We start from the raw sequence: 114,349 nt of genomic DNA, 5'->3' as shown, positions 1-114,349 counted from the left end.
CACCGCGGGGTGGCCGACGGCCAGGGCGAACGGCGGCTTCGTCATCCCGTACGCCGCCCCGTGCAGATGCGAGTCGTTGATGCCGGGCAGCACGGTCCGCCCGGCCAGCTCCACGACCCGGGTGCCGGGGCCGGCCAGCGCGCGCATCCGCGCGTCACTGCCGACGGCCACGATGTCCTTGCCGCGCACGGCCACTCCCTCCGCGACGGTGAACTCCCCGTCGACGGTGAGGACTTGGCCGCCGGTGAGGACGAGCGTGGGGGGTGTCGCGTCGAGGCGGCTCATGGGGGCTTCCTTCGGGATCGGGACCCAGGGCCCCAGGGACCCAGGGACCCAGGGACCCAGGGACCCAGGGAGTCGGCGGGTCGGCGAGTCGGCGAGTCGGCGAGTCGGCGGGTCGGCGGGTCGGCGGGCTGTGCCGACCAGGAAAGACCGCCCCGCCCCACTCCACCATCCGTAGAAATACCGATACCGTCGTGCTCCCTCGACCCTCGTGGTCCGTCCCGAGCCGCTCCCCGGAGGCTCGTATGCTCAGCCACCACCAGATCGCGGCGGCCACCCGCATCGGCATGCTCACCCGCGAGCACGACACCGTCTCCGCCTGCGCCGAGGCCCTGCGCGAACTCGCCCGTGCCCTGCCCCTGGACGCGGCGACGCTGCTCACCGTGGACCCGCTGACCGGCGCCCACGTCCAGCTGGCGGGCATCGGCTACGCCGCCGGGACCGCGCAGGCCCTGGCCGGTGAGTTCGTGGCGACGCCCTGGTACCGCAATGTCGTACAGCGGGAGTTGCCGCCGTCCATCTCCGCGGACGGCGAGGACCCGCGGGAGTTCCGTACGGACTCAGTCCGCGCGAACTGGAGGTGCTCACCCGCGCGGCCACCGGCGAGACCAACCGGGCCATCGCCGAGGCCCTGTTCCTCTCCCCGCGGACCGTGCACACCCATGTCGAGCACCTGCTCCGCAAGACCGGCACCGCCTCCCGCGCCGAGGTCACCGCCCTCGCCGTCCGCGACGGCCTGCTCCGCCCGGCGCCGGAGCACCTGGCGTTCTTCGTGGAGAGGTAGGTCGCCGGGGCCAGCGGTCGGTCACGCGACCTCGGGCCGGAAAGTGACGGAGCTCCCGGAGAAGCGGGCGCTCAGGCCGTCCGCCGTGGCGGGGCCCTCCTCAGTGGGCTCGGTGGGGCGGACGGAACCGCGTGGTGAACCGGGTGGTGGCGTGCAGTCGGTGGACCGTGGCGGAGGCGGTGTCGCTGTCGACCCCGGCGGCGATCAGGGCGGCGGTGGCGGCGCCCGTGCCGTCGTCGGCCCAGATCCCGGAGTTGACGGTGCCGAGGAGCGCGAGCAGGTGGGCCTCGATGGCGCCGCTGAGCGGGCCGGGCGGAACGACGGTGTGGAAGACGCCCCGGCGCTGCCCCTCGGCGAGGATGCCGGCGACCGTCTCACGGGCCGGCGCTAGGAGGTCGCTCACCTGGTGGGGGCCCAGGTCCTGGCGGGCGAGGCCCATCAGGGTGCGGTAGCAGTCGCCGACCGGCCACAGGGTGAGGACGAAGCGGGCCAGGGCACTCGCGGGGTCGGCGTCGGGGTCGGCGTCGGGGTCGGCGTCGGGGTCGGCGTCGGGGTCGAGGTCGGGGTCGAGGTCGGAGTCGAGGTCAGCGCCCGGGGGGCCGAGGGCGCTCGCGTCGGCGATGGCGCGGCGTATCGCTGCCCCGGCGTCCTCGGCGAGGCCTTCCACCAGCGCCGCCCGGCCGGCGAAGTGCGTGTAGAGGGTGCGCCGCGCCACACCTGCCGACTCGGCGATGTCACCGAGGCTGCAGTCGGGGTCGCGGCCCAGTTCCCGCAGGGCCGCGCCCAGGATGCGGGCGCGCGTGACAGGCGTCCTACGGCGCTGTCGTGCGGGTGGCGGGGCGGTGGTCGGGCTGGTCACGTCGGGACCTCGGAGTGAGGGGGCAAGTGGGACAAGTGGCGCACCGCGATATTTGCACATGGACGGGCAAGAAACTAGTCTGCTCACTGATGTGCAAATAACGCACCCCCATCCCGCTTGTCCTGGGAGTCCCCGTGCCCTTCCTTGCCTCCACACCCGTAGAGAAGATGACCGGGCCGTACACACGCCGCTGGTGGGCCCTGCTCGTGCTCTGCCTGAGCCTGCTGATCGTCGTGATGGCCAACACGTCGCTGATCGTGGCCGCGCCCGACATGACCCGGGACCTGAACCTCGGCAGCAGCGACCTGCAGTGGGTGATCGACGGCTACACCGTCCCGTACGCCGCGCTGATGCTCGTACTGGGCGCGATCGGCGACAAGTACAGCCGTCGCGGTGCCCTGGTCACCGGTCTGCTGATCTTCGCCGGCGGGTCGGTGATGGGCAGCCTGGTCGACGAGACGGCGCTGGTCATCACCGCACGCGCGGTCATGGGCGTCGGTGCCGCCGTCGTCATGCCGGCCACCCTGTCCCTGCTCGTGGCGACGTTCCCGAGGGCCGAGCGCGGCAAGGCGATCACGGCCTGGAGCGCCACGTCGGGCCTCGCCATCGCGGTCGGTCCGCTGATCGCCGGCTGGCTCCTGGAGGACCACGCCTGGGGCTCGACGTTCCTGATCAACGTGCCGATCGCCGTCGTCGCCGTCGTCGGCGCGCTGATACTGGTGCCGCCGTCCAAGGCCAACGGCATGGGCCGGATCGACTACATCGGCGGGCTGCTCTCGATCGTCTCCATCGGCTCCCTCGTCTACGCCACCATCGAGGGCCCGCACTTCGGCTGGGGCGCCGGCCCGGTCACCGCGGCCGTCGTCGCCGGCGTCGGTCTCCTCGCGTTCGTGGCCTGGGAGCTGCGCCACCCGAGCCCCATGCTGGACGTGCGCAAGTTCACGCTGCGTCCCTTCACCGGTTCCATGATCGCGGTGCTGTTCTTCTTCTTCGGCACCTTCGGCGCGATCTACTACTCCACCCAGTTCCTCCAGTTCGTCCTCGGCTACGACGCCCTGGAGACCGGCGTACGGCTGCTGCCGCTGGCCGGAGCGGTCTTCCTCGGTGCCGCCGTCACCGGGAAGCTGACCCCGAAGCTCGGGGTGAAGGCGATGGTCGTGGCCGGCATGGTCATCGGCACCGCCGGCGTCTTCCTGCTCACCCAGGTCGACAAGGGCTCGACGTACACCGACTTCCTGGCCCCGATGATGATGCTGGGCTTCGCGATCGGCCTCAGCGTGTCCCCCGCCACCGACACCGTGATGGGTTCCTTCCCCGAGTCCGAACTGGGCGTCGGCGGCGGCGCCAACGACACCTCCATGGAACTCGGCGGCTCCCTCGGCATCGCGCTGCTGGGCTCCCTGCTCGGCACGGCCTACCGGGACGAGCTGACCGACCTGGTCGGCGGGCAGTTGCCCGCCTCGGCCCTGGACACGGCCAAGGACTCGGTCGGCGCCGGGCTCGCGGTGGCCGAGGAGGTCGCGAAGAACCCGGCCGGCGGCGCCCAGCAGGCCCAGGCCCTGGTCGACGCCGTCCACGAGGCCTTCGCCCACAGCGTCGCCCAGACCAGCCTGGTCGGCGGCATCATCATGGCCGCCGGAACGCTGATCGTCCTCGCGGTGCTGCCGGGCCGCCGTAGCCGTAGCGGAAGCGGAAGCGGAAGCGGAACCGGAAGCCGTAAGGAAACCGACAAGCGCGCCCCCGAGAACGCGCCGCAGGCCCAGGAGGCTCAGGAGGCCCAGGAGGCCCAGGAGGCCCGCACGGGCGTCGCCTGAGACGCCGTCACCCCGGAGCGGGCCGTGCCTTGAGCGGCGCACGGCCCCGGAGTGTTCGCCCCACCGCGAGGTTGCGGTGCTCGCCTCCGGACCCAAGCATGGCCTCAGGGAACAGCGACAGAGCCCCTCGGAGGGGGCACGTCCCGGGAAGACATGAGAGCCATGACATTTCCTGCGGCCCGGTCCGCCGCCCGTCGCCGGACAAGGCGCACTCGACCGGCAGACGTGCGACCGGCATGAGCGACGACGGCTCCACCTACGACGGCTCCACCGACGACGGCCGGCCGCTGCGCTGTCTGGTCACCGGCGCCACCGGTTACCTGGGCGGCAGGCTGGTGCCGGAGCTGCTCGCGGCCGGGTACTCGGTGCGCTGTCTGGCCCGCTCACCCGGCAAGCTGCGGGACCAACCGTGGGCAGGGCAGGCCGAAGCCGTGCGCGGGGACGTGCTGGACGAGGCGTCCGTGCGCGCGGCCATGGAGGGAACGGACGTCGCGTACTACCTGGTGCACGCGCTGAACACCGGGCGGGGTTTCGAGGAGACCGACCGGCGCGCGGCCAGGATCTTCGGTGAGCAGGCGCGTGCTGCCGGCATCCGGCGGATCGTCTACCTCGGCGGGCTGAGCCCGTCCGGAGTACCCGAGGACGCCCTGTCACCCCATCTGCGGTCCCGCGCCGAAGTGGGCCGGATCCTCCTGGCCTCGGGCGTACCGACCGCCGTACTGCGGGCCGCCGTGATCATCGGTTCGGGTTCGGCGTCCTTCGAGATGCTGCGGTATCTGACCGAACGGCTTCCCGTGATGGTGACCCCGAGCTGGGTGCGCACCCGCATCCAGCCGATCGCCGTCCGCGACGTGCTCCGCCTCCTCGTGGGGTGCGCGCGGCTGCCCTGCGGCGTGAACCGAGCCTTCGACATCGGCGGGCCGGATGTCGTCACGTACGAGGAGATGATGCGGCGGTACGCCGTCGTCGCCGGGCTGCCGAAACGCGTCATCGTCCCCGTTCCGCTGCTCACTCCCCGGCTGTCCAGCCTCTGGGTCGGCCTTGTCACCCCGGTCCCGGGCGCTCTCGCCCGCCCTCTGGTCGAGTCCCTGAAGCACGAGGTGGTCTGCGCCGAGCGGGACATCGTCCGGTACGTGCCGGAGCCACCCGGGGGGCCGGTCACCCTCGACCGGGCGATCCGGCTGGCTCTGCGGCGCGTGCGGGACGCCGACGTGGCCACCCGATGGTCCTCGGCGTCGACGCCCCGCGCCCCCAGCGACCCGCTGCCGACCGACCCGGACTGGGCGGGCGGCAGCCTCTACACGGATGACCGCCGGCGGACTGTCGCGGCGTCGCCGCAGGCGCTGTGGCGGGTGGTGGAGGCGATCGGCGGCGAGAACGGCTGGTACTCCGCGCCGCTGGCCTGGTCCCTGCGCGGCTGGTTGGACACCCTGGTGGGCGGTGTCGGCCTGCGCCGGGGCCGTCGGGACGCGACCCGGCTGCGGGTCGGCGACAGCCTGGACTTCTGGCGAGTGGAGGAGATCGAGCCGGGCCGGCTGCTGCGGCTGCGCGCGGAGATGCGGCTGCCGGGCCTGGCCTGGCTGGAGATGACCGTCGACCCGGGTCCACGAGGGGGCGCGGTGTACCGGCAGCGGGCCCTGTTCCATCCGCACGGCCTGGCCGGGCACGCCTACTGGTGGGGCGTGGCCCCGTTCCACTCCGCGGTCTTCGGCGGCATGGCCCGCAACATCGCGGCCGCGGCCGAGGCCGAATCGGCCGCCGCTGAACCGGCCCGCACCCGCTGACGGGATCGAGGAACCGTGCGCGTCTCCGTCGCCCTGTTCACCGCGGACCTGCGGGTGCACGACAACCCGGTGCTGCGGGCCGCTCTGCGAGACGCGGAACGCGTGGTCCCGCTCTTCGTCGTCGACACCGGCATCCGCCGCGCCGGTTTCGCCGTGCCCAACCGCGCGGCCTTCCTGGCCGACAGCCTGGCCGACCTCGACGCGGCCCTGCGGGAGCGGGGCGGCCGGCTGGTGGTGCGGCTCGGGGACGTGGTCGAGGAGACCTGCCGGGTGGCGGCGGAGACCGGCGCCCACGCCGTGCACCTCGCGGGCGGGGTGAGCCGGTACGCGGTACGGCGCGAGGAACGGCTCCGCGCGGCACTGGCCGGCGACCGGCGTGAACTGCGCGTGCACGACGCCTCGTTGACGGCCGTACCGGCGGGGGCGCTGACACCCTCGGGCGGCGGCAAGGACCACTTCGCGGTCTTCACCCCGTACTTCCGCCGCTGGGAGAGCTTCTCCGTGCGGGGCGTCCTGCGGGCGCCGCACACCGTACGGGTGCCCGACGTGCCCTCGGCGGACCTGCCCGGCGCCGATTCCCTCGCGGTCGGCTCCCCGTCGCCCGGTCTGCCCGCCGGAGGGGAGTCCGAGGCGCGGCGCAGGCTGCGGTCATGGCTGTCCGGACCGCTGTCCGCCTACGACGAGCGGCACGACGACCTGGCCGCCGACGCGACCTCGCGGCTCTCGCCGTATCTGCACTTCGGCTGTCTGTCCCCCACCGAACTCCTGCACCGGGCCCGCGCCCAGGACAACGCCGGGTCGCACGCCTACGTCCGCCAGCTCGCCTGGCGGGACTTCCACCACCAGGTCCTGGCGGCCCGTCCCGAAACGGCCGCCCACGACTACCGCCCCCGGCACGACCGCTGGCGCCACGCCCCCGGGGAAGTCGAAGCGTGGCAGGAGGGCCGCACCGGCTACCCCGTCGTCGACGCGGGCATGCGGCAGCTGCGCCACGAGGGCTGGATGCCGGGCCGGGCCCGGCTGCTCGCGGCGAGCTTCCTCACCAAGACGCTCTACGTGGACTGGCGGGTGGGCGCCCGCCACTTCCTGGACCTGCTGGTCGACGGCGACATCGCCAACAACCAGCTCAACTGGCAGTGGACCGCCGGCACCGGCACAGACACCCGCCCGAACCGCCTCCTCAACCCCCTCGCCCAGGCCCGCCGTTTCGACCCCACCGGGGAGTACGTACGCCGCTGGCTCCCGGAACTGCGCCACCTCGACGCCGGAACGCTCCACCGCCTTACACATCTCGACGAAGCGGCCCGTGCGGGCCTGGACTATCCCGCCCCGATCGTGGACCTGGGGGTGGCGGCGGTGAGGTTCGGGGAGGGGCGGGGTGGGGCGAGGAGGGGAGGCAGCTGACCGGACGGCCGGAAGCGAACCACCTCCGCGAGTGCGGCTGCTTTCGCCTCAGAGATTTAGCTTGGCCGCTCTGACCAGCCGGTCGATGTCGTCACGGGTCCGTACCCTGGCCTCGTCGAGTTCGGTTCTGCTGTCCTTCTTGGACAGTGCCGTAATGTCCGGCAACACCACCTGCGCAGCCCGGCTCAGCCTCTCGTCATCGGTGAGCATCTGTACCCGGAACAGCGACTCCGATGCTCGCTGCGGTGTTGACCTGCGGCGGAGGAACGAAAACCGCCCCCTACCAGCGTGCTCCCGCCCTGTACATGCTGGCGCAGCTATGTCCGGCCCGCGACCGACAGGCAGGAACCGGTGCCACGGACGCGCGAGTGAGACTCCGGCCAGCGGACTGACGGACCAACGGCGCGTCACCGCAGCTCAGTCGCCGCCGCCCCCGGCTCCACGGCCGACTCCGCCACCGCCGACTCCGCCACCGCCGCCGTAGCCGCAACAGCCTCGGCCACCTCACACGCCCGCGCCTCCGGCACCCCGGCCGCGATGAGCGTGGCGATGGCGGTGCGGGCGCCGTCGTCTTCCAGGACGCCGTCGTTGACCGACTCCAGCAGCGCGACGGTCATCGCTTCGAGGACGGCGCTCAGCGCGGCGGCGGGCAGATGGGTGTGGAAGACGCCGTCGCGTTGCCCGCGCTCCAGGATGGCCGTGGCTGTCGCACGGGCCGGGGCGAGGACCTCGGCAACGCGGTGCGCGCCCAGGTCGCGCTGGGCCAGGGCCAGGAGCAGGCGGTAGCGGTCGCCGACGGGCCACATCGAGAACGCGAGGCGGGCGAGCGACAGCTCAGCGGACTCGTCCCGCGCGGACGGCACCCCGGCCGCCAGCGCGCCCCGCAGGCTCTCGGCGGCCTCCTCGGCGAGGGCCTCCAACAGCGCCTCGCGCCCCGGGAAGTGGCCGAAGAGAGTGCGCCGTACGACACCGGCGGCTCGCGCCAGTTCCTCCAGCGTGACGTCGGGATTCCGTCCGAGTTCACGGCGGGCCGTGGCCAGGATGCGTGCCCGGTTGGCCCTCGAGTTGCGGCGCAAGGGCTCACGGGCGACGGGCTTGGCCACGGGAACCTCGCTGGATCGGGCGGACGGGCGGGCGGGCGGGCGGGCGACAGAGAGGAGCGGACCCGCATTCTCGCACGCGGGCCCACGCACCCGACCCGGGCGCAAGCCCAGCGACCCTACGCGGGCGCAGGCCCACCCGCTTCGGCCGCGTACGGCTGGAGCGGCAGTGCGGTGGTGACCTCGAAGCCGCCCTCGGGACGGTGCCCGGCGCACAGGTCGCCGCCGATGGAGCGGGCGCGCTCGCGCATGCCCATGACGCCGAAGCCCTGGCTCCGCGCGGCGTCGGGCTCGGAGGACGCGGAGGACGCGGAGGACAAGGAGGACAAGGAGGGCGCGGTGGCCCCTGCGGCGACCGGACCGTCGTTGCTGACGGTGATCGTCAGCCGGGACCCGGTGTACTCGAACCGGACGTTCGCGGCCTGGGTGGAGGCGTGCTTGGTGACGTTGGTGAGCGCCTCCTGGACGATCCGGTAGGCGGTCAGGTCGACGCCGGGGGACAGGTGCTGGGGTTCGCCGTCCGTGGTGACCGTGACCTTGAGCCCGGCCGACGCGCACGCCGAGACCAGCTCGGGCAGCCGGGCCAGCCCCGGCGAGGGCTCCAGCGGGGCGGAGTCCGGGTCGCCGTTCTGCCGCAGCAGCCCCAGCGTGGCCTTCAGCTCGCGCAGCGCGGACGACGTGGTGCCGGTGAGGTCGGTGAGGATCGCCTTCGTCTGCTCGGGGCTGGTCAGCGCGAGGTGCGCGGCCGTGCCGGCCTGGGCGTTGGCCAGCGCCATGTGGTGGGCGACGACGTCGTGCAGCTCGCGGGCGATCCGCATGCGCTCCTCGGTGACCCGTAGCCGGGCCTCCTCCTCCCGGGTGCGCTCGGCGTGCTCGGCACGGGCCTGCACCGCGGCCAGGTAGGCGCGGCGCAGCCGGGTCATGTTGCCGGCGGCCAGCGGCAGCAGCAGCCAGAACAGCGGGCCGAGCGTCCTGAGCAGCAGCGAGATGTGCTCCATGGAGTCGGAGAACGCCGCCGCGACGATCACCCCCACCAGGGTGGTGATGCCGTAGGCGCGGGTGGTCCGGCGGTCGGTGAGGGTGGCCAGCCAGTAGAGCGCCGCCATGACGGGGGCCAGCAGCAGGGGGGTCAGGAGGTATCCGAGTCCGACCACGGTCGCCGCACAGAGCCCGGAGACGACGACGGCGACGCGCGGGTGGGTGCGGTGCTTCAGCAGGGAGAGGCAGGACAGGCCCATGAGGGCGGTGGCGGTCCGGTCCTGGTCCGGCGGTTCGGCGCCGGGCAGGGTGAGCATGCTGCCGAGGGTCGCGCAGCCCATCAGCGCCATGACCAGCACCGCGTCGATGGCGAAGGGGTGGCGGTCCGAGAACTCCTCGATGCGGTCCGCGTAGCGCCGCTCCGGGCTGGTGGTCATGGTGCTCTCCGGTCGGTGGGCTCGGTCCATGGTGGACGCCCGCGGTACGAACGGCCGCCGGGACTGCCCGTGTCCTTGGTCACGGGCGGTCCCTGTGGGGGGGTGGGGCGGGGTGGGGCGGTCGGCTCGGGCCGGGCGGAGGGATCAGTCCCTGTGGGGAAGGGACCAGTCCCTGTGGGGAAGGGGCCAGTCCCTGTGGGGAAGGGACCAGTCCCTGTGGGGGGGGGTGGGCGGTCAGTTCGGGCCGGGCGGAGGGATCAGGTGCGCCCGCGCGTCAGCCGCACCGACCGGATCAGGCGCGCCCGCCCGTCAGCCACGCCGACCGGATCAGGCGCGCCCACCCATCGAGCCACGCCCACCGGATCAGGCGCACCCGCCCCTCAGCCACGCCCACCAGATCAGGCGCGCGCCACGTCCAGGTCCGCCGCCCGGGCCGGATCCGCCCCAGCCTCCGCGTCCGCCTGCTCCTGCTCCTGTTCCTGTTCCTGCTCCCGCTCCTGCTCCCGCTCCTGCGGCTCGGAGCGTCGGCTGAGTGCCTCCCCCTCCACGTCCACCCGGGGCAGGATCCGGTCCAGCCACTTCGGCAGCCACCAGGCCTTGTCGCCGAGCAGGGCGAGCACGGCCGGCACGATCGCCATCCGTACGACGAAGGCGTCGAACAGGACGGCGGAGGCGAGCCCGAACCCGATCATCTTGATCATGGAGTCGCTCTCGCCGATGAACCCGGCGAAGACCGCGATCATGATCAGGGCGGCGGCCACGACCACGCGGGCGCTGTGCCGGAAGCCGGAGGTGACCGCCTGCCGGGCCGGCTCTCCGTGGACGTACGCCTCCCGCATCCGGGAGACGAGGAAGACCTCGTAGTCCATGGCGAGTCCGAAGACGATGCCGACCAGGAAGATCGGCATCAGGCTCATGATCGGCCCGGTCTGCTCCACGCCCAGCAGTTCGGCGCCGTGCCCCTGCTGGAACACCACGACCACGGCGCCGAGGGACGCCAGTACCGAGAGCAGGAAGCCGAGGGCCGCCTTCAGCGGGACGAGCAGCGACCGGAAGACCACGAGCAGCAGCACGATCGCAAGACCGACCACGACGATCAGATACGGCACCAGCGCGGCCTGCACCTTGTCGGCGATGTCGATGTTCATCGCGGTGGTGCCGGTGACCTCGAAGGTCGCCCCCGTCTCGGCCTCCACCCCGGCCCGCTCGCCCCGGATGGTCGTCACCAGGTCCTTGGTCTTCTCGTCGGTCGGCGCGGTGGACGGCACGACGGAGAACACGGCGGTGTCACCGGCCTCGTTGAAGCGGGCCGGGGAGACGGACACGACGCCCTTGGTGCCGCCGATCTGCTCGGATATCGCGGTGACGGCGCCCTTGGCGTCCTCGTCGCCCCTGGCGTCCACGACGACGGTGAGCGGCCCGTTGAAGCCCGGCCCGAAGGCGTCGGCCAGCGCGTCGTAGGCCCGCCGCTCGGTGGTGGAGGTCGCCTTGGCCTCGTCGCCGGGCATGCCCAGCTGAAGGTCGGTCATCGGCACGGCGAGCGCCCCGAGTCCGACGACGCCGAGCAGCAGCACGGGCAGGGGCCGGCGCAGCACGAACCGCGCCCAGCGGGTACCGCCGTTCTCGGCGGCCTCCTCCTCCACCCGGCCGCTCTTGCGGGCCCGCCTGGACAGCACGGCGTTCGGCCAGAACCCGAGGAACGCGGGGACGAGCGTCAGCGCGACGAGTACGGCGACGACGACCGCGCCCGCCGCGGCCAGCCCCATCTTGGTGAGCATCGGAATGCCGACGACCGAGAGGCCGGCCAGCGCGATGACGACGGTGAGCCCGGCGAAGACGACCGCGGAACCGGCCGTACCGACCGCCATCCCGGTCGCCTCCTGCGGCGTACGGCCCTTGGCGCGCTCCTCCCGGTACCGGGAGACGACGAACAGGGCGTAGTCGATGCCGACCGCGAGGCCCAGCATCATGGCGAGCGTGCCGGTCGTGGTGGACAGGCCGAGGGCGGAGGACAGGGCCAGGATGGTGGCCATGCTGACGCCGACGCCGATGATCGCGGTCAGCAGCGGCAGCCCGGCGGCGGCGAGGGACCCGAAGGTGACGAGCAGGACGACCGCGGCGATGGCGACGCCGATGACCTCGGCCGCCCCGCCGGGGCCGCCACCGCCGTCCATGGCGGACCCGCCGGCCTCGACGGTCAGCCCGGAGTCCCGGGCCTGCGCGAGGGTCTGCGTCAGATGCGTCTTGCTGGCGTCGGTGAGGTCGTTGGCGCCGACCTTGTAAGTGACGGTCGAGTACGCGGTCGTACCGTCCTCGCTGACGGCCCGCGCCTGGAACGGGTCGACGGCCGCGGCGACCTGCGCCCCCTGGCCCAGCTCGGCCACGGCCTCCTCGACGGCCTTCTTGTTCTCGGTGGCGGTCACCTTCTCACCGCCCGGCGCGACGAACACGACCCGCGCGGTGGCGCCGTCGGCGCTCGCGCCCGGGAAGCGCTCCTCCATCAGGTCGAACGCCTTCTGCGACTCGATGCCCGGCATCGAGAACTCCTCGTCGGCCGCGCCCGGGGCCTTCAGCGCCCCCAGTCCGACGGCGGCCAGCACGGCCGCCCAGACCAGGGCGACGTACCAGCGTCGCCGGAAGGCCAGACGGCCCACTCGATACAGGAAAGTAGCCACGGCAGGGGGTCTCCACATCTGGGACTCGAACGTGAGCCCAGACTCTCGGGAGCGGGTGTGCCGTGTCGTCGTGCGGCTGCCGACAATCGCCGGTACTCAGAACGCAGTACGGGCGGGGCAAAGGGTCCACCCAAGGGACCAGGTGCGGCGGACGTCGGTCGTACGACGCCCGTCCGCCGCCTGTCCCTGGCGCGCCGGTGGCGGCCCGTGGCCCGGCCGGGGCTCAGCCGTAGAGGGCGACCCTCGGGTGCACGGTGCCCTCGGCCTCGGAGTTGAGGGCGGTGATCCGGTAGACCTCGGTGAGGGTGTCGGCCGCGTGCAGCGTGCGCTGGGCGGTGACGAGGTCGGTGTACAAGGTGCCGGTCTGGGTGCCGAGTTCCACGGCCTCCCAGCAGCCGGTCGCACTGCGCCGCTCGACGCGGACGTCGGCCGGCTTCAGGAACGGCCCGCCGTCGGGCGACTCCACGAGGAGCTGCGGGGCGACCGTCCGGTCCGCCGACGAGTCGTTGCGGTAGGTGACGGTGACCTCGTGGCTCGCGTCGTCGGCGACGAGGGCGCTGGTGGAGAAGTCGACGAACTCGGTGGGTATGGCGGGCGTCTGGCCGGGCAGGGCCGTGGACGTCGTGGTGATGGTCTGCGGGGTGGTCTGCGGGGTGGTCTGCGGGGTGGTCTGCGGGGTGGTCTGCGGACTGGTCTGCGGACTGGTCTGCGGACTGGTCTGCGAGGTGGTCTGCGAGGTGGTCTGCGAGGTGGTCTGCGGACTGGTCTGCGAGGTGGTAGCCGCCGCGGCCGGTCCTGTCGCGGCGAGGCCCATGAGCGCCGCCATGAGGGCGGCCAGGGCGGCGACCCCGGGACGGCTGATCTTCAACGACACGTTCGCTGGTCCTTCGGATCCGCTCGGGTGACTGGTGTTCCCCCCGCCCATGGCTGCCGCCAGGGACGCGACCAAGGTTACGCAAGCCCTATCTGCGGCTCTACGGCATCCACTGCCCCGCTGCCGACCGCTGACCGCCAACCGCCAACCGCCTACCCGATGTCGACCACCCGTGCCCACGCGGGCGGCCGGTCCGGCACGTACTCGGGATCGTCCTCGTCGTAGGGCCGGTAGGTGTGCCGACGCGGGAACAGGCCCACCACCGTCCGGCAGGGCGGCCGTTCGCTTGGCCACGGGGTCTGACCGTCCGTCAGGACCACGACGACATCGGGCCGAGGGCGTGCCCGCAGCGCCCTGGCGAAACCGGCGCGCAGATCCGTTCCCCCGCCTCCGACCAGCGGAATCCCCTCAGCTCGGCACACCCGGTGCACGCCCCCGGCCGCCGCGTCGCACGGCACCACGCTGACCAGGTCCCGGCGCCCGCCGACGGCCCGGGAGATCGCGGCGATCTCCAGGAGCGCGCTGCCCAGTTCGGCGTCGCTGACCGAGCCGGAGGTGTCGATGACGACGCAGACGCGGGGCGGGCGGCGGCGCAGGCTCGGCAGGACGGCGCCGGGCACCGAGGCGGCGCGGCGCGACGGGCGGCCGTACGTGTAGTCCTCACCGGCGCCGGGACCGGAGGCGGCCGACCGTACGGCCGCGCCCAGCAACTCCCGCCAGGGCTGCGGCGGATGGAACGCCTCCTCCGCCCACCGCTGCCATCCCTGCGAGGCGCTGCCCGGACGCCCGGTGATGCCCTGCGCGACCCGGAACCGGACCGCGTCCCGTTCCTGCGCGCTGAGCCCGTGCGCGCCGTCCGCCCCCAGGTCCCACTCCCGTTCCAGCCCGTCGGCGCCGCTGCCGCAGTCCAGCCAGGCCAGGTCCTGGGTCCGCGGCCCCAGCCGGAACTGACGCAGGTAGTCCTCCATGAGCTCACCCTCGGGCAACAGCAGCGTCGCCGGCTCGACGGCCCCCTCGGGCCGGGCCAGCCCGTCCCCGTACACGTCGTCGTTGATCTCGCAGTCCGCGGCGATGTTCATCCGCAGCCGCTCCCCCGGCCCGCTCAGCCCACGTTCCCGCGCCACCCGGTCGCCGCGCCCGTGGTGGTCCCGCAGCAGATGCGACACCTCGTGCACCCACACCCCGGCCAACTCCTCCACCGGCGTCCGCGCCACGAACCCCGGCGACACATAGCACCGCCAGTGCCGGTCGACCGCCATCGTCGGCACCCGTCGCGACTCGACGACGTGCAGCGCGAACAGGGCGGTCGCCAGGTAGGGGCGGACCCTGGCGGCGTGCAGCCGGGCGGCGAAGAGCTTGTCTCGGTTCAGGGGGGCGGGGTTGCCCCCGGCGGGCCCCGGCTCCGGGGCCCGCGACGTCTCCCGCGACGTCTCCCGCGACGTCTCCCGCGACGTCTTCCGCGACGTCTTCCGCGACGTCTTCCGCGACGTCTCCCGCACCGCCCCCGCCTCCTCCCCCCTCATCGACGCCCCGCCTTCGCCGCCGCCGTGGCCGTCCGGGCCGCCACGTGGTCCGCCCGCCGGGACAGGGTGACCACTCCGGCGAGCCGCTCGATCGACGCCGGTACGTCCCAGTCCTCCTGACGCAGGGAGGCGAGCGTGGTCGCGGGGACGACGACCAGATCCGGCGCCCCGGTCTCCACCGCCCGCACGAGCAGCGCCCACGCGGCGTCCCAGCGGGCCCGGTCCGGACGTGCCCGCACCGCCTCCACCACACCGTCCAGCGCGGCCTGCCGCAGGTCACCCCGCTCGGGCAGCTCGGCGGCCGACGGATCGGCGAGCAGCAGTTCCGGATCCGGCAGGTCCATCCGGTCCACGCTCGCCAGCAGCTCCAGCCCCGGACCGTCCCCCACCGTGCCCCGCACCAGCAGGGAGAGCACCTCCCGGGAGGCCCCGGCCGCCGTGGCGAACGCGACCAGACACTGCGTCATCTCCCAGCTCCGCGGCGAGGGCCACGGCCCGCCCCGCCGTGTCTCACTGCTGGGCAGCCGGTGCACCAGCCCCGGCCGCCCCGAGAGCAGCCCGCCGACGGCACGACGAGCGAACTCGACCGCCCCCGCCAGCTTCTGCGGATCGAGCCGCGGCAGCGTCGCCCGGGGCCAGGTCCCGCCGAGTCCCCGTACGACGACCTCGTGGTCGTGCGTCCACTGAAGGTGCACGAACCGGTTGGCCAGCGGCGCGCTCAGCTCCCACCCGTCGGCCGCCGAGGAGCGCGGATTGGCGGCGGCCACGATCCGTACCCCCGGCGGCAGCCGCAACGCGCCGATCCTCCGCTCCAGCACGAGCCGCAGCAGCGCCGCCTGCACCGCCGGCGGCGCGGTCGACAACTCGTCCAGGAACAGCAGCCCCCGCCCGGCCTTCACCAGCCGTACGGCCCAGTCCGGCGGAGCCATGGGCACACCCTGTTCCGCCGGGTCGTCCCCGACGACGGGCAGCCCGGAGAAGTCGGACGGCTCGTGCACGCTCGCGATCACGGTGGTGAGCGGAAGTTCCAGGGCCGCGGCGAGCTGGGTGAGCGCGGCGGTCTTGCCGATCCCCGGTTCGCCCCACAGCAGCACGGGCAGGTCGGCGGCCACGGCCAGGGTGAGGGCCTCCAGCTGTTCGTCGGGGCGGGGTTCGGTCGTGGTGTCGCGGAGGAGGGCCAACAGGTCTGCGGCTACGTCGAGTTGGGACACGGGGGAGACAGAGGAAGAGGCAGAGGAGGGCTGGGTGCGTGTGGGCATATGGGTCACCTTTGGGGGTCAGGAAGGGAAAGAAGGAGTGGCGCGTGGGCGCGGGTCAGGGCCGGGTCGCGTGCCGGGCGGGCGTGCGCTGGAGGCGGGGCGGCCGGCCGCGCTCGTCGTAGCGGACCCGCGCCGGTCCGGGCCCGATCAGCCCCGCCCTGAACAGCCCGTACGTGATGCGCCGCCGCGCGGCCGCCTCCAATTCCTCCCGCAGCGCACCGTCCCGCAGCACCGCCGCGGGGCCCAGCAGCCCCTCGACGACAGCCAGCGCTCCGGCGATGTCACCGTGGTCGAGCCGTTCGCGTACGTCGGGCAGGCACTCCGGATGCCGGTGCGCCTCGTCGATGGCCTGGAGGCAGGGCAGGGGCGTGCCGGTCAGGGCGGTGAGCAGTTCCTCGCGGCGGATCTCGGCGGCGTCGTGGTCCAGGGGAGCCAGTACGCCGTCGACCAGACCGATCCGGTGCCGGGCGCCCCGGCAGTCCACGGAACGCGGCTGCCCTGGTGACCCGGTCGACCCGGGCGCCGGGTACGGGCCCGTTTCCGCTTCCGTTTCCGCTTCCGTTTCCGCTTCCGTTTCCGTTACGAGTGCGGAGGCGACCAGCGGATGGAGCCGCCCGGCCTCGACGGCCCCGGCCCGCAGCAGCTCCAGGTCGGGCAGGACCCAGGTCGCGGCGTCGGGCAGCACCGGCAGCGCGGTCGTACGCCCCTTCGCGGCGGCCACGACCCGCGGTCCGCCCTCGTCCGCGAGCCCCTCCAGGACCAGCCGGTGCCGACCGCCCAGCCGCACGAGCACGGGCCCGACCGGCCGGCCCTCGGCGCGCAGCAGTATCCGCGCCTCGTCGGCCCAGCGGTCGACGGCACAGCGGCGCCCGTCCGAGGGCACGGCCCCCACCAGCCCCGGATCCAGTCCGTCCCCGGCCCGGATCCGCAGCTCACCGGCCCTGCGCGCATCCCACAGATGCCGGTGCAGATCGAGCCGGAACCTGCGACTGGGGCGGGGGTGGGGGTGGGGGTGGGGGTGGGGGTGTGGATGCGGGCCATGCGGGTGTGGCGGCGGGGGCACGCCCCGGGAGCCGCCCCCGGTCCACAGAGCGAGGCTGATCCGCTGCCCGGCGTCGGCCCACGCCGGTGCGGTGCGCACCACGAGGTGCACCGCGCGTCCGGCGTCCCGCGCCCCGCCGCCGTACCGGGCCAGAGCGAGGGTCAGCCCCGGCCGCAGCAGGCCGTCGGGGGCGATCCTCGGCAGGTGCCAGCGCAGCAGGTCGGGGGCGAGGTGCCGTAGGTCGTCCCGGACACGGGCGGCGAGGTCCCGGCCGTGATCGCGCGCGACGGAACGCAGGTTGAGATCGACGTCGACACCGGCGGCGGCGCACGCTCCCGCCCAGTCGCCGGCCAGTCGGCGGGCGGTGGCGGTCTCGATCATGGGGGCCGGCACGGCGAACTCGCGCACGCGCGGCCAGAAGGAAAGCTCGAAAGGCCCTGGGGAGTGGGAGGGCCGGGAATCCCCGTTCGCGATCTGAGTGCCCATCAGCACTCACCTTGCGCGGACGGGACCCCCAATCTGGCAACAGAATGAGTCGTCATCGCGGGCGAGCGTAACGCCGCGCGCGCCGGGACGCGAGGGATTTTCCGTTCCGGGGGCGGCGACGCCCCGAACCCGGCAGCCTTCAGCGTCCCCGGCTGCCATTCAGCGTCCCCGGCAGCCATTCAGCGTCCCCGACAGCCATTCAGCGTCCCCGACAGCCTTTCAGCGTTGCCGGAACCTGTCAGCCTCCCCGGAACCTGTCAGCCTCCCCGGAACGTGTCAGCTCCCCCGGCAACCTTTCGTCCCCCGGCGACCACTGACACACGGACGACTCCCTCCCCGTAAGGACTCCCCCGTGGCATCCCCTTCCCACCGCCGGTCCCCCAGCAAGTGGCGCGGCGCTCTCGTCCCCGCGGTCGTCGTGGCGGCGGTCGCTCTCGCAGCGTCCCTGCTCATGGCCCTGCGCCCCGACGGCACGTCCACGGCCGGTCACACCACGACCGCGCCCACCGCGGACAGCCGGTCGACACCCCCGCGGACCACACCGAGTCCGAGACCGACCCCGAAACCGAAACCGAAACCGAAACCGTCCAAGGCGTCCCCGACCGCCGGCGCCAAGAGGACCACCCCGCCGCCCCGCACACCCGCCACCGCGGCGGCGGACTCGGCGGCCAAGTCCACCACCCCGCAGCGCGCTTCGGGCTCGGCGCCCCTGGCGGGCCGTATCCGCCCCGGCACCGACTACGAGGGAGTCGCGACCTTCTACGACATCGGCGACGGCGACGGCGCCTGTCTGTACGGCCCCACCGACGACGTGATGACGGCGGCGATGAACCACACCGACTACGAGACGTCCAAGGCCTGCGGGGCGCACGTCCTGGTCCGCGCGGCCAACGGGGCCTCGGTCACGGTCCGGATCACCAACGAGTGCCCGCTGCCCTGCGCGCCCGGCCAACTCGACCTCAGCGCCCAGGCGTTCGCCAAGCTCGCGGCCCCTTCGGCCGGTCGCATACCGGTCACCTGGACCCTGCTGAGCCCGGACACGTCCGACAAGGTCGCCATCCGCTACAAGGCCGGCTCCAGCGTCCACTGGTGCGGCATCCAGGCCCTGGACCACCGCAACCCGCTGGCCCGCCTGGAGGTCCGTGACGCGGGCGGCGCCTGGCGCCAACTGCCGCGCACCGCCTACAACTACTTCCTCTCCGAGCAGGGAAGCGGCTGCGGGGGCGCGCTCAGGCTCACGGACATCTACGGGGAGACGCTGACGGTCGAGGGGATCGCGCTACGCCCGGACGTCGTGCAGCCGACACGGGTCCAGTTCGCGGCGCACTGACCCGTCGGCCGGTAAGCGGCCGGTAAGCAGGGCCTGTCCTAGGCCCGCTTCCCCTCCTGGTACTCCTGGGCGAGCAGCCCGAGCAGGACCTCGTCCAGGAACTCGCCCATCACCCAGGCCGAGGAGCGCAGGACGCCCTCGCGGACGAAGCCGTTGCGCTCGGCGGAGCGCAGCATCGCGGTGTTGTCCGCCAGCGTCTCGATCTGGAGCCGCTGGAGGCCGCGCACGACGAACCCGTAGTGGCACAGCACCGCGACGACGTCGGTGCCGTAGCCCTTGCCGCGCGAGGACGGCAGCAGGCCAAGACCGATGTGCGCGCACCGGTTGTGCGGGTCGATGCCCCAGAGCGTCGCCGTGCCGACCAGGGTGCCGCCGGCCAGCTCCACCACGGAGAAGGGGACGGACGCCTCCTTGGTGTCGTCCACCACGAGCCGCGGATCCTTGAAGCCGGGGGTGATCGGCCGCCACGGTCCGCCTTCGGCACGCGAGGCGTTGACCACGTCGTCGTAGAGCTCGGCCCGCAGGACCGGTATGTCGTCCTCGTGCCGAGCCCGAAGCCCGACCTTCTCGCCCTTCAGCATGCAGGCTTCCTATCCGACCGGGCCGACCTGCGGCAAACGAATAGCCGGACCCTCGCCGGGCTCAGTGCAGGCAGAAGCAGAACGGATGGCCGGCCGGGTCCGCGTAGATCCGCCAGTTGGCCTCCGGACGGATCTGGTCCGTGCGCTCCAGCACGGTCGCGCCGAGGGCGAGCGCCCGCTTCTCCTCCGCGTCGAGGTCGTCCACGTCGAAGTCCAGGTGGAGTTGTTGCGGACGCTCCTGGCCGGGCCACTCGGGCGGCCGGTAGCCCTCCGCCCGCTGACAGGCCAGCGGCGTCCCCTCGAACCCGTGCACCTCGACCCATTCGGGCGCCTCGGGGTCCGCGACCACCCGGCCGCCGAGCAGCTCCGCGTAGAACTCGGCGAGCCGCAGCGGATCGGCACAGTCCAGCGCGACCGCCTGCAACTTTCGAATCACTTCCGACACCTCTCGCTCGTCGCCCGGTTCCGCGCCACGGCAGCCGAACTCGATCCGCGGCCCGCCCCCACCGTAGTGGTGCACGGCAGCGGTGCCACGGGAGTTGTCGCCCGAGCACGTCGACGCTACGGCCGGGTCGCGCCCGTCTCGCTCGGCTCGCTCGGCTCGCTCGGCGTGACTTCCCTCGTCGGCGTCACCGACGGCGCGGCGGTCGGCACCGCCGGGCTGCTCGGGGTCCGGGACACCTCGATACCGGAGGTCTGCGTGGGTTCGGCGGTCGGGGTCCGCGGTGGAACGGTCGGTGTGGGCAAGGTGGTTCGGGGCGATGACGCCGAGGGGCTGGGGACCGCCGACGGGGAGGGGGGCGTCGTACGGTCGGTCACCGGGGGCGGGGCGAGCGGGGGTGCGGGGGTCGCGGGGCCGTCGGACGTGCCCAGGTGGAGCGGCAGGGCCACCAGAAGGGCCACGGCGCAGGTCGCGCCCGCGCCGATCGCCGTACGGACCAGGCGTCGGCGGGTCGCCCTGCGGCGGATCGTCTCGTAGCTGCCGGGGGGTGGGGCGAGGTGGTCCGAGGAGGGGGCCAGGATCACCGCGAGGGGGTCGTCGGGGGCGAACTCCGGGTCGTCCGCCTCGTCGTCAAAGCGTGTGGTCAAGGCTTCTCCTCAGGTGGACGCGGAGCAGTTCGCGGGCCGCGTGGAGGTCGGCCTTGACGGTTCCTTCCTTACGTCCGGTCAGCACGGACACCTCCCGGATCGGCATGTCAGCGTAGTAGTGGAGGAGGATCGGGGTACGGAGGCGTTCGGGCAGGGACTGGACCAGCAGGCGCACGGACGGGTCCGCCTGCTCGGTGTGGGGGGTGATCGCCGCCTCCGTGGAGGCCCGGCGCACCGCCCGCCGTTCGCGCTCCAGCTTGCGCCAGTGGTCCCGGACCAGGTTGGCCGCCGTGACGTAGAGGAACCCGCGGGGCTCCTCCACCCGGCTCCAGCGGGCCCAGAGCCGGGTGAAGGCCTCGGAGGCGATCTCGTGGGCCGTCTCGTCGTCGTCGACGAGACGGCGGCACCAGCCGGCCAGGCGCGGGTAGAGGGCGGCGAACAGCTCGGACGCCGCCTTGTCTCGGGACCGTTTCAACGCTCTCCAACGCTCTCCATGGTCAGGTGGACGGATACCGGGCGCTCACGAGGACGTGGCGCTCAGCTTCGCGAACACGATCACGTTGTCCCGGTACTCCTCGCCCTCCCGCGGCCCCCCGCACGTGATCAGCCGCAGCTCCGGACGGTCCACGTCCCCGTAGACGTCGTCCGCCGGGAAGTCCGCCTTGGCGACGGTCCGTACGGCACTGACCGTGAACTCCGCCGAGCTGCCGTCCTTCCTGACCGCCACGATCCGCTCGCCGCGGCGGAGCCGGCCCAGGTCGCGGAAGACCCCGTCCCCGTAGGCGCCCACCGTGACATGTCCGAGGATCACCGACGGGCCGACCTGGCCCGGCGTCGGCGAGTGCCGGTACCAGCCCGCCCGGTCGTCGGCCGTGATCGGCGGCACCTCGACCGTGCCGTCCGGCGCCAGGCCCAGCCGGATGACCGGGGTGTCGACCTCGATCGCCGGGATCCGCAGCCGCACCGGGGCGGAACGGCCCAGCGCACGCGCCGAGTTCGCCGACGGGGCGGGCGTGCGGTCCGCACCGGCCTCGTCCGCGCCCCTGCGCCGCCGCGAACCCGCGGTCGCGCCCTGCTGTTCCGCTTCCTGGCCGGCGCAGCCCACCAGCAGCGACGCCATCGCCGCCGTGGCGAACGCCCGCCTGGACAGGGGCCGCGGGCCCGTCGCCGGCGGCGTCACGCCCCGGTCGCCCGCCGACGCCGTACGACGAAGGCCGTCGCGCCCCCGGCGACCAGCACCGCCGCCGCGCCCGCGCCGAACAGCCCGGCCCGCTCGTTCCCCGAGTCCGAAGTGCCCGCCGCCTCGCCGGTGTCGGGCGCTCCGGACGGTACGACGGAGACCTGGCCGCCTCCGGGCGCCCGGGTCGGCTCGGCCGAGGGCACCGAGGTCTCCGACGGGCTGGACGGGACGGCGGTCGGCGGACGGGTCGGCTCCGCGCTCGGCGTCGGGACAGCCGTCTCCGAGGGGACCGTGGCCGTCGGGCTGGGGACCGAGGTCGGCGAGGTGCTGCTGTGGGCGACCGCGGGCACGGCGGTCGCGAACAGAGCCGTGCAGGTCAGGGCCAGGGCGCTGAGGACGCTTCGGCGCATCGGTGAGCTCTCTTTCGTCGGTCCGCGCGGCACTGCCGTACCGGGCGGGCTGGGTGACGGGTCGAGCGGAGAGACGACGCGGGAGCGGGACCGGTTGTAAAGAGATGGCAAAGTCGCCCCGGAGGCCGGGGCGGTGAACGGGCCCCGCGCGGCCTTCGTACGATGAGGGCGTGACGGCCCGTGCACAGCACCACCGTGCGCCGCGGCTCCCGATGGCGGGACCGTGGCGCGTGCTTCTGCTGCTCGGGCTGCTCGCCGGACTGTTCGGGATGCACGCGCTCGCTCCCGGCGGCACGGTCGCGGCCGGCTCGCACGCCTCACCCGCCTCGCACGCCTCTCATGCCTCACCGCATCACGCGTCCGCACCCGCGTCCGCACCCGCCACCGCGCCCACCATGGGCAGCCGTACGACGGCGATGACCGACGAAACGGCCTGCCACGGATCCGCCCCGGGCGGCGGCCACGCCCAGCACGCCGATCCGACCTGCGCCTCCGGTGCCGTCGGCGCGGGCCCCGTGCTGCCCGCCCTGGCACCCGATCCGGGCGGCGCGGCGGTCGCCGGCGACCTCGACCGCCGTTCCGCGAGGGCCACGACTGAGGGCGGGCGCGCCCCTCCCTCGCTGGCCGAACTCCAGATCCTGCGGACCTAGGACAAGGCCGAGCCGTCCGTCCCCGTCACCTGCGGGCGCACGGCACTCAGCCATGTCCGTACCTCACGTATACGCAGGAGTTCTCAGCATGACCCGTACCTGTACCTGTACCCGTACCCGTACCCGTACCCGTACCCTGACCCGTCGCGCCGCCCTGGCCGCGACGGCCGTCACCGCCGCCCTCGTCCTCGCCGCATGCGATGGTGACGAGTCCCCGGCCGCCGCTCCCGACGAGCACAACGCGCAGGACGTCTCCTTCGCGCAGGGCATGATCCCCCACCACCAGCAGGCCCTCCAGATGGCGGAGCTTGCCGCCGGCCGCGCCTCCTCGGCCCAGGTCAAGGGCCTCGCCGCACGCATCGAGAAGGCCCAGGACCCGGAGATCAGGAAGATGACCGGGTGGCTGAGGACGTGGGGCGAGGACGTGCCGTCGGCCGCGCCCGGCATGGACCACTCCGGTCACTCCGGTCACTCCGGTCGCTCCGGTATGGCCGGGATGATGGACCAGGAGGACATGGACAAGCTGTCCGAGGCCTCCGGCAAGGCCTTCGACACCCTCTTCCTGACCCTCATGGTCGAGCACCACGAAGGCGCGGTGGAGATGGCCGAGGACGAGGAGGCGAAGGGCCGGTACCGCCCCGCGACCGAGCTGGCCGACGACGTCGTCACCGCCCAGACCGCCGAGATCGAGGAGATGAACAAGCTGCTCGGCGAGAACGGCAGCTGACGCACCGCTGAGCGTTCACGTAAGCCCTGACCGGGCTGACACGACGCCCTAGGACCCGCCCGGCCCACGAGTACGACGCGGGCCGGGCGGGGCAGGGCGGGGCGGAGCCGGGCGGGGCGGGCTACGGAGGTTTCGGACAGCGGCCGCACGGAGGATCGTTACGGACATGGCGCAGCAGCGGTTCGACGTGTGGGCCTCGGGGGCCGCCTACGAGCGGTACATGGGCCAGTGGAGCCGGGTCGTCGCGCGGGAGTTCCTCGCGTGGCTGGCCCGCGCGGACGGGCTGCGCTGGCTGGACGTGGGGTGCGGCACGGGGGTGCTGTCGGCGGCGGTGGCGGCGCGGCACCGGCCCCGGGAGGTGGTGGGGTGCGACCGCTCCGCGGGGTTCGTGAGCGCCGCCGCCCGGGCGACGGCCCCGGCTTCCGGCACCGGTTCGCCGCGCTACCTCGTGGCGGACGCCCTCGCGCTGCCGGTCCGCGACGGCGCCTTCGACGTGGCGGTCAGCGGCCTGACCCTGAACTTCCTGCCCGAACCACCCGTAGCCGTGGGCGAGTTGACCCGCTCCGTCCGCACCGGCGGCCTGGTCGCCGCGTACGTCTGGGACTACGGCGACGGCATGGACCTCCTCGCCCACTTCTGGGCCGCCGCCGCCGAGACCGACCCGGCCGCCGCCGCGCTGGACGAGGGCCGCCGCTTCCGGGACTGCCGTCCCGAGCCGCTCCACAGCTTGTGGACGGACGCGGGACTCACCGACGTCTCGACGACCCCGATCGAGGTGCCCACGGTCTTCGCCGGCTTCGCCGACCTGTGGGACCCGTTCCTGTCCGGCCAGGGCCCCGCCCCGGGCTACGTCGCCTCCCTCGCCCCGGCCGCCCGCGACCGACTGCGCGAGGGCCTGCGTGCGCGGGTCCCCGTCGCGCCGGACGGGTCCGTCCCGCTCACGGCACGGGCCTGGGCGGTGCGGGGAGTGCGTCCGTAAGGTCAGCCGACGCCGCCGAGCCAGTACCCGAACCCGCGGCGCGTATGGATCAGGGCCGGCTCCCCCGGGTCGCTGTCCACCTTGCGGCGCAGCCGCGAGACGAGCTTCTCGATCGCCTCGTTCGCCCGGAAGTCCCCCCAGACATGCCCGCTGATCTGCTCCTTCGACAGCACGCACCCGGCGTGCACCAGCAGATGGCGCAGCAGGCGGTACTCGGCCGGGGTGAGGTCGAGCGGACGGGCGCCGCGGCGGGCCCGGCAGGTGGCGTCGTCCAGGACCAGGTCGCCGTAGCGGGGCAGCGCCGCCTGGCGTCCGGGGCGCCGGCGGCGCAGCAGGACGTCGACCCGGGCGAGGACCTCGGCGATCCGCAGCGGCTTGGTGACGTAGTCCTTCTCGCCCGGACCGAGTTCGGGCACCAGACGGTGGAGGGAGTCGCAGGTGGTGAGGAAGAGGAGCGGGGGGTGGGCCGGGTGGTCGGCGGCGCGGGGCGGCCGGGGCGGATGTGTGAGGTGGGAGAGGAGTACGGCGTCCCAGACCGCCAGGTCGAAGGGGTGCTCCGTCAGCCGGGTCAGCCCCTCGGCGCCGGTGCCCGCCGTGCCGACCCGGTAGCCCGCCAACTCCAGGGTGGTACTGAGCAGTTCACTGTCGCCCGGATCGTCGGCGACGACCAGGACCCGCTGTCCGTCGCCGCGTGGCGGTGCGGGTTTCTCCAGAAGGTTCGAGAGGTTCGCGTTCATGGCGACGCCCTTCGTGTGGGGCCGGGTGGGTCGTGGGGCCGTGCGGGTCGTGGGGCCGTGCGGGTCGTATCGGGTCGTGTGGCTCGTGCAGAACGGCGTGGGGACGGCTCCGCCCGGCGGATACGGGTCGTCAGGCGGTGGGGCCGAGGTCGGCGGTCACCTCGGCGTGGGTGACGAAGTCGTCGACCAGGCGGTGGAAGAGCTCGGCCAGCCGCCGCAGGTCGTCGTCCGACCAGTCGGCCAGCGCCATGCCCATACCGACGCGGCCCGCCTCACGGAAGCGGTCCACTGCCGCCCGGCCGGCGTCGGTCAGCCCGATGCGCCGGGCCCGTCGGTCGTGCGGGTCGGCGGCCCTGAGCACATAGCCGGCCCGCTCCAACTGCTGGACCTGCCGCGTGACATGGGACGCCTCCACGGCCAGCAGCCCCGCCAGCACACCGGGCCGCATCGGTTCGGCCTCGGCGAGGCGGCGCAAGACCGCCACGGCGGCCCGGTCCAGCGGCAGGCCGGCCATGGCCATCCGGTACTCGTGCTGTCTCGCCCGGCCCGCCAGGTAGCTGACGCGGGTCAGGCAGTTCTCGATCTCGGCGATGGCCGACGGAACGGGGGACTCCGGCTCGGGGGCCGTGGAGGGCTGTGGGGGCATGACTTCACCGTACCGCAAACGCTTGCTTGACTTAAGTAATCCATCTATGCTTGCCTAAGTCAAGCAACGAAGAAGCGGAGTGCACTCCCTTCCCCTCTGAACCAAACCCCTCGACGGAGGCACCCCATGTCCCACGCTCTCGCTCGCCCCACAGACTCCGGGAGGAGGGCCGTCGCGCCGAACGCCGTCGTCGCGGTGCTGGCCCTCGCCGGGATCGTCGTCTCGTTGATGCAGACGCTGGTCATTCCGATCGTTCCGGAGCTGCCGAGACTGCTGGACGCGTCGGCGTCCGACGCGGCCTGGGCGGTGACCGCGACGCTGCTCGCGGCCGCCGTGGCCACGCCGGTGGTCGGGCGGCTCGGGGACATGGTCGGCAAGCGGCGGATGCTGTTGACGAGCATCGCGCTGCTGGTAACGGGGTCGGTGGTGTGTGCGCTGGCCGACTCGCTGGTGCCGATGATCGTCGGGCGAACCCTGCAGGGTCTGGCGGCCGCGGTCATACCGCTCGGGATCAGCATCCTGCGGGACGAACTGCCCGCCGACCGTCTCGCCGGCTCCACCGCCCTGATGAGCGCCTCACTGGGCGTCGGCGGCGCGCTCGGGCTGCCCACCGCCGCGTTCATCGCGGACAACTGGGACTGGCACATCCTGTTCTGGGTCTCCGCCGCCCTCGGGGCGCTCTCCTTCCTGCTGGTCCTGGTCGTCATACCGGTGTCGAAGGCGCGGACCGGCGGCCGGTTCGACCTGGTCGGCTCGCTCGGACTGTCGGCCGGACTGGTCTCCCTGCTGCTGGCCGTCTCCAAGGGCGCCGACTGGGGCTGGACCAGCGGCACCACGCTCGGCCTCGGCGCCGCCGCCGTCCTGGTCCTGCTGGCCTGGGGCTGGTGGGAGCTGAGGGCGAAGCAGCCGCTGGTCGATCTGCGGACGACCGCACGGCCGCAAGTGCTGTTCACCAACCTGGCCTCGGTCGCGCTCGGCTTCTCGATGTTCGCGATGTCGCTCGTGCTGCCGCAGCTGCTCCAGCTGCCCGAGCAGACCGGCTACGGCCTCGGCAAGTCGATGCTCACGGTCGGCCTGGTGCTGGCCCCGCAGGGTCTGGTGATGATGGCCATGTCCGCGGCGTCCGCGGCCGTCACCAAGGCCAGGGGCCCCAAGGTCACCCTGATGATCGGCGCGCTGATCGTGGCCGCCGGGTACGCGCTGAACATCGTGCTGATGAGCGAGGTCTGGCACCTGATCCTGGTGTCCTGCGTCATCGGCGCCGGCATCGGCTTCACCTACGGCGCGCTGCCCGCGCTGATCATGGGCGCCGTCGACCCGTCCCAGACGGGCGCCGCCAACAGCCTCAACACCCTGATGCGCTCGCTCGGCACCTCCTTCGCCAGCGCCCTCGCGGGCGTCATCCTGGCCCAGATGACCACCGACTTCGGCGGCTACGCCCTGCCCTCGGAGAACGCCTTCAAGGTCGTCATGGCCATCGGCGCCGGAGCGGCCCTGCTGGCCTTCGCGGTCGCCGCGTTCATCCCGAAGCAGCGGACCGCGGTCGCCGACGGGGTCGCCGCCGAGGGCGACGCGTCCGAGCGGACCGTGGTCAGGGCCGGTTAGGGCGGAACGGGCAGGTGGGTACGAGCGCGGGACGCCGTGAAGTACGGCGTCCCGCGCTCGTCACCCGCAAGGCCGCAAGGCCGCAAGGCCCAGAAGACCCGCGAGGCCCAGGTTCGGAGGACGCGTGTAGACCCGCGAGAACTGGGGGTACGGACGGTTCCGGGCGTTCTTCCGGGAGCTTATTCGGCCCTTTCGGTGATAATTGGGGCATGAGTACAGCGACGTTTGTTGTTGCGGCCACGTCGAGTGAAGTACTCAACGTGATCGCCGCCTTCGCGGGTGGCCTGTTCATCGCCGGCGCACTGGTCTGGGCCGTGCAGCTCGGCATGCGGGTCCGTGATCGAGAGCTGCCCCGGCCCACGCCGGACGAGCAGCCGCATCTCCCCGACACCGGCCCGGTCCATGAGGAGCGCGAGCTCAGGGAGCCGGACGAAGTGCCGCACGCGGAGGGCAGGGAACGGCTCCTGCCGCACGAGCTGCACCACGCCGGCAGCAGGCGCAGCGAGGATCAGCACCGCAAACGCTGGCTGCCCGGAAAGAGCGGTTCCTTCGGCGGGGGCGGCCTGGGGCACGGGTGAGCCGCGTGCACGGGTCCGGGCAGCGCCGCCGCGACCGTGACTCTCCATGACTCTTCACCCCCTGGAGGCGCCATGCCCCGTCACCGCACGCGGTGGACGACCACCGCGACGCTCGCGACGACCGCCGCCGTGACCGTCGCCCTCACCCTGACCTCCTGCTCCGACGACGACACGCCCTCCTCGGTGGCCAGCAAGGCGGCGTCCGCCTTCGCCTCGGCGACCGCGGAGGCCGGACGCCAGTTGGACGACATCAAGGGCGGGGTCGACGCCAAGGGCTCGGTGCGGCTGGGCGACCCGACGACCGACTCGGAGGGCCGTACGACCGTCGAGGTCACCGTGGAGAACACGGCCGACTCGAAGAAGTCGTTCGCCGTACAGGTCAACTTCCGTGACGGGAACGGCGATCTGCTGGACGCCAACGTGGTGACCGTCTCGGATGTGGCGGCGGGCGGGACGGGAACGGGCACGGTGCGCAGCACGCATGACCTGAGCGGGGACGTGAAGGCCGAGGTGGCCAGGGCGCTGCGCTACTGATCAGCCCGCTGGCCGTCGGCCGCTTCAGCCCTTGTCGGCCTCCCGCGCCGCGCTCTCCAGTCGACGGCGGTGGTTCTCCCACCATGCCCCGTCGCCCTGCGGCAAGGACTCCTTGCCCTCGCCGTACCCCACGCTGCCGTCGATGAGTTCGCGCAGGATGTCGGCGTGTCCCGCGTGCCGCTGGCTGTCGGCGATCACGCGCACCATGAGGTGGTGCAGCGTCACCTCGCGCCGCTCCACCGGCCACCAAGGGACGTGACCTGTGGCGTCGAGCGGCAGCGCGTCGATGGTGCCGTCGGCGTGCTTCCAGGCCCGGCGGTACAGGCCGACGATGTCCTCGCGCGACTCGTCCGCGCCGGCCCACATGTCCGCGTTGGGTTCGGCGTCCTCGGTGTACCACCAGGGCGGTGGCGGCTCCTCGGTGAAGAAGGGCCGTCCGAAGGTGTCGCCGAAGTACCCCAGCTCCACTCCGGCGACATGCTTGACCAGCCCCAGCAGGTTGGTGCCGGTGGGCGTCAGGGGGCGGCGGACGTCGTACTCCGAGAGCCCGTCGAGCTTCCACAGGAGGGCGTCCCGGGCGTCCTGGAGATACCGGAGGAGGTCCGCTTTCGGGTCCGTTGACGTCATGCCCGGCAGTCTTCCACCGAGCACTGACAGCGGGGCGGCCGGACAGCAGGACCGCAGGACCGCGGCGACGGCGACCCCGGTGGTCCCCTACCTCCGGTGCCGGCCCCCACCGCTGTCCGCCGCCGTGCCCGTCACGAGGATGTCGATCTGTTCGCTCGCCGCGCTCACGCCGTTGAGCGTGGCCGTCGCCTGGAGGCGGCCCGTGCCCGGGGGCAGGGCGTGACTCGGGACGCACCACCAGACGCCGTTGGGGGCGGTGGTCGCCGCGCAGACCTCCTCTTCGCGGGCGTCGCGGACCGTGACCTGAGCGCCGGGATACGCCGTACCCGCGATCTTGGGCCGACCGCTGACCGGCACGCCCGAGTGGGGCCGGGACAGGACCGGCGCGGGCAGGCCGACCGTCACGGTGCAGGTGCCCTTCTGCCGTACGGTGCCGTGCGCGTCCCGCAGGACCAGGGCGCAGTCGGGGAGCCGGGTGCCGGGCTCGGCGTCCGCGGGGACCGACAGGACGAAGGGGTACCTGCGGTCCTTCCAGGCCGCCGGTGCAGCCGGTGCCGACTCCGCCGACTCCGCCGATTCCACGGATTCCGCCGACTGCGCCGACTGCGCCGATTCCCCCGGTACCTCCGGATCCTCCGACTCCTCCGGCTCGTCTGCCGCGGCGGGCGCCGCCCCCTCGAAGGTGTACGTCCCCGTACTCCCGCCCAGCGTCACCGACCCCCGGTAGCCGGGCCCGGTGTACGGCGTCCCCGTCACGGTCGTCGTCGACGGTGCCGTCAGGGTCAGGACGGAGCCCGCGCCCAGGGGTGTCCCCGCGTAGCCGCCGACCTCGACGATGCCCTCCCGTCCGGGTTCGATGGTCGCGGTCGCCCACAGGTCGTCACCGCCGTAGGCCGTCCCCGGCGTGATCACCACGCCCGCGACGGCGAGCAAACCGAGGATCGTCGTCTTCCAGGACCTGCTCATCGTCGGCGGAGCTCCTCACACACGTCGGCGGCACCCCTGCCCGCGATTCTCGCGGCCGCCCCCGCGAACGGCGCGCTCCGCTCGGCCGTACGGGCCCGCGCCGCCGCCCGCACCACCCGTCCGGGCGTGGGCTGTCGGCTTTACGGAGTCGATGCCAAGCCAAAAGGTTCTCCGCGGGGTGGGGCGCGTACCGATGGGTGACCCCTGGTGGACCCGGCCGTACTGGAGGAACGACGTGCGCATCACGCGGAAGGTGACGGGGACGGTGCTCGTGGGCGGGGTGCTCGGTGTGACGCTGAGCGCGCTCGCCTGTCCCGCCGTGCTCGGGTTCAGTGCCGTCTCGGCGGCCCAGGACCGGGTCATCGCCCAGACCTCGGCCGGGCCGCTGACGGAGGCGGACCGGGACTTCGTCGTGAAGGTGCGGGCGGCCGGGCTGTGGGAGTACCCGGTGGGGAAGATGGCGCTCCAGAAGGGGACGACCGACGCGGTGCGCACGGCCGGGCGGCATCTGGTCTCCGGGCACGCCGCGCTGGACGCCACCTGCCGGAAGATCGCGCCGCGGTTGGACATCGCCCTGCCCAACCGGCCCAGCCCCCAGCAGCAGGGCTTCGTCGCGACGCTTAGCGCGGACAGCGGCAGGCAGTTCGACAGCGACATGGCGAACATCCTGCGCATCACGCACGGCCAGATCTTCACCACCATCGCCAAGATCCGGTCCACCACGCGGAACACCCTGGTGCGGCAACTGGCCGACCAGGCCAACACCACCGTGCTCGACCACATCACGGTCATGGAGAAGACGGGGCTCGTCGACCTCGACCAGGTCCTCTTCCAGGAGACGACCCCGCCCAAGCTCCCGGCCGACGACACGACCCCGCCCCCTCCGACGGCCGGCGAACCCCAGGTGACCCTGAAGCCGTGACCGCGGCAGTCCTGCCCGCGGCAGTCCTGCCCGCGGAAGTCCTGCCCGCGGCAGTCCTGCCCGAAGGCCTACGTCAGCCAGACCGTCGTGTCCGCGCCCAGCAGGCCGCCCTCCTCCAGCGGCGCGCTCGCGAGCAGCACCTCACCCGGCGGCAGCTCCACCGCCGTACCGGACAGGTTGGCCACGCACCGCCAGCCCTCCGAGCGGGCGAAGTGCAGGACGCCGGGCGGGGTGTCCGGCGCCCACTCCAGCTCCTCCCCCTCCAGCAGCTTGCGGCGCAGCCGCAGGGCCCTGCGGTAGAGCTCCAGGGTCGAGCCCTCCACACCGTCCTGGGCCTGCACCGCGTACGCCGCGAAGCCCTCCGGCTGCGGCAGCCAGGACCCGCCCGCGCCGAACCCGTACGACGGCCCCGTCGTCGTCCACGGCAGCGGCACCCGGCAGCCGTCACGGCCCTTGCGGACGCGTCCCGTCTGTTCCCAGACCGGGTCCTGGAGGACCTCGAAGGGCAGGTCGGCGACCTCGGGCAGGCCGAGTTCCTCGCCCTGGTAGACGTACGACGAACCGGGCAGCGCCAGCATCAGCAGGGTCGCGGCGCGGGCGCGGCGCAGGCCGGCCGCCTCGTCGACGGCCGGTGCGTGGCCGCCGGACAGCAGCCAGGCGTTGTCGTCGGTGCCGGGCGGGAGCATCAGGCGGGAGGCGTGGCGTACGACGTCGTGGTTGGACAGCACCCAGGTGGCGGAGGCGCCCGCCGCGCGGGCCGTGGCGAGCGAGTCGGCGATGACCTGCCTCAGCTCCTCGGCCTCCCAACCGGCTTGCAGATACTCGAAGTTGAAGGCCTGGCCCAGTTCGTCGGGGCGGGCGTACAGGGCGCGGCGGGCGGCCGGGGTCACCCATGCCTCGGCGACGGCCATCCGGGGCGGGCGGTAGGCGTCGAGGATCTTGCGCCAGTCGCGGTAGATCTCGTGGACCTCGTCGCGGTCGTAGAAGGGGTGGGTGCCGGGCGGGAGGTCCGGGAGGGCCTCCTCGCGGCTGAGTTCCGGGGCGCCGAGGTCCCGTAGCGGCTCGCTGAGGTCCTTGGCGAGCGCGTGCGCGACGTCGACGCGGAAGCCGTCGACGCCCCGGTCGGACCAGAACCGCAGGGTGGTGCGGAAGTCGGCGCGGACCTCGTCGTTCTCCCAGTTCAGATCGGGCTGCTGGAGCGTGAAGAGGTGCAGGTACCACTCGCCGTCGGGGACCCGGCGCCAGGCGCTGCCGCCGAAGACGGACTGCCAGTCGGTGGGCGGGAGTTCGCCGTGCGTGCCGCGGCCGGGGCGGAAGACGTAGCGGTCGCGGGCGGCGGAGCCGGGGCCGGAGCGCAGCGCCTCCTGGAACCAGACGTGCTGGTGGGAGGTGTGGTTGGGGACCAGGTCGACGATCACCTTCAGGCCGAGGCGGTGGGCCTCGGCGACCAGGGCGTCGAAGTCGTCGAGGGTGCCCAGGCGCGGGTCGACATCGCGGTAGTCGGCGACGTCGTAGCCGCCGTCGGCAAGTTCGGAGGGGTAGAAGGGGCTGAGCCACAGGGCGTCCACGCCGAGGGCGGCGAGGTGGTCGAGGCGCTGGGCGACGCCCTTCAGATCCCCGAGCCCGTCGCCGTCGCCGTCGGCGAAGCTGCGGGGATAGACCTGGTAGATGACGGCCTGGCGCCACCAGTCGGGACGGGTGGAGGAGAGGTCGGACACACGGGCTCCTCATGGCTCGGTACGGGCGACAGTGAGAACTCTGTCCACTTGGCCGGAAAAGCGAACCCCGTACCGAGCGGAGGAGATCATTCTGGGCGTGACGAAATTGTGATTGCCTCTTGAACCACCATTGCGTTGTCGCAGGTTGACAGCGTTCTGCGGCCGTCCGACGATGTGCTCACGCTGTGGCGCATGTGATCCATGTGACCGATGTGACCAATGTGACCCATGAGCCCGGCGACTCCTTCTTCGCACTCACCCCACGATGGGATACGCATGTCCATAGCGAGACGTGTCATCGCGCGACGCCTGTTGGGGACGGGCGCCGCGTCGCTCGCCCTATGCGCGGCCACCGTCGCCTCCGCCTCCGGTGCCTGGGCCCACGGCACGCCCGGCGGCGACGGCTGGAAGTCCGGCGGCACCTACCAGCCGGGTACCGGCGCCGGCACGGAGACGGCCACCGATCGCTGCCAGTTCTCGCTCGACGGCTCGAACTTCTACGACTCCGTCAAGGTCGACGACCAGAACCTGAAGGTCACCGACGACGGCAAGGTCCACGTCAAGGTCCGCGCCGCCGCCGACGCCACGACCTGCACCGCCTCGCTCGCCTCCTACCTCGCCCACGGCGCGACCTTCGCGACCTCCGGCGAGCAGGTCTTCGTCGACTTCGACACGGTCACGGTCAAGCCCGGCCAGACCGACTCCCTGGACATCGCCGTCCCGGACGCGGGCTGCTTCGCGCAGATCGACCTGTACCGGGGCGCGGTGAAGTTCGACGGCAAGCTCGACGCGGGCGACGGCTTCGAGCACGGTGACGTGCCCAAGGGCCCGGACCGCCCGGTCATCAAGGACAAGCTGATCGCGGCCTGGAACGGCGGCACCAAGGACTGCACGAGCGAGCCCCCGGCCACCGAGGAGCCGCCGGCCGAGCCGTCGGAGCCCGCGACCGACGAGCCGTCGACCCCGGCCGAGGAGACGACCCCGCCGGCCTCCGAGACCCCGTCCACCGAGACCTCGACCCCGGAGGCCTCCGAGTCGACGACTCCCGCGGCCCCGAAGCCCAACGGCGGCGGCGACGACCTCGCCGAGACCGGCGGCAGCAGCGCGACCGGCCCGATCGCCCTCGGCGCGGTGGCGCTGGTGGCGGGCGGCGCGGCGTTCGTCGTGATGTCGAGGCGGAAGCGCGCGGCGCGTTCCTGACCGACGGTATGTGAAGGGGCCCGGGGTGATCGGGTGGTCACCCCGGGCCCCTTTGCCGTGTGACAGCCGGTCAGACACCTTCCAGCGTCGCCAGGTACAGCTTCACGAACCGTTCGACGTCCACGTCCAGGGCCACGTCCACCAACTGCTGCTCGCGCGGGCCGTCGTGGATCTCGGACTCACCGGGGCGGGGGCGGCGGTCGACGATGGTCTGGCCCCGCGTCGGCCCCGGAGCCAGGGAGACCTCGACGGGGAGCGGGCGGGTGGTGATGCCCTCCGGGTCCACGACCGCGCAGACCGCGCCCGCGTCGCCGATGCCGCCGGTAGGGGTGGGGTCCCCGGAGGTGGCCGGGTCGCGATGGGCGAGGAGTTCACCCGCCAGGCGCAGGGCGGGCTCCGAGCTGCCGCGCAGCCGCTGGACGTCCGCGGCCGGGACCAGGACCCGCTGGAAGACGTCCAGGCCGTACATCGTGATCGGCACCCCGGCGGTGAGCAGGATCGCCGCCGCCTCCGGGTCGTGCCACACGTTGAACTCCGCGACCGGCGTGGCGTTCCCGGTCGCCACCGCGCCACCCATGAACACGATCCGCTCGATGCCCCGGGTCACCTCCGGGTACATGCGCAGGAGCAGCGCGATGTTCGTGAGCGGCGCCATCGGGATGAGCGTGACCGGACGCGGTGACGCGAGGATCTCGCGGCGCAGCAGCGTCACCGCGTCCACCTCCACCGCGCGGCGGGTCGGCGCGGGCAGTCCGAGGTCGCCCATGCCGTCCTGCCCGTGCACGTGCCGTGCCGTGCGCACCGCCTCGATCAGCGGCCGCTCGGCGCCCCGCGCGACCGGGATGTCACCGGCCCCGGCCTGCTCCAGCACGGTCAGGGTGTTGCGTACGACGCCGTCCACGTCCGTGTTGCCCGCCACACAGGTGACGGCGCGCAGGTCGAGCCCCGGATGGCGTACGGCGAACAGCAGCGCCAGGGCGTCGTCGACACCGGTGTCGCAGTCGATGATCACCGGGATGGGCTGCCCTTCGGCGTTCGTCACGGCAGGTCTCCTCGCACGGGTGCGGTGGCGGGTTCCGGGAAACCGACCTTACGGTGTCGTACAGGTGGAGTGCGTCGCCGTATGGCGTCGCCGTGCGGCAGCGTGCGTGCGGCGTCATGCGGCGTCTCCGTCCCACAGCGCGAGGCCGCGGGCCGCGACGCGGGCGGCGATCCGGTCCACCAGCTCGCCGCCCGGCACGACACCGGGCCTGCGCCCGTCCCGCAGCCGTACGGCCACGAGGTCCCCGTCCCCCTCGGCCTCCCGTTCCCCGCTGACCGCCTGGTACGGCACGAGGCGCGCCGCGCGGATCCGGGCGCCCAGGGTGCCGTGCTCGGGACCGGCGATCTCGGCGCGCAGACCCGTTCGGCGGGCCCGGTGCAGCAGTTTCTCGGCCGCTGCGTACTGCGCCTGCGCCACCGGCAGGATCAGCAGCTGGACCGGCGCCAGCCACGCCGGGAACGCGCCGCCGTGCTCCTCGACCAGATGGGCGACGGCTCGTTCGACGCTGCCGATGACGCTGCGGTGGACCATGACGGGACGGTGCCTGGCCCCGTCCGGGCCGATGTAGCGCAGGTCGAAGCGTTCGGGCTGGTGGAAGTCGATCTGGACGGTGGAGAGGGTCGCCTCGCGGCCCGCCGGGTCGGCGATCTGGACGTCGATCTTCGGACCGTAGAACGCGGCCTCGCCCTCGACGGCCTCGTACGGGATGCCGGAGGCGTCCAGGACCTCACGGAGCAGGGCGGTCGCGCGCCGCCACAGCTCGGGATCGGCGACGTATTTGCCACCGCCGTCGCCTTCTCCGGCTCCCTCCCCCGGGAGCGAGAGACGGTGGCGCACGGCTCTGATCCCCAGATCGGCGTAAGCACGGCCGATCAGTTTCAGGGCGGCGCCCGCCTCGTCCACCGCCTGGTCCAGAGTGCAGAAGACATGCGCGGAGCGGCAGTTCGCGGTAGCTGCGGGCCCGGGAACGGTAGATCAGGGCATGGTGCGGGCAGAGGCTGGGGCGCAGCACGACCTGCTCCGCACCGAGCTCCATCGGCGGGAACATGTCGTCGCGTGCCGGACGGTGGCGCCGTCGGGCAGCCAGTACGGCAGGCCCGCGCCCATCAGGGGGTCGGTGTCGAAGAGGTCGAGTTCACGGCCGAGCCGGCGGTGGTCGTGGTGCATGGCTGCTCCTCCGGATGAGATGAAGGGACGAGCACCCATACGCCGAAGCCCCGGGGCACTCGCCCGGGGCTTCGTTCTTCGCTCAGGTGTCAGCGCGGCGCCGGGACGGGGTCCGGCGTCGTCGTGAGAGCGGGGTGGCGGCGCGCTGCATGGGGGGACGGTAACAGGGGGGTGGGTGGATCGCGCCGGTGATTTTTCCCGTTCACATCACCAGTGTGAAGTCACGTGGTTACGCTCAGCTACAGACCGGACTCGGAGGTGGCACGCCTTGGTTCACATTCGGCAACTCGACCCCACGGCTTCTCCGTTGGACTACTTCGGCTTCGAGCTGCGCAGAAAACGGGAGGAGGCCGGGCTGACGCTGAAGCAGCTGGGCTCCGTCCTGTTCTGCTCGGGCTCGCTGGTCGGCCAGATCGAGACGACGCTGAAGGTCCCGACACGGGATTTCGCCGAGCGGCTGGACGCGGCGCTGGTGACGGACGGGATGTTCTCGCGGTTGGTGGGGCTGGTGTTGCGGAGCCAGTTGCCGACGTGGTTCCAGCCTTACGCCGACATGGAGGCGAAGGCGACGTACATCTCGACGTACCAGTGTCAGCTGGTCTACGGACTGCTTCAGACGAAGGAGTACGCCCGTGCCGTACTGGCCACGGGTCAGCCGGACAAGCTCGACGAGCTGCTCGCCGCCCGTATGGAGCGGCAGCGCATCCTCAAGCGGGAGCGGCCGCCCCTGACGTTGGTGATCCTCGACGAGGCGGTGCTGTACCGCCCGATCGGCGGCCCGAAGGTCATGCGGGACCAGCTCCTCCACCTGTTGAGCCTCAAGGACGAGCGCTGGATCCGCCTTCAGGTGCTGCCCTTCGGGACGGGTGAACACACCAGCCTGGACGGCTCGTTCAACCTGCTCCGCTTCGACGACGACCCGGACATCCTGTACACCGAGGACCTCATCTCGGGCCACATGACGGCCAATACGGAGACTATCCGCGAAGCCGCCCTTCGTTACGCTGGCTTGCAGGGAGCCGCGCTCTCCGTGGAGGATTCGGCGGAACTGATCAAGCGGGTACTGGAGGAGCGTTATGGGCACCATGCCGACACAGGTCAACGTCCAGTGGCGTAAGTCCAGTTACAGCGGAAGCACGGGCGGCGACTGCGTCGAGTGCGCCCCCCTCGGAGCCGTCGCCTGGCGCAAGTCCTCGTACAGCGGAAACACGGGCGGCGAGTGCGTCGAGGTCGCCGACCTCACCCCCTGCGTCGCCGTCCGCGACTCCAAGGACCCCGAGGTCGGCACGCTCACCCTCGCCCCGCAGACCTACGCCGCGTTCATCAACCACGTCCGCAGGTCCGGTACCTCCCAGCGATAGCCGATCCGGGCGGGGAGGGCCAGAATGAAGCCCCAGGCCATCGGCCTGGGGCTTCACTGAGGGGCGAGGACGGTCTCCAGTAGAGGCTGTGCCCCTTACCTCCTACCTCTTACCGGTTGAGGATCTGCTCGACCTTGGTGGCCACGTGCTGGGCCTGGAGGTCACGGCCCTTCTCGTTGGGGTGGGCGTACCACGGGATCGGCTGGCCGAGGAGTTCGAGCTTGGAGTTCTCCAGCAGGCCGCCGATGCCCCGGTTGGCGCCGTCGCACGCCGTGTTGTTCGCGGTCTGGTCGTAGAGGTCCACGAAGTCGGCACCCTCATCCGCGGCGGCCTTCTTCATGACGTCGTCCAGCCGCTTCTGGACCTGGTCCAGGACCGGCAGCGCGCCCTCGGGGATGTCGACGAACGGCAGTTCCGTCTGGCCGGGTGCCGCGGTCAGGCACTTGGTCGTGTCCTTGGGCACGAGCCGGGGATAGCCGACCAGGACACGGTCGGCATCCGGAGCGAAGTAGCTCATGCGCAGGAGCATCTCCTCCAGGTCCCCTTCGACCCGCTGGAACTGGTAGTCCAGCCATGCCTTTCCGTCTTCCGACTCGAAGAAGTCCGCGCACTCGGCCGCCGGTTTGTCCGGGTCCAGCGGATATCCGGGCAGCAGCGCTCCCTCGTCGCCCCGGAGCCTGGCGGAGCACTGCTTGAGGATGCTGGTGAAGCCCAGCGTGTTGCCGCCCATACCGCCCACGACCAGCTGGGTGTCCTCCTTGAGCGCGTCGTGCTGCGCCGGGATCGTCCCCGCGCCGAAGGGCAGCTCCTGCTCCCTCCAGAAGTGTTCGACGAGCGCGCCTCCGCAGGAGACGTCCGACTGGACGTCGAGGGTGATGCCGTTGTCGGCCAGGCGCCGGGTGGCGACGGCGGGATAGTTCTCCGTGGCCTGGAAGCACCAGCCTCTCTCGTTGTCCTGGTCGTTCACGGGAGCGATACCGAAGTTGGCGGTGTAGGAGTCGCCGAAGAAGACGGTCGGCACCGGGTCGGCGGGTGCCGCGCCGGCGGTACCCGCCGGGACGGCGAGCGCCAGGCAACTGCCCAGCGCGACGGCTGCGGCGGCCAGCCGCCGTGCCCGTGGAGTGGTCGTCTTCTTACGCATGGCCGAAGGCATGCCTGTGCCCTTTCGTCGAGGCCCACGCGAAGCGGGGCGAGAGAGCGCTACGTTCTGTATTCACTCATGCGCGGACAGTGATGTCTCCAGGGGTGGTGAACCACAACCGGGCGTTCTCGGACAATCCCTGCCCTCGTGCTCATCTCGCCTGTTCAGCAAGGGTGTTGGCAAGGCGCAGCCACGGCGTCCGGATGCGAGCCCGACCCGAAGGGGGAAGGGGGCTTGCCCGCTCGCCGCGCGGACCCGACGGCGTGACCGTGTACTGAGGGGGGCACGGGGGCCTGGCACACGGTCGGCCTTGCCGCACAAACGAGCGCCTACCGAAGGCGAGTTCCGTGGTCGACGCGGTCACCTTCGCGCACTTGGCCAGAAGTCCGCCTGAGCCGTGGACCCAGACTGGCGCACCGAAGGTGCCCGGCTCCGGCGCCGATCAGGGGGTTGGTGTCGAAGAGGCCGAGTTCACGGCCGAGCCGGCGGTGGTCGTGGGCACGTTCGTTCCAGTCGCTGGCCGCGTACTGGGCGGGACGATCAAGGCCCGGCTGCTGAGCTTGGAGGCACGAGCCCATGCAGCCGGAGGAGACAACCGCAGCGCGCTGCGAACGCTGGCTCTGGCCCATGAGGCCCGGACCCCAGTGGGACCGGAAGAGCTGCCCGGCGTCTTCTCCTTTCCCGAAGCCAAGCAGTGGGCCTACGCCGGTACCACGCTGTTGGCCGCCGGGGGCGAAGCCAGGTCCAGCAGGCCATTGCCGCCTCACACCGCGCGGTGGAGCTGTATCAAGCCGGGCCGGAAGGCGACCGCTCTCCTGGCGGCCTTCAGGCCGCGCATCTCGACCTGGCCACGGCTTACCTCGCGAAGGGTGATGTCGACGGGGCCGGTGCGAAGCTCTCAGCAGTACTTGCCGCCGAGACGCATACCGCAAGCATCACCATCAGGCTTCGCAATCTGGCCGGACTTTTGGGTAGCGATCCGTACCGTGACACACGGTCAGCAGTCGCTCGCGCCAGCAACCCCATGGAGCCACGATGACTGCTCAGCCCACGCCTGATCTCTCGGTCACCGACCGCAGCCTTCTCTCCACCAAGGCCTACGGCACGGGCCGGTACCTGGCCGCCCGCCAGTCTCTCTACCAGTGGCAGACCCCGCGCCACGATCTTCCGGGCATCGTTGCGAACGAGCTGGTCGACATACGCGGTGCGGTCGCGGACGTGGGATGCGGGAACGGGAAATTCGTCGCACGCATGCGGGAGGGGCGTTCCGACCTGACCGTCCTCCCCCTGGACATCTCCCCCGGCATACTGGGCACCATCCCCGGAGCGGTCGTCGCGGACATCCAGCAGTCGCAGTCGTCTCGACCAACAGCCGTACTGACAAGCGAGAACTGGAAGATCTCTGGCGCAGTGCCGCAGGTGACGTACTGGGCGTCAAGGAAGGCCCCGCCCGGGTGCAACTGTCCGCCCGCTTCGCCTTGGAGGATGCCCCGGCGGTCCTCGGCGAGGTTTTCGACGACGTCCGTACGATCCCTCTGCCCGGGGTGATCGAGGTGACCGACGCCGAACCCGTGATCGCCCACTTGGCCTCGTACGAAGCCTGGGCAGACCAGATGGGCGTACCGTTCGAGGACACGATCGAGCGCGCCCGGGAACGGGTCGACGAGGCCATTCACACCGAGGGCGCGTTTCGCGTCACCTGCCTGGGCGGCGTACTCGTCTGCCGACAGCGCAGCCGGTAGGACCCTGGCAAGCAGGCGTTCAGAGAGTCTCGCAAGGTTCGCATTCGAGCTCGTACCAGACCGTCTTGCCGATGCCGCCCCCGCGGGGTTCCGCTCCCCACTTGTCTGCCAGCGCGGACACCAGAGTCAGACCCCGGCCCGACTCCTCGTCCAACGCGGCGGGACGGGGTTCAGGGAGAGTGTCGTTCGCGTCCGCCACCGAGATGCGGAGGCGGTTCGCCTCCAGGATGCAGCGGGCCCAGATCTCGCGGCCCGGGGAGACCTTCGCGTGGCGGTACGCGTTCGTCATCAGCTCGCTGAGGAGCAGTACCGCCGTCTCCGTCACTTCGTCCGGCAGCTTCCACGACGTGGCCTGTTCCCGGAACAGCGTTCGGGCCCGGCCGACGCTTCGGGCGTGGCGGGGCAGTCGCCACTCGATGTCCTGCGGGACGGCTGTGGGGGCCGGTTGAGGTGTGGGGCCTCCGGGCATGGGCATACGCGCGCCTTGCTTTCTTGCGTGTGGTTCTCCGTCATTCGGTCAGCTCAGGCTGGTGGGCGGCGCGTAACGTCGCGAGTAGCGGCGTGGGTACACAGCGTGCTTGTACACGGTGTGTTGGCGGGAGGTGGGGCGTGGCGGCGTCCGGGGAGTCTCAGCAGGTGCAACAGAACTGGCGATACTGTGGCGGTCAGATCAAGCTGTGGCGGGAGGAGGCTTCGGTCAGTCGGCAGGCGCTGGCTGAGGAGGCCGGTTACGACTACGAGTACGTCAAGTCGATGGAGTGCGGGAGACGGCGACCGACGCTCAGGTTGCTGCAGACTGCAGATCAACTCTGCGGAGCACGCGGCAAGTTGCTTGCCGGGCACGAGTACTTGAAGCCGGAGAAGTTCCTCTCTTACGCGGAGGACTACGTCCGGTACGAGGCTGAGGCGATCTCCCTGGGCTTTTATCAGCCCCTGCACATTCCCGGCCTGCTCCAAACTGAGGAGACCATGCGGGCCCTGCTCAACGCGTACCTGCCTCCGCTTGACGACGAGACCATTGAGGAACGTGTTGCTGGGCGGCTGGAACGGCAGGCATTGCTGGGCAAACAGACCAGAGCGTTCAGCTTCGCTATCGGAGAGGCTGCGCTCCGGAACCCTGTTGGGGGCCGGGATTCGCACAAGAGGCAGTTGCTCCGGCTACTGGCTGTCGGCAAGGCCCGCAACGTGACGATCCAGGTGCTGCCCTTCGTGGGGGCTGGCCCTGGCGTGGACGGCCCCTTTGTCTTGGTGGAGACCGGCGAACATGAGCTACTGGTCTTCGAAGAAGGGCAGGAGACTGGGAGGCTGTACGCCGACGCAGAGAAGGTCAGCGCCATCGTGCAGCGGCATGCCATGATCCTTCGGCAGGCTCTGAGTCCTGAGGAGTCGGCCCGGTTTATTGCGAAGTTGGCGGAGGAGCTGTGAGCAGCGAGTTGACGTGGTTCAAGTCCAGCTATAGCAGCAGTGGCGGCGGCGAATGCCTCGAAGTCGCCTACACCTGGCGCAAGTCCAGCCACAGCGACTCGTCGGGCAGCGCCTGCCTCGAAGTCGCCGCCTGCCCCTACACCATCCACGTCCGTGACTCGAAGCTCGGCGCTCGCAGCCCCAAGTTCAGTGTCACCCCCGACACATGGACCGCCTTCGTCGCGTACGCACACGACACCGCGGCCTGAGCCCCGGGCGTCGGACCCCGGCATTCGAGCCCCTTTTGCAAGGAATGAGCGGGAAGAATTGAACCCACCCTCCCGCCCTCCCCGTGCCGCCACGGGCGCCAACTGTCGCGTATACCAGCGCACATGACTTTTCGTGATCGGCTTGCGACACGACGTCACGACCCTCTAGCGTTCGCGGCAACAAACAACCCCGGTCGGGTGCTACCAACACCCGCCGGGGTCTCACCCCAAGATCGGATCGGTCGATCCCGTGGCTTACGAAAACTCTAACGCCCCCTTGCCCGCGCCCGCAGCCCATCCCATGGCCAAGCCCGGCTACGGCAAGCGCTCCGCCCCGGACCAAGCGGCGCCCCGAGCCGACGACTTCGCCCACCTGCCTCCCCGTGAGGCGTACCTCGCCGGATTCCTCGACCGGCTCAGCGACAACGCGGCCATGGACGCCAAGACCGTCGCCAAGGCGCAGCCGCTGTACGGCCAGCAAGCCGTTCGCAGCGCACTCAACGAGCTCAGCAGGCACGGCCACTTACGGCGAGTACGCCGCCGCGCCCAGCCCGGTGAGACCGGCGTCGACAACGTCACCCGCTGGGTGTTCCACACGTACTGGTCGCGTACCGCACGTTCCAACGACTGGTGGGCACGGTTCCTCGCGGGTGACGAGCCGGTAGCAGACGAGGTAGCTGACGTACGGCCGCAGACCGCTCCCGGCGACGTGCCCCCGCAGGCCGAGACCGAGGCCGAGCCGCCGCCCAACCCTCCTGCGCGCCCCCACCCCGCCCCCGCCTACACCGCCCTCGCCCGGCTCGGCCTCCATGACCCGCGCCTCGCCCTCTCCGCCTCCGACTGCGAGGCCCTGCAAGCCCTCGCCGAGGAGTGGCTGGCCCGGGGCGCGACCCCGGTTCACCTGACGCGGAGCCTCGTCGCGGGGCTCCCCGACCAGGTTCACTCGCCCCGCGCCTTCGTCCAGCACCGCCTCCGCGACAAGATGCCGCCAGAGCTGCCCGCAGCGCCCACAGCGCCCACAGATCCCGCGCCGCCCGCGTCGCCCGGACCCCGCCGCCTCATGGAGTGCACCGACTGCGGAGTACCGGGCCGCCCGGAAGCCCTTCCAGGGGGCCTCTGCCGGGGATGCCGGGGCGAAGGGATCCAAAGGGCCCGAGGAGGCGAGGGGAGCGACGGGAACGCCGTAACGCCCGTCACGCCCGTAACACCCGAAAGGCTCCTCTCGCCGCTCACCCGCCCCGCAGCGACCCCCGACACCGTGCGCGCCCTCGCGGGGCAGTTGCGGAGCGCCGTACGCGCCAGTCGGGCGGGACTATGCCGAAGCCCTGGGGATCAGGTCGGGTCGCCCTCGTAGTCGGGCCGGATGGCGATCCTCATCGGGTCGCCGGGCGGGTAACTGGTCCTCGTGTCCCAGAGTTCGAGGGTGCGCTTCAGGCAGTCGTTCTCGGAGGCCACGTCCATGGCGAGCTGCTGGCCGATCTTGTTGTTCTTCTCGTCCGCCTCGTTGTCCGCGTCCGTACCCGGCCTGCCGGCCTCGTGCGCATCGCCCATTTCGGTCGCGAAGTCCTTGCCCAGCCTCTTGGTGAGCATGCACTGCCAGAAGACGTGACGGACGGAGTTCTGCTTCTCCGGGTCCGTCATGTGCTCCACGACCTTGTACACCTGGATGTGTACGCCGATCCACGGGTAGATCTTGTCCAGGTTCTCCGGCCTTCGGATGACCTCGACTTCCTCCTTGCTGATGTTCTTTCCGATCAGGTACACGGACTCCAGGACGCCGTCGAACCCCTGGTTCCGGACTTTGTCGCCGATCTTGCTCACGATGGCGGCGACCGTGCCCATCTTCTCCGCGCTGTCCTTCTTCCTGACGGCGTTGTAGCCCATCCCGACAAGTCCCGCCCCGGCGACGGCGACGGTCAGAGCGGTGGTGACGACCGCCTCGGGAATGAGGACCACGGCGATGGCGACGCCGAGGAATGCCGCGAGGATGTCGCCGCCGACGCTGCGGGGGCCGATCCCGCCGGCCCCTCCGTCCCTCCGGCGGACGGTCTCCAGCATGGTGTCGTAGACGTCCTTGCTCGGAACCGTGTTGCACTCGCAGTGGAACTCGGCGTCGGAGGCCACGCTCATGGTCATCGTCCAGTCGCCCGCCTGCGGATCCTTGACGACCACGAGGCGCACCGAGTCGCCCGACATCTTGACGAGTCGACCGGCCTCGTCGACGTCCTTGTCGTACGCGTTCCCGTCGGGGTCCTTGAGGCTCATGAGGACCCCGTCGGGGAAGTCGACCGAGTCGTCGTCCTTCGTGACCACCGCATAGAGGAACGGCGCATCCTCACCGATGGTCATCGTGTTCGTGAGGTTGAACCGCTCCACGTTGTCCCAGCCGTCCGGGGACGGAACGGTGTCGACCTGGCAGTACATGCAGTCGTTCTCACCCCGCGCCTGCTTCGTGGGCGCGGGTACCGGGCTCGGATCGTCGCTGACGTCGAAGATGCCCCAGAGTCCGCCGACTCCCTTGTCCTCGATCTCCGTCGGCTCGTCGAAGTACTGGCCCGCGATGAGCGCCGGGGTCTGCTTTGCGGCCTCTTGCCAGTCGTCGCTGAGGGAGAGGCCCCACAGGCGCGAGGCGTACCGCGTGTACCCGTCGGGCGCCCCGTCCTTCTCTTCCACGTGACCCCAGAACCAGTCCGGGACGTCGTCATTGTCGAGGACGTCGAACTCGCCCCAGAGTCCGAGAGCGCCCTTGTCCACAATGCGCGTCGGCCGGTTGAAGTACTGCCTCTTGACCACGGCCGGACAGTTCTGGGCGACGCTCTTCCAGTCCGCGTCGTCGGGGATGTTCCACAGCCGCGCCGAGAACTGCCGCATGCCGTTGTCCTGGGTGCCGTCGTCCTGGAACTGCAGGGCGCTGGTCGCGTGCCCAAGGAATCCGACGGAGTCCCACAGATAGGAATTGGCCACCGGGACCGGCGGATCCGTGACGGGCGAGGACTCGGGAACCTTGTTGCCGGAGGCGAGGTAAAGGGCCTTGATGATGCTCTTGCCGTCTTCCCAGACGTCGTTGGAGAGTTCCCAGATGATGACGCCCTTGGCGCCGACCCCCTTGAGGAACTTCAGCTTGGTGACGGCGGTGTCCGGGGTCTCGAAATAGATGTTGTGGGCGTACGGGTACTCGCCCGGAGGAAGGGGTTCGCCGAGCTTGGGGCGGGGCGTCTTCCCGTCCACCTTGATGTTCGCGTCCTTGGCGTCAAGGGCGTCCGGGAATTCGTCCAGGATTTCCTTGTACCGCAGCACCTTGTACCCCGGGGGAACTTCACCGGTCAGGTCGTCCGGCTCCTTGGCCGCGGCGAAGTCATAGCCGTAGACCGGCACGCCGGCGGCGATCTTTCCGCGGTCCACTTCCTGTCCCTTGCCCTGCCAGTTCATGAAGAGCGGATTCGTCCAGTACCAGAGGCAGTCCTCGACCGACAGGATCGGATTGTTCTCCGCAGCGTCGCCACCCGGGGCGTCCGAACCAGCGCCCGCCCTGGCCCCCGGCCAGCCGCCCTGCTGTTCGCGGAGGTACGACTCCAGATACTCATCCGCCTCACGGATCTTCGCCGTGTCCTTCCCGCGGATCTTGTGCAGGGCGGAATGCGGACCGACCGGGGACTTGTCCCACGACCCGGTGAGGTCGTAGGTCATCACGCCCACCCAGTCGAGGTGTTCGGCCATGTCCGGGTCGTAGTTGTTCCCGTACCACGACGTGCCGAAGACGGCCGCCGACACGATCTTGTCGGGCATGGCCTCCTTCAGCTTCTTGGCGAAGAGAGTCAGGCCCCGCCCCGCGGGATGCGGGCCGTCGCTCTTCATCCGGCCGCCCTGGTCCTGGTCGCCGGGCCGGCCCCACCAGCACTCCAGGTCGAGATCGACGCCGTGCAGACCGTTCTGGGTGACGTAGTCGACGACGTTGCGCACGGCCTGGTCGAGCTTCGGCGAGGCCGGGTCGGTCCCGACGGCCGTCATCAGGTCAAGGAACGCGAAGTCGTTCGCGCCGCCCAGCGCGACCATGATCTTGGTCCCGTACAGGTTCGCGGCCATGAGCACGTCCGCGAGAACGGCGCCGACCTCCCGGACCGACTTGGGGTCGAACGCGCCGGAATCCTGCTCGCTGAACGTCAAGAACGAAATGATGCCGTGCGTGATGTACTGATACATCTCGCCCTTGCCGTAGTCGAATCCCTCCTCTTTCCGCCAGGTAGGGATGTACGCGATGATGTTCGCCCGCTCGGTCTCCTTGTGCGAGGTCTTGTCGTACAACTCGTCGAAGAATCGCCAGCCGTTCTTGTTCGGATCCCCCACCCCCGGCTCGTCGGCCCAGAAAGCGGCGCGGAAAATGTTGCCCTCGTACTTGGTGACGGAACCCGTCTTGTAGCCCTGGGGATTCTTTACCCACTTGGGAACGTCAGGGTAGTCCGAGGAATTTCCCACTTGAACTCACTCTCCATGGTGCGGTGTCCGTGCGGTCATGGACAGCCAACTGGAGACTTCCTCGCCGTGCCAGACCAGAATCAGCCCCGCTGCCTGCTGTGAATAACGTCTCCGCTGGCGCGCCGACTTGAATCGCCTGAGGCACTACCGGCGCGACCGAGACGGAGACAGCACAGTGCGGGCGAAGGGAGTTCTTCAAGGACGACGTTCTCGGCGGCGGCGATACCTACCGCGTCCATCTCGGCGAGTACCACACTGCGGCAGCTCGGCCCCACCGTGACCTAGCGGCAGTCGCCGAAGCCCTGGAACGGGCCAGGGCGGGACGGGTAGGGGCGGGTAGGGGCGGCGGGGGCGAGAGCCTGTCCGGCGTGCATCCACGTCACCCGGACGGCCCGGCGCACTGGTGGTCGCCCCCGTGGGGTGGTGCCTTAAGAACACGTACCCGATCTTGAGCGCCCGCCGACCCCAGCCCAGGAGGCCCCGCGATGCCCCGTCCCCCGGCCCGCGCCGCCCTCGTCGCGGCCCTCTCCGCGGCTGCCCTGCTGACCGCGTCGGCCTGCGACACCATCGCCGGCCTGGGCAGACCGGCGTCGGCCGCCCGCGGTCACGCCTCCGCCGGGACCCCCACCGCCCCGGCGACGCCCGCGGCGGCACCCACCCTCACCGAGGCGCAGGCGCAGGCGGCGCTGATCAGTGAGGCGGACCTGGGCGAGCCCTGGGTCGCCACCGACGGCTTCGCGACGTGGCGGGAGTCCATGCTGAAGGCGAGCACCGAGTCGGCCGAGGCGGGGTGCGGAAAGCTGCTCGACGCGCTGTACGCGGAGGAACTCCTCGGACCCGACGCCACGACGCGCGCGTCGACCGGGCTGGACGACCTGTACGACGAGGCCCAGCTGCGCTACCAGGTCGTGGCGCACCGGCCCGACGCCGTGGACGGCACGCTGGCCTGGCTGGACAGCATGCCGCGCGAGTGCGCCGAGTTCACGGCGACCGCGGGCGGCGGAGAGATGACCGTCGAGGTGACCGGCGCCGAGATGCCGGAGGTCGGCGACGCCCGCCAGGGCCTGCGGCTCGTGCTGCGCGCCGTCTCCGAGTACGACGACGCCCCCGTCCTCACCCTCCATGTCGCCGTCGTCCGCGTGGGCGACGACGCGATCGTCCTCACCAACGGCGGCCTCGGCGAGGTACCGGCCGACGCCACCTGGACGGCCGTCGAACTGGGCGCCCACCGCCTCACCGAGGTCAGGAAGCGGGGTCGGGCGGAGATCTGAGCACTCAGCCGGCCACCGCGACCGCCGCCGCCGCTCCCCCGATCCTGGACCAGTCACTCCCGGGCGACCAGCGCCACACCGACTCCCCGTCCGCCGCGACCCGGTACAACGCGCGGCTGTCCATCGCCAGAGCCGCCCCCGAGTCGCCGATGTCCGCCCAGACACCCGGCTCCCCCGTGTACTGCCACAGCCGCCCCGTCTCCGGATTCACGGCGAAGAGGCCGAGCTCGCCACCGTGGATCGCCCGCGCCGGCCCGCCGATGACGTCCCACTTGTCGCCCTTGCCCGACCACTGCCAGACCAGGTCACGGGCAGGGTTGAGCCCGTAGAGGTGGTCACGGCCGACGACGAAGTGTGCGCCGGGGTTGCCCACTCGGGCCCAGGTTCGCCTGGCCGAGTCGTAACCGATGAGGTGCCCGCCGACAGGTTCGGTGGCGAAGAGGCCGAGCCCTCCCGCGTAGATGTGCCCGGCAGGCCCACCGATCGAAGTCCAGCTTCCGGCACGGCCGTTCCAGCGCAGGACCTTGTCACGCTCCGGAGTGAGGGCGTAGAGGGAGGAGCCGCCGATGGCGAGTTCGGAGGCGGTGCCGATGACGGTCCAGGAGTTCGGGGTGCCGTTGTAGCGGGAGACGCGCCCGTTCTTCTCGTCGAGCGCGAAGACGCCGGGCTCTCCCGCGTACGGCGCCCCGACCCCCGTTCCGACGGTGGCCCAGGTGTCGCCCGCCCCGGACCAGCGCAGCAGGGTGCGGCCGTCGGAGGAGAGGACGTAGACAGGTCCGGAGGCGTCGGCGGCGGAGACGGTGCGGGACGGCGGCGACACGCTCCGTTCAGGGCCCCGGGAAGGGGCGGAGGCGGAAGCGCCGGTCGGTGAGGTGGTCGGCGTGCCGTGCGTACGGGTGGCCGAGGGCGAGGGGAGTGGGGTGCGGGGGCCGACGGTGGCGGTTCCGGGGCGACCGCCCACGGCGCTGTCGCCTTCGCGCTGTAGGGCAAGGACCGCTCCTGCCGCGACCATGGCGAGGACGACGGCCGCAGCGATCACGGGCCGACTCCGACTGCGGCGGGCCCGGGCAGGAACCGTTTCGGTGGTGACGCCGAGGGGCTCGGCGAGGCTGTCCGGGCTGGTCAACGCATTGTCCGCAGCGGAGGCCACGGACGCGGCGGCCGTGGCGGCCGTGGCGGCCGCAGCCGGGTTGTCCGGAGCGGATTCGTCCGGAGCGGACTCGTCCGGAGCGGCTTTGACGGGAGCGGACTCGACCGGAGCGGACTCGACCGGGCCGGAGGCAGCTGGGCCGGGCGCCGCAGTCACGGCCACGCTCGGCGCTGCCGTGACGGCTCCCCGGCCTCGTCCCGCGACTTCGCCTCCGCCCGCGACCGCCGCCCGCTGGGCCGCCTGGTGCAGGCGCCGTGCCTCGTCCAGCTTCCCCCTCCGCACAGCCGGGTCCCGTACTTCCCGCTCCACCACGATCTGGAGCCGTCGCCAGGGGATCACCCGTACCCCTGACCGGTACTCCCCCCACGTCGTCTTGCTGACCTCGCCGTACCGCTCGGCCAGGTCACGCACGGTCCGCCCGTCCGTCAGTTCGCACAGGAACCGGGCCAGCGCATTGGCCTCGCCGCTCCGTCCTCTGAACTCCCCCTGCTGACGACCGGCCACGGCCCCGCACCCCCCTGACTGTCCGGGCGGACAAACCCTGTCCGCCCACTTCCACCGCTCTGACCTGCCCGGACGAACGCACCCCCGGGCGTCCAATTCCCCGCCCCGCCACGGTGGTCGACGTGAGGACGGCACCGCCCGCACCACCTCAGGTGTCCGCCCGATCACACCACGTACGTGCGTGGCCGTGACACCTGATGTGCACAACTCGCCGCGCACGCACGGGATTCAGCCAGTCAGTCAGCCGGCGCCGGTCCTCCGGCCGAACCGGCCCATCACTCCGAGGAGCCTTTCTTGCCTCACACACGCATGCGTACGACAAGCCTCCGCGTCCTCTACGGGACCCTCGGCGCCGTACTCCTCGCCACGACCGTGGCCTCGGAGCCCGTGCAGGCGCAGACCGTCCAGGCGGGCGACCGGAAGGCCACCGGCACCGGGACCATCGGACGGGGAGCCACGCCCGGTGGCAGGGTCACCCGCGAGCAGATCATCGAGCGCGCCCAGGCGTGGGTGGCGCAACGGGTCCCGTACAGCAGCAACGGGCTGACCTCCCCGTACAGCTGGTGGTCCGACGAGGCCACCGGCGGGCACTACCGGCAGGACTGCTCGGGCTTCGTCTCGATGGCCTGGCAGTTGCCGTACAGCCGCTCGACGAGCACCCTCCGCGAGGTGTCGTCGAAGATCGACACCTCCGAGCTGAAGCCGGGGGACATCCTCAACTCCGATCGGCATGTGCTGATCTTCGGCGGGTGGACGGACCGCGCGGGCCGGGAGTTCACGTACTACCAGCAGAGCAGCCGCAAGCGCCCCGCCAACCGGGCCGAGGGCGACCTGGACGACGCCACCCTCTCGGCTCACCCCACCAGCAGCTATGAGGCCCGCCGCTATCACCAGGTGATCGACACCCCCACGCGCCCTTCCGACGTGAGCACGCCGCCGGCCGCCCCGCCTCCCTCCCCGCAGCGGCGACCCGCGCCGCCGACGCCCAGGCCGCTCCCGCGCACTCCGGCTCCCGAACGCGCGGCGCCCCACCCGGCCACCCGGCCCACCGCCGAGGCCAAGCCCACGCCTTCCCGGCCCACCGCCGAGGCCAAGCCCACGCCTTCCCGGCCCACCGCCCGCCAGGCGGTCCGGCTGGGTCCGCTGGCCGCGCACCACCGGCGGCTGTACGCCCTCGCGGAGGACCGTAGCGGGGTCTACGAACGGGGCGACGGCGGCTGGCGACGCATCGGGGGCCCGGCGGGACGCCTGTACGCGGGCGGGGCCGGGGTGTTCGCGACGAACCCGAAGGACGGCCGGATCTTCAAGTACGGCGGCACGCCCGGCTCCTGGACCTGGATCGGCACGTCCGGCGCGGAGTTCACGATCGGGGGCAACACGCTGTACGGGCTCACGCCGAAGCGTGACGCGGTGCTGCGCTGGACGGGGAGCGGGAGCCACTGGACGAGGATCGGTGGCCCCGCACGGCACATCCACGGGGGCGGGGCGGGCCTGTTCGCCACCGACCCGGGCGACGGGCGCGTCCGGAAGTTCCTGGGCCGCGCGGGCGCGTGGAAGCAGATCGGCGGAATGGGCCTGACGTTCGCGGTCGACGGGCGCACGATCCACGGGATCAGCCCGGACGGCTCGGCGGTGTACCGCTGGACGGGCTACGGGACGACGTGGGTCCGGGTCGGCGGCCCGGCGGTGCGGCTGTACGCCGGCTGGGCCGGTGTCTTCGCGACGAACCCCAAGAGCGGGGACCTGTACCGATTCGACGGGAGCGCGGACTCCTGGACGAGGGTCGGCGGCCCCGGGGCCACCTTCACGGCGGGCGCGGACGGCGAGTTGTACGGGCTGAGCCCGGACGGGCGGGCGGTCTTCCGCTGGACAGGCCGCGGTTCGGTCTGGACGCCGATGGGCGCCCCGACGAGCAGTTGAGCCGACCCACCACCTTCGAACCCCTCCGAGAGGAGACGTGACCACGTATGTCCAGAATCAACCAACGCTTGGCTGTGCTCATATCCGCGGCGATGGCAGCGAGCCTGCTGACGGCGCTTCCCGCGAGCGCCGATCCCGGGGAGCCACGCCGGCGGGCCACGGGGAACATCCCCGTGGAACAGCCCCTGGCCCCGGCCACTGCCCCGGCAGGCCCGGCCGATACCTCTGTGGCTGACTCCGAGTTCGACCCGGAGACCGACCCGGACCCCACACCCAACTCAGATCTGGGGTACGGCGCGGAACTCGCCGTGACCGGCAAGGGCGCGGTCTACGCCCTGGCAGCCGACCACACCAGCGTGTGGCAGCGGGAGGGTGACGGCACCGACTGGACCAGGATCGGCGGCCCCGCGGACTCCATCCGGGCGGGCCGGGCAGGCCTCTTCGCGATCAACCCGCAGACGCGCGAGGTGTTCAAGTACGCAGGGGAGCCCGACTCCTGGACACGGGTCGGAGACCCGTCGGCAGACGTCGTGGTGAACGGCGACGACGTCTACCGCGCGGCAGCCGACCACAGCGGAGTCTTCAAGTGGTCGCGCAAGAGCGGTGACTGGGAACGGATCGGTGACTCGGCGCAACGCCTGTTCCTGGGCGAGGCGGGGCTCTTCGCCACCAGCCCGGCGGACGGCGCGATCCACAAGTACGGCGGCGAGCCCGGCAAGTGGGAGCGCGTCGGCGGCCCCGGCTCGACATTCGCCGTGGACAACGACGACCTGTACGGGGTCGCCCCGGACGGCAGCGCGGTCTTCCGCTGGAAGCAGGACAAGCGCGACCGTACCGCCTGGGAGAAGATCGGCGGCCCGGCCCGTGAGCTCTACGCGGGCGGCGCCGGCCTCTACGCCACCAACCCGGCGGACGGCGCCCTCCACAAGTACGACGGCGAGCCCGGGCGATGGCACGCCGCGGGCTCGGCCGGTGCGGTCTTCGCCGTCAACGACAAGCACGCGATCGGCCTCTCGCCCGACCGCGGGGCGTTCTTCCAGAGCGAGGGCCAGGGCGAGCCCTGGAAGTACATCGGCGGTCCTTCTTCGGAGCTCCAGGAGCTGAAGGACGAGCAGACCCTGCTCCAGGAGCGCGGCCAGGAGTACGTCGACGAGTTCCGCAGGGCCAGGGACCTGGAGCGGATGTCACTGAGCGAATGGCTCCGGAAGGAGGGGCTCGGCGTCCTTCTCGACGTCATCGGCGTCAACGACGTCGAGCAGTGCCTCTCCGCCGCCACGTCGTTCGAGGTGGACGTGAGCAGCCTCTCCAAGTGCCTGCTCGCCGCGGCCAGGCCGGTCGCCGTGATCCGCGCCCTCACCAAGTACGACAAGGTGGGCGGCGCGGTGCGCAAGGCCGTCAAGACGCTGCCTCGCTACCCCAAGGAGGCGGCCAGGGCCCGCGACGCCCTCAATGACGCCCGCAAGATCCTGGACAAGGTCAAGGAGAAGCCGGAGGAGCGCGACTACAAGCCGCAGGTGTTCGACTGCCGCGTGGGAGGCCGGGGCTGGCAGGACCTGGGGCACAGCGACCCGGCAAACGGTGACCGCCCGACCGGGATCACGGCCTGTCTGGACAAGAGCTACCTGGCCGAGCAGCCGGGTTCGCCCACGAACGTCAAGCAGGTGAAGCCACCGGCGTACGACTGGGCGCGCCGCACCATGGCGTACCACGACAACTTCCCGCTCAGGTTCTGGCGCAACGCCTGCCATCTGCTGGGCAACCAGCTGGGCGGCAGCGGACTCGACCTGAGGAACCTGTCCACCTGCACCCGAGCGGCGAACGCCTCTCCGATCGCCAGGAACGACCCGGGGCTCCCGCAGCACATGCTGACCTTCGAGACGCGGGTCAGGAACGCCGTCGATGCCGGCCAGGTGGTGTGGTACCAGGTCACGCCGAAGTACTCGGGAGCGCGCACGTCCCCCGTCACGTACGAGATGACCGCACGTGGCCTCACTCCGGAGGGCGGTACGGGCCTGGTTCTCGACGAGGTGGTCCCCAACTCCGCGTACAGCAACAAGTTCAGGAGCTACTTCAACCTGGGACTGGTCACGGACCGGGTCGGCCTGCCCGTCCCGTCGCCGGGTACTCCGTGACCGCCTCGTAAGGTGCGGGGGCCGGCTAGCCGAGCCGGTCCACCGCGTCCTTGGCCTCCTTCAGGCCCGCCCCGGTGATCTCCCGGTAGACCTTGATGGCCTGGATCTTCTTGTCGGTCCGCACGAGGGACAGGACCTCGCCCATCCGCGGGTCCTCGGCGTCCAGTCCCAAGTGGTCCAGAACGAGGTCGAGTTTGCGCTCGACGCGGGCAACTCTCTGGTCTGCCTGGGAAATCCTGCTCTGGATGGTCATGATCCCCCAGAAGGCGGCGAGCACGAGAAAGAGAACCGCTATGTCCATGGTCGGCGATCCTACGTGCCGCTACCAGCCGCTACTCCACGTCGAACCGCAGCCGGTGCTCCACCACGTCCCGCGCCACGTCCACCGCCATACGCGCCTGCGCGAACGCGTGGGCCCGCAGCCGGGCCAGCGCCTCGTCCGTGCCGACGCCGAGCTGGGCCATGATCATGCCGGTGGCCTGGTAGACCTGATCCTGGTCGGTGGCGAGTCCGCTCAGCCACCGTTCGTCCCCCGGGTCGCCCGCCTCCTCCATCCGCGGCAGCGCCATCAGCGCCACGGTCATCATCCCGGCCACCACCCGCGCCGTCCGCAGGTCCCGTTCCGTGAGGTCGCCGGGGGTGTCGCGATAGAGGTCGAGCGTGCCCACGCACACCGTGTCGTTGCCGAGTGGCATCGAGTAGACCGCCCGTACCCCGACGGCCGTGGCCTGCTGAGCGAAGACCGGCCAGCGCAGGACGTCCTGCCCCGCCGTCAGATCACGGGCGAGCACGGGAGCTCCGCTCTGCGCGGCGGACTGGCAGGGCCCGTCGCCCAGGGTGGCCTGGATCTCGGTCACATACGCGGCCTGCGCACTGCTCGCGCCCAGTTGTACGGGCATGCCGTCGCTGTGCAGCGACACACTCGCGCCGGTCACGGGCAGCAGCTCCACGGCGACATCGCACAGCCGCGCCGGGATCTCGCCGGGTCCTGCCCCGCGTACGCCTTCGGCGATGGCGTCGGCGGCACCGGCTCGCTCTCGTCCCCGCCCGTCATGATGATCGTCATTGGGCCGCACGGCAGCCTCCTCAGCAACGGGAGCGGCCTGCTGGGTCCGGATCAGGGCCAGATCAGCACCCTGGCCTGGGCCCTTCGGACGGCCTTTCCACCGCCCACCCGGACGACGCCCGACTACCCGAGGCACGTCCGACGAAACCCTGGCCGCCCCCGCGCGAGGACCTCTTCTACCGGTTCTCATAGGGGTTCGCCGGCTGCGCGATCCGCCGCACCCCCGTGGTGTCCAGCACCGGAGGCCAGGCCTCGTCCGTGCCCAGCCTGCCCTTGGGGTGCCAGGTGCCGGTGACGGTGACCCAGGTGTCGGCGGGCGGTGCGTCGGCGTCGGCGTTGCGGATCTCGACCTCGCTGGTGGTGGCGTCGGCGGCGCAGCAGGCGACGAGGAGGCGGGTGACGTACCAGGTGCCGTCGGCGTCGCGGGTGACGAAGCCGGTCAGCCGGACCGTACGTCCCCACAGCGACCGTCCGCTGTCGTAGATCGCCCGGGAGCTGAACTCCGCCAGCGTCAGCGCCACCGGGTTCCCGGCCGGCAGCGCGGGAAAGTGGCCGATCCCCTGCGCCGCGCGCTGCGCCGCCTCGCGTTCGGCGCTGTAGGAGCCGAGGGCGGGGGGCGGGAAGAGCAGGAGGGCGAGGGCGGGGAGGGTGAGGAGCCAGGCGACGCGGGGGCTATGGTGGCCGCCGTGCTGATCGTCGCCGTGCTCGTCGTGCTCGCTGTGCTCGCCGTGCTCGCCGTGCTCGCGTTGCTGATCGCGGCCGGTGTGTTCGCCGTGCTCTGCGTGCTGGCCCTGCTCGGCGTGCGGTTCGCGTTCCGGTCGCCCGCCGACCGCCGCGGCCACCGCCAGCAGCACCAGCAGAAAACCGGACACGACCAGGTATGGCCGTAGTCCCGCCTGCACGTACCGCAGATACAGCTCGCTGAACAGGGAGATCCGCAGGATCGCCGCGCCCGTCAGGAGCAGCAGTACCGCCGGGCCGTAGCGCCTCACAGCAGCCACCACCCCACGAGCACGCTGCTCGCCACGGCCACCACCCAGGTCACGGACGAGAACCGCAGGGCGAAGGACCGGCCGAACGTGCCCGCCTGGAGGGCGATCAGCTTCAGGTCCACCATCGGGCCGACCACCATGAAGGCCAGGCGGGCGGTCGGTGAGAAGCCGCTCAGGGAGGCGGCGACGAACGCGTCCGCCTCGCTGCACACACACAGGACGACCGCGAGGAGGGCCAGGAGCAGCACCGACATCCAGGGGGAGCCGGTGAAGAGGTCCAGGACCGAGCGCGGGACCACGATGTTGAAGGTCGCCGCGGCCGCCGCGCCGAGGACGAGGAAGCCGCCGGCGTGCAGGAAGTCGTGCTGGAGGCCGGCGGTGAAGGCGCGCAGGCCGGTTGCGGCCGGGTCGGTGTGCCGTCGCGGTGGGCGCAGCCACTCGTCGCGGCCGAAGCGGGCCCACAGCCAGCCCATCAGCACGGCCGTGGCCAGTGAGGCGACCAGCCGGGCGAGGACCATCTTCGGCTGGCCGGGGAAGGCGACGGAGGTGGCGACCAGGACGACCGGGTTGACGGCGGGCGCGGAGAGGAGGAAGGCGAGGGCGGCCGCGGGGGCGACGCCGCGTCGCATCAGGCTTCCGGCGACCGGCACGGACGCGCACTCGCACCCGGGCAGGACGACGCCGGCCGCCCCGGCGACGGGTACGGCCAGCGCCTGGTTGCGGGGCAGCAGCCGGCTGAAGACCTCCTCCGGTACGAAGGCCCCGATCGCCGCCGAGACGACGGTGCCGAGCAGCAGGAAGGGCACGCCCTGCACGGCGATGGCCGTGAAGACGGTCCACCAGGCGGCGACGGGCGGGGTGTAGAGGTCGAGCGCGAGCATCGGCCCGAGGACGGAGGCGACCGTGGCGATGGCCAGGAGCGCGGTGCCGCCGAGGACGGCGTACACGAGCGCGCGTACGGCGACACGCAGCCCGTCGACCACGGTCCGCTGGTTCTGCACGCGCCTGTCCCCACCTGTCCGAACCCGTTCGAATTGCCTCCGCGCAGGCTAACCGGTGGGAGCTGTGCGCAGCCTTGGGTTCCGCGGGGAAGGGGCTGTGGGCTGGACGGAGCTTGCACGCGCCGAGCCCCGCGCCCTACAGCGGCGGCTGTGCGGGGGCCGGGCCCAGGGTCGTGGTGCCGGGAGCCGTGCGGTGGCCCAGTCCCGTGCGGTACGCGTCCAGGGCCGCCTCCACCCGGCCGGTGCGGCGCAGGAGGTCACCGAGCAGGCGGCACAGGTCGGCCAGGTCGCCCGCCGCGCCCGCGCGTTCCAGGAGGCTGAGGGCGCGGACGTAGTGCTCCTCGGCGGTCTCGGTGTCGCGGGTGTCCTCGGCGATGATGCCGAGGAGGCGGTGGGCGGCGGCGGAGTGGAGGGCGCCGCGTTCGGGGCCGAGAGCCTGTCCGCAAACCCCCGTCGTCCGCCCGCAGGGCGGGCGCCGCGGCGGCATGGGGGTCCCCCCGCGCGAGGTTGTTCGAGCGTGCGTGCCGGGCGTCGCGGCGCAGGCGGGGGTTTGCGGACAGGCTCTCGGGTCGCTGAGGACCTCGTGGAGGAGGGCGGCGGCCTCGTCGGACTTGCCGCGCCGGTGCAGTACGTCGGCGAGTTCGACGGCGACCTGGCTGGTGTAGAGGGCGGCGCGCTTGGCGGTGAGCATGGCGCGGGCCTCGCGCAGTTCCGTCTCGGCGCTCGCGAGGTCGCCGTTCTGGGCGTGGACGTAGCCGCGCATCCAGTGGCAGTTGGCGAGTTCGGTACGGATCTGCAGCTGCCGGTACAGCTCGGCGGCCTTGGCGAGGGAGGCGTCGGCCTCGGTGACGCGGCCCTCGGCGAGGAGGGTGCGGGCGACGGAGCGGTGCATCCGGGCGACCAGGGCCGGGTCGGCCGCCTGCGGGGCGAGCGCGAGGGCGTACTCGGCGGCCTGGGCGGCGCGGGCGTGGGCGCCCATGTCCATGTAGGGGCCGATGACGCTGGCGTAGAGCAGGAGCAGGGCGTCGGGGTCGTGCAGTCCGCCCCGGTTGAGTTCGTCGAGGGTGGACTCCAACAGGTAGACGGCGTAACGGAGTTCACCGGCGAGGTAGTGGGAGACCGCTCTGCCGCGCAGGGCCGGGACGCGGGCGGGGAGGGGGGCGTCGGCCTCGGCGAGGACCTGTTCGGCCTGCTCGAAGTGGCCTCGGGCGGAGTCGAGTTCGCCTATGTCGATGGCGCACTCGCCGAGCCCGAGCAGCGCCGCCGCCCGCTCCTCGGCGAACCCGTGTCCTTCCGCCTCCGCGAGCAGCGCGGCGTACTGCTCGGCCGCCGCGTCGGCGTCGCCGGTGGCGAGGGCGCGGTGGGCCTCGGTCAGGCGCAGCCGCAGGTCCGTGACGAGGTGCGCGGGGCGCCCGGTGGCGAGTTCCTCGAAGGCGACCCCGAGCCGGCCGGCGATGTGCCGGAGCGCGTCGTCGGAGGCGCGGACGCGGCCCGCCTCCAGGGTGGAGATGTAGGCGGGGGTGTACGCCGGCTCCGCCAACTGCCGCTGTGTCAGCCCCCGGTCGGCCCGCAACCGCTGCACTCTTCGCCCGATGGTATCCGGGTCGTCACGGTCCGACATCGCCCAACTCCCCCTGCGCCTCTTGCCGTTCGCGTCCGGCAGCGCCTAGGTTAAACCGCGTATTAAACGTGGTTAACACAACGCTGTTGCGAGGTCGCCGTGCAGGAACGCACCAGCACCGCCGAGCGCTACACCCGAGGGTTCGCCGCGGCGGTGGCCGCCGTGGCGACGTTGATCCTGGCGGCGAACGCGGGGCCGGCGCCCGCGGAGGTGCCGGATCCTGCCCAGCGACCGGCTCAGCATGTCATCTCGCAGCCGGAGCGTGGCTGAAAGTCGCACAAGCCGGCCCCGGCAGGACACTCAGCGTGTCCCCACCGGGGCCTGCGGACGCGTCGGACGCGTCGGACACGTCAGAGCTGGAACTCCACGGGGTTCAGGCCAAGGGCCGCGCAGGCCTCGCGGAGGACCGCCTGCTCGGCCTGGGAGAAGTGGCCGTCGGCGCCGGCGATGACGATGCCGGTCTGGACGACCGCGCGGGCCTCGGTGGGCTTCTTGGCGGCCTTGGCGATCTCCTGCATGGCCTCGGTCTTGCCCTGCGGGAAGTTGCGGGTGAGCTGGTCCACATGCCGGTTGAAACGCTGGCGCAGCTGGTCCGGCGGGAAGTTCTGCAGCACGTCGTTGCTGAGGATCATCGACTCCATCTGCTGGCGCTCGGCCGCGTCCACATGGCCGTCCGCCGCCGCGACCAGAGCGCACATCGCCATGCTGGCGTCCCGGTACGCGCCGCTCTTCAGCTCGCTCTTCAGGGAGCCGAGCTGGCTCTTCAGCAGACCCACCAGCTGGGCCTTCGAACCGCCCCGCGAGCTGCCGTGCGCACTTCCGTGCGAGCCGCCGGCCGCCGCGCCACCGTGGCCGCCGTGACCGCCATGGCCACCGGCCGCGCCGTGGCCGCCGCCCTGGACCTGCTGCTGGAGTTGCTTGGCCTGGTCCTTGAGCCGGTCGAACAGTGCCATTGACGTCACCTCGGTATTCGTCGGGTCGTGCACGCTCACTCGATCAACGCCCGCCCGCGAGCAAAGGTTCCACAAAGGCGCACAGGACCGTGACGCGGGCGGAGGAGGTTGGCCCGCGTCACGGCCCGATCGAGACTGACAGGCCGGATCATTGATCAGTACCCCGTCTGATCAGGGCAATCAATCAACCCGGGGGCTGTCAGCCCGCGCACACCTTCCGGTACGGCGCGTCCGGCACATACGTCCTCCACTGGGCCCGCGTCAGCCGGCCGCCGCCGTCCAGCCGGTCGCAGACCCGCTCGGCCACCCGGCCCGGGTCGACGACGTAGCGCTGGAGCGGCACATGGATCCCGGCCGCGTAGACCGTGCCGCTGTCCGCGCTGAACGCCACCGAGACGATCTCCTCGCCGGCCGTCGGCAGCGGCCCGCCGAGCGGCTGCTGGGTGGCGACGTCCCACAGCTGGAGCGTTCCCGAGCTGCCGCCCACGGCGAGCGTGCGGCCATCGGGGCTCAGCGCGAGCGCGCTGACGCCCTCCGGAGTGTCGCCGAGCCGGGCCGGGAAGACGTTGCGCAGGACGCCGGCCTTGCGCTTCAGCTCCCCGTCCCACAACGCGACCCGGCCGGTCCCGTCGCCCACCGCCAGCCGGGTGCCGTCCCCGCTGAAGGCGACGGCGCCGATCTGGTCGCCCTGCACCAGGTCCTTCCCGGCCACCGACCCCTTCGGCAGGCGGGCGACGCGGTTGTCGCCGACGAGCAGGCCGCCGTCGGGGCGCACGGCGAGGTGGCTGCTGGTCAGACCGGTGACCACGGAGGTGCGCCGGTGGCTCGCGGTGTCCCAGACCTCGTCGGCCAGGTCGCCCACCGCGGGCGTACGCACGGCGTAGAGGGTGCGGCCGCCGGAGCCCAGGGCGAGCTCGATCACCGGCGTCGAGTCGGCGGTGGCCAGGTCCAGGGTGTCCCGGACCCTGTGGTGGCGTACGTCCCAGATCGTGATCCGTTGCGGGCTCGCTTCCCGGCCCGGCGCCGAGACGCCGTACGCGAACAGTCCGCCGTCCGGGCTGAACGCCGTCAACGCCATGGTGTCGGCGGGGACGACCGGGTCCGTGCCCGCGTCGGCGACGGGGAACGGCGGCGACGGCAGGGTTCGGGCCGGCTGGTCGTCCCGGGTGTCGCGCAACCGGAAGCGGTAGCTGGTGCCGGTTCGTTCGGCGGTGGCGAGAGTGCGGCCGTCCGGTGCGAGCCGCGCGCCCGCCAGGCCGTCGTCGTGCCAGGCCGACGTCGTCGCCGCCGACACGTCCAGGGAGTGGACCGTACCGGCCTCCAGATAGCGCAGAACCGGGTGCTCGGGGTCCCAGGCGAGGCCTCCGTACAGGTACTGGTTGTTGAGGGAGTGCCGGAAGACCGGGGCGTCGGGCGACGACAGCCGCCACACCTTGATCTCCGTGCTGTCGGCCGCCGCCAGGAACTTCCCGTCCCCGCTGAAGGCGGCGTACGTGGCGTTGGCGGCGGTCAGGTCGGCCAGCAGCCGCCCCGATCCGGTGTCCCAGACGCGGATGCCGGCCGGGGAGAGGGCGGCCATCCGCTGTCCGCCGCCCATGACCAGGGTGGAGTCGTTGTCGGCACAGACGTCCTTGTCCCGCGTCCAGTCGCCGGGCAGCTCTCGGTGGCCGGCGACGTCCCACACCTGGGGCGCGCGCCCCTCGCCGGACGAGGCGCGGTCGCCGGTGGCGACGGACACCTGGGGCGTGGCGCCCTGGCCGCCCGTGGGGCAGACGGCGACCGTGCGGGCGTCGGGGGCCATGTCCGCGCTGCCGGCCTCCGGGCCCTCGAACAGGGGCGTTCCGTCGGTGCGGGAGCGCACGCGCGCCCGTTCGTCCTTGGTGCCGGTCACGAGGTAGGCGTGGTTCCCGACGACGACGTCGTCGGAGGACGCCGGCCACGGCCCACCGCCGGTCCAGCGCCCCGTCGCCGTGTCCCACAGCCGGATGCCGTCCGCACCGGACACCGCGATCACCTTCGCGTCCGGAGAGGTCCCGACCACCTGATCGCCGTCGACCGGGAGCCGGCCAGAACCGGTGCGGCGGTGCGTGGCCACGTCGTACGTCCGCCATGTGCGGTCCTCGACGCTCAGCAGGACCCGGCCGGAGGCGGCGAGGAAGCGGAAGGCGCTGTCGCCGGGGGCGGGGTCGGAGAAGGTGTCCTGTTCGGGCTGGGCGAGGGCGCCGAGCAGGGCCCGGCGGGACTCGGGGAGCGGGGAGACCCGCCAGGCGGCGACGCCCAGCAGCATGGCGGCGCGCGGGTCGGTGGTGCGCAGCGAGTCGGCGACGGAGGCGATCCGGCGGGCGGCGGTGTCGGTGCGCTGCCGTTCGTTGTCACGGTGCTGGCTCCACGCGGTCAGGCCCACCACCAGCGCTACCGCCAGGACGGCGGACAGGGCGGTGCCCAGCACCCGGGACCTGCGGGCCGTCCGCGCGGCGGCCCGCCGCTCCGCGTCCCGGGCCTCCAGCGCGGCGACGAGGAACGCCCGCTCCGAGACGGTGAGCGTGCCGTCGTCGTCCCCGAACAGTTCCTCGGCCCGCGCCAGCCTGCTGCCCCGGTACAGCCCGCCGGGGTCGCGGTCGTGCTCCAGCCAGGCGCGGGCGGCCTCGGTCAGCCGGCGGTGGTGGCGCAGCCGTTCGCGGTCCTGCTCCAGCCAGCCGGACAAGCGTGGCCAGCAGGTGATCAGGGCCTCGTGGGCGAGCTGGACGCCGTCCTCGTCGGTGGTGAGCAGGCGGGCGCGGGCCAGCCGGTCGACCACCCCCGGCACCTCCGGATCGGTCCACTCGGCCAGGTCGGCCCGGGTCAGCGGGCGCCGGGTGTCGGGGGTGCCCTGACCTGGCTCGACCAGCCGCAGCAGCAGCAGCCGGGCGGTGCGCGCCTGGGCCTCGGTCAGCTGCTCGTACACCTCCTCCGCCGTCGCCGCGATGGCGCCGCGCACCCCGCCGGCCGCCTGGTAGGTGGCGAGGCTGAGCACCCGGCCCTTGCGGCGCCGCCAGGTCTCCAGCAGCGCGTGCGAGAGCATCGGCAGTCCGCCGGGCTGGTCGACGACCTCCTCGACGATCCGTGCGGCCAGCTCCCGCTCCACCAGCAGCCCGGCGGCCTGCGCCGGCTTGGTCACGGCGTCGCGCAGCTCGTCGGCCGTCATCGGCCCGAGCAGCAGCCCGGCGCCGGAGAGCGCGTCGGCCAGGCCCCGGTGCTCGGAGCAGCGGGCGTAGAAGTCGGCCCGTACGGTCACCAGCACCCGCAGCCGACTGGCCGGGCCCCGGGCGGCGAGCAGCAGGTCGATGAAGCGGGCCCGTTCCTCGCGGTCCCGGCACAGGGTGAAGGCCTCCTCGAACTGGTCGACCACGACCCAGCTCTCCGGCTCGTCCTCGGCGGGTGCCAGCAGATGGCCGTAGGTCTGCGCGGGCCGCGGGCCCGGGGTGAGCACCCGCAGCACCGCCGGGCTGCCACTGAGGGCGATCTCCTCACGCAGGACGGGGAGCAGCCCCGCGCGCAGCAGCGAGGACTTGCCGCTGCCGGACGCCCCGAACAGCACCGCGAACCGGTGGTCGCACACCAGCCGGTGCAGCTCCTCGACCATCCGTTCCCGGCCGAAGAAGAGGTGCCGGTCGCCGGGCTCGAAGCGGGCGAGGCCCCGGTACGGCGGTGCGGTGTCCGCCGACTCCTCGCGCACCGCCTCGGCGACCGCCGCCTCCGCCTCCTTCCAGCGGGGCTCCCACTCCAGGGGGTCGCCGCCGCAGGCCTTGACGTAGCCCTGGACGACGGCGAGCGACGGCAGCCGTTCGCCGGCCGCGGCCTGCGACAGCGTTGTCGCGGAGAATCCGGCTGCCTCGGCCATCCGCCGGTACGAGGGGGTGCCCGCGTCCTTGCGGACCTCGCGGAGCTCGTGGGCGAGCCGGGCTACGGGACCGGACGCGGGGTCCAGGGGTCTTTCGGGACGACCCATGTGCACGTACCTCCACACAGCTGACGAAACCGACGTCAGGGCGGCGACCATACGCCGCGTGACCTTTCACCCGGGCATGCCCTCAGTGACATACAGGCAAATGAAAGGCGACAGGACGTACATCACCGGACAAGTAGCCACTGATCATGGAATTTGATCACCTTGATTGTCCTGACAAAGAGGACGCGGCGATCAATTCCTCGGTTCCACGAGTCGGCAGCGGCGGTCGACGGCCACCCGGACGCGACGAAACGCGAGGTGAACGGCGCGGAACGGGTCAGCGGCGCGGGATGGCCGCCAGGAGAACAGCGCCACGAAAGGACGAGAGGAATTGATCGCCCTGATCAGCAGGGCTGCCGTACAACTTCTCCCCTCTCCAGTCTCGATCTCGCCACGCCGCATCGGCGGACCGAGCAACTGGAGGAGACCCGCATGTCGCAGGCACTCAGGACCAAGTTCAAGACCAAGGGCAAGGCCAAGAGGACGTCCCGCCTGGGCAAGGCAGCGGTCGTCGCGGGCAGCGTCGCCGCGCTGACGGCCGGCCTGGCCGGCAGCGCGAACGCCGCGATCCTGAACCCGATCACCATCGACAAGGTGTGGCAGGCGGCGCCGACGCAGGAGATGTTCCAGCCTCTCTTCGACTACGACTCCGACAGTTGCTTCCCCGCAGCCGCCGTCGAGTCGAACGGGAGACTCAACGGCGGTCTCCAGGACACCGGATCGATCACCGGCGGCTGCCGCACCAACCACCTCGGCAAGGCCAACACCTACTCGCGGGCCAAGTGCGACAAGGGTTCCGGCTGGTGCGGCATCATCTACACCCTGTACTTCGAGAAGGACCAGAACGCGCCCGGCAACGTTGTCGGCGGGCACCGCCACGAGTGGTGGTCCTTGCCGTGGTCTGGTACCACGGCAAGGACCAGTGGCCCAGCTACGTGTCCGTCTCCGCCCACGGCAACTACACCACCAAGCGGTTCAACGACGTGGAGCGCGTGGGCAAGCGCATCAAGGTCGTCTACCACAAGGACGGCGGCCTGACGCACTCCTTCCGCTTCGCGAAGGCCGGCGAGCGGGCGGAGGCGTGGGGGGACGGTGGCTGGGACCGGCCCACCCTGGCCCCCTACAGCATCCTGTGGAGCAACTACCGGAGCGCGTGGAACGCCCTTGAGAAGTCCAAGTGGGGCAAGGCCAACTTCCCCCTCCAGGACCAGGAAGACCACTTCCGCAAGGACCTGAACGAGGCCAAGCCGTCCGGCATCCAGTTCAACGCCTGGAGCAACTGACCCCGGCCCACCAAAGCCGCCCCCGGCGGGGACACTCCCCCCTGTCCCGCCGGGGGCTTCTCCGCGCTCGCACCGGTCCGTTCACGTGGTCCTTTCACACCGGTCCGTTCACGCCGGTCCGTTCACGCCGGTCCGTTCACACCGCCCTCTTACATGCGGCTTAACCCGGCTGTCAGCGCGATGATCTAGCCTGCGATCGCTTACGGCGGTGCGCGTGCCCCTTTCTGCCGCGTCCGCCCCTGATCTCTATCGCTTGGCTTCTCTTCTCTTCGCTTCTTTCGTTCCGGGGGGTTCGAAATCACCGTGCGCAGACGCACTCTCCCTGCCGCGACGGCACTCGCGGTCCTCTTCAGCTCGGTCGCCCTGGTCGCGACCGGCGCCGGGTCGGCGGCCGCCGACTCCAGCACGTCCCTGCCCCTGAAGTCGACCGGCGACATGGTCGTCGACGGGGTCCACCAGCGGGTCTTCATCAGCGACCCGACCGCCGGACAGGTCGTCGTCACCGACTACGCCGGCACGGTCGTCGGCACCGTCGGCTCGCTGCCCGGCGTCCTCGGCCTGGAGCTGTCGCCCGACTCGGGGACCGTGTACGCGGCCGTGGGCGACGCCGACGCGATCGTCGCCATCGACACCGCGACCGCCACCGAGGCCCACCGCTACTCCACGGGCACCGCCGACCCGCAGTACCTCGCCGAGACCGGCGGCAAGCTCTGGTTCGGCTACGGCGGCGCCGCCCAGGGCAACATCGGCTCGCTCGACCTGACCGGCACCGACCCGGTCGTCGCCCTCGGCCAGGCGCCCACCAACGCCTGGTACTCCGCCCCGATGCTGGACGCCTCCGCCGGCGCCCCGGGCACCCTCGTCGCGGGCGCCCCCGGCCAGAGCCCGGTCGTCCTCGCGGTGTACGACGTCTCCTCGGGCACGCCCAGCCAGACCGCGTACGCCTTCGACCCCGGTTCCACGGGCGGCGGCAACCTCATGGACCTGGCCGTCACGCCCGACGGCAAGGACGTCGTCACCGCCAGCGGCGCCCCGTACTACCAGGCCGTCTACAAGCTCACGGACCTGTCCAAGGACGGCAAGTACGTCACCAACCCGTACCCGAACGCGGTGGACATCGCCCCGAACGGCGACGTGGCGGCGGGCACGAGCTCCACCGACGAGCCGGACGTCCACCTCTTCAAGCCGGGCACCTCGATCCCGCTGAAGGACTTCACCTTCGGCTCCGACGAGCTCACCGCGCGCGGGCTGGCCTGGGCGCCGGACAGCAGCAAACTGTTCGCGGTGTCCCGCGGCGGCAGCGACGCCTACGCCCTGCACGTCTACGACGACCCGACGAAGGTCGCCACCACCCTCACGGTCGACGCCCCCGCCACGGCACCGCGCGCGAAGGCGCTGACGCTGACGGGCAAGCTGGCCTCGTCCACGGCGTTCGCGCCCGGCACCGAGGTCTCCGTCACCCGCACCGACGACGAGTCGCCGGCCGGCAAGGCGCTCGGCACCGCGACCGTCGCCGCGGACGGCTCGTACACCTTCACGGACACCCCGCCGGCCGGCGGCAAGGTGACGTACACCGCCGCCTACGCGGGCGACGCGGACCACGCGGGCGCCACGGCCGCCGACTCGGTGACCGTCGCCAAATCCGCGTCCACGGTGACGCTGAACAACAACCTCAAGGTGTACGGCTACAACAGCGCCGTCACCTTCACCGCGCACCTCGGCACCACGTACAAGAACCGCACGGTGGAGATCTGGGCCGACCCCTACGGCTCCGACAAGCCGAACGCCCTGGTGAAGAAGGGCACGGTCGACTCGGCCGGCAACCTGACCGCGACCCTCCGGCTGACCCGGGACACCAAGGTCAGCGCGAAGTTCACGGGCGACACCCGGTACGCGGCGAAGACGACGACCAACACCGTCTACACGAAGGTGGCGGTGTCGACCTCGCTCAGCGGCGCGTACAAGACGGCCACGGCCTGGAACCAGAAGTACTACTACTTCCGCCAGTCCAAGGACCCGGTGCACAACACGACGATGACGATGTACCGGGGCCGCAAGTACCAGCTCCAGGTCCAGCGGTTCTCCGACGGCGCCTGGCACACCACGCACACCGAGTACTTCGCGCTCGACACCTACGGCAAGGACTCGGTCGTCCTCGACGGCACGCCGCCCGTCGGCCCCCGCTTCCGGATCCGCTCGTCCTACATCGACACGACGTCGGGCGACAACGTGAACGCCACGACGTATGGCGCCTGGAAGTACTTCGTCTTCACGAGGTGACGTCCGCTCCGGGGCGTTCAGACCTGCGTCTGCAACTGCTGGAGCTGCCGCATCACGTTCTCCAGCGCACCCCGCCGCCGTCCCGGCACTCGGCCCCGCAGCTCCGCGAGCGCGGGGCCGAGCTCACGGGCCGGGGCGGCGTCCTTGATCTGCCCCCACTGGTGGTGCGCCCGGTCGACCGCCGCCTCCACCGCGGGCGCGTCCACCGCCTGCCCCGCGGACAGCCGCGCCGACGCCACCATCAGCCACGCCCGGCAACTGCGCACCGGATCCCCCGCCATCATCGCCAGATCGGCCCGCACCTCGATCCAGTGCAACGCCTCCTCCGACGCCGGCCCATGCGCCCGCAGCGCACCCTGCTCAAAGTGCGCGGCCAACACCTCCGCCTCACCGTGCCGCCCGGACTCGACGGCGGCGGCGATCGTGGCGTGGGGGTCCGGGGCGGAAACGGGGGTCGACGCGGGCGGATGCGCGGGCAGCGGCGGCAACTCCGGCACGGCCTCACGCCCGGGGACCGGAAGCACCAGGGTGACGGCCGACTCGGGGGTCGGCTCCGGGACCGGCGCCAAGGTCGGGGGAACGTCCGCGGCCGGAGTCGGCTCGGCCCCAGGGGCAGGGCTCGGTGCAGGGCTCGGGGCAGCGACCTGCGCCGGGCTCAGCATCGAACTCGGTGACACGTGCTGGGCCGGAAGCGGCGCGGACGCCGGAGCCGGGTTCTCCGCGGGAAGCGGCATGGAAGCCTGAGCCGGCGTCGGCTCGGCTCTCTGCGCGGGATCCGGCACGGGGATCGGCTCGGCGCTCTGCGCGGGATCCGGCACGGGGATCGGCTCGGCGCTCTGCCCGTCGCCAGGCGCGGGGCTCGGCGTCGGGGCCGTAGCCGTGACCGGGGCCGGAAGCGGTGTCGAACCCGGAGCGGGGTTCTCCGCGGGGAGCGGCAGGGAGCCCGGTGCGGCGGCCGGGGCCGGGCTCGGGGTCGGGCCCGGCACGGCCGCCTGCGGCGGGAGCGGTGGCTGGGCGAGGCCCGGAGGGGGGCCGTAGCCGGGGATGGAGGCAGGGATGGAGGCAGGGAGCGGGGCGGAGCTCTGGTGGGGGCCGGGGTCGAAGCCTCGTGGGGGAGTCGGGAGGCGGGGCGGGATCTGGGGTGGGGCGTAGGCCGTCAGGACTATGTCCGTGCCGACTCCGCCCTCGCGTGAGATCCGGGTCAGGGCCTGCTGGTGGAGCTGGTCGAGGGAGGGGCGGTGGCCGCTGCGGAGCAGGGTCGCGACGGCCTTCATGTACGCGGGACCGGCGACCGTACGGCGGCTCGGGGGCGGGGCGATACGGCCGTAGACCGCGCTGTTGCGCCCGGAGTCCAGGGGGTTGGCGCCCAGCCACTCCCAGGTCTCGGCGTCGGCGTGCAGGTCGAGGACGAGGGACGTGGAGCCCGGTACGCGCAGGCGCAGTTCCTCGCGGAACCAGTGCCAGGGGAAGCCGGTGTAGCGGACGGTCGAGGGCGTCGTCCGGGCCAGCGCGAGGTGGGGCAGGTGCTGGCGGCGGTCGAGGTGGAGCTGGCCGGTGACGAAGACCGTGAGGGGGGCCGGGGAGGCCGCCGCCGCGCGCAGGCGGGTGAGGACGGCCTGTGGTTCCAGCGGGTCGGCGAGTTCCACGACGTTCGCCGTGTCCGTGCCGGACAGCACCGTGGGCGGGACCGCGGCGAGGACGGGGAGCACGGAGGCGGCGTCCACCAGACAGCCCTTGCCCGCCGGGGCGGCGGCCAGCAGCAGCACGGTTCCGGGCATCGGTCCCTCCCCATCCCCCGTCGATCACTTAGGGCAGCACCGTAACCGCTGCGGCTGCAAAGCGGGATCTCAGGACTGTTTACGCCCGATTCCGTCCGTATTCCCCACACCAGTTCTCCTCCGACGCACCGCGAACACCGTCGTGTCGTCGGCCAGATGCCCCCCGCAGTGCCTGAGCGTGCCGTCCCGCACGAAGTCGACCAGCCGCCGGGGCCGCGCGTTCTCCGGGTCGGCGGCGACGGCCGCGGCGACCTCGGGGGCGAGCGGGAAGAAGACGTCCTCGCCGTCCCGGGCCTCGGTCACGCCGTCCGTGGTCAGCAACAGGGTCTCGCCGGGCCGCAGGGACACCCGGTGCACGGGCGGCGGGCCGTCGACGGGGTCGAGTTCGCCGAGGCCGAGGGGCAGGCCGTGCCGGCCGGGCGGCAGGGACCGTACGCCGTCCGGGCCGACGACGAGCGGGCTCTCATGACCGAGGAGGAGGGCGTCCACCGCGTCCGGCTCGTCGTCGGGGAAGCCGATCAGTACGGCGGTGGCGAACCGGTCGCCGTCCTGGCCGCCGAGAGCCGTACGCATCCGGATCTGCCGTTGCATGCGCACCTCAAGCCGCTGGGCGACCGTCGCCAGGTCCGGCTCGTGATAGCCGGCCTCCCGGAACGTGCCGAGCAGCGCGGCCGCCGCCTCCACCGCCGCGAGCCCCTTGCCCTGGACGTCACCGAGGATGACGCGGGTGCCGTACAGGCCGGTCTGGATGTCGTAGAAGTCGCCGCCGACCCGGGCCTCGCTGTCGGCGGCGAGATACACCTCCGCGTGCTCAAGCCCGCCCCAGCCCGGCGGCAGGGGGCGCAGGACGGTGCGGCGGATGGTCTCGGCGACGTCCTGGATGTGCAGCATGCGCTGCTCCTCGCGCACCCGGACCACGCAGGCCAGCGTGGCGAGGACCCCGCCGATGCCGGCGAGGACGAGGTCGGGGATGCCGGCCTGGTACTCCTTGGGCAGGGCGGCGTCCGCGGCGAGGTAGGTGGCGGGCGCGAGCACCGCGAACAAGGCCGTCCCCCACACCCCGCAGATCGCGGCGGCGATACCGGGCACCAGCACGATCCAGGACAGGATCCGGAAGTCGCTGCTGGTTCTGAAGTCGACCGCCACGATGGCGACGAGCAGCAGCAGCGGCGGCACCCAGGCGACACTGCGGCCGCGCACGCGCAGCAGCTCCGGCCGGCGGGCGGCGCCCTGCGGGCCGGCTCCGCCCTCGCTGACGGCCCTCATGGGCCTCAGACAAGCACGCCGGTCACCGGGCCGCATCCGGGTGCCGACTTGCCAGGCGCCCGCTTCAGGTGTGCCCTGGATGGCGGGGCGAGGAGAGAGGAGTGCTCTCATGGCTCATGCGGCACCCGCGCCCGGCGGACGGACCGTGACGGCGCGAACGGCCACGGCCGGCACGAGGGGTCTGCCCGATGTCTTCAGCGCACGGACCCACCGCGCGATGAGCGTGGTCGTACCGGTCGTCCTCGGACTCGTCTACGGCTACTGGGCCGCGGCGAACCGGCGCTCCGGCGGCGAGATCACCGGCTGGAACCTGCTCTTCGGCTTCGTCACCGCGGCCGCGTTCATGGTGTTGTACGTGGCCGTCCGCTCGATCGCCTCCCTCGCGATCCGCGAGGTGCACGCGGTCCTGTGGGCCGCCTTCACGGGCGGTACGTTCGGGTTCCTGTACAGCCAGACCGGCGCCGCGGTCATCAGGTCCTCGATGATGGGGCTCGTGATCGGCGCGGCCTGCTTCGTCGTGCTGTTCTACCGCTACTACACGCACGAGGACGCGCAGGGCCACCGCCTCACCTGACCGATACGCGGATCGACCCCGGCGACCGATGGCTGACTACCGATGGCACCGGGGCCGACCCATTCCCCTGCATCCCTGCATTTCTGCATCCCTGCATCCCTGCATTTCTGCATCCCTGATCCATGAGACACCCGTTCGGGTGAACGCTCCACCGGAGAGCGCAATCGTGCGGCCGTATGCAGGCACGGCGCTGGCGCCCGAGCCCTCGTGACCCTTGCCTGGAAGGGTGCTCACCCGGCTACGGAACGCCCTGTCGGCAGCGCTGATCGCGCTGGCGTGCCTCCTCGTGCCGTTCGGGGTGCTGGCGGCGTGGGTGACGTACGGGCTGGCGGACACCGGTCGCTATGTCACCGCGATGGCGCCGCTCGCCGCCGATCCGGCCGTGCAGGGCGCGGTCGCGGACACGGTCGGGGCCGGGATCATGCGGGAGATCGACGACCGGATGGAGGCGTCCCCGGCGTCGCCCACTTCGCCCGAGCCCGGTTCCGTGCGGCCCTTCGCGCAGGACGCGGTGCGTTCCTTCACCCGGACCGAGGCGTTCCGTACGGCGTGGGAGGCGGGCAACAGGGTGGTCCACGACGCCGTGCTGAAGGCCCTTCAGGACGGGCGCGAGCGCACGGTGACGGTCGACCTCGCGCCGGTCACCGCGCAGATCAAACGCCGGCTGACCGACGACCACGTCCCGCTGGCCCACCACATCCCGGTCGAGCACACCGAGGTGGCGCTGCTGCCGGCCCATGAGGTGCACCGCCTCAGGAAGGGGTACGAGGTGCTCGAGGTCGCCGGGTTCTGGCTGCCCGTCTCGGCGGCGGTCCTCGCCGCGACCGGCATCGCCGTCGCCGCCTGCCGCCGCCGCGCGGTCACGGCCACCGCGCTGGGCACGGCCCTGGGCGGCGCGCTCCTGCTCCTCGCGGTGACGCTCGGCCGCCGCCTCACCCTGGCCGACCTCCCCGACCCGGCCCATCGCCCGGCCGCGGCCGCGATCTACGACGCCCTGACGGCAACCCTGCGCGGAGTCTCCTGGCTCCTGATCGCCCTCGGCCTCACGGTGGCCCTCACCTGCCGCCTGACGCACCTCCTCGCCCAACGCCGCCAAGCCTCCGCGAGGCCCACCGCGGATCAGGCGCAGGAACCGACGCGGGCCCGGGCCTGACGACGGGCGGTACGCGCAGGCCCCGCTGCGGATCGCCCCCGGCCTCACGGTGACCCTCACCCGCCGCCTGACGCACCTCCTCACCCAACGCCGCCAAGCCTCCGCCAGGCCCACCGCGGATCCGGCGCAGGAACCGACCCGAGCCCGAGCCTGACCGGCGGGCGGTATGCGCAGGCCCCGCTGCTGACCGCCCTCGGCCTCACGGTGGCCCTCACCTGCCGCCTGACGCACCTCCTCACCCAACGCCGCCAAGCCTCCGCCAGGCCCACCGCGGATCCGGCGCAGGAACCGACCCGAGCCCGAGCCTGACCGGCGGGCGGTATGCGCAGGCCCCGCTGCTGACCGCCCCCGGCCTCACGGTGACCCTCACCCGCCGCCTCACGCACCTCCTCACCCAACGCCGCCAAGCCTCCGCCAGGCCCACCGCGGATCCGGCGCAGGAACCGACCCGAGCCCGAGCCTGACCGGCGGGCGGTATGCGCAGGCCCCGCTGCGGATCGCCCCGCCCCCCCACCACCACCGCTCCCGCCCGCTGGCCGCCGGGCCAGCGCTCACAACCCGCCTCGAACGACCCCGGCCAACACCCGCAAAGCCTCCCGCAGCTCCGCCTCGCTCACCGACCCGAGCCCCAGCCTGACCGCATCCGGGGTCCGGTTCGGGTCGACCGCGAACGCGGGCCCCGGTGTCACCGCGACGCCCCGCGCGGCCGCGGCGGCCGTGAAGGTGTCGGCGCGCCACGGGGCGGGCAGCTCCCACCAGGCGTAATAGGCCCGGGGATCGGACCGTACGGTGAACCCCCGCAGCTCGTCCCGCACGATCCGCTGCCGAAGCGCGGCATCCGCCCTCTTTCCCGCCACCAGCCGCTCCACCGTCCCGTCCCCGATCCACCGCGTGGCCGCCTCGACCGCGAAACGCCCCGCGCTCCACCCGCCGGACCGGACGGCCGCCGCCACCGCGTCGACCCGTTCCTCCGGTACGACGACGAAACCGACGGTGAGTCCGGGGGCGACGCGCTTGGAGAGGCCGTCGACGACGTGGGTGAGGCCGGGGGCGTGGGCGGCGAGGGGGTCGTCGTCCGTGAGGAAGGACCAGATGCGGTCCTCGACGACCGGGATGCCCAAGTCGGCGGCGACATAGGCGAGTTGGCGCCGGCGTTCCGGGCTGGTCGTCACCGAGGTGGGGTTGTGCAGGGTCGGCTGGAGGTAGAGCGCGGCCAGGGGAGCCGTGCGGTGGGTGGCGGCGACGGACTCCGGGAGCGGGCCCTCCTGGTCGGTGGCCAGCGGCACCAGGATGATCCCGAGCCGGGCGGCGATCTCCTTCACCACGGGATACGTCAGCGCCTCGACGCCGACCCGGCCCCCGGGGCGGACCAGGGAGGCGAGGGTGGCGGCGACGGCCTGGCGGGCGTTGCCGGTGAAGAGGATCCGGCCGGGGGCGGGGCGCCAGCCGGGGGTGGTGAGGAGGGCGGCGGCCGCCTCCCGGGCCTCGGGGGTGCCGGTGGCGGCGGCCGGGCGCAGCGCCTCCGCCAGGACGTCCGGCCGCAGCAGCGGGGTGAGGGCCGGGGCGAGAAGCTCCGACTGGCCCGGCGCGGACGGGTAGTTGAGCTCCAGGTTGACCGGCGCCGCGGTCGCGGCCTCGACGAGCGCCCGCTCACCCGGCCCCGCCGGCGCCGCCCGCACGAACGTCCCGCGCCCGACCTCGCCGACGACCAGACCCCGCCGTACGAGCTCGGCGTACACCCGCCCCGCCGTGGACCCGGCGATCCCGCGCCGCCGCGCGAACACCCGCTGCGGAGGCAGCCGTTCACCGGGCTGAAGCCGTCCGTGGGCGATGTCCTCGGCGATGCGGTCGGCCAGACGCCGGTAGTCGTCCACGATCCGATTCACGAGCTCCCCCATTTACCGATCAAGTGCCGATCAAGTGCCAATCAAGGCCGATCAAGGCCGATCAAGGCCGATCGGGATGCCGAATTCCCAGATTGCACCGAGAGCAAAGATCTTATTGCACCGAGCAGTTGGGGCGATCTAGGGTCGTCCACATGAGCCCCTTCCTCGCATACGAGGACAAAGGCGTGGATGTCGCCGCCGCCACCTCCTCACTCCCCCTCGTCCTCGTCCACGGCCACCCCTTCGACCGCACGATGTGGACCCCGCAGATCGAGGCCTTCTCCACCACCCGCCGGGTCATCGCCCCCGACCTGCGCGGCTACGGCGCCTCCCCCGTCGTCCCGGGCGTCACCCCGCTCTCCGTCTTCGCCGCGGACATCGAGGCCCTGCTGGACGACCTGAAGGTGGAGACCTGCGTGCTGGCGGGCCTGTCGATGGGCGGCCAGATCGTCATGGAGTGCTACGCCCGCTTCCCCCACCGCATCCGCGGCCTGGTCCTCGCGGACACGTTCCCGGCCGCGGAGACGCCCGAGGGCAAGCGGGCACGGGGCGCCATGGCGGACCGACTGCTGCGCGAGGGCATGCGCGGCTACGCCGACGAGGTACTGGAGAAGATGGTCGCGCCCTACGCCGCCCCCGAGGTCAAGGCCCACGTCCACCGCATGATGACGGCGACCCCACCCGAGGGCGCCGCAGCCGCCCTACGCGGCCGCGCCGAACGCCCCGACTACCGCGACCTGCTGACCCACGTCACGGTCCCCACCCTGGTCGTCGTGGGCGCCGACGACACCTACACCCCCGTGTCCGACGCGGAGGCGATGCACACCGCGCTACCCGACTCGACCCTCCGGGTGATCGAGGGGGCGGCACACATGCCGAACCTGGAGCGGGCGGGGGAGTTCGACGAAGCGCTGGGGGAGCTCCTGGCCCGCGTGGACGACAGCCGTTTCTAGGCCATTCACGGGCCGGCGGTGCCAGACGCGTTCATGCCCGCCCTGGGCGTGTCATCCTCCTCCACGACACCCTCGGCCTCCCAGCGCAGCAGGTCGCCCGGCTGGCAGTCGAGCACCTCGCAGAGTGCGGCGAGTGTCGCGAAGCGGACCGCCTTGGCGCGGCCGTTCTTGAGTACCGCCAGGTTGGCGGGCGTGATGCCCACGCGGTCGGCGAGTTCGCCCACGGACATCTTGCGCCTGGCCAGCATCACGTCGATGTCGACGGCGATCGGCATCAGATCACCTCGTCCAACTCGGCCTGCATCTGCGTCGCTTCGACGTCACGCGCCACGGCCTGGGCGAGCAGCATCCGCAGCACGAGCACGATGAGGGCGACCCCCAGGATGGCCACGCCGATCCCGCCCATGATGACCGTGACGCCCGGGTCCTCCCGCTGGCCCGGCGCGTTGACGGCCGTGACCGTGAACCACACGAGGGAGGCCGCCACGATCGCGCCGATCACTCCGTCCACGTACCGGAAGGCGGTGGGGGAGAACACGGTTCCGCGTCGCACCATCGTCACCAGCCGCCATACGCAGACCACGGCGACCTGGACCGACACCATGCCCAGGATCGTGATCACGCGCAGCGGGGTCAGCGGGAGCGATCCGTCCTCCGGGTCGCTCCCGCTGACCAACGCCCACACCATCCCCGCCTGTACGAACACGGTGCCGGCGAGCACCACCACGAGCACGACACGCAGCGCGCTCACTGTCAGCTTTCCCATGACCCGACCTTCCGGCATTCCATCGAGTTGCGATGGGAATCTATCGAATTTCGATAGACTGAACAAGTCTCCACCCCACTCGCCCCGCCTTGAGGGAGGATTCAGGCATCCCGCACGCGAGCTCGGCGGGGTCGGTCGTCCTCAGCCGCTTCCCGCTCGACCCGGCCGACGGAGTCGACGGAGTCGACGGCACCACGGCCTCGACCTGACCGGCACCGACCACCGGGCCCTGCTCGTGGACGTCACGCTTCACCAGCGGGGATGACCTCGACGGCACCCGGAACGAGGGTGCTCATAATGGGCGCATGTCCCGCGAGTTCCCCATCGGCCTCACCCCTCCCGACTGGCTGGTGCGGAACCTCCGGGCCCAGCCCGCCCCCGTCAACTGGCCGGCGGTGGTCCGCGCCGCCATCGCCATCGCGCTCCCGCTGGCCGTCGGGCTGGCCGTCGACCGCCCCTTCTACGGCGCCCTCGCCTCGATGGGCGCGCTCAACGGCGTCATCAGCGACACCGCCGCCGCCTACCGCGTCCGTATCCCCACCATCGCGATCCCCCAGCTCTTCGGCGCCGTCGGCATCACCCTCGGCGCCGCGGTGTACGGCCACGGCTGGGTCGCCGTCGCGGCCGTCACCGGCGTGGCGCTGGTCTCCGGGATGATCTCGACGATCGGCGCGGTCGCCTCCGCGGCGGGCCTGGTGCTGCTGCTGACCAGCGTGGTCGGCGCGGGCCTTCCGATGCCGGGCGCCTGGTGGCTGGCGCCGCTGCTGATGTCCGGCGGCGGCCTGCTGGTCCTGCTCCTCGCGCTGCTCGCCTGGCCGCTCAGGTCGGGAGTGCCGGAACGGACGGCGGTCGCGGACACCTACCGCAAGGTCGCCGAGCTGCTGGCGGCCGGAGGAGAGAGCGGCACCGGCGACACCCCGGCGTACGACGACGCCCGGCACGCCGTCACCCAGTCCCTGAATCAGGCGTACGACATCATCCTCGCCCACCGCGCCCGCCACCACGGCCGCAGCCCCGAACTGACCCGGCTGCTGGCCCAGTTGAACGCCATCACCCCGGTCGTGGAGGCCGCCCCCGCCGCCCGTCTCAGCGGCAACCCCCTGCCGCCCGAGGTCCCGGAGGCCGTACGGCACCTGGCCTGCGCCGTGGAGACCGGCTACACCGGCCCGATAGGCCTGAGGCTCCCCACCCCGACCAGCGAGACGGCCCGCGCGGTCGACCACGCCCTGCGCCACGCCGCCGAGGTCGTCACCAGCCCGGACGTCGACCCCCGCGGCATCGACGACCGCCTAGGCCGCCCGGCCGCGCTGGGCAACCGGGCCGCCCGAGCCCTGCGGGGCGTCACCCTCTCCGCCGCCTCCTGGCGCTACGGCCTGCGTCTCGCCCTGTGCATCGGGCTGGCCCAGGTCCTCGTCTCGATCATCCCGGTCCCCCGTTCCTACTGGGTCGCCCTCACCATCACCTTCGTCCTCAAGCCCGACTTCGGCTCCGTCTTCTCCCGCGCCCTGCTGCGCGCCCTCGGCACGGTCGCCGGGCTGGTGATCGCGGCGGCGGTGCTCGCGGAGGTGCCGCGCGGCTGGTGGGACGTACCCGTACTGCTCCTGCTCGCGCCGCTGGTCCCCGCGCTCACCCCGCGCGGCTACGGCTACCAGACGGCCGCCATCACCCCGGTGATCCTGCTCCTGTCCGACGTCCTGAACCGCCAGGGCACCGCCCTGCTGCTGCCCCGTCTGGTCGACTCCCTCGTGGGCTGCGCCATCGCGCTGATCGCCGGCTATCTCCTCTGGCCGGAGAGCTGGCACACCCGCGTCGGCGACCGCCTCGCCGACGCCGTTGCGGACACCGCCCGCTATGTGGAGGGCGCCTTCGGCCCCGGCGCCGTCGACCCCGCGGCCCGCGCCCGCATGCGCCGCCGCCTCTACCGCGACCTCTCCGCCATCCGCACCGAATTCCAACGCGCCCTGACCGAACCCCCGCCCACCGGCCGCCGCGCGGCGGCCTGGTGGCCCCTGGTCGTCGCCGTCGAACGCATCGTCGACGCCACGACAGCGGCCCGGGTACGGGTGAAACACGGCTCGCCCCCACCGTCCGCAGGCGAAGTGACCCAGGTCGCCCTCCAACTACGGGAACTGGCGGCGGGCGTGAGGGAGGCGGAGACCCTGTACGAGGTCCGCACCGACCTCACCGGCCCATCAGGCAGCGTCCTGGAGCCCTTGCGGCAGGAAGTGGCAGCGGCAAGAGCAATCGCCTCGCCTCATTGAGGTGGCCTGGGCGGCCACGCCCCAGGGGCGCGGGGAACTGCGCGACCAGCCCCCACAGCCCGCAGCCGCCCACAAGGAGAGACCACCCGAGCTGTCAGGCGCCCAAAAAGCCGGCGCGGCCGCCCCGTGCAGGGGAGCGGCCGCGCCATGTGGGGGGTGGAACTCGGGCAGACCTATCGGCCGACCTTCTCAAGCGCCTTGTCCATCGCCGCGGCGAACCCGTTGGCCCACAGCTGATCCACGCGGGCCCTCTCGTTCGCGTCCGGGACGGAGTTCGTGCAGGAGGTACCCGGCCCGCCGCCCGACATCAGCTCACTGCACGGCCCCTCGTAGTGGTCCGGCAGCCCCAGCACATGCCCCGTCTCGTGCGCGGTGACGCGAGTCGAGTCGTACTCCTGGTTCTGCTGGTAGTCGAGGAAGATGTAGCCGTTGCCGTGACCGTCGGTCGAGGCGTAGGAGCCGCGCGAGTCGTTGCCCTCGCGGTAGGTGAAGTCGGCGTTCGAGCCCTGCTGGAGCTTGACGTTGGACACAGCGCCGTTCCATATCTCGGTGCTGCGGGCTATCTGCGCGCTGAACGTGGGCGCCGCGGAGGCGTCGTAGGTGACGGTGACGGCCGCCGCGGCACTCGGGTTCGCGGCGCGCTTCTCGGCGACGGACTTCAGGACCGCCTCGAAGAACGCCCGACTGGCGTCGGACTCGGCGGACTTGGCGACGTAGCCGGCCTGGGCGGTGTGGGCGGGGGCCGCCGTGGCCGGAGCCGCCGTACCGAGACCGAGGGCCGCGACACTGAGACCGACTGCCACCGCCGTACGGGCGGACAGGGACGTGGATGTGGATGTGGATGTGGAGATGCGCATTGATGACTCCTGGGTGGGGGGTGAGTCGTCAAGGCGAGTGTCGGCGCCTGTGGGGCCGCTGTGATGATGGCAATCGGTGATAGCACCGCCCTATCGGGGCCCCAATTGGCAGGGATCCGGGGGGATTTGTGCGGCTGGTGAAACCTGGTGTTCCGCTTTAGTGTGCGAGGGCATGGACCTTGAGGTCAGACACCTCCGCGCGCTGTGCGCCATAGCGGACACCGGCAGTCTGCACCGGGCCGCGCGCCAGCTGGGCGTGGCCCAGCCATCGCTCAGCACGCAACTGCGCCGGATCGAGCAGGAGCTGGGCGGCGCGCTGTTCGTACGCGCGAGAACCGGCTGCCGCCCCACCCCGCTGGGCCGTCTGGTCCTCAGCCGGGCCCGGCCGCTGGTGGCCGATATGCGTGCCCTGGTCGCGGAGGCGAGGGCGGCCGCGATCGGCGGTGCGGAGCTGCGGGTCGGGTCGACGGCGAGCAAGGCCCTGGCGGGCTGGCTGCGCCGGCTGCGCGGCCACGGCCAGGATCCGACCCTGCACATGAACGTCTCCCCGAACGCCCTGCTCCACATGGTCGCCGCCGGCCAGCTGGACGTGGCCTTCGTGCACGAGGTCGAGGGCTGCCCCCTGCGTATCCCGCCCGAACTCCGGCTGCGGGTGCTGATGGAGCGCGAGCCTCAGTTCGTGTCGCTGCCGACCGACCATCCGGCCGCGGCGAAGGCGGAGGTCACCCTGCCCGACCTGGCCGACGACCGCTGGATGGTGGACCCGACGGTCGACGGGGAGTGGGACGCGGTGCAGCGGATGTTCCGCGCGGCCGGCGTCAGCCCGCACGTCCTGCACGGCGACTACTACACGGCCGACGCCCTGGTCGCCACCGGCGAGGTGGTCGCCGTCTGCCAGCCGACCCACCCCGACAGCCCCACCATGGCGGTACGGCGCCTGCACGGCGACCCCCTGGGCGTACGCCTGCTCCTCGCGGCCCGTACGGAGACGGACCTGGACGGGGTCTATCCCGCACTGGAGGAGGCGTACGGGGAGGTGGCACGGCAGGCGCCGGCGTACCGGGAGTGGCTGGAGCGGGAAGGGCTGGAACACGACGGTGAGCGGCAGCCGCCGGTCCCAGCACTCCCGTAAAGGCGCCCCTCCCGGCACCGGCTCAGACGCCGATGTCGCAGCCGTCCTTGCGCCAGACGGCGACGACCGCGGGGCGGTTGATCTTCCCTTCCCCGTCCGGCCAGGCGCTCAGCGGCTTCTCGGCCGTCGCGCCGTCGATCTCGCCCGGGTGCTGCACGGAGACCAGCACGCGGCGGTCCTGAATCACCGGCCCGCAGGTCTCCGCGCCGTTCGGCATCGTCAGGAACTGCTTCAGCTCACCACGGCGTTCACCGCGCGTAGCGACGCCGAAGAGGCCGTCGTGCGAGCCGAGCTGGTTGCCGTCGGTGGAGATCCACAGGTTGCCGTACGAGTCGAAGGCGACGTTGTCCGGGCAGGAGATCGGGGAGACGTCCTCCTTCGGGAACCCGGCGAAGTAGGTCGCCGGGTCGTTCGGGTCGCCCGCGACCAGGAACAGCGTCCAGGCGAACTTCTTGCTGTCGGCGCGGTTCCAGCGCTCGGTCAGCTCCAGGACCTGGCCGTGCTTGTTGGCGTTGCGCGGGTTGGCCTCGTCGGCCTTGGCGTTGGAGCCGACGCCGCGGTTGGTGTTGTTGGTCAGGGCGACGTACACCTTGCCGGTGTGCGGGTTGGGCTCGATGTCCTCGGGCCGGTCCATCTTGGTGGCGCCGACCTTGTCCCCGGCGAGCCGCGTGAACACGAACACCTCGTCCGCGGTCATGCCCTCGACGTGCGAGACGGCGCCGTCGGCGGTGGCGGTGGCCAGCGGGATCCACTCGCCGCTGCCGTCGAACTCCCCGTCGGCCGGAAGCTTCCCGCTCCCGTCGATCTCGATGGCGGGCGAGTCCCCGGTGAGCTTGGCGACGTAGAGCGTCCCCTCGTCGAGCAGCGAGAGATTGTGCTCCCGCACTGCCCGGCTCGACCCCTTCTTCATCCGCTTGCTGCCGATGAACTTGTAGAAGTAGTCGAAGCGCTCGTCGTCACCGGTGTAGACGACCGGACGCCCGTCCTCGGTCAGCCGGACCGTGGCGCCCTCGTGCTTGAAGCGCCCGAGCGCGGTGTGCTTGCGCGGCTTGGAGGTGGGGTCGTACGGGTCGAGCTCGACGACGTACCCGAAACGGTGCGGCTCGTTGGGCTCCTGCGCGACGTCGAACCGCTTGTCGAACCGCTCCCACTTGCGCTCGCTCGCACCGGTCCCGAGCCCGTACCGCTTGTCGGTCGCACGGGTGGCGTTGGCGAAGTACTGGTTGAAGTTCTCCTCACCGTGGAGCGTGGTGCCCCACGGGGTGACGCCACCGGAGCAGTTGTTGAGCGTGCCGAGGACCTTGGTGCCGGTGGGGTCGGCGGAGGTCTTGAGCAGGTCGGACCCGGCGGCGGGCCCGGTGACCTTGAACTCGCTGGTGGCGGTCACGCGCCGGTTGATCGGATGCCGCGGCACCGGGGTCAGCTTCCCGGTCCGCCGGTCCCCCTCCACCACGACCGCCGAGAGCCCGTGGGCGGCCCAGGCGACCTCGACCTGCTGCTTGGTCGGGTTGGCGGCGTCGTACCCGCGGAACATGAGCACTTCGTCCGTGTACTCGTGATTGGCGACGAGAACCTGCCGGTCGCGCTCACCCGGCAGCGGAAGCAGCGCGAGAAAGTCGTTGTTGTAGCCGAACTGCTTGGCCTGGGCCTCAGCGGTCTGGTTCTCCGGGTCGAACGCGGGGGCGCCCCGCAGAATGGGCTCGCCCCAGCGGATGACGATGTTCTGCGCGTAACCGTCCGGAATCGTCACGACATCGGCGGTGTTCGGCACGACCGGGTTGAAGCGCAGACCGCGCGCACCCCGCCCCCGGGAGGACCCGCCCCTTTCGGACACCCCGGCGGCCTCGGCGGCCTTGGCGGCCTCGGCGGCGTCCGCCTTCGGCGCTGCCACGGTGACGGTGCCGCTGACGGCGGCGGCCGCGGTGACGACGGCGGCGGCGCGCAGCGTGGTGCGGCGGCTGACGGCTTCGGCGATGACGTCACCGACGTACGGGTTCGTGGTGGTGTTGGGCACCTCGTGGAAACACGCGTCACCACACCGGAACCGGCAGGTCAGGGCGGACCGGCCACCCGGGTGCGAGTCGCTGTTCGTTCTGATGATCGGCAACGGAATGCGCATGGTGTCTTGTTCTCCCCTTTACTTCCCCTTGAATGCAGCGTGGGGGACGCTAGGGGCACGTCTGTGCGGGAGCGGGGCGACCGCATGAACTAAAGGTGAACCAGAGGTAGCGGTACCGAAGTTGAGCCCACGCGCGGACTCGGCGCGATGCAGCCCTTGACGGACAAGGGGCTCAGGTGGCAGCCCCTCCCCAAGATCGCCATCCGGGGCCGCTAACCTTACGTGTCCGTCCTGGCCAGGGATCTACGGGCATCAACTCACGCGAAGGGTTGCGCACATGGGCATTCTCACTCTCCTGCGGAACGCGTTCGGCCGGTCACGCAAGGGGCGTACCGCCGAAGCAGAGGGTGCGACGACGCCTTCGCCGGAACCCCGGCCGACGGTCCCGTCCCCGACCCCGGAACCCCAGCCGACCCCGAAGGCCCAGGTCCCGGAACCCCGAACCGCCGACCGCCAGACCCCGGACTCCATCAAGCCCACCGAGCCCACCGAGCCGCCGACCGATCAGGACAACTCAGACGAAGAGCACGAACTGGTCTCGGCCGCCTTCGACAACGTGACGGTCCCGAAGTCGACGGGGGTGGCGGAGGAGCCGGGGGCTGAGGCGGCGGGGGCGGCTGAGGCGACGGTGGTCGAGGAGCCGGTGGTCGAGGAGCCGGTGGCTGAGGCGGCAGGGGCGGCTGAGGAGCCGGTCGTCGAGGAGCCAGTGGCGGCTGAGGAGCCGGTGGCCGAAGAGCCGGTGGGCGAGGAGCCGGCCGCGGTGGAGCCGGTCGTCGAGGAGCCAGTGGCGGCTGAGGAGCCGGTGGCCGAAGAGCCGGTGGGCGAGGAGCCGGCCGCGGTGGAGCCGGTCGTCGAGGAGCCAGTGGCGGCTGAGGAGCCGGTGGCCGAAGAGCCGGTGGGCGAGGAGACGGCCGCGGTGGAGCCCGTCGCCGAGGAAACGATCCCGGAGACGCCTGCCGTCGAGGAGCCGGAGGTCGTAGAGCCGGTTGCGGAGGAGACGCCGGTCGTTGAGGAGCCGGCCGCGGTGGAGCCCGTCGCCGAGGAGACGGCCGCGGTGGAGCCCGTCGCCGAGGAGACGGCCGCGGTGGAGCCCGTCGCCGAGGAGACGTCTGCCGCTGAGGAGCCTGCGGCGGAGCCGGAGCCCGTCGCCGAGGTCGAGGCGGAGCCCGTCGAGGCTGCCCCCGAGGCCCCGGAGCCCGAGCCCGCGGCCGCCGACGGCGGGGACGCCCCACAGGGGCCACCCGCAGCCGACGACGAAAGCAGCACGGGTGGTGCGGGTGGGAACACCCAGGCCGAAGGCGAAGCCGAGGCCGAGCCGACGCCCGAGCCGGAGGCCGCCGCAGCTGACGACGAAACCAGCACGGGTGGTGCGGGTGGGAACACCCAGGCCGAAGGCGAAGCCGAGGCCGAGCCGACGCCCGAGCCGGAGGCCGCCGCAGCCGACGACGAAACCAGCACGGGTGGTGCGGGTGGGAACACCCAGGCCGAAGGCGAAGCCGAGGCCGAGCCGACGCCCGCAGAAGCAACGCACCCCGAGCCGGAGGCCACCCCGCCCACCCTCGCCCTCGCAAAAGCCGGCCTCACCACCGCCCGCGCCAAGGTCTACCTCGTCCTCGACCGCTCCGCGAGCATGCGCCCGTACTACAAGGACGGCTCTGCCCAGGCCCTCGCCGACCAGACCCTCGCCCTCGCCGAGCACCTGGACCCCGACGCCCCGAACCACTCCCTCCACGTCGTCTTCTTCTCCACGGAGGTGGACGGCACCACGGACCTCACCCCCACCTCCCCCGAGAACGCCGTCGACGCCGCGCACGCGGACCTCGGCCGCATGGGCCGCACCAGCTACCACGCCGCCGTAGAGGCCGTCCTCGCCCACTACGACAAGAACGCCACCCCCGGCACCCCCGCCCTCGTCGTCTTCCAGACCGACGGCGCCCCCGACGCGAAGACCCCCGCCACCCAGGCCCTCACGAACGCCGCGAAGACCCACCCCACCGTCTTCTTCTCCTTCATCGCGTTCGGCGACCACGACAACAAGGCCTTCGACTACCTCCGCAAGCTGAAGACCGACAACACGGCCTTCTTCCACGCGGGCCCGACCCCCCTGGAGCTCACGGACGCGGAGCTCTACGACGGCGTACTGATCGACTGGCGCCCGTAAACCCCGTGGATCACCCGAAGCACCCGTAGATCACCACCGAAGATCACCACCGACAGCTACAGATCACCACCGAACATCCCCGGCCGCCCCTTCCCACCCCTCAAAACGGGAAGCGGGCGGCCCACCCATGTCGGCTACGATTTCAAGGTTCGCAAAGCACACAGAAACCGACCTGGGAGCAGCCCCCGATGGCTCGACACCTCATCACCAGCGCCCTTCCGTACATCAACGGAATCAAGCACCTGGGCAACATGGTGGGGTCCATGCTCCCGGCGGACGTGTACTCCCGGTACCTCCGCCAGCGCGGCCACGACGTCCTCTACATCTGCGCGACGGACGAGCACGGCACCCCGGCCGAACTGGCGGCGAAGGAGCAGGGCCTCCCCGTAGACGAGTTCTGCGCACAAGCACACGACGCGCAGAAAGCGGTCTACGACGGCTTCGCACTCGCCTTCGACTACTTCGGCCGCAGCTCCAGCCCCCAGAACGTCGAGATCACCCAGCACTTCGCCCGCAAGCTCCACGAGAACGGCTTCATCGAGGAGCGGGCGATCCGCCAGGTGTTCTCGCCCGCCGACGACCGCTTCCTCCCGGACCGCTACGTCGAGGGCACCTGCCCCCACTGCGGCTACGACAAGGCGCGCGGCGACCAGTGCGAGAACTGCACCCGCGTGCTGGACCCCACCGACCTGATCAACCCGCGCTCGGCGATCTCCGGCTCCACGGATCTGGAGGTCCGCGAGACCAAGCACCTGTTCCTCCTGCAGTCCAAGCTGCAGAACGAGGTCAGGGAATGGGTCGCCCGCCACGACGGCGTGTGGCCGCACCTGGCGTCCTCCATCGCCCACAAGTGGCTGACCGAGGGCCTGCACGACCGTGCGATCACCCGTGACCTGGACTGGGGCGTCCCCGTCCCGGCGGACACGTGGCCGGAGCTGGCCGCCGAGGGCAAGGTCTTCTACGTCTGGTTCGACGCCCCGATCGAGTACCTCGGCGCGACGAAGGAGTGGTCGGACATCGACCCGTCGACCCGCGACTGGAAGTCGTGGTGGTACGACGTCGACACCGACGTCCGCTACACGCAGTTCATGGCGAAGGACAACGTCCCGTTCCACACGGTGATGTTCCCGGCCACCGAGCTCGGCATCCGCGAGCCCTGGAAGAAGGTCGACTTCGTCAAGGCCTTCAACTGGCTGACGTACTACGGCGGAAAGTTCTCCACGTCCCAGAAGCGCGGCGTCTTCACCGACCAGGCCCTGGAGATCCTCCCCGCCGACTACTGGCGCTACTTCCTGATCGCCAACGCCCCCGAGTCGGACGACTCGTCCTTCACCTGGGAGCACTTCACGGCCACGGTGAACAAGGACCTCGCCGACACCCTCGGCAACTTCGTCAACCGCGTCCTGTCCTTCTCCAAGAAGCGGTTCGGCGAGGAGGTCCCGGCGGGCGCCGCGGCCGGTGAGGCGGAGGCGAAGCTCGGCGAGCAGATCGCGGAGCTCCTCGCCGAGTACGAGTCCCAGATGGAGTCTCTCCAGTTCCGCAAGGCCGCGGCAGCGCTCCGCGCCCTGTGGTCCGCGGGCAACTCCTACCTGGAGGAGAAGGCCCCCTGGCTGGAGATCAAGACCGACAAGGACGCCGCCGCGCTCACCCTGCGTACGGCGATGAACCTGATCCACCTCTACGCGGTGGTCTCGGAGCCGTTCATCCCGACGTCGGCGGCCGCCATGCGCCAGGCCTTCGCCCTCGGCGACGACACGGCCACCTGGGTGAGCGCCGACGAGGCCCGCTCCCTCACGTCCGTACCCGCCGGCACCCCCTTCACCGTCCCCCCGGTCCTCTTCGCCAAGCTCACGGACGACGACCTGGAGGCGTACAAGGAGCGCTTCGGCGGCGAGGCGGCGTAGCGGCGTAGCGGCGTAAGGGAGCCCGGAAGCCTGTAAAGGCCGACGCCGTGGGTCTCTCTACTTGAGGACCCCGGCGCCGGTCGTCGCCGCCAGCTCCGTCGCCAGGTTCTTCGCCGACGTCTGGAGCCCGGCCGTGAGCGTCGGCTTCCAATTCACTGTCGTCTTGATCTTCTTCGAGTTCGCGGCGTTGTAGGCGGCCACGAGGTCGGTCGACGTGCCGTTGACGAGGTTGCCGGTGCCCGCGATCGAGCCGGTGCCGTCGCCGCTCAGCAGCTTGGCGGCCTTGGCGCCGGACGGGAGCTTCCAGGCGTTGTGCTCGGCGACGACCTGGGCCTTGGCGCGGGAGTCGATGCTGTACTTCGGCGTGTAGCCGTTGAGCGTCGTCGTGTCGTACAGGTTGTTGTAGAGGTGGATCTGGCCGATCCGGGCCAGCGGTGCCCGCTGCACGATGCCCTTCCAGACGTTGTGGTGGAGGGTGACGCGCAGCTTGCCGGTGCTGTCGGTGTCGCTGCTGCCGATCAGCATCGTCTTGTCGTGGCAGTCGAAGACGTTGCGCTCGACGGTCACCAGGTCGGACCCGTTGGTGATGTCGAGAGCGCCGTCGTGGATCTGGTACTTGCGGCCGAAGTACGTCTTCAACGACTTGTCGAAGGTCGGCGCGTCCGTGAACGTGTTGTGGTCGGCCCAGACGTTCGTCGCCCCGCGCAGGGTGACCGAGTCGTAGGCCGAGTTCCACTCACCGGCCGAGCCGTCCGTCGGGTCCCACTGCGGGAAGCAGTCCTCGGTGGCGGAGAAGGCCAGGTTGCGGACGATGACGTTCTTGACGTTCTGCACCTGAAGGCTGCCGCCCCGGATGCCGGCGCCGGTGCCCGGCACGCCCACGATCGTGGTGTTGGCGGGGACCCGGAAGACGATGTTCTTCTTCTGCTGGTCCGCGGCGGCCTTACGGGCGTTCTCCTGACCACCCGCCGGCGCCTTCTTGCCGTACGTCGCCGGGTCGTAGGCCTTGAGGTAGGCGGAGAGCGAGTAGCCGGTGCCGGAGGCGTAGTCGGCGCAGGTCAGCTTCTTGCCGGTGTCGCTGGTGTTGGCGTCGATGGTGCCCTTGACCTTGATGATCCGGGGCGTGGTGTCGGTGACCGAGCCGAGCGCCTTCACGAGCTGGGCGCGGGTGCTGACGGTGAAGGTGTGCGCGGAGTCGGCCTTCGCGCCGCCCGTCGTACCGGAGCCGGAGGCCGCCCAGCCGTCCTTCGCGGGCAGGGACTGGTGGTACAGGTCGACCGGGCCGGCGTTCGCGTTCAGCACGAGGACACCGGCACCCACGCCGGCAGCGGCCACGGCGGCGGTGACGACGACGGTGCGGCGCCCGCGGAGGGAGCGGCGGTGGGACGGGCGGGGGGTGGAGCGGGGCGTGGAGCCGGGCGTGGAGCCGGGCGTGGAGCTGGGCGTGGAGCGGTGCGTGGAGCTGGGCGTGGAGCGGTGCGAAGGGGATGCCACGAATGAGTCCTTACGTTCTTCGGTGAGGCTCGCGCGTCGGCGAGCGGGCCCGGGTGAACGGGCTTCCGGCTCCTTCGTGGTCGCGGAGATCGGAAAGGTTGCCGTGAATCTTTTGACTGAACGGTGGTCAAGTCGCGGGCATCACGGGGATGTTGCCCATTGGGTTGGCATCGATCGCCCCCCGCCGCCACCATGTCCCCCTTCACGACCGTATGGTTTCCGCCATGGCAGTCCCTGAGGTCATCCCGATCGCGTATGAGCCGCACGGTCGTACCGAGGCGATCGGCTGTTACGCAGACGGGCAGTTCATGGGGTCGGTCACCTGGGCCTTCCCCAAGGGGTTCGACCTCGACACCGGCTGGGAAGAGCACAAACGTCTCTATGCGGTCCTGCACACCTTCGACTCCGAGGGCAGGTACCGCGAGTCGGAGATCTGGTGCGCCGGCACCTGGGCCGAGCAGCAGCGCGCCCCGCACGGCCCCGACTCGGTGCTGGCCCGCGCCCGGGCCCACCTCGCGACCCGGCTGCGCAGCCTGCCCCGCCGTACGTATACGGACATCGCCGTCCGGCCCTTCCAACTCGCTGTCGACGGCGTGCTGTTCGGCCTGGTGACGGGGGACGACGAGGGCGAGGCGTGGGCCGAGCTCCATCCGGACAACCTGGGTTTCGGTGCGCCCTGGGACGGTTCGTACGACACCTGATCGTTTACGCCCCTATGCCTGGCAGCCCCCGAGGCGCTATACATTGCGAAGATCACGCAAGGTCGTCACAGGCCGTCAAGTGGGGGGATCCATCCATGGCGCTCTTCGGAAACGCGCACACCATCGACCAGGGGCAGGCGCAGCAGGACTACGCGCGTCTGCTGGGCCACGGGGAGCAGGTGCACGCGGCGTACCTGCTGATACGCGACACCATCCTGTTCACCGACCGCCGCCTGATCCTGGTCGACAAGCAGGGCATCACCGGCAAGAAGGTGGAGTACCACTCCATCCCCTACCGCAGCATCACCCACTTCGCGGTGGAGACCGCCGGCACCTTCGACCTGGACGCCGAGCTGAAGATCTGGCTCTCGGGGTCGGCGACGCCGATCGAGAAGACGTTCACCAAGGGTGTGGACATCTACGAGGTGCAGGCGATTCTGACGCAGTTCGTGGCGAAGTAGGGACCGTTGTCCGCTTTCCCCGTCGTCAGGCGGCTCGGCCGAGGGCCAGCGCGCCGACGACGGGGGCGGCGTAGACGAGCGGGTACGGGATGTGCGCGTACCAGCGGGCCCTGGCCACGGTCACGGCGGCGCCGGCGAAGTAGACCACCAGCCCGGTCCCGGCCAGCACGCCGATGACCGGCACGAACAGCCCGACCACCAGCCCGACGGCACCCGCGCCCTTGGCCAGCCCGAGCCAGGTCCACCACGAGCGGGGCACGCGGTAGTCGGTGAGCGCCCGCACGATCCACTCGGCGCGCGCCAGCAGGACGACCGCCGAGAAGCCGGCCATCGCGGCGGCCAGGACAGTGACGACTACGTGTGCGACGTTCATGGTGGGCTCCTCGGCGTGTGCGGTCGGGTACGACGGTGTCCTTGTCATCCGTCACAGGACTGACGCCGGGCATCGGGCGAGTGTGACAGCCAGGGGGTTGGCGGCGGGTACGCCGAACGGACGGCATGTTGGCCGTACGTCCCTTGGTGCGGGACCGCGATAATCGGGCCCACCATGCTGCCCCCGCCCCGCGACCTCCCCTCCGACGTCCTCACCGTCGGCGCCCGCTACCCGCTCGTCCTGGCCGGCGACTGCGCGGTCCGGGCGCACGGCCTGACCACCCGGCACGTGAGGTCGGTGGAGCTGGCGACCGAACACCCCGAGCCCATGGACCAGATCGCGGCCATGGTCCGGCACGGTCTGACGGAACGCGGCTGGCGGGTACGCCCCCTGGAAGCCGACCCGCTCTCCGCCCGGCTGCTCGTCACGGACCCCGACACGGGCGCGGAAGGTGCCGTCGACCTGCTGAAGGAGACCTTCTGGCGGCCCCCGGTGACGACCGGCCTCGGCCCGGCCCTGTCCCTGGAGGACCTCATCGGCACGAAGGTCCGGGCCCTCACCGACCGCGGCGCCGTGCCCGACCTCACCGATGTCCACGCGGCCGCGGCCCACTGGACCTACCCCGACCTGGAGGAACTGGGCCGCCGCCACGCCTGGGACGACCTCGACCTGGCGGACCTCCAGTCCCGCCTGGAGGCCACGGAACTCCTGGACGACCGCGAGTTCGTCACCGCCGCCGGCCTCGCCCCGGAGTCGGTACCGGCGCTCCGCCGGTGGGCCCGGACCTGGGCGGACGACATCGCGGAACGACTGCTGGAGGAGGAGGCGCTCAGGCCTCCGGCGGACGGGGAGGAGTGACGGCGGCTTCCTGTCCCGAACACCGCGGACATCGCGTTGAAGGCCGTGAGGCGCCAGAGGGGCGGCAAAGATCCCCGGGCGCTTCTAGACTTCCCGCGTGATGCCGGCGCACAGGGGGTGCGCCTGGGGTGGAGGGGAATCACATGGGCGGAAACCGCATGGGCAGAAACCGTATGGGCAGAAACCGTATGGGCAGATGGGGCGCGGCCGCGTTCGTGGTCATGGGTCTCGTCGGGGGGACGCTGCTGCCGGCCACCCCCGCGGCCGCCGTGCACGGGGCGGTCCCCGGCGACTTCAACGGCGACGGATACCGCGACGCCGTCCTGCCCGCCCCCGGCGCGAACGTGTCCGGCAAGGAGGCCGCGGGTGCCGTGGTCGTCCTGTACGGCTCGGCATCCGGGCTGTCGGCGACGCGCCGCAGGACCATCACGCAGAACACTTCCGGGGTGCCCGGCGCGGCCGAGGCGTACGACCGTTTCGGCTCCGCCACGGCCACGGCCGACCTGAACCGGGACGGATACGCCGACCTGGTGGTGACGTCGCCGTACGAGGACACCACGGCGGGCGCCAACGCGGGTGCGGTGACGGTTCTGTGGGGTGGCAGAAACGGTCTGACGAGCGGCACGAGCCTGCCGACACCGTCCGGCCGACCCACCAGCTACGGACTCGACGTCGCCGCGCTGAGCACCGGGGCCGGTGCGAGGACCCGGGTGATGGTGGCGGGTTGGGACGCGGCCGTGGAGTTCGCGGGGCCGTTCACCCGAGCCGGCGGCTACGGCTCGGTCGCGGTGCACGACAAGACCCCCTCCCTCGAATCCACCGCTCTCGGCGACTTCGACCGTGACGCCGTGCCCGACCCCGCCGTCGCCACCACCCGCGGCGGCGGCATGACCGGCGGCAGCCTCTACACGACGCTCGCCCACGGCGAGGAGCTCCGGGGCGAGGGCCTCATCGTCGCCGCCGGCGACGTCAACGGCGACGGATACGCCGACCTCGTGTCCGGTGACCCCGACGAACCCGAAGTCGAGGGCGTGGACGGCGCTTCGGGTGGCCGTGTGCTGGTCTGGTACGGATCGGCGAGCGGCATCACGAAGGACGCCAAACCCGTGCAGATCACCCAGAACACCGCCGGTGTGCCCGGCGCGAGCGAGAGCGGCGACGCCTTCGGCGGTGCGCTGGCGGTGGCCGACCTGAACCGGGACGGGCTCGCGGACATCGTGGTCGGGGCCCCGTACGAGGACCTCGCCAAGTCCCGCGCGGGCATGGTGACCGTCGTCCCGGGCCACCGTACGGGCGCGCTCGGCACAGGTGCCTACTCCTTCTCCCAGGACACCGCGGGTGTGCCGGGCGGCTCGGAGACCGACGACTTCTTCGGCACGACCGTCTCCGTCGGGGACGTCGACAAGGACGGCAGGCCGGAGCTGCTCGCCGGCGCGTCGGGCGAGAACAACTCGACCGGTGCCGTCTGGGTGTTCCCCGGCGGCAACGCCCGCCCGACGACCACGGGTAGTCGTATGTTCACGGCGTCCTCGGTCGGCCTCACCCAGTACAACGGCACCGACCTCGGCGGCCACGGCCTGCTCTGGGTCATCTGACGGCCGCCCCGCCCCCTCCCGCGGTCACGCGCGCGTCGCCGCCGTCTGCGGGATCGGCACGGCGGCCGTCCGCGGCCGTTTGATGAAGGCAACGCCGCAGACGGCGACGTCCGTGGATCAGGTTCCGTTGTTGTCCGCCTCCGGGTCGACGCCCATGGTGATCGTGGCGACGACGCCCTCGGCGATGGCGTTCTTCTTGTACTTCAGCTTCAGCAGGCCACCCTCGATCCCGTTGTCCGGGTAGATGGTGTCCTCGTCCAGCGTGGTGCGCGTGGTCGTGTTGGTGGAGTACGGCTCCGCCTCGGCGGACGCCAGCACACTCGCCTCGTCGAAGAACAGCTGACCGGTGTGGCAGGTGTTGCCGCCCTCGTAACCGGCGTCCGTCCAGGTGCCGTTCACATGCACCTTGGTGTGGATGTGCACACAGCGCCCCTGGTATCAGCCCGGGAAGACCGTCCGGAAGACCACCTGCCCGTTCCGGTCCGTCCGCCACGTGCCGCGCAGATACCGCTCGTCGTCCGTCGGCTCACCCGAGGGCGGGGTACCGCCCCCGCCACCCCCGCCGCTGCCCATCGCCTCGTAGCCCGAGTACACGCCCAACGGATGTAATAGGGGCCCTCGGTCGTCTCGGAGGTCAGCCGGTAGCAGACCTCGCCGCTCGACGCGCCGCTCGACGCGCTGCTCGACGCGCTGCTCGACGCGGTGGCGCCCGCGGCTGGGGATCCCTTCGTCTCTCCGGCGAACGCGCCCGCCGCGAGCGTGCCGCCCACGCCCACCGCCGCGGCGGCTCCCGCACCGGCGACGACGACCTTGCGACGCGTGAGGTCCCGCTTGTGTTTCGGCCCTTCGGCCGTGTGGTTTCCCGTCATGGGCAGGGAAGTTAGGGACGGCGCCTGTCAGGAGCATGGGTAAGAGCTGGGCAAGAGCCCTGCATGAGCACCGTAAACGAAAGTGGCTCGGAACCGACGCCGGTTCCGAGCCACCTACGACTGTCCGCGGCCACCTGCGGCCGCTCCCACGTGCCTACTTGGGCTGCGGCTTGCGCACCGTCAGGTGCAGCTCCTTCAGCCGCGCCTCCTCCAGCTCCGTCGGCGCGCCCATCATCAGGTCCTGGGCGTTGCCGTTGAGCGGGAAGGCGATGGTCTCGCGGATGTTCGGCTCGTCGGCGAGGAGCATGACGATACGGTCCACGCCCGGCGCGATACCGCCGTGCGGCGGGGCGCCGAAGCGGAACGCGCGGAGCATGCCGGCGAACTTCTCCTCGACGGTCTCGCGGTCGTAGCCCGCGATCTCGAAGGCCTTCAGCATGATCTCCGGCTCGTGGTTCCGGATCGCGCCGGAGGACAGCTCGACGCCGTTGCAGACGATGTCGTACTGCCAGCCCAGGATGTCCAGCGGGTCCTGGGTCTCCAGGGCCTCCAGACCGCCCTGCGGCATGGAGAACGGGTTGTGCGAGAAGTCGATGGCGCCGGTGTCCTCGTCCTTCTCGTACATCGGGAAGTCGACGATCCAGCAGAACCGGAAGACGCCCTCCTCGAAGTGCCCGGCACGCTTGGCGGCCTCGACCCGCACCGCGCCCATGATCTTCGAGACCTCGTCGAACTCGCCCGCGCCGAAGAACACGGCGTGACCGGCGGCCAGCGACAGGCGCTTGGTCAGCTCGGCGACGTTGTCCTCGGTGAGGAACTTCGCGATCGGGCCGGTCAGCGAGCCGTCCTCGGCGACACGGACCCAGGCCAGGCCCTTGGCGCCCTGCGAGACCGCGAAGTCACCGAGCTGGTCGAAGAACTTCCGGGGCTGCGCGGAGACGTCCGGCACCGGCAGCGCACGCACGTGCTTGCCGGCGAACGCCTTGAACTCCGAGCCCTCGAAGATGTCGGTGATGTCGACGAGCTCCAGCTGGGCGCGCAGGTCCGGCTTGTCGGAGCCGTACTTCAGCATCGCCTCGCGGAACGGGATCCGCGGGAAGGGGGAGGTGACGTGGCGGCCGCCGCCGAACTCCTCGAACAGCTCGGTCATGAGCTGCTCGATCGGCTGGAAGACATCCTCCTGCTCGACGAAGCTCATCTCGACGTCGAGCTGGTAGAACTCGCCCGGCGAACGGTCCGCGCGCGCGTCCTCGTCACGGAAGCAGGGCGCGATCTGGAAGTAGCGGTCGAAGCCGGAGATCATCAGCAGCTGCTTGAACTGCTGCGGCGCCTGCGGCAGGGCGTAGAACTTGCCCGGGTTCAGGCGGGAGGGGACGACGAAGTCACGGGCGCCCTCGGGAGAGGTCGCGGACAGGATCGGCGTCGCCATCTCGTTGAAGCCGAGCGCCGTCATCTTGTGACGAATGGCGCTGATCACCGACGTACGCAGCAGGATGTTCTTGTGCATGCGCTCGCGGCGCAGGTCCAGGAAGCGGTACTCCAGGCGCCGCTCCTCGTTGACCCCGTCCTCGGTGTTGATCGTGAACGGCAGCGGGGCGGCCGCGCCGAGCAGCTCGACCTCGCCGACCTCGACCTCGACCTCACCGGTCGGCAGCTCGGGGTTGACGTTCTCGGCGCCGCGGGAGACGACCTTGCCGTCGACGCGGACCGTGGACTCCTTGGTCAGCTTGTCGAGGGCCTCGTACGCGGGCGTGCCGGGACGGGCGACGAGCTGCGTGATGCCGTAGTGATCGCGCAGATCGATGAAGAGGATGCCGCCCAGGTCGCGCCGATTGTGCAGCCAGCCACTCAGTCGGACGTCGGTGCCGACGTCAGAGGAGCGGAGCTCGCCGCAGGTGTGGGACCTGTACCGATGCATCGTCGTTCATCCAGTCTTCGCGGATCGGGGGGCGTGTTTCACGTGAAACTTCCCCCAGCCTACCGGGGACCCCAAGATCGCCTCCCCACCATTTCCCCGCGCCGACGGCCCCACCCGTGACCCGCGCCCGACCGGATGCCCCATACAGCTTCGGTGGCAGTCTGCGATCACCTGTTCGTAAAGTAGGGCAATGCGCACTGGTGAGCCCCTGCCCACCGTGGGGGAGGTTCTCGCCGCCCTCGCGACCGGACTGTGGCACTGGAACACCGCCACGGGACTCGTCACGGTCGACGCGGAGGCGGCACGGCTGCTGGGGCTGCCCGCGGAGCAGTCCACCCTCAGCCAGGCCCAGGTGCGCGCCCGTCTGCACCCGGTCGACTGGAACGAGATCAGCGGGGTGATCCAGCTCGCCGTCGCCGAGGGCACGCTGGGTGAGGCACGGGTACGGATCATGGACGAGCGGGGCCGGGTCATCCGGGTCGGCCGCAGCCGCTTCCACGCCTCCTTCGACCGTGAGAAGCGGTCGTACGAGGTGACCGGCTCCCTCCAGGAGGTCACCGAACCGACGCCGGGGACCCCTGCGGGGCGTACGGCGGTCACCGGTGACTGGCGGCGTTCGCGGGAGGCATTCCTGCTGGACGCGGGCCGGGCGCTGGCCGAGGCGCGGTCGACGGAGGAGGTGCTGCGGGTCGCGGCCGGTCTGTCGATGCCGGGCTTCTCCCCGGACGGCCTCGCCGTGTTCGGGGTGACGGGCGATCGCCTGACGATCACCGGCCACCACGGCCACCAGCCCGGTGACGAGGGCCCCTTCTCGCACATGCCCCTGGACACCGACTATCCGGCCGCCGAGGTGGTCCGCACCGGTCGTGCCGTGTACCTGTCCACGCCCGAGCAGTACAAGGACCGCTACCCGGTCACCTGGCCGCTCGCCGCGCACTTCAACCGGCAGTCCTGGGCGTTCCTGCCGCTGACCGTGGCCGGCCGCACGATGGGCGCCTGGATGGCCGCCTTCACGTACCCCGTGGCGTTCACGCCCGACGAACGGTCCGTGCTGACCACGGTCGCCCGCATGCTCGCCCAGGCCCTGTCGCGCGCCGAGGCCGCCGAGTCCGCGCGGGAGCTCACGGACGGCCTCCAGCGCTCGATGCTGCCGCAGCTGGGCCCCGAGATACCGGGCATGAGCGTCGCGGCCCGCTATGTGCCGACCGGGGGCGGGCTCCAGGTCGGCGGCGACTGGTACGACATGATCCCGCTGCCCAACGGCCGGTTCGCCCTGGTCATCGGGGACGTCCAGGGCCATGACGTACGGGCGGCGGGCCTGATGGGCCAGCTCCGGATCGCGCTGCGCGCCTACGCCTCCGAGGGCCACCGCCCCGACGCCGTCCTCTCCCGCGCCTCCCGCTTTCTGCACGGCATGACGTTCGGCGCCCTCGACGAGGACCCGTCCGAGCTGCGCTTCGCGACCTGCCTGTACGTCGAGGTCGACCCCACGACCGGGCTGCTGGACATCGCCCGCGCCGGGCATCCGGACCCGGCGATCCGGATGAGCGACGGCACGGTGCTGGCCCGCCCGACGGCCGGCGGCCTCCCGCTCGGGATCGACCCGGACGCCGACTATCCGACGACCCGGATCACCCTGGAACCCGGCGAGACCATGCTGATCTGCACGGACGGCCTGATCGAGACCGGCGGCCACGATCTGGAGACCGGCTGGAAGCGCATCCGCGCCATCCTGGAGGACCACGACGGCGATCTTGAGGCCCTCGCCGACGCGCTCGTCCAGGCCGTCCACGGCCCGTCCTCCCACCACACCACCGGGCCGCTCGCCGACCGGCGCGAGGACGACATCGCGGTGCTGCTGCTGTGCCGGGAGGGGGAGGGCTGCGGCTGCGGTGACACGGTGGCCGTGCGGCCCACGATCCGGCGCACCATGCTCACGGTCGCGCAGGACGAGCCGGAGCGGGTCGCGGTGGCCCGTCAGCAACTGCGGGAGCTGCTGCACGACTGGACCTCCGAGGACCAGGTGGACTCGGCGGTCCTGCTGCTGTCCGAGATGCTCACCAACGTCCTCGTCCACACCGACGCCGACGCCCTGCTCCTCGCCGAGGTGCGCGGTGCCTCGGACGACCGCCGGATACGCGTCGAGGTAACGGACACCAGCGACGACCTGCCCCACAAGCGCCGCCCCGGTGAACTGGCCTCCTCCGGCCGGGGCCTGATCCTGATCGAGATGCTGGCTCAGGCGTGGGGCGTGGACCCGCGGGGCGAGGGCAAGAGCATCTGGTTCGAGCTCTACGAGGCGGACGGCGCCGTGGGGCTCGGGGGCGCGGAGGGCGGCGGGGGTTCGGGGGGTTCGGGGGCGGCGTAGCGCTCCCTGAGTTCGTTGACGACGCCGAAGGCGGCGGCGGTCAGCGGTACGGCGAGCAGCATGCCGAGGATGCCGGCCACGGAGGCCCCGGCGGTGATCGCCACCATGACGACGGCGGGGTGCATCTGCACGGTCCGGCTCTGGATCATCGGTGTCAGCACATGCCCTTCCAGGACCTGTACGGCGAGCACGACGGCCAGCACCCACAGCGCGATCACGAACCCCCGGTCGGCGAGCGCGACGAGCATCGCGACCGCCCCCGAGAGGAAGGCGCCGAGGTAGGGGATGTACGCCCCGACGAAGACCAGCGCCCCGAGCCCGACCGCGCCCGGCACGTCGAGGACCAGCAGGCCGACGGTGATGCAGACGGCGTCGATGAGCGCGACGAAGGTGGTCCCCCGCATGAACCCCTCCACGGCCCGGAAGGCCCGCCGTGCCACGGCCTCCACGAGTTCCCCGCCGTCGCCCGGGACGAGGGACCGCAGGGCGCCGGCGGCCCGGTCGGAGTCCCGCAGGAAGAAGAAGACCAGCAGCAGCGCGAGTACGGCCATGGCGATGGTCTCGCCCACGACGCTGACCCCGCTGAGGACACCGGAGGCGGCCGTGCCGCCGAACTTGGTGAGCAGCTCGCGGGCGTTGGAGGCGACGTCGTCCAGCGAGGTGCCGGCCGCCCCGAAGTGCTCGGCGAGATCCTCGGCCGCCTGCTTGAGCGCGGCGACGATCTCGTCGCCCGTGTCGACGACCGCGGCGACGACGATGTAGACGGCCCCGCCGACGACGGCCACGACGGCGACGCAGGTGAGCCCGGCGGCGACGGACCGGTTGACCCTGGCCTGTACGAGCCGTCGGTGCAGCGGCCTGAGCAGGGCCGTCCCGAGCAGCGCGAGCAGCACGGGCACGACCGCCGTACGGAACTCCACGGCCAGCCGGATCCCGACGTAGACCACCCCGGCGACGAGCAACACGACGACGCACCAGGCGGCGAGCCGCCGGACGGGAACAGGAAGCAGCTGCACACGTCCAGCGGATCACGCGGCGGCGCGGGTGTCCTGCGCGGTGAGCCGGTCAGGTGACGCCACGTCAGCGGATGCCCCGTCCTCTTACCTCGTCTATCTCACCGTTCGTGTACACAGCGTGACCGTGCGCGGCTACCGTGGACGGAATGACCGGCTCTCCAACGCGGCCGTCGCGAAAGGGCGTTGCACACATGACAGGTCGGACGGGATCCCAGGGCAGGCAGTCCAACGAGCAGCGCTACGGCGACGAACTGCGCCGCAGACGCGAGGCCGCGGGCCTGACCCAGACGGAACTCGCCGACATGGTCGTGTGCTCACCGTCCCTCATCGCCCACTACGAGGCGGGCCGCCGCACCCCCTCCCCGGCGGACGCGAGGCGACTGGACCAGGTGCTGGGCACGGACGGGTTCTTCGAACGCTGGCGGGCCACACTGGCCAAGGCCCGTTTCGCGGAGCACTTCCAGGAGGCGGCGGAGGCGGAGCAACTGGCCGTGTTCATCGAGGAGTACGCGGTCGCCTTCGTACCAGGGTTGTTGCAGACCAAGGCGTACGCGTGGGCCGCGCTCAAGACAGCCAAGCCCAACAACACGGCGGCCGAGCTCGACAAGAAGGTCGTCAACCGCCTGGAGCGGGCCCGAATCCTGGAGAACCCAGAGTCCCCGACGGTATGGATGATCCTGGGCGAGAACGTCATCCGGACGGTGGTCGGCGGCCCACCTGTCATGGCCGAACAGCTTAGGCACATCGTGGAGTTGGCGCGCATGGGCAGGATCATGGTGCAGGTGGTCCCGTTCAGCGCGGGAGCCCACCCGGCCATGGGCAGCATGGTGAAACTGATGCGTTTCGCCGACGCGCCTGACATGGCGTACGTAGAGGCACTGCACACAGGTTCGCTGACCGACGATCCGTCACTGGTCCGGCAGTACCGCGACGCTTACGATCTGGCCAGGGCCGCCGCGCTGCCGCCGGAGGCGTCCCTCGACCTGATCGCATCGGTGGCGGAGGACTACGACGACCATGAGTGCCCACCACATCCCTGACGCGTCAGCCCTCACCGCCTGGCGCAAGTCCAGCTACAGCGGCGCCGACAACGGCGACTGCGTGGAGGTCTCCGACGGTCACCCGGGCCTCACCCCCGTCCGCGACAGCAAGACCCCCACCGGCCCGGCGCTGCTCTTCGGTGCCGACGCGTGGTCGGCGTTCGTCGCGGGCGTGAAGGGCTGACGCGGTCGGCAGAATCGACGCGTCTGTCCACTTTCGGGTGAACATCCTTGCTATGGACGCGAGTTGCACCTCCGCGTGTCTACCGTCCGACGCGGAGGTGATGCTCGATGAACGAGCAGAACAACACGCGCAAAGACGCGATCGACATCAATGACTTCGTGTTCGCGGCCACGGGGGCGCGGGTGCGGAGGCTGACGATGCCGGACGGGACGCACTGGTTTCCCGCGGCGGACGTACTCAAGGAACTGGGGTACAGGAACCCTCGGAAAACTCTGGCGGACCATGTCCCCACAGAGCACCGAGAGACTCTTGAGAAAGTAACTGGAGGTTACGCTCTCAGCATTCCCGCAGGTCGGGAGTGGCGCCGAGACATGAATCTCGTGGACCTCCAGGGCCTGATCCGCTTGGTCAACGGCTGCACGAAGCCAGAGTCCCAGCCCTTCAAGGCCTGGGTCTCCGAAGTCATCGCCACCATCCAGCGCGACGGCTCCTACTCCCTGGAACCGGCCCCCGTACAGCCCGCCGCCCCCACCGGCACCACCGCCTACGCCGTACCGCAGCAGCTCGCCGACGCCCTCGTCCGGCTCGAAGAGCGCAGTACCCGGTCGGACGCGGCGCTACGGCAGATCGATGACAAGCAGAACACGATCGTCGAGATGCTCCGCGACATCACCAAGACTCTCCGGCGCTCCGACGACCGCTCCCGCCCCGTCCAGGCCCCGGAGCTGACACCCCAGCAGCTTCTGGCCAACTGGAAGTCCAGGAACCTCGTCGTCACCGAGGATGTCCACGCGGTGGCCGCCCACCTGGCCCCGGCGCTGCTGCACGGCGGCGCCGGGTACAGCGTGGAGGAGATCTCCGTCTGCACCGGGCTCTCGCCCGACCGCGTCCACGACAGCCTGGAGCTGCTGTCCGAGCAGGAATGCGTACGGCAGGTGGGCCGCGCTCCGAACGGCGCCCCGTTCTACGTGCTGCCGTAGCCCGATAGCGCCCAGGTGAGAAAAGGCCCGAAGTCGCAACTCCAACTTGCGGCTTCGGGCCTTGTCGTACCGTACCCGTCCCTCAGCCTGTACAAGCCACTATCGGACATCCCATACGACGGCCCCAAGACGAAGCATTACAGTCCGCCCTCAGACATCCCGTGCACTGCCGGGATCGTGCCCAGCCGTCCTTTCTGGAAGTCGTCGAAGGCCTGCTGGAGTTCCTCACGGGTGTTCATGACGAACGGGCCGTAGTGGGCCATCGGCTCACGGATCGGCTGCCCGCCCAGGAGGACGACCTCCAGGTCCGGCGTGTGGGAGTCCTGCTTCTCGTCGGCGCGGACGGTCAGGGAGCCGCCCTCGCCGAAGACCGCCGTCTGGCCCAGCTGGACCGGCCGGCGTTCCGCGCCCACCGTTCCGCGGCCCGCGAGGACGTAAGCGAGCCCGTTGAAGTCCTCCCGCCACGGCAGCGTGACCTCCGCACCCGGCGCCACCGTCGCGTGGATCATCGTGATCGGCGTGTGCGTGATGCCGGGACCGGCGTGCCCGTCCAGCTCACCGGCGATCACTCGCAGCAGCGCGCCACCGTCGGGGGTGGTGAGCAGCTGGACGTTGCCGCCGCGGATGTCCTGGTAGCGCGGAGGCATCATCTTGTCCTTGGCCGGCAGGTTCACCCACAGCTGGAGACCGTGGAAGAGACCGCCCGACATGACCAGGTGCTCCGGCGGCGCCTCGATGTGGAGGAGACCCGCTCCGGCCGTCATCCACTGCGTGTCACCGTTGGTGATGGTGCCGCCACCGCCGTTGGAGTCCTGGTGGTCGAAGATCCCGTCGATGATGTAGGTCACGGTCTCGAAGCCGCGGTGCGGGTGCCAGGGGGTGCCCTTGGGCTCGCCCGGCGCGTAGTCCACCTCACCCATCTGGTCCATCATGATGAACGGGTCCAGATGGCGGTAGTTGATCCCGGCGAACGCACGGCGCACCGGGAAGCCCTCACCCTCGAAACCGCTCGGCGCGGTCGTGACGGCGAGCACGGGACGAGCCACTGCCTCCGCGGGCGCGGCGACACGGGGCAGCGTCAGCGGGTTCTCGACGGTCACTGCAGGCATGTCGGTACCTCCTTGTGCGGCCAGTTTAGTTGAGCATTGAACTTCCTGCCACCCTCAACGGGAACGCCCCGCAGGACATTCCCTCCGGGCACAGCAGAAGGCCGGCACCGCGCGGGGTGCCGGCCTCCGTCACAAGGACCTGGTTTCGGGGGCGGCTCAGTGTGCCAGCCGGAGCGGGGGCGGGGGGCGCGAAAGCCCCAGAGCCCGTCCTAGCCGCCGTACATCCGCCGCATCGCGAACTCGACCATCTGTTCCACGGCCTTCGCGTCGAAGACCATCCGGTGTTCGCCCTCCATGTCGAGGACGAAGCCGTAGCCGGTCGGCAGGAGGTCGATCACCTCGGCGCCGGTGATGACGAAGTACTTGGACTCCTTGCCCGCGTACCGCCGCAGCTCCTTGAGCGAGGTGAACATCGGGATCACCGGCTGCTGGGTGTTGTGCAGGGCGAGGAACCCCGGGTTGTCGCCGCGCGGGCAGTAGACCTTCGACGTGGCGAAGACCTGCTGGAAGTCCTCCGCGGACATCTGCCCCGTGGTGAACGCCCGCACCGCGTCCGCGAGCGAGGGCGGGGACGGCTCGGGGTAGAGCGGCGGCTGCTGGCCGTACCCGCCGACACCGCCGGACATGGGCTGCTGCGGCGGGGCGTACTGCTGCTGTGCGCCGACGTTCTGGTCGTAGCCGTACATGGGCGCAAGCGTACCGAGAGCGGCCGCGGGGCGGGCCGGTACCGGGGGCTCCGGCAAACCGACAGCGACTTGACAGCGTGTGGCCCTGGGTTCACGCCGTTGCCGCTCCTAGCGTCTTTCCATGCGCCGAGACCATGCCGAAGAAATCGCCGGAGAAGTCGCCGAAGAAGTCCATGAGCACGACCGCGGGCTCTCCCACGACCTGCCGGTCCTTGCCCGCCGCCGCATGATCCGGCTGGTGGCGGGGGCGGGACTGGTGCCCCTGGTGGGGTGCAGCTCGCAGGACGAGACGTCGGCCGCCCCCTCCGCCAAGGGCCCCGGCAGTCCCGCCTCGTCCGCCGAGTGCGCCACCATCCCGGACGAGACGGCGGGGCCGTTCCCCGGCGACGGCTCGAACGGCGTGAACGTCCTCAAGGAGAGCGGCGTCGTCCGCGCCGACATCACCAGGAGCTTCGGCGACTCCGCGGGCGGCACCGCCGAGGGCGTGCCGCTGACCGTCACGCTCACGGTCGTGGACGCCGCCTCCGGCTGCGGGACGCCGAAGAAGGGCGCCGCCGTCTACCTCTGGCACTGCGACCGGGAGGGCAACTACTCCCTGTACTCGGAGGGCGTCACGGACGAGAACTACCTGCGCGGCGTCCAGGAGACCGACGACAAGGGCCGGGTGACCTTCGAAAGCGTCTTCCCGGGCTGCTACACGGGCCGCTGGCCGCACATCCACTTCGAGGTGTACGGCAGCCTGGCCGACGCCACGGCCGCCACCTCGATCACGAACACCTCACAGCTCGCCTTCCCGAAGGACGTCTGCGACACGGTGTACGCCTCGGCGGGCTATGCGGCGAGCGTGCGCAACCTGAGCGGCCTGTCCCTGGAGACCGACGGCATCTTCAGCGACGGACACGACCAGCAGCTGGCTGTCATGGAGGGGAGCGTGGCGCGGGGATACACGGCGAAGCTGACCGTTCCGGTGTGACCTGTCACAGATCGCGGATCGGGGTTGCGTCTTATTACTGGCGGGTAGCATCATCGTAGCTACTTGTTGGTACGTGAACTAGCGCGAGGATGCACTCCCAGTGCCTCGCCGATCTCTCTAACGGAGCCGTCGCCATGGGGCACTACAAGTCGAATCTCCGCGACATCGAGTTCAACCTCTTCGAAGTACTCGGGCGCGACAAGCTGTACGGCACCGGCCCGTTCGAGGAGATGGACACCGAGACCGCGAAAAGCATCCTCGACGAGCTGACCCGCCTCGCCGAGAACGAGCTGGCGGAGTCCTTCGCGGACGCCGACCGCAACCCGCCGGTCTTCGACCCCGAGACGAACACCGCACCGGTCCCGGCGTCCTTCAAGAAGAGCTACAAGGCCTTCATGGACTCCGAGTACTGGCGCCTCGGTGTCCCGGAGGCGATCGGCGGCACGACGGCTCCGCCGTCCCTGATCTGGTCGTACGCGGAGCTGATCCTCGGCTCGAACCCGGCCGTGTGGATGTACTCCTCCGGCCCGGCGTTCGCCGGGATCCTCTACGACGAGGGCAACGACGTACAGAAGAAGATCGCCCAGATCGCCGTCGAGAAGACCTGGGGCTCCACCATGGTCCTCACCGAGCCGGACGCCGGCTCGGACGTGGGCGCCGGCCGCACCAAGGCGGTCCAGCAGGAGGACGGCTCCTGGCACATCGAGGGCGTGAAGCGGTTCATCACGTCCGGTGAGCACGACATGGAGGAGAACATCCTCCACTACGTCCTCGCCCGCCCCGAGGGCCACGGCCCCGGCACCAAGGGCCTGTCGCTCTTCCTCGTCCCGAAGTACCTCTTCGACTTCGAGACCGGCGAGCTGGGCGAGCGCAACGGCGTCTACGCCACGAACGTCGAGCACAAGATGGGCCTGAAGGCCTCCAACACCTGCGAGATGACCTTCGGCGACCAGCACCCCGCCAAGGGCTGGCTGATCGGCGACAAGCACGACGGCATCCGCCAGATGTTCCGCATCATCGAGTTCGCCCGCATGATGGTCGGCACGAAGGCGATCTCCACGCTGTCGACGGGCTACCTGAACGCGCTGGAGTACGCCAAGGAGCGCGTCCAGGGCTCCGACCTCGCGGCCTTCGGCGACAAGGCCGCGCCCAAGGTCACCATCACGCACCACCCGGACGTGCGCCGCTCGCTGATGACGCAGAAGGCGTACGCGGAGGGCATGCGCGCGCTGGTGCTGTACACCGCCTCCATCCAGGACACGATCGCCGTCAAGGAGGCCGCCGGCGAGGACGCCAAGGCCGAGCACGCGCTGAACGACCTGCTCCTGCCGATCGTCAAGGGCTACGGCTCCGAGAAGGGCTACGAGCAGCTCGCCCAGTCGCTGCAGACCTTCGGCGGCTCCGGCTTCCTGCAGGAGTACCCGATCGAGCAGTACATCCGCGACGCCAAGATCGACACCCTGTACGAGGGCACGACCGCGATCCAGGGCCAGGACTTCTTCTTCCGGAAGATCGTCCGCAACCAGGGCGCCGCGCTGAACTCGCTCGCCGAGGACATCAAGAAGTTCCTGGCGGTCGGCGAGGGCGGCGAGGAGCTGTCCGGCGCCCGCGAGCACCTCGCGAAGGCGGCCGTCGAGCTGGAGGCGATCGTCGGTCTGATGCTGACCGACCTCGCGGCCACCGAGCAGGACGTCAAGAACATCTACAAGGTGGGCCTGAACACCACCCGCCTGCTGCTGGCCTCCGGTGACGTGGTCGTCGGCTACCTGCTCCTCAAGGGCGCGGCCGTCGCCGCCGAGAAGCTGCCGACCGCCTCCTCCAAGGACAAGGCGTTCTACACGGGCAAGATCGCGGCGGCGAAGTTCTTCGCGGCCAACGTCCTGCCGGGCGTCACCGGTGCGCGCAAGCTCGCCGAGGGCATCGACCTGGACCTGATGGAGCTGGACGAGGCCGCGTTCTAACCGTCCGTTCCAGGCACTCACGGACAATCCACATGGCCCTGACGAGGGCCCGCTCCCCTTCACCGGGAGCGGGCCCTCGTACGTCGTTAAGGTGAACCCCATGAGCGAACCCCCCCGCTTCGACCGCGGCCACACCGACGACCTCATGTCCTTCCTGGCGGCCGGCCCGTCGCCGTACCACGCCGTGGCGAACACCGCCGAAAGGCTGGAGAAGGCCGGGTTCCGGCAGGTCTCGGAGACGGACGCCTGGACTGTGACATCAGCGGCTGAAGCCGCGGGGTCGAGCGGCGGCAAGTACGTGGTGCGCGGTGGCGCGATCGTGGCCTGGTACGTCCCCGAGGGCGCGGCGCCCCACACGCCGTTCCGGATCGTCGGCGCGCACACGGACTCCCCCAACCTGCGGGTGAAGCCGCTGCCGGACGCCGGGGCGCACGGCTGGCGGCAGGTGGCCGTGGAGATCTACGGCGGACCCCTGCTCAACTCCTGGCTCGACCGCGATCTGGGCCTGGCCGGCCGGCTGACCCTGCGGGACGGCACGACCCGGCTGGTGAACGTGGACCGCCCGCTGCTGCGCGTCCCCCAACTCGCCATCCACCTGGACCGCTCGGTGTCGGCGGAGGGGCTCAAGCTCGACAAGCAGCGGCACCTGCAGCCCGTCTGGGGCCTCGGCGACGACGTGCGCGACGGCGACCTGATCGCCTTCCTGGAGGAGACGGCCGGGCTGCCGGCGGGCGAGGTCACCGGCTGGGACCTGATGGTCCACTCCGTGGAACCGCCGGCCTACCTGGGCCGGGGCAAGGAGCTCGTCGCGGGCCCGCGCATGGACAACCTGCTCTCCGTGCACGCGGGCGTGGCGGCGCTGACCGCGGCGGCGGCCTCGGGGTCGGCCCTCTCCTCCATCCCGGTGCTGGCCGCCTTCGACCACGAGGAGAACGGCTCGCAGAGCGACACCGGCGCCGACGGGCCGCTGCTGGGCGGCGTCCTGGAGCGTTCGGTGTTCGCGCGCGGCGGGTCGTACGAGGACAAGGCACGCGCCTTCGCCGGCACCGTCTGTCTGTCCTCCGACACGGGCCACGCGGTCCACCCCAACTACGCCGAGCGCCACGACCCGACGCATCACCCGCGCGTCAACGGCGGTCCCATCCTGAAGGTCAACGTCAACAACCGCTACGCGACCGACGGTTCGGGCCGGGCGGTCTGGGCGGCGGCCTGCGAGAGGGCGAACGTCCCCTTCCAGTCCTTCGTCTCCAACAACTCCATGCCCTGCGGCACCACGATCGGCCCGATCACCGCGGCCCGGCACGGCATCAAGACCGTCGACATCGGCGTGGCGATCCTGTCGATGCACAGCGCCCGCGAGTTGTGCGGCGCGGACGACCCGCATCTGCTGGCGAACTCCCTGGTGGCCTTCCTGGAGGGGTAGCCCGGGCCCGGTGGGGTACCCGCCTCCGACCGGAACCACCGGACCAGGGAGGCGACACTTATGGGCCTCGGCGGATGCATCATCCTCATCGCCGCGGGAGCCATCCTCACGTTCGCGACCGACTGGGACATGGAGGGAGTCAATCTCGACCTGGTCGGCATCATCCTGATGATCGTCGGACTGATCGGCGTCACGACGTTCAGCAGCATCGCCCGGCGCAGGCGCGTGGTGGTACCTCCCGCGACGCCGGTCGTCGGCGAGGAGCCCCACCATCATCGGCGGGACGGGTACAGCGACGGTTACGGCGTCTGAGCCACGGTTACGGCGTTTGCGGGACGGGTTACAGCGCCTGCGCCGCGGTTCACGGCCGTCTGCGCCGCGCTCACCGCCGTCTGAGCCACAGTGACGGCGTCTGGGTTCAGGGCGTTCGCGCCTCCGCGCCGCTGTCCATCCCGGCGAGCACCAGCGGCAGTCGGTCCGTGCCGGTCCCGGTCAGCCGGACCGGCACGCCCCAGTCCTGCTGGTGGACATGGCAGGCGGGGTACTCTCCCCCAGTCCTCGACCGGGAGGTGCCCCCAGCCGGGTCGTCGTCGCAGGACGCCGCCATCGCCGACACATGCAGAACGCCCTCCGGGACAGCGGGGTTGAGCTCCAGGGTGCGGGACAGGTCCGTGTCCGCGCCCTCCCCAGCGAGCAGCAGTTCGGGCGGGGTCGCGGAGACCAGGAGGCGGGTCGAGGGGCCGTACCGGGTGTCGAGCTTCTGCCCCGCCGGGGCCTCGAAGACGACGTCCAACCGGAGCTTGCCCGGGGTGACTTCGGTGGCGGCGCGCCGGGTGCGGTGGGCGACCGCCTCGACGCGGACGGCCTCCTCCGGAAGGCGCAGCCGGGTCAGCCGGTGCCGCGCCGACTCGACCACCACGATGTCGTCCCCGACGAGCACCGCGTCCGAGGGCTCCCGCAGATCCGTGGCCAGGGTGGTGACCTCGCCGGTCGCGGGATCGTAGCGGCGCAGGGCATGGTTGTAGGTGTCGCTGATCGCGACCGAGCCGTCGGGCAGGGCCGTCACTCCCAACGGGTGCTGCAACAGGGCCTGTTCGGCTGCGCCGTCGCGGTGGCCGAAGTCGAAGAGGCCGGTGCCGACGGCGGTGTGGACGGTGCCGTCGCGGTCCACCCAGCGCAGGGCGGACGTCTCGGAGTCGGCCACCCACAGCCGCTCCCCGTCCGCCGACACGGCGAGACCGGACGGCTGGGCGAACCAGGCCTCGGCGCCCGGGCCGTCGACGAGACCCTCGTTCGAGGTGCCGGCGGTGACGGAGACCGTGCCGTCGGCCGGGTCGTACGCCCACAGCTGGTGGATGCCGGCCATGGCGATCCAGACCTTGCCGTGCCACCACGCCACGTCCCACGGTGAGGACAGGTTGACCTCGCGCGCGGGGCCCGAGACGGCGTCGCCCTGCATCCACTGGAAGCCGGTGCCCGCCAGGGTGGTGGTGCGGCCGCTCTCCGGGTCGAAGCGCCTGACCGCGTGGCTCACCGTGTCGGCGACGACCACCGAGCCGTCCGGCAGCAGGGCGAGACCCTGCGGCTCGTTGAACCGCGAGCGGGCCCAGGTGCTGTCGGTGAACCCCCGGCTGCCCTGACCGATCCGCCGTACGACCGTCTCCCCGTCCGCCTCCAGCTCCACCAGCTGATGCCGGGTGGTGTCGCTGACCAGGAAGTTCCCGGAGGGCAGACGCAGCGCCTTGCCGGGGAAGCGCAGCACCGTCGGCTCCGGCTCCGGCGCCACGTACGGCCCGTCGCCGCGCCGCAGGGTGCCCTTGGCCTCGTGCTCGGCCTCCAGCTCGGTCACCAGCCGCTCGATGGCGTGCACATGCCCCTCACCGGCGTGCTGCGCGACGACGTACCCCTCCGGGTCGATCACGACGAGCGTGGGCCAGGCCCGCACCGCGTACTGCTTCCAGGTGGCGAGGTCCGGATCGTCGAGAACGGGATGCCCGACGCCGTACCGCTCCACCGCGTCGACGACCGCGCGGTGCTCGGCCTCGTGGACGAACTTCGGCGAGTGCACGCCGATGACGACGACGGTGTCCCGGTGCTTCTCCTCCAGCTCTCTGAGCTCGTCGAGGACATGCAGGCAGTTGATGCAGCAGAACGTCCAGAAGTCCAGGATCACGATGCGTCCCCGCAGGTCGGCCAGGCCGTATGGACGGCCACCCGTGTTCAGCCAACCGCCCCTGCCGACCAGCTCGGGGGCGCGGACACGGACGCGGCGGGGTGCGGAGTCGTTCATGCCCCCAGGGTGCCACCGGGCACTGACAAACCGGCTCAGTCCGTCGGCCTACAGACGGCGTTTCGGACCGGGCGGCGGGGAACGCCTCGTGTCATGAGATTCCTCGTACGCGACCGGCTCCTCGGCTTCGGTGACGACTACTGGATCGAGGACGACCGGGGCACCAAGGTGTACCTCGTCGACGGCAAGGCGATGCGGCTGCGGGACACCTTCGAGCTGAAGGACACCGAGGGGCGCGTCCTCGTCGACATCCACCAGAAGATGCTCGCCCTGCGCGACACGATGGTGATCGAGCGGGACGGCGGGCCGCTCGCGACGATCCGCCGCAGACGGCTGTCCCTGCTGCGCAACCACTACCGGGTGTCCCTGGCGGACGGCAGTACGGAGCTCGACGTGAGCGGCAAGATCCTCGACCGGGAGTTCGCCGTCGAGTACGACGGCGAACTGCTGGCCGTGGTCTCCCGCAGATGGCTGCACGTGCGGGAGACGTACGGCGTGGACGTCGTACGGGACGACGCCGACCCGGCGCTGCTGATCGCGGTCGCGGTGTGTGTGATCCACCTGGCGGAGAAGGAACGGCGGGACGACGACTGAGGGGGAGCCGAGCCCTCAGCGGCGCGGCGTCGCCAGCCCCAGCACCCGGTCCTTGAGCGCCGGGAACTGATCCCGCGTCACCGCGACCTTCCCCGGGTCGAACTCCACGGTGAGCACCTGCTCCCCCGCGCCGGCCTGCGCCAGCACCTCGCCCCACGGGTCGACCACGATCGAGTGACCGGCCTGGGGAACTCCCGCGTGCGTCCCGGCCGTTCCACAGGCGAGCACGAACGCCTGGTTCTCCACCGCCCGCGCCTGGGCCAGCAGCGTCCAGTGCGCCCGGCGGCGCTCCGGCCAGCCCGCCGGGACGACCAGGGTCTCGGCGCCGACGTCGACGAGACCGCGGAACAGCTCGGGGAAACGGAGGTCGTAACAGGTGGCCACGCCGACCGTGGTCTGCGGCAGCCGCACCGTCACCAGTTCCTCGCCCGCGCCCATCAGCACGGCCTCGCCCTTGTCGAAGCCGAACCGGTGGATCTTGCGATAGGCGGCGGCCAGATCACCGGAGGGAGAGAAGACGAGGGACGTGTTGTAGAGGGGACCCTCGGGGTCACGCTCGGGGATCGACCCCGCGTGCAGCCAGACGCCCGCGTCGCTCGCGGCCTTCGCCATCACCTCGTACGTCGGCCCTTCGAGCGGCTCGGCCTCGCTGCCGAACTCCTCGTAGGCGAAGGCTCCGGTGGTCCACAGCTCGGGGAGGACGACGAGGTCGGCCGACCCGGCCTGGTCCCGGACCAGGGAGGCTACGCGCGCTCGGCGCGATTCGACCGTTTCGCCCTCATTGACGTCGATCTGGAGCAAAGAGGCGCGCACACTACCACCGTCCTGGCATTCGAGCGGTCCACATGGGCTTCCACGCGGGCCTACGATCGTCACACGAAAGCACTGCCGGGGTGCCTCACAGCAGCGTAACTTAGCGTTTCAAGACACCCGCCGACAGCCGCCACCTCCCACTGGCAACGCCGCCACAAACCGCCCGTGTACCGACCGCCGAGGGGTCCCGTTCCGTGAGTCTGCATCCCACCCTCCAGCCCTACGCCGACGCCTGGACCCACTCCATCGAAGCGATATCCGAGCTGGTGACACCGCTTGTGGAGGGTGAGTGGAACCGGCGTACGCCCTGCCCCGGCTGGTCGGTCCGCGACGTCGTGTCGCATGTCATCGGCCTGGACTGCGAGATGCTCGGCGACCCGCGGCCCATCCACACGCTCCCGCGCGACCTCTTCCACGTCACCAACGACCACCAGCGCTACATGGAGATGCAGGTCGACGTCCGCCGTCACCACACGGCGCCGGAGATGACGTCCGAGCTGGAGTACACGGTCATCCGCCGCAACCGCCAGCTGCGCAACGAGTCCCGCGACCCCGGCACGAAGGTCCGCGGCCCGCTCGGCGCCGAGCTCACCCTCGAAGAGTCCATGCGGGCCCACGCCTTCGACATCTGGGTCCACGAACAGGACCTGCGGGCCGCCCTCGGCCGTCCCGGAAACCTCGACTCCCCCGGCGCGCACGTGGCCCGCGACGTCCTGCTCGACAAGCTCCCCGAGATCGTCGCCACCAAGGCCGACGCCCCGCGCAGCTCGGCGATCGTCTTCGACATCCACGGCCCGATCGAGTTCCTCCGCACGATCCGCATCGACATCCAGGGCCGCGGCACCCTCGAAACGGCCCCCGCCCTCGGCCCCGCCGCCACCCTCACCCTCGACTGGGAAACCTACGTCCGCCTCGCCTGCGGCCGCGTCACCCCGGACGCGGCGGCGGACCGCGTGAAGACAGAGGGTGACACGGACCTGGCGGCGGCGATCCTGCGCAACTTCACGGTGACGCCGTAGCACTTTCAGCCCGTCCGGGACACTTTCAGCCCGTCCGGGACACTTTCAGCCCGCCCGGGACACTTTCAGCCCGTCCGGCGTTTGAGGACGAGGCCCGGAGGGCCGACAGCGGGGGTCTGGGGGCGCAGCCCCCAGGGATGGGACGGGTAGGGGCGGCGGGGGCGAAAACCGCTGTCGCCCACCACCTACCCCCGGCTAACGTCCCGCCGTGACCGACACCCACCCACCCCGCCTGACCCGACTCACCTTCCACGGCCCGCTGTCAGAGCCCCGCGCCGACCGTCTCGTCCAGCGCCTCATAAGAACCGACCCCACCACCGTCCTCGACATCGGCTGCGGCTGGGGCGAGTTGCTGCTGCGCGTCCTGACGGCGGCGCCCGCCGCGAAGGGCACCGGCATCGACGTGAACGCCCGGGACCTCACCCGCGCCCGCCACAACGCCGAGACCAGAGGCCTGACATCCAGGGTCGAGTTCGTCGAGGAGTCCGCCGTCGGAACCCGCCGCGGCCCCGCCGACCTGGTCCTGTGCGTCGGCGCGAGCCAGGCGCTCAGCACGGCCAGCACCCCCGACCACACCACCGAGGCCCTGCGCGAACTACGCCGCCTGGTCACCGACAACGGCCGCGTCCTGCTCGGCGAGGGCTTCTGGCAGCGCCCCCCGACCCCCGCCGAGCTCGACGGCATGTGGCCCGGCGCAGCCGCGACCGACCACCACGACCTCGCCACCCTCCTCGACCTGGCGGTCGCCGCGGGCTTCCGCCCGGAGTGGACCGAGACGGCGAGCCTCGACGAGTGGGAGGAGTTCGAGTCGGCGTACCAGGCGGACACCGAGGTGTGGCTGGCCCGGCACCCCGGCCATCCCCTGGCCGCCGAGACCCGCGAGGACCTCGACCGCCACCGCGCCCAGTGGATGAGCTACCGCGGAGTGCTGGGACTGGCGTACCTCACCCTGGTCCCCGCCCTCTGAGCCACGGTCCCGCCCGCTGAGCCACGGTCCCGCCCGCTGAACCACCGGGCCCGCGCCGGCTCAGGCGGGAACGTGCACGGTCTCCACCCTGCTGGCGACCAGCCGTTCCCGCTCCCGGCGCGCCGCCCGCTTCCGCAGCCGCAGGATCTGGCTCACGCCCAGTGCCTGGAGGACGAAGACCACCGAGAAGGCGACGGCGTAGTCGTCCCCGGTCGCGTCCAGCAGCACCCCGATCGCGAACAGCGTGGTCATCGAGGCCACGAAGCCGCCCATGTTGGTGATGCCGGAGGCCGTGCCCTGCCGCTCCGGCGGGTTCGCGGGCCGGGCGAAGTCGAAGCCGAGCATCGAGGCCGGTCCGCAGGCCCCGAGGACCGTGCACAGTACGACGAGCAGCCACATCGGCGCCGTCTCGCCGGGCCAGGCCAGCGTCGTGGCCCAGAGCAGCGCGGTCGCGCCCACCGTGCCGAGGGCCAGCGGCAGTCGCGCCCCGTGGTGCCGGGCGACGACCTGGCCGTAGACCAGGCCGACCACCATGTTCGACAGGACGACGAGGGTGAGCAGTTCTCCGGCCGTGGCCCGGGACAGCCCCTGCGCCTCCACGAGGAACGGCATGCCCCACAGCAGCAGGAACACCATCGCCGGGAACTGGGTCGTGAAGTGCACCCACAGGCCCAGCCGGGTGCCCGGCTCCCGCCAGGACGCGGCGATCTGACGGCGTACGTATGCCGCGCCCTGGTGCGGAAGGGGCGCGGGCTCGTGGCCCTCGGGGTGGTCCTTGAGGAACAGCAGGAGCAGGACGAACACCACGGCGCCGGCGGCGGCGCTGCCGGCGAACGCGGCCGTCCAGCCCACGCCGTGCAGCAGCCGTGCCAGCACCAGCGTGGAGACGAGGTTGCCCGCCATGCCCGCGAGGCCGGCGAGCTGTGCGATCAGCGGGCCGCGGCGGGCCGGGAACCAGCGGCTGCCCAGCCGCAGCACGCTGATGAACGTCATCGCGTCACCGCAGCCCAGCAGGGCGCGGGAGGCGAGGGCCATGCCGTACGACGGCGAGAAGGCGAAGCCGAGTTGGCCCGCGGTGAACAGCACCACGCCCAGGCCCAGCACCTTCTTGGTGCCGAGCCGGTCGACGAGCAGGCCGACGGGTATCTGCATGCCCGCGTAGACGAGCAGTTGGAGGATCGAGAACGTCGACAGGGCCGAGGCGTTCACGTCGAAGCGGTCCGCCGCGTCGAGGCCGGCGACTCCGAGGGACGTACGGAAGATGACGGCGACGAAGTAGACCGAGACGCCTATGCCCCAGACGGCGACGGCACGGCGGCCGCCGGGAGGGTCGCCGGGCAGTGCGGTGGACCTCATCGCTCCTCACCCCGCGCGAGGTGCGAGAACCAGCCGATGTGCCGGTGGACCAGCCCGACGGCGGCCTCGGCGTCGGCGGAGCGCAGGGCCTGAAGGATCTCCTCGTGCTCGGTCAGGGTCTTGGCGATCCGGTCGGGGTGGGAGTGCAGGACGGCGACGCCCATGCGCAGTTGCCGGTCGCGCAGCTGGTCGTAGAGCCGGGACAGGATCTCGTTGCCGCCGCTGCGGACGATCTCGGCGTGGAAGCAGCGGTCGGTCACGGCGGCTCCGGCGAGGTCACCGGCGGCGGCCTGTGCCTTCTGCTGGGCGAGCAGTTCTTCCAGGCGCGCGATGAGCCCGGGGGGCGCGGGGACGGCCTTGCGCGCGGCGTGCTCCTCGACGAGCATCCGGGTCTCCACGACGTCCTTGATCTCCTGCGCGGAGACCGGCAGGACCAGGGCGCCCTTCTTCGGGTAGAGCTTGATCAGCCCTTCGACCTCCAGCCGCAGCAGCGCCTCCCGCACCGGCGTGCGCGACACGCCGACGGCCTCGGCGAGCTCGCCCTCGGTGAGCAGGGTCCCGCCCTCGTAACGGCGGTCCAGGACGCCCTGCTTGACGTGGGTGTAGACGCGGTCGGCGGCGGGGGGCTGCTTGAGGGGCGCGGGCGGGGCGGAAGGCATGCCCACAGCATAGATACAACACGTACGCATGACAGTGGTCATTCCAGCATGCGGACTTCGCGGCGGAATCCGCGTGATCTACGAAATCTTCCGGCAAAGAAGCACCACCCGCCCCACAAGTCGCACAACCTTCTGTGCTAGTTACGTGTCACACACGTGCGGCCCCACTTTCTTTCCCCTCCAATTCGGCCGCACTTTCGGGGCATTAGACGTAATCGGGGTATTTCAGTTGATAAGTGCAGTCAAGGGCGTGCGTGTCCGCAGAGCCGCAGCCGTCGTGCTCACGACCGGCGCGGTCATCGCCTCCGGAGCGATCACCGCGGCGCCCGCGCAGGCCGTCACCGCGCCCTCGATCAGTGCCAAGGGCGGGTTCCTGATGAACAGCGCGAACGGCAAGACGCTGTTCGCCAAGTCCGCCGACACCAAGCGGCTGACCGCCTCCACCACCAAGATCATGACCGCGAAGGTCGTGCTCTCGCAGTCGAACCTGAACCTGGACGCCAAGGTCACCATCAAGAAGGAGATCAGCAACTACATCGTCTCCACGGGCGGCTCGTCCGCCCGGCTGATCGTCGGTGACAAGGTCACGGTCCGTCAGCTGCTGTACGGGATGATGCTGCCGTCCGGCTGCGACGCCGCGATGGCCCTCGCCGACAAGTTCGGTTCCGGCTCGACGGTCTCGGCCCGCACCAAGAACTTCATCGGCAAGATGAACACCATGGCCAAGAGCCTGGGCATGACCAACACGAAGTTCGACTCGTTCGACGGCATAAGCAAAGGCTCCAACGCCTCGACCCCGCGCGACCTGACCAAGCTCGCCCGCAGCGTGATGAAGAACTCCACGTTCAAGACCGTCGTGAAGACCACGTCGTACACGGCGAAGACGATCACGAAGACCGGCGCCACCCGCACGATGGCCGCGTGGAAGAACACCAACACGCTGCTCGGCTGGAACGGCACGCTCGGCATCAAGACCGGCTCCGGCACCGAGGCGAAGTACTGCCTCGTGTTCGCCGCCACGAAGAGCGGCGAGTCGGTGATGGGTGCCGTCCTCACCGCCCCCAACGCGGCCAGCCGCACGACGGACGTGAAGAAGCTGATCAACTACGGCTACGCCAAGATCTGACGCCCGCTGAGGCTCACGTCGACGAAACGGGGCGGCCACTCGACAGTGGCCGCCCCTTTCGCTGCTCTGGCTCGCCGCTCCTACGGGCTCACGCCCAGGTGATCAGCCGCTTCGGCTGCTCCAGGACGGCCGCCACGTCCGCCAGGACCTTGGAGCCCAGCTCCCC

97 protein-coding genes and 6 pseudogenes (1 of these 103 cut by a window edge) are annotated in these 114,349 nt (G+C 71.5%); 49 read left to right on the top strand and 54 right to left on the bottom strand.

The features are described from left to right. A protein-coding gene (locus AQJ67_RS25560) for an amidohydrolase (RefSeq protein ID WP_062721483.1) crosses the window boundary here: on the bottom strand, window positions 1–285 show its 5' end (the start). It extends 1,422 nt beyond the left edge of the window; only the first 285 of its 1,707 coding nucleotides appear in the window; it begins with the start codon at window positions 283–285; the stop codon falls past the left edge of the window. Window positions 286–862: 577 nt separating this feature from the next. On the opposite strand from AQJ67_RS25560, the gene AQJ67_RS49545 reads away from it, so the two are divergent. Next, window positions 863–1,066 (top strand): response regulator transcription factor, encoded by a 204-nt coding sequence (locus AQJ67_RS49545; RefSeq protein WP_062721481.1) that lies wholly within the window; start codon window positions 863–865, stop codon window positions 1,064–1,066. A 100-nt stretch (window positions 1,067–1,166) separates the two neighbouring features. On the opposite strand, the gene AQJ67_RS25550 is transcribed toward AQJ67_RS49545, so the two are convergent. Next, window positions 1,167–1,925 (bottom strand): TetR/AcrR family transcriptional regulator, encoded by a 759-nt coding sequence (locus AQJ67_RS25550; RefSeq protein WP_062721473.1) that lies wholly within the window; start codon window positions 1,923–1,925, stop codon window positions 1,167–1,169. A 134-nt stretch (window positions 1,926–2,059) separates the two neighbouring features. Between AQJ67_RS25550 and AQJ67_RS25545 the strand changes: the two genes are divergently transcribed. The 3 genes from AQJ67_RS25545 (at window position 2,060) to AQJ67_RS25535 (ending at window position 6,927) form a co-directional block, all read left to right on the top strand. Beyond that, complete coding sequence (locus tag AQJ67_RS25545; RefSeq protein ID WP_063807364.1) at window positions 2,060–3,739, top strand: MFS transporter; 1,680 nt, start codon at window positions 2,060–2,062, stop codon at window positions 3,737–3,739. Window positions 3,740–3,975: 236 nt separating this feature from the next. Further along, window positions 3,976–5,523 carry an SDR family oxidoreductase gene (locus AQJ67_RS25540; RefSeq protein WP_062721471.1) on the top strand — a complete coding sequence of 516 codons (1,548 nt, stop codon included), beginning with the start codon at window positions 3,976–3,978 and terminating at the stop codon, window positions 5,521–5,523. A gap of 15 nt (window positions 5,524–5,538) precedes the next feature. After that, the gene (locus AQJ67_RS25535) at window positions 5,539–6,927 is read left to right on the top strand and encodes a cryptochrome/photolyase family protein (RefSeq protein ID WP_062721469.1); all 1,389 of its coding nucleotides are present in this window, start codon (window positions 5,539–5,541) and stop codon (window positions 6,925–6,927) included. Window positions 6,928–6,975: 48 nt separating this feature from the next. Here AQJ67_RS25535 and AQJ67_RS47790 read toward each other — a convergent pair whose 3' ends face one another. The 8 genes from AQJ67_RS47790 to AQJ67_RS25500 form a co-directional block, all read right to left on the bottom strand. After that, window positions 6,976–7,137, bottom strand: coding sequence for a hypothetical protein (locus tag AQJ67_RS47790; protein WP_159058825.1), 162 nt, complete (start codon window positions 7,135–7,137; stop codon window positions 6,976–6,978). A 197-nt stretch (window positions 7,138–7,334) separates the two neighbouring features. Next, window positions 7,335–8,030 carry a TetR family transcriptional regulator gene (locus tag AQJ67_RS25530; protein ID WP_062721467.1) on the bottom strand — a complete coding sequence of 232 codons (696 nt, stop codon included), beginning with the start codon at window positions 8,028–8,030 and terminating at the stop codon, window positions 7,335–7,337. Between the two features lie 116 nt (window positions 8,031–8,146). Then, window positions 8,147–9,442, bottom strand: coding sequence for a sensor histidine kinase (locus tag AQJ67_RS25525; protein ID WP_062721465.1), 1,296 nt, complete (start codon window positions 9,440–9,442; stop codon window positions 8,147–8,149). Window positions 9,443–9,840: 398 nt separating this feature from the next. Beyond that, window positions 9,841–12,117, bottom strand: coding sequence for an MMPL family transporter (locus AQJ67_RS25520; protein WP_062721463.1), 2,277 nt, complete (start codon window positions 12,115–12,117; stop codon window positions 9,841–9,843). A 223-nt stretch (window positions 12,118–12,340) separates the two neighbouring features. Continuing rightward, complete coding sequence (locus AQJ67_RS50765) at window positions 12,341–12,991, bottom strand: hypothetical protein (RefSeq protein ID WP_062721460.1); 651 nt, start codon at window positions 12,989–12,991, stop codon at window positions 12,341–12,343. Between the two features lie 152 nt (window positions 12,992–13,143). Further along, window positions 13,144–14,514, bottom strand: coding sequence for a vWA domain-containing protein (locus AQJ67_RS25510; protein ID WP_079056157.1), 1,371 nt, complete (start codon window positions 14,512–14,514; stop codon window positions 13,144–13,146). Then, window positions 14,511–15,773, bottom strand: a complete 1,263-nt coding sequence (locus AQJ67_RS25505) for an AAA family ATPase (protein ID WP_062721458.1) — start codon at window positions 15,771–15,773, stop codon at window positions 14,511–14,513. The genes AQJ67_RS25510 and AQJ67_RS25505 overlap by 4 nt, the downstream gene beginning before the upstream one ends. A 55-nt stretch (window positions 15,774–15,828) precedes the next feature. After that, window positions 15,829–17,301, bottom strand: coding sequence for a hypothetical protein (locus tag AQJ67_RS25500; protein WP_062721456.1), 1,473 nt, complete (start codon window positions 17,299–17,301; stop codon window positions 15,829–15,831). Window positions 17,302–17,653: 352 nt separating this feature from the next. Between AQJ67_RS25500 and AQJ67_RS25495 the strand changes: the two genes are divergently transcribed. After that, window positions 17,654–18,631, top strand: a complete 978-nt coding sequence (locus AQJ67_RS25495; protein WP_062721454.1) for an expansin EXLX1 family cellulose-binding protein — start codon at window positions 17,654–17,656, stop codon at window positions 18,629–18,631. 38 nt (window positions 18,632–18,669) lie between these two features. Here the strand turns inward: AQJ67_RS25495 and AQJ67_RS25490 are convergent, their stop codons facing one another. The 6 genes from AQJ67_RS25490 to AQJ67_RS25465 form a co-directional block, all read right to left on the bottom strand. After that, complete coding sequence (locus AQJ67_RS25490; protein ID WP_062721452.1) at window positions 18,670–19,212, bottom strand: GNAT family N-acetyltransferase; 543 nt, start codon at window positions 19,210–19,212, stop codon at window positions 18,670–18,672. A gap of 61 nt (window positions 19,213–19,273) precedes the next feature. Continuing rightward, on the bottom strand, window positions 19,274–19,648 hold the full coding sequence (locus AQJ67_RS25485) for a VOC family protein (RefSeq protein WP_062721633.1): 375 nt from the start codon (window positions 19,646–19,648) through the stop codon (window positions 19,274–19,276). A gap of 125 nt (window positions 19,649–19,773) precedes the next feature. Next, window positions 19,774–20,301 carry a hypothetical protein gene (locus AQJ67_RS48660; protein ID WP_062721451.1) on the bottom strand — a complete coding sequence of 176 codons (528 nt, stop codon included), beginning with the start codon at window positions 20,299–20,301 and terminating at the stop codon, window positions 19,774–19,776. Then, window positions 20,285–20,776: an RNA polymerase sigma factor gene (locus AQJ67_RS25475; protein WP_062721444.1), complete on the bottom strand. Its 492-nt coding sequence runs from the start codon at window positions 20,774–20,776 to the stop codon at window positions 20,285–20,287. The genes AQJ67_RS48660 and AQJ67_RS25475 overlap by 17 nt, the downstream gene beginning before the upstream one ends. 45 nt (window positions 20,777–20,821) lie before the next feature. Continuing rightward, a complete protein-coding gene (locus tag AQJ67_RS25470; protein WP_062721631.1) occupies window positions 20,822–21,421 on the bottom strand; it encodes a class F sortase in 600 nt (199 codons plus the stop codon). A gap of 56 nt (window positions 21,422–21,477) precedes the next feature. Then, window positions 21,478–21,891, bottom strand: a complete 414-nt coding sequence (locus tag AQJ67_RS25465; protein ID WP_062721436.1) for a hypothetical protein — start codon at window positions 21,889–21,891, stop codon at window positions 21,478–21,480. Between the two features lie 170 nt (window positions 21,892–22,061). On the opposite strand from AQJ67_RS25465, the gene AQJ67_RS25460 reads away from it, so the two are divergent. The 3 genes from AQJ67_RS25460 to AQJ67_RS25450 all read left to right on the top strand — a co-directional run bounded on the left by AQJ67_RS25460 (window position 22,062) and on the right by AQJ67_RS25450 (window position 24,247). Beyond that, a complete protein-coding gene (locus AQJ67_RS25460) occupies window positions 22,062–22,541 on the top strand; it encodes a DUF6153 family protein (protein ID WP_062721434.1) in 480 nt (159 codons plus the stop codon). Between the two features lie 88 nt (window positions 22,542–22,629). Beyond that, a complete protein-coding gene (locus AQJ67_RS25455) occupies window positions 22,630–23,268 on the top strand; it encodes a DUF305 domain-containing protein (RefSeq protein ID WP_062721432.1) in 639 nt (212 codons plus the stop codon). Between the two features lie 166 nt (window positions 23,269–23,434). Further along, window positions 23,435–24,247: a class I SAM-dependent methyltransferase gene (locus AQJ67_RS25450; RefSeq protein ID WP_062721431.1), complete on the top strand. Its 813-nt coding sequence runs from the start codon at window positions 23,435–23,437 to the stop codon at window positions 24,245–24,247. Between the two features lie 2 nt (window positions 24,248–24,249). Here the strand turns inward: AQJ67_RS25450 and AQJ67_RS25445 are convergent, their stop codons facing one another. Both AQJ67_RS25445 and AQJ67_RS25440 read right to left on the bottom strand, forming a co-directional pair. Next, window positions 24,250–24,984, bottom strand: a complete 735-nt coding sequence (locus tag AQJ67_RS25445; RefSeq protein ID WP_062721430.1) for a response regulator transcription factor — start codon at window positions 24,982–24,984, stop codon at window positions 24,250–24,252. A gap of 130 nt (window positions 24,985–25,114) precedes the next feature. Then, window positions 25,115–25,630 (bottom strand): MarR family winged helix-turn-helix transcriptional regulator, encoded by a 516-nt coding sequence (locus AQJ67_RS25440; protein ID WP_062721428.1) that lies wholly within the window; start codon window positions 25,628–25,630, stop codon window positions 25,115–25,117. 126 nt (window positions 25,631–25,756) lie between these two features. Here AQJ67_RS25440 and AQJ67_RS25435 point away from each other — a divergent pair, with 126 nt between their 5' ends. The 3 genes from AQJ67_RS25435 to AQJ67_RS25425 all read left to right on the top strand — a co-directional run bounded on the left by AQJ67_RS25435 (window position 25,757) and on the right by AQJ67_RS25425 (window position 28,347). Then, entirely contained in the window at window positions 25,757–27,235 is a 1,479-nt protein-coding gene (locus AQJ67_RS25435) for an MFS transporter (RefSeq protein ID WP_062721424.1), read from the top strand. A gap of 209 nt (window positions 27,236–27,444) precedes the next feature. Beyond that, window positions 27,445–27,813, top strand: coding sequence for a DUF6479 family protein (locus tag AQJ67_RS25430; protein WP_062721419.1), 369 nt, complete (start codon window positions 27,445–27,447; stop codon window positions 27,811–27,813). Window positions 27,814–27,885: 72 nt separating this feature from the next. Then, window positions 27,886–28,347 carry an FxLYD domain-containing protein gene (locus tag AQJ67_RS25425; protein ID WP_062721418.1) on the top strand — a complete coding sequence of 154 codons (462 nt, stop codon included), beginning with the start codon at window positions 27,886–27,888 and terminating at the stop codon, window positions 28,345–28,347. A gap of 24 nt (window positions 28,348–28,371) precedes the next feature. On the opposite strand, the gene AQJ67_RS25420 is transcribed toward AQJ67_RS25425, so the two are convergent. Continuing rightward, window positions 28,372–28,974: a DinB family protein gene (locus AQJ67_RS25420; RefSeq protein WP_062721417.1), complete on the bottom strand. Its 603-nt coding sequence runs from the start codon at window positions 28,972–28,974 to the stop codon at window positions 28,372–28,374. 87 nt (window positions 28,975–29,061) lie between these two features. Next, window positions 29,062–29,940 (bottom strand): hypothetical protein, encoded by an 879-nt coding sequence (locus AQJ67_RS25415; protein WP_062721416.1) that lies wholly within the window; start codon window positions 29,938–29,940, stop codon window positions 29,062–29,064. A gap of 271 nt (window positions 29,941–30,211) precedes the next feature. On the opposite strand from AQJ67_RS25415, the gene AQJ67_RS25410 reads away from it, so the two are divergent. Further along, complete coding sequence (locus AQJ67_RS25410) at window positions 30,212–30,862, top strand: DUF4142 domain-containing protein (RefSeq protein ID WP_079056172.1); 651 nt, start codon at window positions 30,212–30,214, stop codon at window positions 30,860–30,862. 68 nt (window positions 30,863–30,930) lie between these two features. Here AQJ67_RS25410 and AQJ67_RS25405 read toward each other — a convergent pair whose 3' ends face one another. Then, complete coding sequence (locus tag AQJ67_RS25405) at window positions 30,931–32,580, bottom strand: glycoside hydrolase family 13 protein (RefSeq protein WP_062721415.1); 1,650 nt, start codon at window positions 32,578–32,580, stop codon at window positions 30,931–30,933. A 276-nt stretch (window positions 32,581–32,856) separates the two neighbouring features. Here AQJ67_RS25405 and AQJ67_RS25400 point away from each other — a divergent pair, with 276 nt between their 5' ends. After that, window positions 32,857–33,780: an LAETG motif-containing sortase-dependent surface protein gene (locus AQJ67_RS25400; RefSeq protein ID WP_062721414.1), complete on the top strand. Its 924-nt coding sequence runs from the start codon at window positions 32,857–32,859 to the stop codon at window positions 33,778–33,780. 70 nt (window positions 33,781–33,850) lie between these two features. On the opposite strand, the gene AQJ67_RS25395 is transcribed toward AQJ67_RS25400, so the two are convergent. Continuing rightward, a complete protein-coding gene (locus tag AQJ67_RS25395; protein WP_062721413.1) occupies window positions 33,851–34,822 on the bottom strand; it encodes a nucleoside hydrolase in 972 nt (323 codons plus the stop codon). 114 nt (window positions 34,823–34,936) lie between these two features. Beyond that, window positions 34,937–35,989, bottom strand: a pseudogene (locus AQJ67_RS25390) (aminoacyl--tRNA ligase-related protein). A gap of 268 nt (window positions 35,990–36,257) precedes the next feature. Between AQJ67_RS25390 and AQJ67_RS25385 the strand changes: the two are divergent. Together AQJ67_RS25385 and AQJ67_RS25380 are read left to right on the top strand one after the other, a co-directional pair. After that, window positions 36,258–37,106 (top strand): helix-turn-helix domain-containing protein, encoded by an 849-nt coding sequence (locus AQJ67_RS25385; protein WP_062721411.1) that lies wholly within the window; start codon window positions 36,258–36,260, stop codon window positions 37,104–37,106. After that, window positions 37,066–37,350 (top strand): DUF397 domain-containing protein, encoded by a 285-nt coding sequence (locus AQJ67_RS25380; RefSeq protein WP_062721409.1) that lies wholly within the window; start codon window positions 37,066–37,068, stop codon window positions 37,348–37,350. Before AQJ67_RS25385 ends, AQJ67_RS25380 begins: the two co-directional genes overlap by 41 nt. Before the next feature lie 109 nt (window positions 37,351–37,459). On the opposite strand, the gene AQJ67_RS25375 is transcribed toward AQJ67_RS25380, so the two are convergent. Then, entirely contained in the window at window positions 37,460–38,491 is a 1,032-nt protein-coding gene (locus AQJ67_RS25375) for an SGNH/GDSL hydrolase family protein (RefSeq protein WP_079056156.1), read from the bottom strand. A gap of 1,035 nt (window positions 38,492–39,526) precedes the next feature. On the opposite strand from AQJ67_RS25375, the pseudogene AQJ67_RS25370 reads away from it, so the two are divergent. Continuing rightward, a pseudogene (locus AQJ67_RS25370) lies at window positions 39,527–40,233 on the top strand (class I SAM-dependent methyltransferase). A gap of 19 nt (window positions 40,234–40,252) precedes the next feature. Here AQJ67_RS25370 and AQJ67_RS25365 read toward each other — a convergent pair. Continuing rightward, window positions 40,253–40,708, bottom strand: a complete 456-nt coding sequence (locus AQJ67_RS25365; protein WP_341846166.1) for an ATP-binding protein — start codon at window positions 40,706–40,708, stop codon at window positions 40,253–40,255. Between the two features lie 161 nt (window positions 40,709–40,869). Between AQJ67_RS25365 and AQJ67_RS25360 the strand changes: the two genes are divergently transcribed. The 3 genes from AQJ67_RS25360 to AQJ67_RS25350 all read left to right on the top strand — a co-directional run bounded on the left by AQJ67_RS25360 (window position 40,870) and on the right by AQJ67_RS25350 (window position 43,260). Then, the gene (locus tag AQJ67_RS25360; RefSeq protein WP_062721625.1) at window positions 40,870–41,658 is read left to right on the top strand and encodes a helix-turn-helix domain-containing protein; all 789 of its coding nucleotides are present in this window, start codon (window positions 40,870–40,872) and stop codon (window positions 41,656–41,658) included. Continuing rightward, window positions 41,655–41,906 carry a DUF397 domain-containing protein gene (locus AQJ67_RS25355; protein WP_062721405.1) on the top strand — a complete coding sequence of 84 codons (252 nt, stop codon included), beginning with the start codon at window positions 41,655–41,657 and terminating at the stop codon, window positions 41,904–41,906. The genes AQJ67_RS25360 and AQJ67_RS25355 overlap by 4 nt, the downstream gene beginning before the upstream one ends. A 277-nt stretch (window positions 41,907–42,183) precedes the next feature. Next, window positions 42,184–43,260, top strand: a complete 1,077-nt coding sequence (locus AQJ67_RS25350) for a hypothetical protein (RefSeq protein WP_063807363.1) — start codon at window positions 42,184–42,186, stop codon at window positions 43,258–43,260. On the opposite strand, the gene AQJ67_RS25345 is transcribed toward AQJ67_RS25350, so the two are convergent. Continuing rightward, a complete protein-coding gene (locus AQJ67_RS25345) occupies window positions 43,239–46,379 on the bottom strand; it encodes a glycoside hydrolase family 18 protein (protein ID WP_062721403.1) in 3,141 nt (1,046 codons plus the stop codon). The genes AQJ67_RS25350 and AQJ67_RS25345 overlap by 22 nt on opposite strands. A 485-nt stretch (window positions 46,380–46,864) precedes the next feature. Between AQJ67_RS25345 and AQJ67_RS25340 the strand changes: the two genes are divergently transcribed. Next, the gene (locus AQJ67_RS25340; RefSeq protein ID WP_062721401.1) at window positions 46,865–47,650 is read left to right on the top strand and encodes a hypothetical protein; all 786 of its coding nucleotides are present in this window, start codon (window positions 46,865–46,867) and stop codon (window positions 47,648–47,650) included. Window positions 47,651–47,654: 4 nt separating this feature from the next. Here the strand turns inward: AQJ67_RS25340 and AQJ67_RS25335 are convergent, their stop codons facing one another. Continuing rightward, window positions 47,655–49,304, bottom strand: coding sequence for a hypothetical protein (locus AQJ67_RS25335; RefSeq protein WP_062721399.1), 1,650 nt, complete (start codon window positions 49,302–49,304; stop codon window positions 47,655–47,657). 309 nt (window positions 49,305–49,613) lie between these two features. Here AQJ67_RS25335 and AQJ67_RS45570 point away from each other — a divergent pair, with 309 nt between their 5' ends. Then, entirely contained in the window at window positions 49,614–51,224 is a 1,611-nt protein-coding gene (locus tag AQJ67_RS45570) for a tectonin domain-containing protein (RefSeq protein WP_062721397.1), read from the top strand. Window positions 51,225–51,451: 227 nt separating this feature from the next. After that, on the top strand, window positions 51,452–53,356 hold the full coding sequence (locus tag AQJ67_RS25325; RefSeq protein ID WP_062721395.1) for a DNA/RNA non-specific endonuclease: 1,905 nt from the start codon (window positions 51,452–51,454) through the stop codon (window positions 53,354–53,356). A 25-nt stretch (window positions 53,357–53,381) separates the two neighbouring features. Here AQJ67_RS25325 and AQJ67_RS25320 read toward each other — a convergent pair whose 3' ends face one another. The 5 genes from AQJ67_RS25320 to AQJ67_RS25300 form a co-directional block, all read right to left on the bottom strand. Then, window positions 53,382–53,657, bottom strand: a complete 276-nt coding sequence (locus AQJ67_RS25320) for a ribosomal protein L7/L12 (RefSeq protein WP_062721393.1) — start codon at window positions 53,655–53,657, stop codon at window positions 53,382–53,384. 31 nt (window positions 53,658–53,688) lie between these two features. Continuing rightward, window positions 53,689–54,432, bottom strand: a complete 744-nt coding sequence (locus tag AQJ67_RS25315) for a GAF and ANTAR domain-containing protein (protein ID WP_062721392.1) — start codon at window positions 54,430–54,432, stop codon at window positions 53,689–53,691. A gap of 166 nt (window positions 54,433–54,598) precedes the next feature. Continuing rightward, the gene (locus AQJ67_RS25310; protein ID WP_062721390.1) at window positions 54,599–55,414 is read right to left on the bottom strand and encodes a TIGR03943 family putative permease subunit; all 816 of its coding nucleotides are present in this window, start codon (window positions 55,412–55,414) and stop codon (window positions 54,599–54,601) included. Beyond that, a complete protein-coding gene (locus tag AQJ67_RS25305; protein WP_062721388.1) occupies window positions 55,411–56,415 on the bottom strand; it encodes a permease in 1,005 nt (334 codons plus the stop codon). The genes AQJ67_RS25310 and AQJ67_RS25305 overlap by 4 nt, the downstream gene beginning before the upstream one ends. A 136-nt stretch (window positions 56,416–56,551) precedes the next feature. Then, window positions 56,552–58,036, bottom strand: a complete 1,485-nt coding sequence (locus tag AQJ67_RS25300; RefSeq protein WP_062721386.1) for a tetratricopeptide repeat protein — start codon at window positions 58,034–58,036, stop codon at window positions 56,552–56,554. A gap of 99 nt (window positions 58,037–58,135) precedes the next feature. On the opposite strand from AQJ67_RS25300, the gene AQJ67_RS48330 reads away from it, so the two are divergent. After that, the gene (locus AQJ67_RS48330) at window positions 58,136–58,306 is read left to right on the top strand and encodes a hypothetical protein (protein ID WP_167366223.1); all 171 of its coding nucleotides are present in this window, start codon (window positions 58,136–58,138) and stop codon (window positions 58,304–58,306) included. A gap of 80 nt (window positions 58,307–58,386) precedes the next feature. Here AQJ67_RS48330 and AQJ67_RS25295 read toward each other — a convergent pair whose 3' ends face one another. Next, window positions 58,387–58,989 (bottom strand): tellurite resistance TerB family protein, encoded by a 603-nt coding sequence (locus tag AQJ67_RS25295; RefSeq protein WP_062721384.1) that lies wholly within the window; start codon window positions 58,987–58,989, stop codon window positions 58,387–58,389. Window positions 58,990–59,188: 199 nt separating this feature from the next. Further along, window positions 59,189–62,977, bottom strand: coding sequence for an nSTAND1 domain-containing NTPase (locus tag AQJ67_RS25290; RefSeq protein WP_062721382.1), 3,789 nt, complete (start codon window positions 62,975–62,977; stop codon window positions 59,189–59,191). Between the two features lie 432 nt (window positions 62,978–63,409). On the opposite strand from AQJ67_RS25290, the gene AQJ67_RS50235 reads away from it, so the two are divergent. From AQJ67_RS50235 to AQJ67_RS25275, 3 genes are all read left to right on the top strand, one after another. After that, window positions 63,410–64,015 carry an NPP1 family protein gene (locus AQJ67_RS50235; protein WP_279616901.1) on the top strand — a complete coding sequence of 202 codons (606 nt, stop codon included), beginning with the start codon at window positions 63,410–63,412 and terminating at the stop codon, window positions 64,013–64,015. Continuing rightward, the gene (locus tag AQJ67_RS50230) at window positions 63,913–64,260 is read left to right on the top strand and encodes an NPP1 family protein (RefSeq protein ID WP_279616900.1); all 348 of its coding nucleotides are present in this window, start codon (window positions 63,913–63,915) and stop codon (window positions 64,258–64,260) included. The genes AQJ67_RS50235 and AQJ67_RS50230 overlap by 103 nt, the downstream gene beginning before the upstream one ends. Window positions 64,261–64,563: 303 nt before the next feature. Next, a complete protein-coding gene (locus AQJ67_RS25275; protein WP_062721376.1) occupies window positions 64,564–66,540 on the top strand; it encodes an Ig-like domain-containing protein in 1,977 nt (658 codons plus the stop codon). Window positions 66,541–66,557: 17 nt separating this feature from the next. Here AQJ67_RS25275 and AQJ67_RS50760 read toward each other — a convergent pair. The 3 genes and pseudogenes from AQJ67_RS50760 to AQJ67_RS25265 form a co-directional block, all read right to left on the bottom strand. Continuing rightward, window positions 66,558–66,998 (bottom strand): annotated as a pseudogene (locus tag AQJ67_RS50760) (hypothetical protein); the annotation flags it as partial. A 684-nt stretch (window positions 66,999–67,682) separates the two neighbouring features. Next, window positions 67,683–68,318 (bottom strand): annotated as a pseudogene (locus AQJ67_RS44485) (hypothetical protein); the annotation flags it as partial. A gap of 69 nt (window positions 68,319–68,387) precedes the next feature. Continuing rightward, window positions 68,388–69,584: a PP2C family protein-serine/threonine phosphatase gene (locus tag AQJ67_RS25265; protein ID WP_062721372.1), complete on the bottom strand. Its 1,197-nt coding sequence runs from the start codon at window positions 69,582–69,584 to the stop codon at window positions 68,388–68,390. A 109-nt stretch (window positions 69,585–69,693) separates the two neighbouring features. Between AQJ67_RS25265 and AQJ67_RS25260 the strand changes: the two genes are divergently transcribed. Both AQJ67_RS25260 and AQJ67_RS25255 read left to right on the top strand, forming a co-directional pair. After that, window positions 69,694–70,158 (top strand): hypothetical protein, encoded by a 465-nt coding sequence (locus AQJ67_RS25260; RefSeq protein WP_062721370.1) that lies wholly within the window; start codon window positions 69,694–69,696, stop codon window positions 70,156–70,158. A gap of 226 nt (window positions 70,159–70,384) precedes the next feature. After that, window positions 70,385–71,311: a hypothetical protein gene (locus tag AQJ67_RS25255; RefSeq protein ID WP_062721368.1), complete on the top strand. Its 927-nt coding sequence runs from the start codon at window positions 70,385–70,387 to the stop codon at window positions 71,309–71,311. A 551-nt stretch (window positions 71,312–71,862) separates the two neighbouring features. Here the strand turns inward: AQJ67_RS25255 and AQJ67_RS25250 are convergent. Further along, window positions 71,863–73,185 carry an aminotransferase-like domain-containing protein gene (locus AQJ67_RS25250; protein WP_062721621.1) on the bottom strand — a complete coding sequence of 441 codons (1,323 nt, stop codon included), beginning with the start codon at window positions 73,183–73,185 and terminating at the stop codon, window positions 71,863–71,865. 164 nt (window positions 73,186–73,349) lie between these two features. On the opposite strand from AQJ67_RS25250, the gene AQJ67_RS25245 reads away from it, so the two are divergent. Next, window positions 73,350–74,150: an alpha/beta fold hydrolase gene (locus tag AQJ67_RS25245; RefSeq protein ID WP_062721367.1), complete on the top strand. Its 801-nt coding sequence runs from the start codon at window positions 73,350–73,352 to the stop codon at window positions 74,148–74,150. Window positions 74,151–74,155: 5 nt separating this feature from the next. Here the strand turns inward: AQJ67_RS25245 and AQJ67_RS25240 are convergent, their stop codons facing one another. Together AQJ67_RS25240 and AQJ67_RS25235 are read right to left on the bottom strand one after the other, a co-directional pair. After that, window positions 74,156–74,425: a helix-turn-helix domain-containing protein gene (locus tag AQJ67_RS25240; protein ID WP_062721365.1), complete on the bottom strand. Its 270-nt coding sequence runs from the start codon at window positions 74,423–74,425 to the stop codon at window positions 74,156–74,158. Next, window positions 74,425–74,916 (bottom strand): DUF2975 domain-containing protein, encoded by a 492-nt coding sequence (locus tag AQJ67_RS25235; protein WP_062721363.1) that lies wholly within the window; start codon window positions 74,914–74,916, stop codon window positions 74,425–74,427. Before AQJ67_RS25235 ends, AQJ67_RS25240 begins: the two co-directional genes overlap by 1 nt. 305 nt (window positions 74,917–75,221) lie before the next feature. Here AQJ67_RS25235 and AQJ67_RS25230 point away from each other — a divergent pair, with 305 nt between their 5' ends. After that, window positions 75,222–77,177 (top strand): FUSC family protein, encoded by a 1,956-nt coding sequence (locus tag AQJ67_RS25230; protein WP_062721361.1) that lies wholly within the window; start codon window positions 75,222–75,224, stop codon window positions 77,175–77,177. Window positions 77,178–77,350: 173 nt separating this feature from the next. Here the strand turns inward: AQJ67_RS25230 and snpA are convergent, their stop codons facing one another. Then, window positions 77,351–78,034: a snapalysin gene (gene snpA, locus AQJ67_RS25225; protein WP_062721359.1), complete on the bottom strand. Its 684-nt coding sequence runs from the start codon at window positions 78,032–78,034 to the stop codon at window positions 77,351–77,353. Window positions 78,035–78,206: 172 nt separating this feature from the next. Between snpA and AQJ67_RS25220 the strand changes: the two genes are divergently transcribed. Then, window positions 78,207–79,166 carry a LysR family transcriptional regulator gene (locus AQJ67_RS25220; RefSeq protein ID WP_062721357.1) on the top strand — a complete coding sequence of 320 codons (960 nt, stop codon included), beginning with the start codon at window positions 78,207–78,209 and terminating at the stop codon, window positions 79,164–79,166. 22 nt (window positions 79,167–79,188) lie between these two features. Here the strand turns inward: AQJ67_RS25220 and AQJ67_RS25215 are convergent, their stop codons facing one another. Beyond that, window positions 79,189–81,285: a PhoX family protein gene (locus AQJ67_RS25215; protein ID WP_062721355.1), complete on the bottom strand. Its 2,097-nt coding sequence runs from the start codon at window positions 81,283–81,285 to the stop codon at window positions 79,189–79,191. Window positions 81,286–81,562: 277 nt separating this feature from the next. Here AQJ67_RS25215 and AQJ67_RS25210 point away from each other — a divergent pair, with 277 nt between their 5' ends. Both AQJ67_RS25210 and metG read left to right on the top strand, forming a co-directional pair. Then, on the top strand, window positions 81,563–83,446 hold the full coding sequence (locus tag AQJ67_RS25210; protein ID WP_062721354.1) for a VWA domain-containing protein: 1,884 nt from the start codon (window positions 81,563–81,565) through the stop codon (window positions 83,444–83,446). A gap of 188 nt (window positions 83,447–83,634) precedes the next feature. Then, on the top strand, window positions 83,635–85,350 hold the full coding sequence (gene metG / locus AQJ67_RS25205; protein WP_062721352.1) for a methionine--tRNA ligase: 1,716 nt from the start codon (window positions 83,635–83,637) through the stop codon (window positions 85,348–85,350). Window positions 85,351–85,407: 57 nt separating this feature from the next. Here metG and AQJ67_RS25200 read toward each other — a convergent pair whose 3' ends face one another. Further along, entirely contained in the window at window positions 85,408–86,685 is a 1,278-nt protein-coding gene (locus AQJ67_RS25200; RefSeq protein ID WP_062721619.1) for a pectate lyase family protein, read from the bottom strand. Window positions 86,686–87,068: 383 nt separating this feature from the next. On the opposite strand from AQJ67_RS25200, the gene AQJ67_RS25195 reads away from it, so the two are divergent. Beyond that, window positions 87,069–87,545 carry a hypothetical protein gene (locus AQJ67_RS25195; RefSeq protein ID WP_062721351.1) on the top strand — a complete coding sequence of 159 codons (477 nt, stop codon included), beginning with the start codon at window positions 87,069–87,071 and terminating at the stop codon, window positions 87,543–87,545. A 95-nt stretch (window positions 87,546–87,640) separates the two neighbouring features. Then, window positions 87,641–88,006 carry a PH domain-containing protein gene (locus tag AQJ67_RS25190; protein WP_062721349.1) on the top strand — a complete coding sequence of 122 codons (366 nt, stop codon included), beginning with the start codon at window positions 87,641–87,643 and terminating at the stop codon, window positions 88,004–88,006. Between the two features lie 25 nt (window positions 88,007–88,031). Here AQJ67_RS25190 and AQJ67_RS25185 read toward each other — a convergent pair whose 3' ends face one another. Continuing rightward, a complete protein-coding gene (locus AQJ67_RS25185; protein ID WP_062721347.1) occupies window positions 88,032–88,379 on the bottom strand; it encodes a DoxX family protein in 348 nt (115 codons plus the stop codon). 174 nt (window positions 88,380–88,553) lie between these two features. Here AQJ67_RS25185 and AQJ67_RS25180 point away from each other — a divergent pair, with 174 nt between their 5' ends. Then, on the top strand, window positions 88,554–89,237 hold the full coding sequence (locus AQJ67_RS25180; RefSeq protein WP_062721344.1) for a hypothetical protein: 684 nt from the start codon (window positions 88,554–88,556) through the stop codon (window positions 89,235–89,237). A gap of 173 nt (window positions 89,238–89,410) precedes the next feature. Then, window positions 89,411–90,832, top strand: coding sequence for an FG-GAP-like repeat-containing protein (locus AQJ67_RS25175; protein ID WP_062721342.1), 1,422 nt, complete (start codon window positions 89,411–89,413; stop codon window positions 90,830–90,832). Window positions 90,833–90,949: 117 nt separating this feature from the next. On the opposite strand, the pseudogene AQJ67_RS25170 reads toward AQJ67_RS25175, so the two are convergent. After that, window positions 90,950–91,701 (bottom strand): annotated as a pseudogene (locus tag AQJ67_RS25170) (peptidase associated/transthyretin-like domain-containing protein). Between the two features lie 154 nt (window positions 91,702–91,855). Then, the gene (gene aspS, locus AQJ67_RS25165; protein ID WP_062721340.1) at window positions 91,856–93,619 is read right to left on the bottom strand and encodes an aspartate--tRNA ligase; all 1,764 of its coding nucleotides are present in this window, start codon (window positions 93,617–93,619) and stop codon (window positions 91,856–91,858) included. 190 nt (window positions 93,620–93,809) lie between these two features. On the opposite strand from aspS, the gene AQJ67_RS25160 reads away from it, so the two are divergent. Next, the gene (locus AQJ67_RS25160) at window positions 93,810–95,987 is read left to right on the top strand and encodes a SpoIIE family protein phosphatase (protein WP_062721338.1); all 2,178 of its coding nucleotides are present in this window, start codon (window positions 93,810–93,812) and stop codon (window positions 95,985–95,987) included. On the opposite strand, the gene AQJ67_RS25155 is transcribed toward AQJ67_RS25160, so the two are convergent. After that, a complete protein-coding gene (locus AQJ67_RS25155; RefSeq protein WP_062721336.1) occupies window positions 95,912–97,003 on the bottom strand; it encodes an AI-2E family transporter in 1,092 nt (363 codons plus the stop codon). The two genes, AQJ67_RS25160 and AQJ67_RS25155, sit on opposite strands and share 76 nt — an antisense overlap. 191 nt (window positions 97,004–97,194) lie before the next feature. On the opposite strand from AQJ67_RS25155, the gene AQJ67_RS25150 reads away from it, so the two are divergent. The 3 genes from AQJ67_RS25150 to AQJ67_RS25140 all read left to right on the top strand — a co-directional run bounded on the left by AQJ67_RS25150 (window position 97,195) and on the right by AQJ67_RS25140 (window position 99,207). After that, complete coding sequence (locus AQJ67_RS25150) at window positions 97,195–98,043, top strand: helix-turn-helix domain-containing protein (RefSeq protein ID WP_062721334.1); 849 nt, start codon at window positions 97,195–97,197, stop codon at window positions 98,041–98,043. Beyond that, window positions 98,021–98,227 carry a DUF397 domain-containing protein gene (locus AQJ67_RS25145; RefSeq protein ID WP_062721333.1) on the top strand — a complete coding sequence of 69 codons (207 nt, stop codon included), beginning with the start codon at window positions 98,021–98,023 and terminating at the stop codon, window positions 98,225–98,227. Before AQJ67_RS25150 ends, AQJ67_RS25145 begins: the two co-directional genes overlap by 23 nt. Window positions 98,228–98,334: 107 nt before the next feature. Continuing rightward, window positions 98,335–99,207, top strand: a complete 873-nt coding sequence (locus AQJ67_RS25140; protein WP_062721332.1) for a BRO-N domain-containing protein — start codon at window positions 98,335–98,337, stop codon at window positions 99,205–99,207. 137 nt (window positions 99,208–99,344) lie between these two features. Here the strand turns inward: AQJ67_RS25140 and AQJ67_RS25135 are convergent, their stop codons facing one another. After that, entirely contained in the window at window positions 99,345–100,316 is a 972-nt protein-coding gene (locus AQJ67_RS25135; protein WP_062721331.1) for a pirin family protein, read from the bottom strand. Window positions 100,317–100,525: 209 nt separating this feature from the next. Further along, window positions 100,526–101,002 carry an SseB family protein gene (locus AQJ67_RS25130; RefSeq protein ID WP_062721330.1) on the bottom strand — a complete coding sequence of 159 codons (477 nt, stop codon included), beginning with the start codon at window positions 101,000–101,002 and terminating at the stop codon, window positions 100,526–100,528. A gap of 121 nt (window positions 101,003–101,123) precedes the next feature. Between AQJ67_RS25130 and AQJ67_RS25125 the strand changes: the two genes are divergently transcribed. From AQJ67_RS25125 to AQJ67_RS25110, 4 genes are all read left to right on the top strand, one after another. Then, entirely contained in the window at window positions 101,124–101,975 is an 852-nt protein-coding gene (locus AQJ67_RS25125; RefSeq protein ID WP_062721329.1) for an intradiol ring-cleavage dioxygenase, read from the top strand. 134 nt (window positions 101,976–102,109) lie between these two features. Beyond that, entirely contained in the window at window positions 102,110–103,936 is a 1,827-nt protein-coding gene (locus AQJ67_RS25120) for an acyl-CoA dehydrogenase (protein ID WP_062721328.1), read from the top strand. Window positions 103,937–104,036: 100 nt separating this feature from the next. Then, window positions 104,037–105,359, top strand: coding sequence for a M18 family aminopeptidase (locus AQJ67_RS25115; protein ID WP_062721327.1), 1,323 nt, complete (start codon window positions 104,037–104,039; stop codon window positions 105,357–105,359). Window positions 105,360–105,419: 60 nt separating this feature from the next. Beyond that, complete coding sequence (locus AQJ67_RS25110; RefSeq protein WP_048581378.1) at window positions 105,420–105,671, top strand: DUF6458 family protein; 252 nt, start codon at window positions 105,420–105,422, stop codon at window positions 105,669–105,671. Window positions 105,672–105,777: 106 nt separating this feature from the next. On the opposite strand, the gene AQJ67_RS25105 is transcribed toward AQJ67_RS25110, so the two are convergent. After that, window positions 105,778–107,649 carry an NHL domain-containing thioredoxin family protein gene (locus tag AQJ67_RS25105; RefSeq protein ID WP_062721326.1) on the bottom strand — a complete coding sequence of 624 codons (1,872 nt, stop codon included), beginning with the start codon at window positions 107,647–107,649 and terminating at the stop codon, window positions 105,778–105,780. 93 nt (window positions 107,650–107,742) lie between these two features. Here AQJ67_RS25105 and AQJ67_RS25100 point away from each other — a divergent pair, with 93 nt between their 5' ends. Next, window positions 107,743–108,243 carry an LURP-one-related/scramblase family protein gene (locus AQJ67_RS25100; RefSeq protein ID WP_062721325.1) on the top strand — a complete coding sequence of 167 codons (501 nt, stop codon included), beginning with the start codon at window positions 107,743–107,745 and terminating at the stop codon, window positions 108,241–108,243. Window positions 108,244–108,258: 15 nt separating this feature from the next. Here the strand turns inward: AQJ67_RS25100 and AQJ67_RS25095 are convergent, their stop codons facing one another. Next, entirely contained in the window at window positions 108,259–109,056 is a 798-nt protein-coding gene (locus AQJ67_RS25095; RefSeq protein WP_062721324.1) for a carbon-nitrogen family hydrolase, read from the bottom strand. A gap of 194 nt (window positions 109,057–109,250) precedes the next feature. Between AQJ67_RS25095 and AQJ67_RS25090 the strand changes: the two genes are divergently transcribed. Together AQJ67_RS25090 and AQJ67_RS25085 are read left to right on the top strand one after the other, a co-directional pair. Further along, window positions 109,251–110,075, top strand: a complete 825-nt coding sequence (locus AQJ67_RS25090) for a maleylpyruvate isomerase family mycothiol-dependent enzyme (RefSeq protein WP_062721323.1) — start codon at window positions 109,251–109,253, stop codon at window positions 110,073–110,075. Window positions 110,076–110,283: 208 nt separating this feature from the next. After that, the gene (locus AQJ67_RS25085; RefSeq protein ID WP_062721322.1) at window positions 110,284–111,042 is read left to right on the top strand and encodes an SAM-dependent methyltransferase; all 759 of its coding nucleotides are present in this window, start codon (window positions 110,284–110,286) and stop codon (window positions 111,040–111,042) included. Between the two features lie 60 nt (window positions 111,043–111,102). On the opposite strand, the gene AQJ67_RS25080 is transcribed toward AQJ67_RS25085, so the two are convergent. After that, window positions 111,103–112,398, bottom strand: coding sequence for an MFS transporter (locus tag AQJ67_RS25080; protein ID WP_062721321.1), 1,296 nt, complete (start codon window positions 112,396–112,398; stop codon window positions 111,103–111,105). Continuing rightward, complete coding sequence (locus AQJ67_RS25075) at window positions 112,395–113,057, bottom strand: GntR family transcriptional regulator (protein WP_062721617.1); 663 nt, start codon at window positions 113,055–113,057, stop codon at window positions 112,395–112,397. The genes AQJ67_RS25080 and AQJ67_RS25075 overlap by 4 nt, the downstream gene beginning before the upstream one ends. A gap of 250 nt (window positions 113,058–113,307) precedes the next feature. Between AQJ67_RS25075 and AQJ67_RS25070 the strand changes: the two genes are divergently transcribed. Further along, the gene (locus AQJ67_RS25070) at window positions 113,308–114,183 is read left to right on the top strand and encodes a D-alanyl-D-alanine carboxypeptidase family protein (protein WP_425264181.1); all 876 of its coding nucleotides are present in this window, start codon (window positions 113,308–113,310) and stop codon (window positions 114,181–114,183) included. Window positions 114,184–114,271: 88 nt separating this feature from the next. On the opposite strand, the pseudogene AQJ67_RS49540 reads toward AQJ67_RS25070, so the two are convergent. Then, a pseudogene (locus AQJ67_RS49540) lies at window positions 114,272–114,349 on the bottom strand (2-oxo acid dehydrogenase subunit E2); the annotation flags it as partial.

Origin of the sequence: Streptomyces caeruleatus (assembly GCF_001514235.1) — a bacterium.
Lineage (GTDB): Bacteria > Actinomycetota > Actinomycetes > Streptomycetales > Streptomycetaceae > Streptomyces > Streptomyces caeruleatus.
Note: the sequence above shows the minus strand (reverse complement) of the source record. Positions and strands in the feature narration are given on the sequence as shown.

Bases quoted from the DNA above. Each gene is read 5' to 3' on its own strand.
- AQJ67_RS25540 (WP_062721471.1), top strand. From the start codon at position 3,976: ATGAGCGACGACGGCTCCACCTACGACGGCTCCACCGACGACGGCCGG.
- AQJ67_RS47790 (WP_159058825.1), bottom strand. From the start codon at position 7,137: ATGCTCACCGATGACGAGAGGCTGAGCCGGGCTGCGCAGGTGGTGTTG.
- AQJ67_RS25525 (WP_062721465.1), bottom strand. From the start codon at position 9,442: ATGACCACCAGCCCGGAGCGGCGCTACGCGGACCGCATCGAGGAGTTC.
- AQJ67_RS25510 (WP_079056157.1), bottom strand. From the start codon at position 14,514: ATGAGGGGGGAGGAGGCGGGGGCGGTGCGGGAGACGTCGCGGAAGACG.
- AQJ67_RS25505 (WP_062721458.1), bottom strand. From the start codon at position 15,773: ATGCCCACACGCACCCAGCCCTCCTCTGCCTCTTCCTCTGTCTCCCCC.
- AQJ67_RS25500 (WP_062721456.1), bottom strand. From the start codon at position 17,301: ATGGGCACTCAGATCGCGAACGGGGATTCCCGGCCCTCCCACTCCCCA.
- AQJ67_RS25490 (WP_062721452.1), bottom strand. From the start codon at position 19,212: ATGCTGAAGGGCGAGAAGGTCGGGCTTCGGGCTCGGCACGAGGACGAC.
- AQJ67_RS25470 (WP_062721631.1), bottom strand. From the start codon at position 21,421: ATGGCGTCGCTGCTGGTGGGCTGCGCCGGCCAGGAAGCGGAACAGCAG.
- AQJ67_RS25465 (WP_062721436.1), bottom strand. From the start codon at position 21,891: ATGCGCCGAAGCGTCCTCAGCGCCCTGGCCCTGACCTGCACGGCTCTG.
- AQJ67_RS25455 (WP_062721432.1), top strand. From the start codon at position 22,630: ATGACCCGTACCTGTACCTGTACCCGTACCCGTACCCGTACCCGTACC.
- AQJ67_RS25450 (WP_062721431.1), top strand. From the start codon at position 23,435: ATGGCGCAGCAGCGGTTCGACGTGTGGGCCTCGGGGGCCGCCTACGAG.
- AQJ67_RS25445 (WP_062721430.1), bottom strand. From the start codon at position 24,984: ATGAACGCGAACCTCTCGAACCTTCTGGAGAAACCCGCACCGCCACGC.
- AQJ67_RS25440 (WP_062721428.1), bottom strand. From the start codon at position 25,630: ATGCCCCCACAGCCCTCCACGGCCCCCGAGCCGGAGTCCCCCGTTCCG.
- AQJ67_RS25435 (WP_062721424.1), top strand. From the start codon at position 25,757: ATGTCCCACGCTCTCGCTCGCCCCACAGACTCCGGGAGGAGGGCCGTC.
- AQJ67_RS25430 (WP_062721419.1), top strand. From the start codon at position 27,445: ATGAGTACAGCGACGTTTGTTGTTGCGGCCACGTCGAGTGAAGTACTC.
- AQJ67_RS25425 (WP_062721418.1), top strand. From the start codon at position 27,886: ATGCCCCGTCACCGCACGCGGTGGACGACCACCGCGACGCTCGCGACG.
- AQJ67_RS25420 (WP_062721417.1), bottom strand. From the start codon at position 28,974: ATGACGTCAACGGACCCGAAAGCGGACCTCCTCCGGTATCTCCAGGAC.
- AQJ67_RS25415 (WP_062721416.1), bottom strand. From the start codon at position 29,940: ATGAGCAGGTCCTGGAAGACGACGATCCTCGGTTTGCTCGCCGTCGCG.
- AQJ67_RS25400 (WP_062721414.1), top strand. From the start codon at position 32,857: ATGTCCATAGCGAGACGTGTCATCGCGCGACGCCTGTTGGGGACGGGC.
- AQJ67_RS25380 (WP_062721409.1), top strand. From the start codon at position 37,066: ATGGGCACCATGCCGACACAGGTCAACGTCCAGTGGCGTAAGTCCAGT.
- AQJ67_RS25375 (WP_079056156.1), bottom strand. From the start codon at position 38,491: ATGCGTAAGAAGACGACCACTCCACGGGCACGGCGGCTGGCCGCCGCA.
- AQJ67_RS25365 (WP_341846166.1), bottom strand. From the start codon at position 40,708: ATGCCCATGCCCGGAGGCCCCACACCTCAACCGGCCCCCACAGCCGTC.
- AQJ67_RS25340 (WP_062721401.1), top strand. From the start codon at position 46,865: ATGCCCCGTCCCCCGGCCCGCGCCGCCCTCGTCGCGGCCCTCTCCGCG.
- AQJ67_RS45570 (WP_062721397.1), top strand. From the start codon at position 49,614: ATGCGTACGACAAGCCTCCGCGTCCTCTACGGGACCCTCGGCGCCGTA.
- AQJ67_RS25320 (WP_062721393.1), bottom strand. From the start codon at position 53,657: ATGGACATAGCGGTTCTCTTTCTCGTGCTCGCCGCCTTCTGGGGGATC.
- AQJ67_RS25300 (WP_062721386.1), bottom strand. From the start codon at position 58,036: ATGTCGGACCGTGACGACCCGGATACCATCGGGCGAAGAGTGCAGCGG.
- AQJ67_RS25295 (WP_062721384.1), bottom strand. From the start codon at position 58,989: ATGGCACTGTTCGACCGGCTCAAGGACCAGGCCAAGCAACTCCAGCAG.
- AQJ67_RS25290 (WP_062721382.1), bottom strand. From the start codon at position 62,977: ATGGGTCGTCCCGAAAGACCCCTGGACCCCGCGTCCGGTCCCGTAGCC.
- AQJ67_RS50235 (WP_279616901.1), top strand. From the start codon at position 63,410: ATGTCGCAGGCACTCAGGACCAAGTTCAAGACCAAGGGCAAGGCCAAG.
- AQJ67_RS25265 (WP_062721372.1), bottom strand. From the start codon at position 69,584: ATGAGGGCCGTCAGCGAGGGCGGAGCCGGCCCGCAGGGCGCCGCCCGC.
- AQJ67_RS25260 (WP_062721370.1), top strand. From the start codon at position 69,694: ATGGCTCATGCGGCACCCGCGCCCGGCGGACGGACCGTGACGGCGCGA.
- AQJ67_RS25245 (WP_062721367.1), top strand. From the start codon at position 73,350: ATGAGCCCCTTCCTCGCATACGAGGACAAAGGCGTGGATGTCGCCGCC.
- AQJ67_RS25240 (WP_062721365.1), bottom strand. From the start codon at position 74,425: ATGCCGATCGCCGTCGACATCGACGTGATGCTGGCCAGGCGCAAGATG.
- AQJ67_RS25235 (WP_062721363.1), bottom strand. From the start codon at position 74,916: ATGGGAAAGCTGACAGTGAGCGCGCTGCGTGTCGTGCTCGTGGTGGTG.
- AQJ67_RS25230 (WP_062721361.1), top strand. From the start codon at position 75,222: ATGTCCCGCGAGTTCCCCATCGGCCTCACCCCTCCCGACTGGCTGGTG.
- snpA (WP_062721359.1), bottom strand. From the start codon at position 78,034: ATGCGCATCTCCACATCCACATCCACATCCACGTCCCTGTCCGCCCGT.
- AQJ67_RS25220 (WP_062721357.1), top strand. From the start codon at position 78,207: ATGGACCTTGAGGTCAGACACCTCCGCGCGCTGTGCGCCATAGCGGAC.
- AQJ67_RS25215 (WP_062721355.1), bottom strand. From the start codon at position 81,285: ATGCGCATTCCGTTGCCGATCATCAGAACGAACAGCGACTCGCACCCG.
- AQJ67_RS25210 (WP_062721354.1), top strand. From the start codon at position 81,563: ATGGGCATTCTCACTCTCCTGCGGAACGCGTTCGGCCGGTCACGCAAG.
- metG (WP_062721352.1), top strand. From the start codon at position 83,635: ATGGCTCGACACCTCATCACCAGCGCCCTTCCGTACATCAACGGAATC.
- AQJ67_RS25195 (WP_062721351.1), top strand. From the start codon at position 87,069: ATGGCAGTCCCTGAGGTCATCCCGATCGCGTATGAGCCGCACGGTCGT.
- AQJ67_RS25190 (WP_062721349.1), top strand. From the start codon at position 87,641: ATGGCGCTCTTCGGAAACGCGCACACCATCGACCAGGGGCAGGCGCAG.
- AQJ67_RS25185 (WP_062721347.1), bottom strand. From the start codon at position 88,379: ATGAACGTCGCACACGTAGTCGTCACTGTCCTGGCCGCCGCGATGGCC.
- AQJ67_RS25180 (WP_062721344.1), top strand. From the start codon at position 88,554: ATGCTGCCCCCGCCCCGCGACCTCCCCTCCGACGTCCTCACCGTCGGC.
- AQJ67_RS25175 (WP_062721342.1), top strand. From the start codon at position 89,411: ATGGGCAGAAACCGTATGGGCAGATGGGGCGCGGCCGCGTTCGTGGTC.
- aspS (WP_062721340.1), bottom strand. From the start codon at position 93,619: ATGCATCGGTACAGGTCCCACACCTGCGGCGAGCTCCGCTCCTCTGAC.
- AQJ67_RS25160 (WP_062721338.1), top strand. From the start codon at position 93,810: ATGCGCACTGGTGAGCCCCTGCCCACCGTGGGGGAGGTTCTCGCCGCC.
- AQJ67_RS25150 (WP_062721334.1), top strand. From the start codon at position 97,195: ATGACAGGTCGGACGGGATCCCAGGGCAGGCAGTCCAACGAGCAGCGC.
- AQJ67_RS25145 (WP_062721333.1), top strand. From the start codon at position 98,021: ATGAGTGCCCACCACATCCCTGACGCGTCAGCCCTCACCGCCTGGCGC.
- AQJ67_RS25140 (WP_062721332.1), top strand. From the start codon at position 98,335: ATGAACGAGCAGAACAACACGCGCAAAGACGCGATCGACATCAATGAC.
- AQJ67_RS25135 (WP_062721331.1), bottom strand. From the start codon at position 100,316: ATGCCTGCAGTGACCGTCGAGAACCCGCTGACGCTGCCCCGTGTCGCC.
- AQJ67_RS25130 (WP_062721330.1), bottom strand. From the start codon at position 101,002: ATGTACGGCTACGACCAGAACGTCGGCGCACAGCAGCAGTACGCCCCG.
- AQJ67_RS25125 (WP_062721329.1), top strand. From the start codon at position 101,124: ATGCGCCGAGACCATGCCGAAGAAATCGCCGGAGAAGTCGCCGAAGAA.
- AQJ67_RS25120 (WP_062721328.1), top strand. From the start codon at position 102,110: ATGGGGCACTACAAGTCGAATCTCCGCGACATCGAGTTCAACCTCTTC.
- AQJ67_RS25115 (WP_062721327.1), top strand. From the start codon at position 104,037: ATGAGCGAACCCCCCCGCTTCGACCGCGGCCACACCGACGACCTCATG.
- AQJ67_RS25110 (WP_048581378.1), top strand. From the start codon at position 105,420: ATGGGCCTCGGCGGATGCATCATCCTCATCGCCGCGGGAGCCATCCTC.
- AQJ67_RS25105 (WP_062721326.1), bottom strand. From the start codon at position 107,649: ATGAACGACTCCGCACCCCGCCGCGTCCGTGTCCGCGCCCCCGAGCTG.
- AQJ67_RS25100 (WP_062721325.1), top strand. From the start codon at position 107,743: ATGAGATTCCTCGTACGCGACCGGCTCCTCGGCTTCGGTGACGACTAC.
- AQJ67_RS25080 (WP_062721321.1), bottom strand. From the start codon at position 112,398: ATGAGGTCCACCGCACTGCCCGGCGACCCTCCCGGCGGCCGCCGTGCC.
- AQJ67_RS25075 (WP_062721617.1), bottom strand. From the start codon at position 113,057: ATGCCTTCCGCCCCGCCCGCGCCCCTCAAGCAGCCCCCCGCCGCCGAC.